The sequence below is a fragment of the Lentzea kristufekii genome, assembly GCF_033949925.1.
GTDB classification, from domain to species: Bacteria; Actinomycetota; Actinomycetes; order Mycobacteriales; family Pseudonocardiaceae; genus Lentzea; species Lentzea kristufekii.
In genome coordinates this window covers 1-109,919 of record NZ_JAXAVV010000020.1, presented here as the reverse complement: position 1 = coordinate 109,919, position 109,919 = coordinate 1, and the positions used below count along the sequence as shown (strand labels likewise).

At 70.0% G+C, this 109,919-nt stretch carries 120 protein-coding genes and 1 tRNA gene (1 of these 121 running past the window's edge); 65 read left to right on the top strand and 56 right to left on the bottom strand.

Features of this window, described 5'->3' with window-relative positions; translation table 11 throughout:
* From SK571_RS33570 to SK571_RS33555, 4 genes are all read right to left on the bottom strand, one after another.
* Positions 1-503 carry the 5' portion of an excinuclease ABC subunit UvrA gene (locus SK571_RS33570; RefSeq protein WP_319988122.1) on the bottom strand. The gene continues 1,894 nt to the left of window position 1, outside the view, so the window shows 503 of its 2,397 coding nt (coding positions 1-503); it begins with the start codon at positions 501-503; its stop codon lies beyond the left edge, outside the window.
* 55 nt (positions 504-558) lie between these two features.
* Positions 559-1,272: a GNAT family N-acetyltransferase gene (locus SK571_RS33565; RefSeq protein WP_319988121.1), complete on the bottom strand. Its 714-nt coding sequence runs from the start codon at positions 1,270-1,272 to the stop codon at positions 559-561.
* Position 1,273: 1 nt separating this feature from the next.
* Positions 1,274-1,828 carry an EF-hand domain-containing protein gene (locus tag SK571_RS33560; protein ID WP_319988120.1) on the bottom strand — a complete coding sequence of 185 codons (555 nt, stop codon included), beginning with the start codon at positions 1,826-1,828 and terminating at the stop codon, positions 1,274-1,276.
* A 75-nt stretch (positions 1,829-1,903) separates the two neighbouring features.
* Positions 1,904-3,967 carry a hypothetical protein gene (locus SK571_RS33555; RefSeq protein ID WP_319988119.1) on the bottom strand — a complete coding sequence of 688 codons (2,064 nt, stop codon included), beginning with the start codon at positions 3,965-3,967 and terminating at the stop codon, positions 1,904-1,906.
* 262 nt (positions 3,968-4,229) lie between these two features.
* On the opposite strand from SK571_RS33555, the gene SK571_RS33550 reads away from it, so the two are divergent.
* The 4 genes from SK571_RS33550 to SK571_RS33535 all read left to right on the top strand — a co-directional run bounded on the left by SK571_RS33550 (position 4,230) and on the right by SK571_RS33535 (position 6,693).
* A complete protein-coding gene (locus SK571_RS33550; RefSeq protein ID WP_319988118.1) occupies positions 4,230-5,009 on the top strand; it encodes a bestrophin-like domain in 780 nt (259 codons plus the stop codon).
* A 93-nt stretch (positions 5,010-5,102) separates the two neighbouring features.
* A complete protein-coding gene (locus SK571_RS33545; protein ID WP_319988117.1) occupies positions 5,103-5,921 on the top strand; it encodes a helix-turn-helix domain-containing protein in 819 nt (272 codons plus the stop codon).
* Between the two features lie 10 nt (positions 5,922-5,931).
* Positions 5,932-6,096 (top strand): DUF397 domain-containing protein, encoded by a 165-nt coding sequence (locus SK571_RS33540; protein WP_319988116.1) that lies wholly within the window; start codon positions 5,932-5,934, stop codon positions 6,094-6,096.
* 45 nt (positions 6,097-6,141) lie between these two features.
* Entirely contained in the window at positions 6,142-6,693 is a 552-nt protein-coding gene (locus tag SK571_RS33535; RefSeq protein WP_319988115.1) for a hypothetical protein, read from the top strand.
* Here the strand turns inward: SK571_RS33535 and SK571_RS33530 are convergent.
* Both SK571_RS33530 and SK571_RS33525 read right to left on the bottom strand, forming a co-directional pair.
* A complete protein-coding gene (locus SK571_RS33530) occupies positions 6,687-6,881 on the bottom strand; it encodes a PspC domain-containing protein (RefSeq protein WP_090064506.1) in 195 nt (64 codons plus the stop codon). The two genes, SK571_RS33535 and SK571_RS33530, sit on opposite strands and share 7 nt — an antisense overlap.
* 71 nt (positions 6,882-6,952) lie before the next feature.
* Entirely contained in the window at positions 6,953-7,597 is a 645-nt protein-coding gene (locus tag SK571_RS33525; protein ID WP_319988114.1) for a TetR/AcrR family transcriptional regulator, read from the bottom strand.
* Positions 7,598-7,930: 333 nt separating this feature from the next.
* On the opposite strand from SK571_RS33525, the gene lnt reads away from it, so the two are divergent.
* The 3 genes from lnt (at position 7,931) to SK571_RS33510 (ending at position 11,072) form a co-directional block, all read left to right on the top strand.
* On the top strand, positions 7,931-9,478 hold the full coding sequence (gene lnt / locus SK571_RS33520; protein ID WP_319988112.1) for an apolipoprotein N-acyltransferase: 1,548 nt from the start codon (positions 7,931-7,933) through the stop codon (positions 9,476-9,478).
* Positions 9,462-10,229: a polyprenol monophosphomannose synthase gene (locus SK571_RS33515; RefSeq protein WP_266035384.1), complete on the top strand. Its 768-nt coding sequence runs from the start codon at positions 9,462-9,464 to the stop codon at positions 10,227-10,229. Before lnt ends, SK571_RS33515 begins: the two co-directional genes overlap by 17 nt.
* Positions 10,230-10,598: 369 nt before the next feature.
* Positions 10,599-11,072 (top strand): TspO/MBR family protein, encoded by a 474-nt coding sequence (locus SK571_RS33510; protein WP_319988111.1) that lies wholly within the window; start codon positions 10,599-10,601, stop codon positions 11,070-11,072.
* Here the strand turns inward: SK571_RS33510 and SK571_RS33505 are convergent.
* The 3 genes from SK571_RS33505 to SK571_RS33495 are packed head-to-tail and all read right to left on the bottom strand — an operon-like array spanning position 11,065 to position 14,398.
* Entirely contained in the window at positions 11,065-11,493 is a 429-nt protein-coding gene (locus SK571_RS33505) for a DUF4383 domain-containing protein (protein ID WP_319988110.1), read from the bottom strand. The two genes, SK571_RS33510 and SK571_RS33505, sit on opposite strands and share 8 nt — an antisense overlap.
* A gap of 9 nt (positions 11,494-11,502) precedes the next feature.
* Complete coding sequence (locus tag SK571_RS33500; protein WP_319988109.1) at positions 11,503-11,784, bottom strand: hypothetical protein; 282 nt, start codon at positions 11,782-11,784, stop codon at positions 11,503-11,505.
* Between the two features lie 49 nt (positions 11,785-11,833).
* Positions 11,834-14,398 carry an ATP-binding protein gene (locus SK571_RS33495; RefSeq protein ID WP_319988108.1) on the bottom strand — a complete coding sequence of 855 codons (2,565 nt, stop codon included), beginning with the start codon at positions 14,396-14,398 and terminating at the stop codon, positions 11,834-11,836.
* A gap of 233 nt (positions 14,399-14,631) precedes the next feature.
* Between SK571_RS33495 and SK571_RS33490 the strand changes: the two genes are divergently transcribed.
* The 3 genes from SK571_RS33490 (at position 14,632) to SK571_RS33480 (ending at position 21,024) form a co-directional block, all read left to right on the top strand.
* Positions 14,632-14,715, top strand: a tRNA-Tyr gene (locus SK571_RS33490).
* A gap of 75 nt (positions 14,716-14,790) precedes the next feature.
* Complete coding sequence (locus tag SK571_RS33485; RefSeq protein ID WP_319988107.1) at positions 14,791-15,282, top strand: Gmad2 immunoglobulin-like domain-containing protein; 492 nt, start codon at positions 14,791-14,793, stop codon at positions 15,280-15,282.
* A gap of 276 nt (positions 15,283-15,558) precedes the next feature.
* A complete protein-coding gene (locus tag SK571_RS33480) occupies positions 15,559-21,024 on the top strand; it encodes an ATP-binding protein (RefSeq protein WP_319988106.1) in 5,466 nt (1,821 codons plus the stop codon).
* Between the two features lie 421 nt (positions 21,025-21,445).
* Here the strand turns inward: SK571_RS33480 and SK571_RS33475 are convergent, their stop codons facing one another.
* Complete coding sequence (locus tag SK571_RS33475; RefSeq protein WP_319988105.1) at positions 21,446-22,318, bottom strand: 5'-nucleotidase; 873 nt, start codon at positions 22,316-22,318, stop codon at positions 21,446-21,448.
* Positions 22,319-22,369: 51 nt separating this feature from the next.
* Between SK571_RS33475 and SK571_RS33470 the strand changes: the two genes are divergently transcribed.
* Both SK571_RS33470 and SK571_RS33465 read left to right on the top strand, forming a co-directional pair.
* Positions 22,370-22,684, top strand: coding sequence for a DMT family transporter (locus SK571_RS33470; RefSeq protein ID WP_319988104.1), 315 nt, complete (start codon positions 22,370-22,372; stop codon positions 22,682-22,684).
* Positions 22,685-23,092 carry a DMT family transporter gene (locus SK571_RS33465; RefSeq protein WP_319988103.1) on the top strand — a complete coding sequence of 136 codons (408 nt, stop codon included), beginning with the start codon at positions 22,685-22,687 and terminating at the stop codon, positions 23,090-23,092. It abuts the gene before it with no gap.
* On the opposite strand, the gene SK571_RS33460 is transcribed toward SK571_RS33465, so the two are convergent.
* The 3 genes from SK571_RS33460 to SK571_RS33450 form a co-directional block, all read right to left on the bottom strand.
* Positions 22,985-24,250, bottom strand: coding sequence for a glycosyl hydrolase family 18 protein (locus tag SK571_RS33460; protein WP_319988102.1), 1,266 nt, complete (start codon positions 24,248-24,250; stop codon positions 22,985-22,987). The genes SK571_RS33465 and SK571_RS33460 overlap by 108 nt on opposite strands.
* A gap of 183 nt (positions 24,251-24,433) precedes the next feature.
* A complete protein-coding gene (locus SK571_RS33455) occupies positions 24,434-25,171 on the bottom strand; it encodes an SDR family NAD(P)-dependent oxidoreductase (protein ID WP_319988101.1) in 738 nt (245 codons plus the stop codon).
* Between the two features lie 7 nt (positions 25,172-25,178).
* Entirely contained in the window at positions 25,179-27,032 is a 1,854-nt protein-coding gene (locus SK571_RS33450) for a serine/threonine protein kinase (RefSeq protein ID WP_319988100.1), read from the bottom strand.
* Positions 27,033-27,179: 147 nt separating this feature from the next.
* On the opposite strand from SK571_RS33450, the gene SK571_RS33445 reads away from it, so the two are divergent.
* On the top strand, positions 27,180-27,791 hold the full coding sequence (locus SK571_RS33445; protein WP_319988099.1) for a Clp protease N-terminal domain-containing protein: 612 nt from the start codon (positions 27,180-27,182) through the stop codon (positions 27,789-27,791).
* Here SK571_RS33445 and SK571_RS33440 read toward each other — a convergent pair.
* On the bottom strand, positions 27,745-28,710 hold the full coding sequence (locus SK571_RS33440; RefSeq protein WP_319988098.1) for a helix-turn-helix transcriptional regulator: 966 nt from the start codon (positions 28,708-28,710) through the stop codon (positions 27,745-27,747). The two genes, SK571_RS33445 and SK571_RS33440, sit on opposite strands and share 47 nt — an antisense overlap.
* Before the next feature lie 104 nt (positions 28,711-28,814).
* Between SK571_RS33440 and SK571_RS33435 the strand changes: the two genes are divergently transcribed.
* A complete protein-coding gene (locus SK571_RS33435) occupies positions 28,815-29,231 on the top strand; it encodes a VOC family protein (RefSeq protein ID WP_319988097.1) in 417 nt (138 codons plus the stop codon).
* Between the two features lie 55 nt (positions 29,232-29,286).
* A complete protein-coding gene (locus SK571_RS33430; RefSeq protein ID WP_319988096.1) occupies positions 29,287-29,760 on the top strand; it encodes a hypothetical protein in 474 nt (157 codons plus the stop codon).
* Here SK571_RS33430 and SK571_RS33425 read toward each other — a convergent pair.
* Positions 29,726-31,060: an FAD-dependent oxidoreductase gene (locus SK571_RS33425; protein WP_319988095.1), complete on the bottom strand. Its 1,335-nt coding sequence runs from the start codon at positions 31,058-31,060 to the stop codon at positions 29,726-29,728. The two genes, SK571_RS33430 and SK571_RS33425, sit on opposite strands and share 35 nt — an antisense overlap.
* Before the next feature lie 66 nt (positions 31,061-31,126).
* Positions 31,127-32,107, bottom strand: coding sequence for a helix-turn-helix transcriptional regulator (locus SK571_RS33420; protein WP_319988094.1), 981 nt, complete (start codon positions 32,105-32,107; stop codon positions 31,127-31,129).
* Positions 32,108-32,195: 88 nt separating this feature from the next.
* On the opposite strand from SK571_RS33420, the gene SK571_RS33415 reads away from it, so the two are divergent.
* Genes SK571_RS33415 through SK571_RS33405 form a run of 3 tightly spaced genes read left to right on the top strand, consistent with a single transcriptional unit; the run spans position 32,196 to position 33,395 of the window.
* Complete coding sequence (locus SK571_RS33415; RefSeq protein ID WP_319988093.1) at positions 32,196-32,585, top strand: cupin domain-containing protein; 390 nt, start codon at positions 32,196-32,198, stop codon at positions 32,583-32,585.
* Positions 32,582-32,971, top strand: a complete 390-nt coding sequence (locus tag SK571_RS33410; protein WP_319988092.1) for a DUF1304 family protein — start codon at positions 32,582-32,584, stop codon at positions 32,969-32,971. The genes SK571_RS33415 and SK571_RS33410 overlap by 4 nt, the downstream gene beginning before the upstream one ends.
* Positions 32,972-32,999: 28 nt before the next feature.
* Complete coding sequence (locus tag SK571_RS33405) at positions 33,000-33,395, top strand: protein-tyrosine phosphatase family protein (protein WP_319988178.1); 396 nt, start codon at positions 33,000-33,002, stop codon at positions 33,393-33,395.
* Between the two features lie 12 nt (positions 33,396-33,407).
* Here SK571_RS33405 and SK571_RS33400 read toward each other — a convergent pair whose 3' ends face one another.
* Together SK571_RS33400 and SK571_RS33395 are read right to left on the bottom strand one after the other, a co-directional pair.
* Complete coding sequence (locus SK571_RS33400) at positions 33,408-34,076, bottom strand: MOSC domain-containing protein (RefSeq protein WP_319988091.1); 669 nt, start codon at positions 34,074-34,076, stop codon at positions 33,408-33,410.
* Positions 34,077-34,086: 10 nt separating this feature from the next.
* Positions 34,087-34,476, bottom strand: coding sequence for a MerR family transcriptional regulator (locus SK571_RS33395; protein WP_319988090.1), 390 nt, complete (start codon positions 34,474-34,476; stop codon positions 34,087-34,089).
* Between the two features lie 59 nt (positions 34,477-34,535).
* Between SK571_RS33395 and SK571_RS33390 the strand changes: the two genes are divergently transcribed.
* Complete coding sequence (locus SK571_RS33390) at positions 34,536-35,570, top strand: aldo/keto reductase (protein WP_319988177.1); 1,035 nt, start codon at positions 34,536-34,538, stop codon at positions 35,568-35,570.
* Between the two features lie 40 nt (positions 35,571-35,610).
* On the opposite strand, the gene SK571_RS33385 is transcribed toward SK571_RS33390, so the two are convergent.
* Genes SK571_RS33385 through SK571_RS33375 form a run of 3 tightly spaced genes read right to left on the bottom strand, consistent with a single transcriptional unit; the run spans position 35,611 to position 38,800 of the window.
* Positions 35,611-36,732, bottom strand: coding sequence for a hypothetical protein (locus SK571_RS33385; protein WP_319988089.1), 1,122 nt, complete (start codon positions 36,730-36,732; stop codon positions 35,611-35,613).
* The gene (locus SK571_RS33380) at positions 36,729-38,255 is read right to left on the bottom strand and encodes an alkaline phosphatase D family protein (protein ID WP_319988088.1); all 1,527 of its coding nucleotides are present in this window, start codon (positions 38,253-38,255) and stop codon (positions 36,729-36,731) included. Before SK571_RS33380 ends, SK571_RS33385 begins: the two co-directional genes overlap by 4 nt.
* An 11-nt stretch (positions 38,256-38,266) precedes the next feature.
* Complete coding sequence (locus SK571_RS33375; RefSeq protein ID WP_319988087.1) at positions 38,267-38,800, bottom strand: FAD-dependent oxidoreductase; 534 nt, start codon at positions 38,798-38,800, stop codon at positions 38,267-38,269.
* Positions 38,801-38,866: 66 nt separating this feature from the next.
* Between SK571_RS33375 and SK571_RS33370 the strand changes: the two genes are divergently transcribed.
* Positions 38,867-39,337 carry a GbsR/MarR family transcriptional regulator gene (locus SK571_RS33370; protein WP_319988086.1) on the top strand — a complete coding sequence of 157 codons (471 nt, stop codon included), beginning with the start codon at positions 38,867-38,869 and terminating at the stop codon, positions 39,335-39,337.
* Here SK571_RS33370 and SK571_RS33365 read toward each other — a convergent pair.
* Positions 39,273-39,824, bottom strand: coding sequence for a TetR/AcrR family transcriptional regulator (locus SK571_RS33365; RefSeq protein ID WP_319988085.1), 552 nt, complete (start codon positions 39,822-39,824; stop codon positions 39,273-39,275). The two genes, SK571_RS33370 and SK571_RS33365, sit on opposite strands and share 65 nt — an antisense overlap.
* Positions 39,825-39,937: 113 nt before the next feature.
* On the opposite strand from SK571_RS33365, the gene SK571_RS33360 reads away from it, so the two are divergent.
* Both SK571_RS33360 and SK571_RS33355 read left to right on the top strand, forming a co-directional pair.
* The gene (locus tag SK571_RS33360) at positions 39,938-40,885 is read left to right on the top strand and encodes an SDR family NAD(P)-dependent oxidoreductase (RefSeq protein WP_319988084.1); all 948 of its coding nucleotides are present in this window, start codon (positions 39,938-39,940) and stop codon (positions 40,883-40,885) included.
* On the top strand, positions 40,882-41,826 hold the full coding sequence (locus SK571_RS33355; RefSeq protein WP_319988083.1) for an SDR family NAD(P)-dependent oxidoreductase: 945 nt from the start codon (positions 40,882-40,884) through the stop codon (positions 41,824-41,826). The genes SK571_RS33360 and SK571_RS33355 overlap by 4 nt, the downstream gene beginning before the upstream one ends.
* A 68-nt stretch (positions 41,827-41,894) precedes the next feature.
* On the opposite strand, the gene SK571_RS33350 is transcribed toward SK571_RS33355, so the two are convergent.
* Positions 41,895-42,395 (bottom strand): hypothetical protein, encoded by a 501-nt coding sequence (locus tag SK571_RS33350; RefSeq protein WP_319988082.1) that lies wholly within the window; start codon positions 42,393-42,395, stop codon positions 41,895-41,897.
* A 232-nt stretch (positions 42,396-42,627) separates the two neighbouring features.
* On the opposite strand from SK571_RS33350, the gene SK571_RS33345 reads away from it, so the two are divergent.
* Positions 42,628-43,623 carry a chitinase gene (locus SK571_RS33345; RefSeq protein WP_319988081.1) on the top strand — a complete coding sequence of 332 codons (996 nt, stop codon included), beginning with the start codon at positions 42,628-42,630 and terminating at the stop codon, positions 43,621-43,623.
* Here the strand turns inward: SK571_RS33345 and SK571_RS33340 are convergent.
* The 6 genes from SK571_RS33340 to adh form a co-directional block, all read right to left on the bottom strand.
* A complete protein-coding gene (locus tag SK571_RS33340) occupies positions 43,620-44,006 on the bottom strand; it encodes an SgcJ/EcaC family oxidoreductase (protein ID WP_319988080.1) in 387 nt (128 codons plus the stop codon). The genes SK571_RS33345 and SK571_RS33340 overlap by 4 nt on opposite strands.
* A gap of 48 nt (positions 44,007-44,054) precedes the next feature.
* Positions 44,055-45,326 (bottom strand): alpha/beta hydrolase, encoded by a 1,272-nt coding sequence (locus SK571_RS33335; RefSeq protein ID WP_319988079.1) that lies wholly within the window; start codon positions 45,324-45,326, stop codon positions 44,055-44,057.
* A 69-nt stretch (positions 45,327-45,395) separates the two neighbouring features.
* Complete coding sequence (locus tag SK571_RS33330; RefSeq protein ID WP_319988078.1) at positions 45,396-46,238, bottom strand: hypothetical protein; 843 nt, start codon at positions 46,236-46,238, stop codon at positions 45,396-45,398.
* Positions 46,235-47,089, bottom strand: coding sequence for a hypothetical protein (locus SK571_RS33325; protein ID WP_319988077.1), 855 nt, complete (start codon positions 47,087-47,089; stop codon positions 46,235-46,237). The genes SK571_RS33330 and SK571_RS33325 overlap by 4 nt, the downstream gene beginning before the upstream one ends.
* Positions 47,090-47,126: 37 nt before the next feature.
* Complete coding sequence (locus tag SK571_RS33320) at positions 47,127-47,492, bottom strand: DUF779 domain-containing protein (protein ID WP_319988076.1); 366 nt, start codon at positions 47,490-47,492, stop codon at positions 47,127-47,129.
* Complete coding sequence (adh, locus tag SK571_RS33315; protein WP_319988075.1) at positions 47,492-49,015, bottom strand: aldehyde dehydrogenase; 1,524 nt, start codon at positions 49,013-49,015, stop codon at positions 47,492-47,494. Before adh ends, SK571_RS33320 begins: the two co-directional genes overlap by 1 nt.
* A gap of 127 nt (positions 49,016-49,142) precedes the next feature.
* Between adh and SK571_RS33310 the strand changes: the two genes are divergently transcribed.
* The 5 genes from SK571_RS33310 to SK571_RS33290 are packed head-to-tail and all read left to right on the top strand — an operon-like array spanning position 49,143 to position 53,225.
* Positions 49,143-50,267, top strand: coding sequence for a GAF domain-containing protein (locus SK571_RS33310; protein WP_319988074.1), 1,125 nt, complete (start codon positions 49,143-49,145; stop codon positions 50,265-50,267).
* A 24-nt stretch (positions 50,268-50,291) separates the two neighbouring features.
* Positions 50,292-51,041: a hypothetical protein gene (locus SK571_RS33305; RefSeq protein ID WP_319988073.1), complete on the top strand. Its 750-nt coding sequence runs from the start codon at positions 50,292-50,294 to the stop codon at positions 51,039-51,041.
* A gap of 19 nt (positions 51,042-51,060) precedes the next feature.
* On the top strand, positions 51,061-51,918 hold the full coding sequence (locus tag SK571_RS33300; protein ID WP_319988072.1) for a PfkB family carbohydrate kinase: 858 nt from the start codon (positions 51,061-51,063) through the stop codon (positions 51,916-51,918).
* Positions 51,919-51,963: 45 nt separating this feature from the next.
* Positions 51,964-52,701, top strand: a complete 738-nt coding sequence (locus SK571_RS33295) for a DUF4397 domain-containing protein (RefSeq protein WP_319988071.1) — start codon at positions 51,964-51,966, stop codon at positions 52,699-52,701.
* A complete protein-coding gene (locus SK571_RS33290; protein WP_319988070.1) occupies positions 52,701-53,225 on the top strand; it encodes a class F sortase in 525 nt (174 codons plus the stop codon). Before SK571_RS33295 ends, SK571_RS33290 begins: the two co-directional genes overlap by 1 nt.
* Here the strand turns inward: SK571_RS33290 and SK571_RS33285 are convergent.
* The 7 genes from SK571_RS33285 to SK571_RS33255 form a co-directional block, all read right to left on the bottom strand.
* A complete protein-coding gene (locus tag SK571_RS33285) occupies positions 53,197-53,829 on the bottom strand; it encodes an ABC transporter ATP-binding protein (RefSeq protein WP_319988069.1) in 633 nt (210 codons plus the stop codon). The genes SK571_RS33290 and SK571_RS33285 overlap by 29 nt on opposite strands.
* Positions 53,811-54,713: an ABC transporter ATP-binding protein gene (locus SK571_RS33280; protein WP_319988068.1), complete on the bottom strand. Its 903-nt coding sequence runs from the start codon at positions 54,711-54,713 to the stop codon at positions 53,811-53,813. Before SK571_RS33280 ends, SK571_RS33285 begins: the two co-directional genes overlap by 19 nt.
* Positions 54,707-55,591 (bottom strand): ABC transporter permease, encoded by an 885-nt coding sequence (locus SK571_RS33275; RefSeq protein WP_319988067.1) that lies wholly within the window; start codon positions 55,589-55,591, stop codon positions 54,707-54,709. The genes SK571_RS33280 and SK571_RS33275 overlap by 7 nt, the downstream gene beginning before the upstream one ends.
* Positions 55,584-56,564, bottom strand: a complete 981-nt coding sequence (locus SK571_RS33270; protein ID WP_319988066.1) for an ABC transporter permease — start codon at positions 56,562-56,564, stop codon at positions 55,584-55,586. The genes SK571_RS33275 and SK571_RS33270 overlap by 8 nt, the downstream gene beginning before the upstream one ends.
* Positions 56,561-58,126 (bottom strand): ABC transporter substrate-binding protein, encoded by a 1,566-nt coding sequence (locus SK571_RS33265; protein WP_319988065.1) that lies wholly within the window; start codon positions 58,124-58,126, stop codon positions 56,561-56,563. The genes SK571_RS33270 and SK571_RS33265 overlap by 4 nt, the downstream gene beginning before the upstream one ends.
* 290 nt (positions 58,127-58,416) lie before the next feature.
* On the bottom strand, positions 58,417-60,120 hold the full coding sequence (locus SK571_RS33260) for a dihydroxy-acid dehydratase (RefSeq protein ID WP_319988064.1): 1,704 nt from the start codon (positions 60,118-60,120) through the stop codon (positions 58,417-58,419).
* Positions 60,121-60,155: 35 nt separating this feature from the next.
* Positions 60,156-60,551: a helix-turn-helix domain-containing protein gene (locus tag SK571_RS33255; protein ID WP_258948440.1), complete on the bottom strand. Its 396-nt coding sequence runs from the start codon at positions 60,549-60,551 to the stop codon at positions 60,156-60,158.
* A 108-nt stretch (positions 60,552-60,659) separates the two neighbouring features.
* On the opposite strand from SK571_RS33255, the gene SK571_RS33250 reads away from it, so the two are divergent.
* From SK571_RS33250 to SK571_RS33235, 4 genes are all read left to right on the top strand, one after another.
* Positions 60,660-61,901, top strand: coding sequence for a hemolysin family protein (locus SK571_RS33250; RefSeq protein WP_319988063.1), 1,242 nt, complete (start codon positions 60,660-60,662; stop codon positions 61,899-61,901).
* Positions 61,898-63,106: a hemolysin family protein gene (locus SK571_RS33245; protein WP_319988062.1), complete on the top strand. Its 1,209-nt coding sequence runs from the start codon at positions 61,898-61,900 to the stop codon at positions 63,104-63,106. Before SK571_RS33250 ends, SK571_RS33245 begins: the two co-directional genes overlap by 4 nt.
* Positions 63,107-63,133: 27 nt before the next feature.
* Positions 63,134-64,078, top strand: a complete 945-nt coding sequence (locus SK571_RS33240) for a sporulation protein (protein WP_319988061.1) — start codon at positions 63,134-63,136, stop codon at positions 64,076-64,078.
* Positions 64,079-64,170: 92 nt separating this feature from the next.
* Entirely contained in the window at positions 64,171-64,524 is a 354-nt protein-coding gene (locus SK571_RS33235) for a DUF6292 family protein (RefSeq protein WP_319988060.1), read from the top strand.
* A gap of 64 nt (positions 64,525-64,588) precedes the next feature.
* Here the strand turns inward: SK571_RS33235 and SK571_RS33230 are convergent, their stop codons facing one another.
* On the bottom strand, positions 64,589-66,745 hold the full coding sequence (locus tag SK571_RS33230) for an MMPL family transporter (RefSeq protein WP_319988059.1): 2,157 nt from the start codon (positions 66,743-66,745) through the stop codon (positions 64,589-64,591).
* Positions 66,746-66,750: 5 nt separating this feature from the next.
* Positions 66,751-67,302 (bottom strand): TetR/AcrR family transcriptional regulator, encoded by a 552-nt coding sequence (locus SK571_RS33225; protein ID WP_319988058.1) that lies wholly within the window; start codon positions 67,300-67,302, stop codon positions 66,751-66,753.
* A gap of 122 nt (positions 67,303-67,424) precedes the next feature.
* Here SK571_RS33225 and SK571_RS33220 point away from each other — a divergent pair, with 122 nt between their 5' ends.
* Positions 67,425-67,607 (top strand): hypothetical protein, encoded by a 183-nt coding sequence (locus SK571_RS33220; RefSeq protein WP_319988057.1) that lies wholly within the window; start codon positions 67,425-67,427, stop codon positions 67,605-67,607.
* Between the two features lie 109 nt (positions 67,608-67,716).
* Positions 67,717-68,007 (top strand): DUF1905 domain-containing protein, encoded by a 291-nt coding sequence (locus tag SK571_RS33215; protein WP_319988056.1) that lies wholly within the window; start codon positions 67,717-67,719, stop codon positions 68,005-68,007.
* Here SK571_RS33215 and SK571_RS33210 read toward each other — a convergent pair.
* Positions 68,004-69,137 (bottom strand): endonuclease/exonuclease/phosphatase family protein, encoded by a 1,134-nt coding sequence (locus SK571_RS33210; RefSeq protein ID WP_319988055.1) that lies wholly within the window; start codon positions 69,135-69,137, stop codon positions 68,004-68,006. The genes SK571_RS33215 and SK571_RS33210 overlap by 4 nt on opposite strands.
* Positions 69,138-69,275: 138 nt before the next feature.
* The gene (locus SK571_RS33205; RefSeq protein ID WP_319988054.1) at positions 69,276-69,647 is read right to left on the bottom strand and encodes a hypothetical protein; all 372 of its coding nucleotides are present in this window, start codon (positions 69,645-69,647) and stop codon (positions 69,276-69,278) included.
* Positions 69,648-69,776: 129 nt separating this feature from the next.
* Between SK571_RS33205 and SK571_RS33200 the strand changes: the two genes are divergently transcribed.
* Positions 69,777-72,395 carry an AfsR/SARP family transcriptional regulator gene (locus tag SK571_RS33200; protein WP_319988053.1) on the top strand — a complete coding sequence of 873 codons (2,619 nt, stop codon included), beginning with the start codon at positions 69,777-69,779 and terminating at the stop codon, positions 72,393-72,395.
* Here SK571_RS33200 and SK571_RS33195 read toward each other — a convergent pair.
* A complete protein-coding gene (locus tag SK571_RS33195; RefSeq protein ID WP_319988176.1) occupies positions 72,392-74,356 on the bottom strand; it encodes an MDR family MFS transporter in 1,965 nt (654 codons plus the stop codon). The two genes, SK571_RS33200 and SK571_RS33195, sit on opposite strands and share 4 nt — an antisense overlap.
* On the opposite strand from SK571_RS33195, the gene SK571_RS33190 reads away from it, so the two are divergent.
* From SK571_RS33190 to SK571_RS33165, 6 genes are all read left to right on the top strand, one after another.
* A complete protein-coding gene (locus tag SK571_RS33190; RefSeq protein ID WP_319988052.1) occupies positions 74,346-74,519 on the top strand; it encodes a hypothetical protein in 174 nt (57 codons plus the stop codon). The two genes, SK571_RS33195 and SK571_RS33190, sit on opposite strands and share 11 nt — an antisense overlap.
* A 2-nt stretch (positions 74,520-74,521) precedes the next feature.
* Positions 74,522-74,791 (top strand): hypothetical protein, encoded by a 270-nt coding sequence (locus SK571_RS33185; protein WP_319988051.1) that lies wholly within the window; start codon positions 74,522-74,524, stop codon positions 74,789-74,791.
* Positions 74,788-75,120, top strand: coding sequence for a putative quinol monooxygenase (locus tag SK571_RS33180; RefSeq protein WP_319988050.1), 333 nt, complete (start codon positions 74,788-74,790; stop codon positions 75,118-75,120). The genes SK571_RS33185 and SK571_RS33180 overlap by 4 nt, the downstream gene beginning before the upstream one ends.
* Positions 75,121-75,171: 51 nt before the next feature.
* Positions 75,172-75,450 carry a hypothetical protein gene (locus SK571_RS33175; protein ID WP_319988049.1) on the top strand — a complete coding sequence of 93 codons (279 nt, stop codon included), beginning with the start codon at positions 75,172-75,174 and terminating at the stop codon, positions 75,448-75,450.
* Positions 75,447-77,195, top strand: coding sequence for a GMC family oxidoreductase (locus SK571_RS33170; protein WP_319988048.1), 1,749 nt, complete (start codon positions 75,447-75,449; stop codon positions 77,193-77,195). Before SK571_RS33175 ends, SK571_RS33170 begins: the two co-directional genes overlap by 4 nt.
* 283 nt (positions 77,196-77,478) lie before the next feature.
* On the top strand, positions 77,479-77,853 hold the full coding sequence (locus SK571_RS33165; protein ID WP_319988047.1) for a YciI family protein: 375 nt from the start codon (positions 77,479-77,481) through the stop codon (positions 77,851-77,853).
* Here the strand turns inward: SK571_RS33165 and SK571_RS33160 are convergent.
* Together SK571_RS33160 and SK571_RS33155 are read right to left on the bottom strand one after the other, a co-directional pair.
* Positions 77,838-78,353, bottom strand: a complete 516-nt coding sequence (locus SK571_RS33160; protein ID WP_319988046.1) for a hypothetical protein — start codon at positions 78,351-78,353, stop codon at positions 77,838-77,840. The genes SK571_RS33165 and SK571_RS33160 overlap by 16 nt on opposite strands.
* Before the next feature lie 4 nt (positions 78,354-78,357).
* Positions 78,358-79,881, bottom strand: a complete 1,524-nt coding sequence (locus tag SK571_RS33155; RefSeq protein WP_319988045.1) for an FAD-dependent monooxygenase — start codon at positions 79,879-79,881, stop codon at positions 78,358-78,360.
* A gap of 54 nt (positions 79,882-79,935) precedes the next feature.
* On the opposite strand from SK571_RS33155, the gene SK571_RS33150 reads away from it, so the two are divergent.
* The 3 genes from SK571_RS33150 to SK571_RS33140 are packed head-to-tail and all read left to right on the top strand — an operon-like array spanning position 79,936 to position 82,387.
* Positions 79,936-80,922 carry an ABC transporter substrate-binding protein gene (locus SK571_RS33150; protein ID WP_319988044.1) on the top strand — a complete coding sequence of 329 codons (987 nt, stop codon included), beginning with the start codon at positions 79,936-79,938 and terminating at the stop codon, positions 80,920-80,922.
* The gene (locus tag SK571_RS33145; protein WP_319988043.1) at positions 80,919-81,641 is read left to right on the top strand and encodes an ABC transporter ATP-binding protein; all 723 of its coding nucleotides are present in this window, start codon (positions 80,919-80,921) and stop codon (positions 81,639-81,641) included. The genes SK571_RS33150 and SK571_RS33145 overlap by 4 nt, the downstream gene beginning before the upstream one ends.
* Positions 81,638-82,387: an ABC transporter permease gene (locus SK571_RS33140; RefSeq protein WP_319988042.1), complete on the top strand. Its 750-nt coding sequence runs from the start codon at positions 81,638-81,640 to the stop codon at positions 82,385-82,387. Before SK571_RS33145 ends, SK571_RS33140 begins: the two co-directional genes overlap by 4 nt.
* On the opposite strand, the gene SK571_RS33135 is transcribed toward SK571_RS33140, so the two are convergent.
* Positions 82,384-83,037, bottom strand: a complete 654-nt coding sequence (locus SK571_RS33135; RefSeq protein WP_319988041.1) for a TetR/AcrR family transcriptional regulator — start codon at positions 83,035-83,037, stop codon at positions 82,384-82,386. The genes SK571_RS33140 and SK571_RS33135 overlap by 4 nt on opposite strands.
* A gap of 58 nt (positions 83,038-83,095) precedes the next feature.
* Here SK571_RS33135 and SK571_RS33130 point away from each other — a divergent pair, with 58 nt between their 5' ends.
* On the top strand, positions 83,096-83,926 hold the full coding sequence (locus SK571_RS33130; protein WP_319988040.1) for an SDR family NAD(P)-dependent oxidoreductase: 831 nt from the start codon (positions 83,096-83,098) through the stop codon (positions 83,924-83,926).
* On the opposite strand, the gene SK571_RS33125 is transcribed toward SK571_RS33130, so the two are convergent.
* Genes SK571_RS33125 through SK571_RS33115 form a run of 3 tightly spaced genes read right to left on the bottom strand, consistent with a single transcriptional unit; the run spans position 83,923 to position 86,170 of the window.
* A complete protein-coding gene (locus SK571_RS33125) occupies positions 83,923-84,594 on the bottom strand; it encodes a CE1759 family FMN reductase (protein ID WP_319988039.1) in 672 nt (223 codons plus the stop codon). The genes SK571_RS33130 and SK571_RS33125 overlap by 4 nt on opposite strands.
* Positions 84,594-85,016 (bottom strand): MarR family winged helix-turn-helix transcriptional regulator, encoded by a 423-nt coding sequence (locus tag SK571_RS33120; protein WP_319988038.1) that lies wholly within the window; start codon positions 85,014-85,016, stop codon positions 84,594-84,596. Before SK571_RS33120 ends, SK571_RS33125 begins: the two co-directional genes overlap by 1 nt.
* Positions 85,013-86,170 carry an LLM class flavin-dependent oxidoreductase gene (locus SK571_RS33115; protein ID WP_319988037.1) on the bottom strand — a complete coding sequence of 386 codons (1,158 nt, stop codon included), beginning with the start codon at positions 86,168-86,170 and terminating at the stop codon, positions 85,013-85,015. Before SK571_RS33115 ends, SK571_RS33120 begins: the two co-directional genes overlap by 4 nt.
* Positions 86,171-86,259: 89 nt before the next feature.
* On the opposite strand from SK571_RS33115, the gene SK571_RS33110 reads away from it, so the two are divergent.
* Positions 86,260-86,865, top strand: coding sequence for an ABC transporter ATP-binding protein (locus tag SK571_RS33110; RefSeq protein ID WP_319988036.1), 606 nt, complete (start codon positions 86,260-86,262; stop codon positions 86,863-86,865).
* Positions 86,862-88,442, top strand: coding sequence for a DUF6297 family protein (locus SK571_RS33105; RefSeq protein ID WP_319988035.1), 1,581 nt, complete (start codon positions 86,862-86,864; stop codon positions 88,440-88,442). The genes SK571_RS33110 and SK571_RS33105 overlap by 4 nt, the downstream gene beginning before the upstream one ends.
* A 38-nt stretch (positions 88,443-88,480) precedes the next feature.
* On the opposite strand, the gene SK571_RS33100 is transcribed toward SK571_RS33105, so the two are convergent.
* Positions 88,481-89,140 (bottom strand): type 1 glutamine amidotransferase domain-containing protein, encoded by a 660-nt coding sequence (locus SK571_RS33100; RefSeq protein WP_319988034.1) that lies wholly within the window; start codon positions 89,138-89,140, stop codon positions 88,481-88,483.
* Between the two features lie 56 nt (positions 89,141-89,196).
* Here SK571_RS33100 and SK571_RS33095 point away from each other — a divergent pair, with 56 nt between their 5' ends.
* Positions 89,197-90,090 (top strand): LysR family transcriptional regulator, encoded by an 894-nt coding sequence (locus tag SK571_RS33095; RefSeq protein WP_319988033.1) that lies wholly within the window; start codon positions 89,197-89,199, stop codon positions 90,088-90,090.
* 25 nt (positions 90,091-90,115) lie between these two features.
* Here SK571_RS33095 and lexA read toward each other — a convergent pair whose 3' ends face one another.
* Positions 90,116-90,775 carry a transcriptional repressor LexA gene (gene lexA, locus SK571_RS33090; RefSeq protein WP_319988032.1) on the bottom strand — a complete coding sequence of 220 codons (660 nt, stop codon included), beginning with the start codon at positions 90,773-90,775 and terminating at the stop codon, positions 90,116-90,118.
* Between the two features lie 77 nt (positions 90,776-90,852).
* Between lexA and SK571_RS33085 the strand changes: the two genes are divergently transcribed.
* The 5 genes from SK571_RS33085 (at position 90,853) to SK571_RS33065 (ending at position 93,888) form a co-directional block, all read left to right on the top strand.
* On the top strand, positions 90,853-91,062 hold the full coding sequence (locus SK571_RS33085; protein WP_319988031.1) for a hypothetical protein: 210 nt from the start codon (positions 90,853-90,855) through the stop codon (positions 91,060-91,062).
* A gap of 70 nt (positions 91,063-91,132) precedes the next feature.
* On the top strand, positions 91,133-91,723 hold the full coding sequence (locus tag SK571_RS33080) for an RNA polymerase sigma factor (protein WP_319988030.1): 591 nt from the start codon (positions 91,133-91,135) through the stop codon (positions 91,721-91,723).
* A complete protein-coding gene (locus SK571_RS33075; protein WP_319988029.1) occupies positions 91,716-92,780 on the top strand; it encodes a CU044_5270 family protein in 1,065 nt (354 codons plus the stop codon). Before SK571_RS33080 ends, SK571_RS33075 begins: the two co-directional genes overlap by 8 nt.
* Before the next feature lie 112 nt (positions 92,781-92,892).
* Positions 92,893-93,321, top strand: a complete 429-nt coding sequence (locus SK571_RS33070; protein ID WP_319988028.1) for an SRPBCC domain-containing protein — start codon at positions 92,893-92,895, stop codon at positions 93,319-93,321.
* Between the two features lie 9 nt (positions 93,322-93,330).
* The gene (locus SK571_RS33065; protein ID WP_319988027.1) at positions 93,331-93,888 is read left to right on the top strand and encodes a TetR/AcrR family transcriptional regulator; all 558 of its coding nucleotides are present in this window, start codon (positions 93,331-93,333) and stop codon (positions 93,886-93,888) included.
* On the opposite strand, the gene SK571_RS33060 is transcribed toward SK571_RS33065, so the two are convergent.
* Positions 93,835-94,323 carry a MarR family winged helix-turn-helix transcriptional regulator gene (locus SK571_RS33060; RefSeq protein WP_319988026.1) on the bottom strand — a complete coding sequence of 163 codons (489 nt, stop codon included), beginning with the start codon at positions 94,321-94,323 and terminating at the stop codon, positions 93,835-93,837. The two genes, SK571_RS33065 and SK571_RS33060, sit on opposite strands and share 54 nt — an antisense overlap.
* A 96-nt stretch (positions 94,324-94,419) precedes the next feature.
* On the opposite strand from SK571_RS33060, the gene SK571_RS33055 reads away from it, so the two are divergent.
* Entirely contained in the window at positions 94,420-95,175 is a 756-nt protein-coding gene (locus tag SK571_RS33055) for a DUF4142 domain-containing protein (protein ID WP_319988025.1), read from the top strand.
* Positions 95,176-95,190: 15 nt separating this feature from the next.
* Positions 95,191-96,366, top strand: a complete 1,176-nt coding sequence (locus tag SK571_RS33050) for an FAD-dependent oxidoreductase (protein ID WP_319988024.1) — start codon at positions 95,191-95,193, stop codon at positions 96,364-96,366.
* Here SK571_RS33050 and SK571_RS33045 read toward each other — a convergent pair.
* Positions 96,338-96,706 carry a winged helix-turn-helix transcriptional regulator gene (locus SK571_RS33045; protein ID WP_319988023.1) on the bottom strand — a complete coding sequence of 123 codons (369 nt, stop codon included), beginning with the start codon at positions 96,704-96,706 and terminating at the stop codon, positions 96,338-96,340. The two genes, SK571_RS33050 and SK571_RS33045, sit on opposite strands and share 29 nt — an antisense overlap.
* 86 nt (positions 96,707-96,792) lie before the next feature.
* Between SK571_RS33045 and SK571_RS33040 the strand changes: the two genes are divergently transcribed.
* The 4 genes from SK571_RS33040 (at position 96,793) to SK571_RS33025 (ending at position 100,074) form a co-directional block, all read left to right on the top strand.
* On the top strand, positions 96,793-97,191 hold the full coding sequence (locus tag SK571_RS33040; protein ID WP_319988022.1) for a nuclear transport factor 2 family protein: 399 nt from the start codon (positions 96,793-96,795) through the stop codon (positions 97,189-97,191).
* 51 nt (positions 97,192-97,242) lie between these two features.
* Positions 97,243-98,382, top strand: coding sequence for an AI-2E family transporter (locus SK571_RS33035; protein WP_319988021.1), 1,140 nt, complete (start codon positions 97,243-97,245; stop codon positions 98,380-98,382).
* 23 nt (positions 98,383-98,405) lie between these two features.
* The gene (msrA, locus tag SK571_RS33030) at positions 98,406-98,903 is read left to right on the top strand and encodes a peptide-methionine (S)-S-oxide reductase MsrA (protein WP_266033744.1); all 498 of its coding nucleotides are present in this window, start codon (positions 98,406-98,408) and stop codon (positions 98,901-98,903) included.
* Between the two features lie 451 nt (positions 98,904-99,354).
* Positions 99,355-100,074 (top strand): polysaccharide deacetylase family protein, encoded by a 720-nt coding sequence (locus tag SK571_RS33025; protein WP_319988020.1) that lies wholly within the window; start codon positions 99,355-99,357, stop codon positions 100,072-100,074.
* On the opposite strand, the gene SK571_RS33020 is transcribed toward SK571_RS33025, so the two are convergent.
* A complete protein-coding gene (locus SK571_RS33020; protein WP_319988019.1) occupies positions 100,071-100,943 on the bottom strand; it encodes an SDR family oxidoreductase in 873 nt (290 codons plus the stop codon). The two genes, SK571_RS33025 and SK571_RS33020, sit on opposite strands and share 4 nt — an antisense overlap.
* Positions 100,943-101,668 (bottom strand): SDR family oxidoreductase, encoded by a 726-nt coding sequence (locus tag SK571_RS33015; RefSeq protein WP_319988018.1) that lies wholly within the window; start codon positions 101,666-101,668, stop codon positions 100,943-100,945. The genes SK571_RS33020 and SK571_RS33015 overlap by 1 nt, the downstream gene beginning before the upstream one ends.
* 93 nt (positions 101,669-101,761) lie before the next feature.
* On the opposite strand from SK571_RS33015, the gene SK571_RS33010 reads away from it, so the two are divergent.
* Positions 101,762-102,433, top strand: a complete 672-nt coding sequence (locus SK571_RS33010; protein WP_319988017.1) for a TetR/AcrR family transcriptional regulator — start codon at positions 101,762-101,764, stop codon at positions 102,431-102,433.
* 16 nt (positions 102,434-102,449) lie between these two features.
* On the opposite strand, the gene SK571_RS33005 is transcribed toward SK571_RS33010, so the two are convergent.
* Positions 102,450-103,199 (bottom strand): NPP1 family protein, encoded by a 750-nt coding sequence (locus SK571_RS33005; RefSeq protein ID WP_406602070.1) that lies wholly within the window; start codon positions 103,197-103,199, stop codon positions 102,450-102,452.
* Positions 103,200-103,505: 306 nt separating this feature from the next.
* Between SK571_RS33005 and SK571_RS33000 the strand changes: the two genes are divergently transcribed.
* Entirely contained in the window at positions 103,506-105,059 is a 1,554-nt protein-coding gene (locus SK571_RS33000) for an amidohydrolase (RefSeq protein ID WP_319988016.1), read from the top strand.
* Positions 105,056-105,661: a hypothetical protein gene (locus tag SK571_RS32995; protein ID WP_319988015.1), complete on the top strand. Its 606-nt coding sequence runs from the start codon at positions 105,056-105,058 to the stop codon at positions 105,659-105,661. The genes SK571_RS33000 and SK571_RS32995 overlap by 4 nt, the downstream gene beginning before the upstream one ends.
* On the opposite strand, the gene SK571_RS32990 is transcribed toward SK571_RS32995, so the two are convergent.
* Positions 105,647-106,468: a siderophore-interacting protein gene (locus tag SK571_RS32990; RefSeq protein WP_319988014.1), complete on the bottom strand. Its 822-nt coding sequence runs from the start codon at positions 106,466-106,468 to the stop codon at positions 105,647-105,649. The genes SK571_RS32995 and SK571_RS32990 overlap by 15 nt on opposite strands.
* Before the next feature lie 77 nt (positions 106,469-106,545).
* Here SK571_RS32990 and SK571_RS32985 point away from each other — a divergent pair, with 77 nt between their 5' ends.
* A complete protein-coding gene (locus SK571_RS32985; RefSeq protein WP_319988013.1) occupies positions 106,546-107,025 on the top strand; it encodes a hypothetical protein in 480 nt (159 codons plus the stop codon).
* A 107-nt stretch (positions 107,026-107,132) separates the two neighbouring features.
* The gene (gene argG / locus SK571_RS32980) at positions 107,133-108,578 is read left to right on the top strand and encodes an argininosuccinate synthase (RefSeq protein WP_319988012.1); all 1,446 of its coding nucleotides are present in this window, start codon (positions 107,133-107,135) and stop codon (positions 108,576-108,578) included.
* A gap of 43 nt (positions 108,579-108,621) precedes the next feature.
* Here argG and SK571_RS32975 read toward each other — a convergent pair whose 3' ends face one another.
* The gene (locus SK571_RS32975; protein WP_319988011.1) at positions 108,622-109,089 is read right to left on the bottom strand and encodes a hypothetical protein; all 468 of its coding nucleotides are present in this window, start codon (positions 109,087-109,089) and stop codon (positions 108,622-108,624) included.
* Between the two features lie 54 nt (positions 109,090-109,143).
* Between SK571_RS32975 and SK571_RS32970 the strand changes: the two genes are divergently transcribed.
* Complete coding sequence (locus SK571_RS32970) at positions 109,144-109,800, top strand: YwqG family protein (protein WP_319988010.1); 657 nt, start codon at positions 109,144-109,146, stop codon at positions 109,798-109,800.
* Positions 109,801-109,919 lie beyond the last annotated feature (119 nt).

Here is a 109,919-nt window from a genome sequence, read left to right as displayed (position 1 = left end):
GAGAACTCGCGGCGCTCCTTGACCTTCTGGCCGCCCTTCTCGATCGTCACGGCGCCCGCGCCGGAGATCGAGGCGACGTTGAACGAGAACGCCTGCGGGCCGCCGACGTGCGGCGCGCCGAGGCGGCTGAACAGGATGCGCAGCATCGCGTGCACGTCGGTCGCGGTGCCGACGGTCGAGCGCGGGTCGGCGCCCATCCGCTGCTGGTCGACCAGGATCGCCGTGGTGATGCCCTCCAGCAGGTACACCTCGGGACGCGGCAGCGTCGGCATGAACCCCTGGATGAACGCGCTGTAGGTCTCGTTGATCAGCCGCTGCGACTCCGCGGCGATGGTGCCGAACACCAGCGAGCTCTTGCCGGACCCGGAGACACCGGTGAAGACCGTCAGCCGGCGCTTCGGGATCTCCACGTCGACGTCGCGCAGGTTGTTGACCCGCGCGCCCTGCACGCGGATCAGGTCGTGGGTGTCGGCATCGTGCGCCGCCGGTGCTGTCCTGGTCATGGCGCAAAACTAGCTCGCGCCACTCGGCTCTGCCTTCTTGATTCCTGATCGGTTGTCAACGAATCCGGTAGTGGTACGTGCACACCTCGCGGAACCCCGTCCGTTCGTACAGCCGGAACGCGGTGGTGTTCGCCTTCTCCATCTGCAGGTACATGTGGTTCGCCTCGTGCGCGGCCGCCCACGAGGCCAGCGCGGCGAGCACGGACCGTGCGGCGCCCTGACCTCGTGCGTGGGGAAGTGTCGCCATGCCGAACACCCCGGCCCAGCCCTCCTCGGTCACCGCACGCCCCACGGCCACCACCTGGCCGTCCACCTCGGCGGACGCGTAAGCGGACGGATGCTCCACGCGGCTGAGCAGGTCGCGTTCGGCGCTGACGTCCCGCGTGGTCACCGCCTGCCACGCCGCGAGCCACTCGTCGGTCGGCCGCGCCGTCACCTCGCCCGCGTCCGAGTGGGACTGGCGCAGCACCTCGGAGGTCGACGCGATCTGCAGGGACATGTCGTGGCCTCGCGCGTAGCCCCTGGCGTCCAGCATCCGGTCGAGATCGTCCGCGCACACGCCCGGCGTGATCTGGAACCGCGCCCCGGACCCGCGTTCGGTGCAGAACTCCTCGGCCCGCGCCACCCGGTTCTCGCGGTCGTGCGGCAGCACCGCGCTCACCCACCAGGCGTCGCCGGGGGAGTGCCGCAGCCACCAGCCGCCCGCCTCTTCGACGTGCGCGGCGGGCTGGGCGCGCGCCGCGCACTCCTGCAGCGTCTTCAGCAGCACGTCAGTCCAACGACCCCAGCAGCCAGTTGCCCGCCTCGGCGGGATCCTCCGAGAAGTAGAACTCGCGGATGGCCGCCAGCAAGGCCTCTGTGGACAGCAGTCCGTCCTCGTCGGACAGCAGGTCGTGGATCCCACGCGCGTCGCGCTCCGAGAGGTGCAGCAACGCGCCGGTCCACTTCACGTGCTCTTCGAGAGTCAGTTTGCCGTCGTCGTCCTCGTCCGCGATCGACATCAGCGCGTCCAGGAACGGCACATAACCCTCGTCGAACGACTCCGGCGTCTCCAGCAGCCCGTTCGCGAACGCGTTCTTGTACTCGTCGACGCTGATGCGCCCATCGCGGTCCCGGTCGGCGACCGACGACAGGTGCTCCCACAGCCCGATCAGCATGTCGTGGAACCGCACGGCCTTCGGATCGTCCACGGCCAGCCCGAACGCCTTCGTGGTGCGTTCGCCCGCCTGTGTGAAGTCCTCCCGCTCGATGAACCCGTCGCCGTCGGTGTCGTAGGTGCGGAACCGGCGGGCGAGCTTGCGGTCGAGGAAGGCGGTGATTTCCACAGGACCCTTCTACCGCATCCGGCTCTGAAGCGACACGCCCGCGTTCACACCCACGAACGGGAACCGGTCCGAACCTCAGCGACGTCCCAGCCCGGACAGCGCGCTCGCGACGACCACCATGCCGATCATCCCGATCACCGCCGCCACGCCGCCGACCGCGGGTTTCGACACCTGCTGGACGTGCGCGACCGGCCGCGGCGGAGCTGGTTCGTCACGTGTCGGCGCTGGTGGTTCGGGAGCGGGCGGGAGCGGGGCGTCGACCGACTCGATCCGGACGACCGCGCTCTCGCTGATCGCGCCGCCGGCGCCCGCGCCGGACACCGTCAGCCGGGAGTTCATCGGGGCGGTGACCTGGCAGGTGTAGGTGACGCGGGAGCGGGGTGCCAGCACCGGGAACGTCCGGCGGCACGCGGCGGGCTCGCCGTTCACCTGGACGTCGGCGATCGGCAGGGCGGACGGGTTGCCGACCGTGACCGTGACGGTGACGACCTCGCCGTCCCGCGCGCGGTCCTTCGACCAGGTCGCGCCGATGGTCAGTCGCGGGTAGACGACCTCGACCCGCACGGACGCCGACGCCTCGACCTTGCCGCCGATCCTGTCGGCGGCCGAGACGGTCGCGGTCAGCGCGCCGCTCGCGTCGCCCGCCGGGGACGTGCAGGTGACCGCGGAGGCGGCACCGGGGTCGAGCTGACCCTGCATCGGGTCACACCCGGCGGCCGCGCGAGCGGTGAGCCCGTAGAGCGGGGTGTCGCCGGTGTTGGTGACCGTCGTCGTGAACTTCACGGCCTGGCCCGGGAGCGCCGTCATCGGTTCGGACGTGGTGGTCGCGCGCAACGCCGGGTGCAGCACGTCCACGGTCGACGAGTGCTGCGCCGTGAGCGGATCGCCCGCGAGACTGGTGCCGCTCACCGCGACCGTCGTGGGGTAGTCGTCGTCGGCGGCCGTGGACGAGCACGTTTGCGTTGCCGTGGCGTGTGGGGCGATCGTGCCGACCTGCTGACCGCACACGGTCACGCTGGTGGCGGGCGCGTCACCGGCGTTGGTGACCGTCGCGGTCTGCGTGACGGTGCCCTTCGGGTGCGCGGCGGGCCTGCCGGGGTCGACGGTGAGGGTGAGCTCGGGGAGCGGGAACGACCACGCGATGCTCTGGACGAGGAACGCGTCCTCCGCCCTCTTGAACGCCAGCTCGGCGCTCTTCGTGCCGGGCTTGAGGACGTTCGCGTCGACGGTGACCGTGCGCGCGTCGACGCTCATGTTGTTGGGATACGCGGCGCCCTGCGCGGACGACACGAACGCGTTGCGCCCGCCGACCGCCGCACCGTTGATCAGCATCTGGTCGTCGTCCGTGGCCCAGTCGCCCTCGTACGCGGTCATGCCCACCCGGACGACACCGCCGGTGGGGTGCGTCGGCGCGATCGGGGTGTGCAGCACCGGCTTCCTCGTGGGGAGCCGGACGTGGCCGCCGTGCACTGTGACGTGCCGTTTCGCGGGCGCTGCCGCGGTGGCGTTCGGGAACTTCCACACGACCGTCAGAGACCAGCCGCCGAAGCAGTCGAACCCCTGCGGCGCCCAGACGTTGCCGACCGTCACGGTGCCGCTGGTCAATGCGCGCGTGACGTCGGCTTCGGCGCTGTAGAAGGCGTTGTCGGTGTGGGAGAGGTCGTCCGGGCCGTCGAGGACGAACCGGCCGGGGCTGACGCGGGTGCCGTTGAAGATGACGGGGTCGCGTGGCGTGCCGGGTGGGCTCACGCCGTCGCGGCAGGTGGCGCTGCCCGCCCAGCCGAGCTTGGCGTAGGCGACCGTCGCCCCGGTGGGGATGCTGAGCTGGGCACTGGACGAGGTGAACGTCGCCGGGTCGTCGTCGACGTCGGTCCACGACATGCGGTGGCTGTTGTTCAGCGCGGACGGCCCGTGCCCCTTGCGGTGCAACGCGTCCACACAGGACCACGGAGGATACTTGGGGTCCGGTCCCGCCTGCTCCGGCGTCGGGCAGGTCAGGACGGAGTTGCCGACGACCGTGACGTCTCCGTACACCGCCTCGGTGAACTGGGTGCGCCACACCTCGGCCGCGGCGACCGGTGGGCCCGGGGTGAGCAGAGGAACCAGCAGCACGACGGCGATGAGGATCGGTACACGCATGCCAGGCCTTCCGGTCGGGTCGGCCACAGGTTGGCACGGTTGGACGGCGTTGTCACCGCGCGTTGATCACCGCGTCCTCACTCTCCGTTGAGGACTGTCGTCATCGGTTCTCCTGTTCGTGTCCAAGGCTTCCGAGTCGGCGGTGCGAAGTGGACGTGCTGTGGTGCTTGATCAACCGCCGTTGCTCTTGTCGGGCGGGGAAGAGTGCCGGGAAGCGTGGTGTTAGTGGTCAAACGGTGTCCGCTGTGGGGAGATTGGAACCATGTGGACCGCGCTAGTCATCACTCTCGCGTCGGTGGTCGTCACGGTGATCGCCTGCATCCTGTTCGGGCGTTCCCGTGCCCACGAGCAGGCCGACGACAGGGACGCGGACTCGCGCGGTTTCCTCGGCGCGGTGATCAGCGGCCTGTTCATCGTCGCGCTGGCGTTCTACGTGGTGATCGTCTGGGAGGAGAGCGGCGCCGCCGAGGACAACGCCGCCCGCGAGGCCGCGGCGGTGGCCGACGTCTACTGGCAGACCGCCGTCATGCCGCAGCCGCAGCGCGACCACATCCGCTCGCTGCTCACCGAGTACCCGAAACTGGTGGCGGACAAGGAATGGCCCAAGCTGGCGGTGGGGGAGCCCGACGACACGACGACCGAGTCGCTGAACTCGCTGCACACCGAGATCCTGTCGCTGCCCGCGTCACCGGACGAGGTGAAGAGCGCGCGCGAGCGGTCGCTGGAGCGGATGCGGGAGATCACCGACCTGAGGCGCGACCGGCTGGATTCGGCCGGTGGGCTGGACAACACCGGCAGGGTCATGCTGATCGGGACGATCGCGGGTGCCGTCGCCATGATCCTCTTCCCGGTGCTGATCGGATTCACCGCGCGCAAGCGCCACATCCTGCAGATGAGCCTGACCTCGGCCGTGCTGGCGTTCGTATGCGTGCTGTGCGCGGGGATGACCCAGCCGTTCGACGGGTGGTTCCGGGTGCACCCGGAGGCGTTCACGAGCCTCACGGAGGAGTTGGCCGGCATACCGGTGGAGGAGAACCGGTGAAATTCGTAGAACCCTTCTACGCCTGCTTCTTTCGAGTCAATTCGGATCCGAAATGATGTAGGAGGAGGGACCGGCGGGACTAATTTCTCGGCCATGCCAAAAAGAGTGTCCACTGTGCTGGGTCGCGAGTTCGGCGACAACCTGCGCGCCATGATCGCCCGCACCGGCCTGAAGGAAGCCGAGCTGGCGCGACGGCTCGGCTGGGAGCACGCCAAGTTGTCGGACCTGGTCAACGGCAAAGGCGGCACCTCGCTGGAGGAGTTCACCTACCTGCTGGGTGTGTGCGGGGTGAAGCCGGACGAGTTCCAATACCTCAAGGGACTCTTCCTGGAGTCGAGGGAGAAGGGCTGGCTGCAGCTTTACGAGTCGGTGCTGCCGCCTCACGTTCGGACGCTGATCCAGCACGAGCGGCTCGCCAAGGAGATCGTGCATTGGAGCTCGCTCTACCTGCCAGGTCTGCTGCAGATCGAGCCGTATGCGCGCGCTGTCGCTGAGGACTCACCGTTCATCGAGGCTGAAGAGGTCCCGAGGTGGGTGGCCGCGCGGATGGAACGGCGAACTGTCGTGGCAGGGCACAGGAAGTTCATCTTCTACGTGTACGAGCCGGTCCTGTACTCGCAGGTCGGGGGCGCGGACGTGATGACGGAGCAGCTTCACGAGCTGTTGCGCATGTTGATCAGGCCGTACATCACCCTGCGGGTCCTGCCTGCGGGGCGCGCGTTGACCGGCGACTTCAGCTTTTTGAAGTTCGAGAAGTACGAGCCCGTTGTCTACCAGGGGAGTCTGAACTCGGCGCTCTTTCTCGATGACAGGGCATCAATCGGGCTCTACCAGGATGTGGTGAAGACGATGGACCGCGTTGCTCTCGGTAGGGAAGAATCGAGGGAGTTGATCACCAGCATCGCGTCCTGAGGAGGCTTGGATGACCGAGTGGCGGAAGAGCAGCTACAGCGCGACCGATTCCGACTGCGTCGAGATCGGGCACGGCGTCGGCATCCGGGACTCCAAGGCTCCCGCCGCCCACCTGCCGGTCGAACCGGCCACGTGGGAGGCGTTCCTGCGCCTGGTCACCGACCACACCGGCTGAGGCGTCTGAGATGATCCCCCGACAAGCCTGACCTGGGGGAAGCACATGTGGGGACGCAGGACCGCGCCGCAGCGGCTGGCCGAGTCGGCCGGGTTCGCCTGGAAGCACGTCGAGGACCAGAGCGAGCTGAACGTCGCCACGATGGCGGCGTACGTGGCCGCGAACCGGGCGGCGCCCGACGACGTGCTGCCGATGGTCGGCAGGGTCGCGGAGAAGCTGGCCGCCGAGGAAGCCAACCACGACCTCGTGGTGGCGCTGGTCGAGGACCTGCAGAACCTCGCCTCCCACGGCCTGGAACAGCTGCGCACGGCCGAGGAGATCAAGGCGGTCCTCGGGCCGCGCTGCCTCGTCGTGTGGGAGGCGGTGGACAGGTTCTGGACGGCGGTCGCCGAGTGGCGCCGGGGCACCGGCGAGCCGCTGCGGTCCACCGAGGACGTCCTGTCCGTCGAGAACGAGGGACTGCGCGCGAACCTGTGGACCTCGAACAGGAGCCTGGGCGACGGCACGCGCGTCGGCCTCAGCGAGGCGCTCCTGTTCGAGAAGGCCGGCGGCGCCGCGATCCCCGGCTACCGCGAGCTGATGGCCGCCGGTCAGTAGCCGCGGTCGGGCAGCATCACCCAGAGCACGAGGTAGACGACGAACTGCGGTCCGGGCAGAAGGCAGGACAGCAAGAACAGAAGGCGCACGGTGCCCGCCTTCATCCCCCAGCGCTGGGCGAGCCCCGCGCAGACACCCGCGATCATCCGGTTGGTCCTGGGCCTGCTCAAAGCAACTGTCGTGGTCATAGACCCAGGATGCCCGCTGTCAGCCGTTTCTCGCATCGGGACGAACCCTGGTTTGACCCGGATGAGGCACGTCACCCGATCCCAGGGGTCCGGACTGCAACAGCGACGGGCTGTCCGACGTTGGCGGTCGAGAGCTGGTCGACGAACCTGAGGCACGTGGTGCGCATGGTGTCCACCGTCATGGCCCGCGAGCCCGCCAGCACCTGGAGTGCGAGGCCGTCGAGCATGCTGACCATCATGTTCGCCAGTTCGAGCGGGTCGCCGGACGGGTGGATGTCGCCGGAGGCCTGGCCGTCGCGGAAGATGCTCGCCACGATGTCGCGCCACTCGCCGTAGAAGCGCTCGTTGAGCTCCTGCAGCTCCGGGTTGCGGATGGCCTCGACCCAGAGCTCGACCCAGACCTTCCACGCCTCGACGGTCTCGGCCCCCTCGGGCAGGTACGACTCGACCACCATGCGCAGGCGCGAGAGCGGCGGCTCGTCGGACTCGAGGATCCAGCGGCGGCGCGCCACCGAAACCTCGAAGCAGTGCTCGAAGGCCGCGTCGGTGAGCTCGCGCTTGGTCTCGAAGTAGTAGTGCACCGTGCCGCCGGACACGCCGGCGTCCTTGGCCACGTCGGACACCCGGAGATGGCGGAAGCCCTCAGCCGCGATCACCTTGCAGGTGGACGCGAGGATCTGCGCCTTGCGTTCGGCTTCCACGCTTGGACGGGGCATCCGTCACCTCCTGATTTAGCCCGAACCTTACCGAAACAGGGAGCGGAGCTTGCGCTTGTCGACCTTTTCCGCCTCGGTGAAGGAACGACGCGGGAACGATCATCACCCCTCTGGGCTGGTGATGCTCACCCAGTTCGACCACCACCGAATCACGAATCCTGTCGACATCGACATCCGGACTTTCGCCGGTGTCCAACCCGGCATCGGCCGTTTCGCTCAACCGGGGTTCGGCCCTTCGGCCGTCCACAGCCGACCGTCCGTGGACGGCCGCTCCACTCGAGATCGACATGGGGCGTACGTCCAGTGCACGCCCAGGGCTCGTACGCTGATCCGGTGGTCGCACCCCCCATCGCGCCGGAATCGCCGGAACTGTCCGCGCGCAGGCGAAGAGTGAGCCGTCCGGTGTTGTCGCGCATGGCACTCGCCGTCGCCGGCGGCGTGCTGATCTACCTGAGCTTTCCGCCGCGTCCGCTGTGGTTCCTGGCGCCGGTCGGGTTCGCGCTCCTCGCGTACGTGATCTACGACCGGCGTGCGCGCGCCGGGTTCGGGTACGGGCTGCTGTTCGGGCTCGGGTTCATGGTGCCGCTGCTGCGGTGGACCGGTGAGTTCGTCGGCCTGATCGCGTGGCTGCCGCTGGCGCTGGTGTGCGCCCTGATGATCTCGATCGGCACCGCCGCGATGGCGTTCGCCTCGCGCGTGCCGGGATGGCCGCTGTGGGCCGCGTGCCTGTGGGTGGCGGACGAGGCGTTGCGCGGCGTGGTCCCGTTCGGCGGCTTCACCTGGGGCAAGGTCGCGTTCGGGCAGCCGGAGGGCTGGTTCCTGCCGCTCGCGTCGCTGGGCGGGGCGCCGCTGGTGACGTTCGCGGTGGTGCTGACCGGCTTCGGGCTGTTCTGGCTCACGAAGAACTGGAGGCTCGGCCTGCCGCTGTTCGTCGTGCCGCTGGTGGTGGGCCTGGTGGTGCCCGTGGGCGTGGACGCCTCCGCCGGGACCGTCACCGTCGCCGCGATCCAGGGCAACGTGCCGCGCGCCGGGCTCGACTTCAACGCGCAGCGCCGGGCCGTGCTCGACAACCACGCCAAGCGCACCCTGCAACTGGCCGCCGACGTCGCCGCGGGCAGGGAGAAGCAGCCCGACGTCGTGATCTGGCCGGAGAACTCGTCGGACATCGACCCGTTCCGCAACCCCGACGCCGCCTCGGTGCTCGACGCGGCCGCCGACGCGATCAGGGCACCGATCGCGGTGGGCGCCGTGGTGCTCGACAAGAACGACGGGCTGCCGCGCAACACCGTGGTGCTGTGGGAGCCGGGCAAGGGGCCCACGGACACCTACACGAAGCGCAAGCTGCAGCCGTTCGGCGAGACGATGCCGATGCGGTCGTTCTTCCGGCTGTTCGCCTCGGAGGTGGATCGGGCGGGCGTCTTCCAGCCCGGCACGGACCCCGAGGGTTTCGTCATGGGGCCCGCGAAGGTCGCACTTGACACATGTTACGAAGTGGCGTTCGACTCAGTGGTCCGCGACTCCGTGACGGCCGGCGCGACGATCATCGCGATCCCGACGAACAACGCCACGTTCGGGTACACGGAGATGACCTACCAGCAGCTTTCCATGTCCAGACTGCGGGCGGTGGAGCACGGCCGGGCCGTGGTCGTGGCGGCCACCTCAGGTGTCAGCGCGATCGTCGAACCCGACGGTTCCGTCACTCGGAAGACTGGGCTTTTCGAGCCTGGTGCCCTGGTCGCGACACTGCCGCTGCGGTCGCAGACTACGCTGGCGACTTGGCTAGGAGCCTGGCCCGAGTGGGTGATGACCGCTGCGGGCCTCGCGGCGTTGGCGCTGGGCTTCACCCGACGACGGAAGGACTCGAATGGCGCAGCAGCCTGACCAGGAACTCGGGCAGGTGCTGGTGGTGATCCCGACCTACAACGAGCGGGACAACATCGGAAAGATCGTCAAGAGGCTGCACACGGCACTGCCCGACGTGCACGTGCTGGTGGTCGACGACGGCAGCCCCGATGGCACCGGCCAGCTCGCCGACGAGATGGCGGCCGCCGACGACCGCGTCCACGTGATGCACCGCACCGAGAAGGCCGGGCTGGGCGCCGCGTACGTCGCGGGCTTCCAGTGGGCGCTCGACCGCAACTACGGCGTCATCTGCGAGATGGACGCCGACGGCTCGCACGCCCCGGAGCAGCTGCACCGGCTGCTCGACGCCCTGCCGCAGGCCGACCTGGTGCTGGGCTCGCGCTGGGTGCCGGGCGGCGAGGTCGTGAACTGGCCGACGCAGCGCAAGCTGCTGTCGCTGGGCGGCTCGCTGTACTCGCGGCTCGCGCTGGGCGCGAACATCCGCGACATGACGGGTGGCTACCGGGCGTTCCGCGCGGACACCCTGCGCAAGCTGAACCTCGCCTCCGTCGCGTCGGCCGGGTACTGCTTCCAGATCGACCTGCTGTGGCGGACGCTGGAGCTGGGCTTCCGGGTGCGCGAGGTGCCGATCACGTTCCTCGAGCGCGAGTTCGGCGAGTCGAAGATGAGCGGCAACATCGTCCGCGAGGCGCTGATCCGCGTGACGAAGTGGGGCCTGCGCCGCCGCGGCAACCAGGTCAAGGACCTGTTCACCGGCAAGCGGAAGTAGTCGCGCGACCACTTCGGACCGTTCGTCGTGGACGGTCCGAAGTGGCGGCCGTCATTTCCAGTACTTCCCGTCGGTCGGGCACACGTGGCCCGATCCGTCGCACACGGTGCAGTCCCCGAACATCCACTGCACCTTCCCGTTGCCCTTGCACGTGTCGCAGCGAATCGTGCTGCCGTGGCACTTCCTGCAGTTCGCGGGTCTGCCGTTCCAGGCCATTGTCGCCTCCGGGGATTCGTGTGAACCTCCTGTCGCACAGGGCCGCGCGATCGTTTCCCGATCAGGGAAAATTCGTGCTCGAAGGTAATCAGCGGGCATCACCTTTGTTCCCGTCCGGGCTTCACCCAGGTCCTGAACGGGTATAACCCCGGCATGACGCTGGTATCCGAACGCCATCCCCTCCGCGCTCTCGGCCTGTTCGCGGCGGCCGTGCTGGTGACCGCCGTGGTGGGGTCGCTGTTCTCCGTCTCCGCCGGGTCGACCTACATGGCGCTGGAGCAGCCTTCCTGGGCGCCGCCCTCGTGGCTGTTCGGTCCGGTGTGGACGCTGCTCTACGTGATGATCGCGTTCGCCGGGTGGCTGGCGTGGCGGGCCGGGGCGACACGGCGCGAGCTGACCCTGTTCGGCGTGCAGCTCGTGCTGAACGCGGCCTGGACGCCGTTGTTCTTCGGCCTCGGGTGGTTCTGGGTGGCGTTCGCCGAGATCCTGGTGCTGTGGCTCGCGATCGTCGCGGTGATCGTGGTGTTCACCAGGCGCAGCAAGGCCGCCGGCCTGCTCCTCGTGCCCTATCTGGGCTGGGTGAGCTTCGCGGCGGCCCTGAACCTGTCGATCGCCGTCCTCAATTGACCGGCGAGTTGCTGCGCGACCGTTCGACCGCGGTCGTCGCGATGCCGAGCACGATCATGCCCGCGCCCAGGCCGAGGTGCAGCCAGTTGTCGGCCGTGTTGACGGGCAGGAAGTTCGCGTCGGTGTGTTCGCCGATGGCCGAGCCGTAGACCCACAGGAACACGTAGACACCGCCGCCCGCCACCAGGAACGCACGGGCGAACTGGGACCGCTTCGCGGCGAGCAGGCCGAGGACGCCGAACAGCAGGTGCACGAGGTTGTGCAGCACGGAGACGGCGAAGAGGCCGAACAGGAGGGCGCCTGAGTGGCCCGCGAAGCTCAGCTCGTCGTACTGCGTGGTGATGCCCGGGATGAAGCCGAGCACACCGACGAGCAGGAACGCCGCTCCCACCACTGAGGCTGCCGTGTGAACTGGTCGCATGTGAGGTGGCTACCCGGTGACGGCCGGGATGAACTCCCGCAGCACCTCCATGCCGGTCATCGTGGGTGCTCCGGCCGGTTCGGGGCCGAGCACGCGGGCCAGGATCGGGCCGAGCACCTCGCGGAAGAAGCGGTCGGCGTGGTCCTTGCTGTCCCACACGGCGATGACCCGGAACTCGCCGTCCGCCCGGCAGGCGTAGCGGGCGCGCAGGCCGTCGGGGGTGGCCGAGCCCATCACCTGGTCGAGCTGGTCGAGGGACTGGGTGGGCGGGGTCGCGATGGTGAGCCACATGGGGTCCTCCTCGGTCGGTGTTGCTCCCAAGGTAGGAAGTTCTGGCTGGTCAGCCATCCGCCGGAGTACTCGGTGAGGTACTCATCCACGCCGCGATCTGGCTGCGGGTGCTGAAGCCGAGCTTGGTGAGGACGTGCTGGACGTGGTTCTGGGCGGTCCGTTCGGAGATCACCAGCCGGCGCGCGATCTGCCGGTTCGTCAGGCCCTCGGTGACCAGCGTCGCGACCTCGTGCTCGCGGCTGCTCAGCTCGGTCGTGGTGAACGCCGTCATGCCCAGCGAGCGGATCACCCGGTCCGCCGCGCGCTGCACGGCGTCGGCGTCGCGGCCCAGGGCGCGCAACGCCGCCGCGAGATGCCAGCGGGCCTCGGCGGCGAACGCGGGGGCTCCCGCCCGGGAGGCCTCGTCGACGGCGGTGGTGAGCTCGGCGACGGCCTGCTCGTGCTCGCCGAGCGCCAGGTGACCGCGGCCGAGCGCGAGGGTCACCGGACCCATGTACGCGACGCCGTTGCCTGCCGCGTGCTCGCCGCGGAACTCCGCGAGCCGGGGCAGGATCAGGCGCAGGTCGTCGGTCAGGCCGAGCCCCGCCGTCACCAGGACGGCGTCGACCAGCCCGGGCAGCACGAAGAACGCGGGCAGGTCCCACTCGGCGATCGGGCCGGAGCGGCGGTAGAACTCCAGGGCCTCGTCGCGCAGACCCGCGCGCAGCAACAGGAACGCCCGCGTGAGCTTCGACATCAGCCGGAACCGCGGCGGCGGGTCGTGGAAGTGGCGGGCCAGTGCCAGGCCGTCCTCGGTGGGGGCGAGGTGGCAGGAAAGCCCGCACTGCAAAGCGAAGTAGGCGCCCGACGCCGGTTCGCGCTCGATCACCCGCATCCGGTCGTAGCCCCGCCGCCCGACCTCCTGGGCCTCCGCGAAACGGCCCTGTGCCTGGGCGATGCACGCCGTCACGACGTCGAGGTGCCACAACGGAACCTGACCGCCGACGCGTTCGCAGGCGAGCTTGAGCGCCGGCAGTTCTTCTTGCGCGGCAGCGAGTTCACCGCTCTCGACCAACGCGTGGATGCGCCACAGCGAACCCCACATCGCGCCGCGCGGACTGTGCGTGCGGTGCGCGAGGGCGATCATCTCGGTGGCGAGGCCGAGGCGTTCGGCGCGACCGGCCGGACCGGGACACGCCTCCTGCCTGGCGTGCAACGCCTCCGCGAGCGCGCGGTCGTCGCCCCGTGCCAGGCGCAGGGCCTCCCGGCTGAGTTCGTCGAGCCTGTGCTGTTCGCCGCGGTAGAACGCGAGGTGGCTGCGCTGGGCGAGCAGGCGGGCGCGCGTGGCCGGGCTGACGTCGTGGCGAAGAGCGTTGTCGCACAACGGGGTCGCGATCGCGTTGACGCCCGCGCCGGGTGCTGCTTCGAGGACCAGCGCGGCTTCCGCGATCTCCTCGGGCGTGCCGGCCAGTTCGGCGGCGCGCTGGGCGGCCTGGACGCACCCCGCGAGATCCCCGGCGAAGTAGGCGGCCCGGCCCAGTGCCACCTGGACCTCGTGGCTGTCGGCGAGAGCCGCCGCGGCGCGGTAGAGGCGTGCGCCCTCCTCGTAGGCCAGCCGGGTCACCGCGTCCTGCGCCGCGCGGATCGTCCAGGTACGGGTTTCCTCCGTCGCACCGCAGGCGCTCCAGTGCCGGGCGACGTCCGCGTAGCGCGTGCTGCCCGCCATCGCCTCGGCGATCCGGCGGTGGAGCGCGCGGCGTTCGGCGGGGGTGAGCGCGGCCTCGACCGCGTCCCTGGTCAGCGCGTGCACGAACCGGTGCCCGGTGGCGTCGATCAGCGTCATGGCCTCGTCCAGCGCGCCGAGCGGCTGTTCCGAGGCCGCCGCGGCGAGGCCGGGGTCGAAGTCACGGCCGATCAGCGCCGCCGTCTTGATCAGCTCACGGGCGTCGGGGGAGAGCCGGGCGAGCCGGGCGGTGACGATGTCGCGGACGCTGCGGGGCGGCTGGTCCGCACGCCACGTGCCGTCCTCGACCGCACGGGCGATCTCCGTGACGAACAACGGGTTACCGCTGGTCAACTCCATGATCGTGGCCGCGTGCGCGGCACCGGCCAGTTCGGCGACCTCGTCGGCGGACAGCCCGTGCAGGTCGATCCGGTCGGCCGAGCGCATGAGGTCCGCGACCGCCGGGCACGGATCGCGGAAGGTCGCGAACAGCAGCACGTTCCGCAGTTGCGTGGCGAGGTGGGCGAGCACGAGCAGCGACGCCTCGTCGGCCCAGTGGACGTCCTCGACGATGATCACCAGTCCGTCGCGGTCCAGTGCGGACGCGATCGCGTCGAACACCCGGAACCTGTCCTGCGGCACCTCGGCGTCGTGCGCGAGCACCCGGTCGGGATCCGCGCCGGCCGCCTTCAGCACCTGCCGCCACGGCCAGAACGCCGGTGCGCCCGCGGTCTCGACGCAATGCCCCCACACGACCTCCCGGCCGACCGCGAGCGCGTGCCCGGCCAGTTCCTGGGCCAGCCTCGTCTTGCCGATGCCCGGCTCGCCGCCGCAGAGCACCAGCCGTCCGGTCTCCGCCGCCAGCCACGACCGTGCCGCGGCAAGCTCACGAGCACGCCCCACGACCTTCACGCCTGGATATCGCTCCGCCGTGCGACCTCGTTTCCTGCGAATACCGCGATAAATGGTTGACCGCCGGTCGCGCGCTCCGGCAAGGTAGCCCGCATGCGCCGCTATCGCAGCTGTCCGCCCAGCTCAGGCTCTCCGTCGTGACGCCGTAAGGCCTCGCCGACGTCGAGAGCCGCCCTCACCGTGAGAACGGGTGAGGGCGGCTTTTTCGTGTGCTCGAAAAGTGGTCGAACAATGGTGGAGAGGGGGCTGTGGAGCCCCGCCCGTCTGTAAAACGGGAGCCTCGCGCAGAGTCGGTTCGACTCCGACCTCCACCACCAGCCGTTGCGCCAGCGGGGTGAAGCCCGCAACGCCCTCCTCCCTCCCCGCGACCTACAGGTGGAGGAAGGGGAAACATGTCCATCGACATCCAGCAGCCCCGGCCGCAGGGCCTGGTCGGCAGCCGCGTCCACATCGCCGGCACCGCGGGCGGAGCGTTCGAGGCTCAGTTCAACTACCGGATCCACGAGGGTCACGACGAGGTCGTGGGCGGGTTCATGGCCGGGGACGGGACCGGCGGCCACGGCCAGTTCCAGGTGCAGGTCGACGTGTCGGGTGCGTCGTTCGCGCTCGACCGGCTCTTCGTCGAGGTGTTCTGGGTGTCGCCGAAGGACGGCGCCGAACTCGACAAGATCATCGTGCCGGTCGTGTACGGGCCGCGGATCGTGCCCGGCTACCGGGTCTACCAGGAGTACGAGATCAAGCCCGGTGACACGCTGTGGGGGATCGCGACGCAGTTCTACGGCGCCGGCAACCTCTACCCGCGCCTGGTGCGGGCCAACCCGCACGTCATCACGGATCCCAACGTGATCACCCCTGGGACCGTGATCCGGGTTCCGCAGTCCTGAACGCCGCGGGCCCTCCCTCGACGCGGACAAGGGGGAGGACCCGCGTTCTTTCGGTCAGAACACCTCTGTGATCGCGCCGACACACCTGGTCGTGAGTTCGGACACGGGCTCAAGTGAAGCTGTGCCGAGGACCTGGTGCCTTGTTGGTTTCATACAAAGCACGCTGCTCAACTCGTTCCGCTCCAGCGGTTTTGTTACCGGGTAGTAGACGAGAGTGTGTACATCGATTGGGCGGCGACTGCCGCTGAGGTTGTCTGTCCGCGAGGAGAGAAGTCGTTGTTCAGTCGTGTAGCGATCGTCAACCGCGGGGAAGCCGCAATGCGGCTGATCCACGCCGTCCGTGAACTCGCAGCCGAGTCAGGGGAACGGATCGAGACCGTCGCCCTGTACACCGATGTCGACAAGTCGGCGCCGTTCGTCCGAGAAGCCGACCTCGCCTACAACCTCGGCCTGGCGGCGGACCGTCCGTACCTGAACCTGCAGGTGCTGGAGAAGGCGCTCGTCGAGACGAAGGCCGACGCCGCGTGGGTCGGCTGGGGCTTCGTCGCCGAGATCCCCGAGTTCGCCGAACTGTGCGAGAAGGTCGGCGTCACGTTCGTCGGCCCGTCCGCCGAGGCCATGCGCAAACTCGGTGACAAGATCGGCTCGAAGCTGATCGCCGAGGAGGTCGGGGTCCCGGTCGCGCCGTGGTCGCGCGGTGCCGTCGAGAACCTCGAGCACGCCTTGAAGGTGGCCGAGGAGGTCACCTACCCGCTGATGCTCAAGGCGACCGCCGGTGGTGGTGGCCGCGGCATCCGCAAGATCACCTCGCCTGCCGAGATGGAAGAGAACTTCGACCGCACCAGCATGGAGGCCGAGCGCGCGTTCGGCTCCGGCGTGATGTTCCTGGAGCGCCTGGTCACCGGCGCCCGGCACGTCGAGGTGCAGGTCATCGCCGACGGCCAGGGCACGGCGTGGGCGCTCGGCGTCCGCGACTGCTCGGTGCAGCGGCGCAACCAGAAGATCATCGAGGAGTCGGCCTCCTGCGTGCTGGAGCCGCACCAGGTCGACGAGCTGAAGGCGTCGGCGGAACGGCTCGCGAACGCGGTGGGCTACCGCGGCGCGTGCACCGTCGAGTTCCTCTACCACCCCGGCGAGAAGCTCTTCGCGTTCCTCGAGGTCAACACCCGCCTGCAGGTCGAGCACCCGATCACCGAGATCACCACGAGCTTCGACCTGGTCAAGGCGCAGCTGCACGTCGCGGGCGGCGGCAGGCTCGAAGGCGAGAAGCCGGTCGAGCTCGGCCACGCCGTCGAGGCCCGCCTGAACGCCGAGGACCCGGACCGCGACTTCGCGCCGTGCCCCGGCACGATCGTTCGGCTGGAGCTCCCCGCCGGCCCCGGCATCCGCGTCGACACGGGCGTGGCCGAGGGCTCGCAGATCCCCGCCGACTTCGACTCGATGATCGCGAAGATCATCGCGTACGGCCGCAACCGCGACGAGGCGCTGGGCAAGCTGCGCCGCGCCATGGCCGAGACGACCGTCATCATCGAGGGCGGCACGACCAACAAGAGCTTCGTGCTCGACCTGCTCGCCGAGCCCGCCGTGATCGACGGCTCCGCCGACACCTCGTGGATCGACCGCGTCCGCGCCGACGGCGGCCTGATCTCGCACCGCCACTCCGCGATCGCCCTGGCGGCCGCCGGCATCGAGGTGTACGAGGACGAGGAGCAGATCAACCGCACCGAGCTGCTGGCGTCCGCCCGTGGCGGCCAGCCGCGCACGAACCACGAGGGCGCGGTCAAGCTGGAGTTCGTGCTGCGCGGTCAGCCGTACGTCGTGACCGTCGCCCGCGTCGGCGCCGCGAGCTACCGCGTCGGTGTGTCCGCCGCCGACTCCGACACCGTGCTGACCGGTGACGTCGACGTCGAGCGGTTCGACCACCACGTCGGCCAGATCACCGTCAACGGCGAGCGGTTCCGCGTCGTCACCGGCACGCACGGCCCGGTCCACCAGGTGGAGGTCGACGGGGTCACCCACCGGGTCACCCGTGACGAGGGTGGTGTCCTGCGCTCGCCGATGCCCGCGCTCGTCGTCGCCACGCCGCTCGCGGTCGGTGCCGAGGTCGAGGCCGGGGCCCCGGTCCTGGTGCTCGAGGCGATGAAGATGGAGACGGTGCTGCGCGCGCCGTTCCGCGCCCGCCTCAGGGAGCTGAACGTCGTCGTCGGCACCCAGGTGCCCGCCGGTGGCGCGTTGCTGAAGCTCGAGGAGATCGAGGACGAGGCCGGCGCCGTCGAGGAGCAGAAGTCCGAGTCGGCGGTGGAGCTGGAGCTGCCCGCGCCGCGCACGGACGTCCGGCCGGAGGAGCTCGTCGCCAGCGGCATCGACGACCTGCGCAACCTGTTGCTGGGCTTCGACACCACCGCCGCCGACACCGAGCGGGTGCTGAAGAACTACATGAGCGCGCGGCACGACCTGCCGGAGCGTCCGCTGGTCCAGGAGGCCGAGCTGCTCGGCATCTTCGCCGACCTGTGCGACCTCTCGCGCAACCGTCCCGCCGGTGAGGACTCCAAGCCGGAGAACCACATCCACTCCCCGCGCGAGCACTTCCACACCTACCTGAAGACGCTCGACGCCGACCGCGCGGCGCTGCCGGAGAGCTTCCGCGCCCGCCTCCAGAACGTGATCGGCCACTACGGCATCACCGAGCTCGACCGCACCCCGGAGCTGGAGCAGGCCGTCTTCCGCATCTTCGTGGCGCTGCGCCGCGGCGTGTTCGACGCGGCCGTCGCGACGACCGTGCTGCGCCAGTGGGTGCAGGAGGCGCCGCCGGTCGAGTCGGAGCGGGTCCGGATCGGCCTGGTGCTGGAGCACATCGTCGCCGCGACGCAGGTCCGCTACCCGGCGGTGGCCGACCTCGCCCGCAGCGTCGTGTTCACCTGGTTCGCCCAGCCGCTGGTGCGCCGCAACCGCGCCCGCGTGCACAGCGAGGTCCGCAAGCACCTGATCCACCTCGACGCGCACCCGCGGGCGGCGGACCGCGAGGAGCGGATCGTCGCGATGGTGGCGTCGGCCGAACCGCTGGTGCGCCTGCTCGGCCAGCGCATCGGCAAGCCCGGCGCGGACAACACCCCGCTGCTGGAGGTGCTGGCCCGCCGCTACTACACCAAGAAGGCGCTGGAGAACCCGCGCGTGCACGGCGCGTTCTTCATCGCGGAGAACGAGCCGGAGCAGACCCGTCTCGTCTCGACCGCGGTGGAGTTCCCGTCGCTGGTCGACGCCATCGGTGACGTCGTCAAGCACGGCACCGGAAGCGCGGTCGTCGCGGACCTCTACGTCAACTGGCCCGGCGGTCCGTCCGACCAGGACGAGATGGCCGCCGGCCTGGGCGCCGCCCTGGCCGCGCACCAGCTGCCGCCGACGATCACCCGCATCACCACCACGGTGGCGGGCCGCCGCGGCGAGTCGATGCACCACCACTTCACGTTCCGCCCGTCGTCCAACGGGTTCGCGGAGGAGAGGCTGGTGCGCGGGCTGCACCCGCGCATCGCCGAACGCATGCAGCTGGAGCGGCTGCGGGAGTTCGACCTCACCCGGCTGTCCTCTGTGGACGAGGACGTCTACCTGTTCCGCGCCGTGGCCAAGGCGAACAAGTCCGACGAGCGCCTCGTCGCACTGGGCCAGGTCCGCGACCTGACGCCGTTGCGCGACGACGAGGGCCGGATCGTGGCCCTGCCCGCCGCCGAGGACGTCCTGGCGACCTGCCTGGACGGCATCCGCAGGGCTCGCGCGCAGGCCGGTGGCCGCACTCGCCTGGCCACCAACCGCGTGGTGCTCTACGCGTGGCCGCCCACCGAGCTCGGCTCGAAGGACCTGGACGCGGTGGCTCAGCGCGTCCTGCCGACGACCGCCGGCCTGGACCTCGAAGAGGTCCTGTTCCTGGCGCGCCGCCGCGACCCCGTGTCCGGTGACGTCTCCGACATCGCGGTGCGGATCGCGAACGACGCCGGTTCCGGCGTGCGGTTCTCGTTCGTGCAGCCGCCGACGAACCCGATCCAGCCGTTGGACGACTACCGCCAGAACGTCCTGCGTGCCCAGTCGCGTGGCACGATCTACCCGTACGAGCTGGTCGACATGCTCGTCGGCGACGGCGGGTCCTTCGTGGAGCACGACCTCGTCGACGGCGCGCTGGTGCCGGTCGACCGCCCGCGCGGTGGCAACAAGGCCGGCATCGTCGTCGGTGTCGTGACGACGCCGACGCCCGCGTACCCCGAGGGCATGAAGCGCGTGGTGCTGCTCGGCGACCCGACGAAGTCGCTGGGTGCGCTGGCCGAGCCCGAGTGCTCGCGGGTGATCCACGCCATCGACCTCGCCGAGGAGCTCTCCGTTCCGCTGGAGTGGTTCTCGCTGTCCTCCGGCGCGAAGATCTCGATGAGCTCCGGTGTCGAGAACATGGACTGGGTGGCCGCGGCGCTGAAGCGGATCGTCGAGTTCACGCAGGACGGTGGCGAGATCAACGTCGTCGTCAACGGCATCAACGTCGGCGCCCAGCCGTACTGGAACGCCGAGGCCACGATGCTCATGCACACCAAGGGCATCCTGGTCATGACCCCGGACTCGGCGATGGTGCTGACCGGCAAGCAGGCGCTCGACTTCTCCGGTGGCGTCTCGGCCGAGGACAACTACGGCATCGGCGGCTACGACCGCGTCATGGGCCCGAACGGCCAGGCGCAGTACTGGGCCCCGAACCTGCGGTCGGCGTTCGACGTGCTGCTCGGGCACTACGAGCACAGCTACATCGCACCGGGCGAGACCGGTCCGCGCCGTGTGTCCACTTCGGACCCGTCCGACCGCGATGTCTCCTCGTACCCGCACGTGGTGGGAGACAGCCCGTTCAACACCGTCGGCGAGATCTTCTCGATCGAGTCGAACCCGGACCGCAAGAAGCCGTTCGACATCCGCACGGTCATGCGCGCCCTGTCCGACCAGGACCACGACGTGCTGGAGCGCTGGGCCGGCATGGCCGACGCCGACACCGCCGTCGTCCAGGACGTGCACCTCGGCGGCATCCCGGTGACGCTGCTCGGCGTCGAGTCGCGCGGTGTCGCCCGCACCGGCTTCCCGCCCACCGACGGCCCGGACACCTACACCGCCGGCACGTTGTTCCCGAAGTCGTCGAAGAAGGCGGCCCGCGCGATCAACGCGGCCTCGGGCAACCGCCCGCTCGTCGTGCTGGCGAACCTGTCCGGTTTCGACGGCTCGCCGGAGTCGATGCGGGAACTGCAGCTGGAGTACGGCGCCGAGATCGGCCGCGCGATCGTCAACTTCCGCGGCCCGATCGTGTTCACCGTGATCTCGCGGTACCACGGCGGCGCGTTCGTGGTCTTCTCCAAGGCCCTGAACCCGTCCATGACGGTGCTCGCGGTCGAGGGCTCGTTCGCCTCGGTCATCGGTGGCGCGCCCGCCGCGGCCGTGGTGTTCGCCCGTGAGGTGGACGGCCGCACGGCCAACGACCCGCGCGTGAAGAAGCTGGAGTCCGCGGTGGCCGAGGCCTCCGGTGCCGAGCGGTCGGCCCTGACCACCGAGCTGGCGTCGACGCGGCAGTCGGTGCGGACCGAGAAGCTGAACGAGATGGCCGCCGAGTTCGACCGGGTGCACAGCGTGCAGCGCGCGGTCGAGGTCGGGGCGGTCGACGCGATCATCTCGGCCGCGCAGCTGCGGCCGGCGATCATCAAGGCGATCGAGGACGGTCTCGCGAAGTAGTTCTGCCGCTTGAGGAGGAGCCCGGTCATCCGCTGGATGGCCGGGCTTTTCCTTGAGGTGGCTACGGGCGTCTGCAAGTACCACCAACTCTTGATCGAATCGCCGTCAACTACACCCAACCTGTTCGCTGTCCGCCGAACTCGATTCCGTTCCAGTAAGCCCGGTTGAGGCTGTTGGCGGTAGTTAAGTGCCTGTTGATGTTGGGTTGGTGGTACTTGCAGACGCCATCAGGGCCAGGTGACGGTCGGTTGGTGAGGAAGAGCAGGACCTCTGGCAACGTGCTCAGGCCTCCGGGGCACGACGTACCCGCCGCTGTGGTCGGCCGAGGGCTCCGCGGACAATCGCGGGGAGTAGCCGGAAATCCGTACCGATGCCCGAACTCCTCGCCTTCCACGCGGACACGGCCAGGCAACTCGGCTGATCACTCGTTCGTCACGCCGAACGGGACGTGCACGCACGGCACCGTCTGGATCAGGTGCCCGCGCTGGTCGTCGAAGAAGATGTGCGGCTTGAGCACGTCCAGGATCGGCGCCTTCTTCAACCCTCCCAGGAAGAACGCGTCGTTCACCGTGAGGCCCCACGCCTTGAGGCTGTTGATCGCGCGCTCGTGGGCCGGGGCGGAGCGCGCGGTCACCACCGAGACCCGGATGCGGTCCTCGGCCTGGCGCTGGATCCGGTTCACGCCCGCGAGGAAGTTCCGCAGCGGACCGGGATCCAGTGGTGTGACGACGTTCGTGGCCTCGTGCTGCTGGAACTGGTCGAGGCCGCCGCTCTGGTAGATCCGCTCGGACGTGTCGTCGGCGAGCACGCCGTCGAAGTCGAACGCGATCCGCAGCGCCGGATCGTCGTCGTCCCGGAACGACGACTTGAGCACCTGGCCGGCCGGCAGACCGGCGAGGGTCGCCTTGCGGACGTCGTTCTCGTTGGCGGACAGGAACAACGACATGTTCAAGGCCGGCATGAACTCGTGCGGTGCGCGGCCCTCGGTGAAGATCGCGCGGGTGATCCCGAGGCCGTGGTGGGCTGCCGACCTCAGGATGCGCAGGCCCGTGTCGGGGGAGTTGCGCGACAGCACGATCACCTCGACCAGTGGTGCCAGCGCGTTGAGGCTCAGCAGGCGGCGGAGGAACGGGAACGCGACGCCCGCGGCGAACGGTTCGTCCAGGTGCGTTTCCTGGTAGGCGCGGTAGGCCTGTTCGCCCTCGGCGTGGAAGACGGCGTCGGACGCGGTCAGGTCGAACAGAGCGCTCGACGCGACGCCTACGACCAGCAGGTTCTCCAGGCTGGGGGCCACATCACGTGATCGTAGCCGCCCGGTCCGCGCTTTTCTGGTACGGTCGTACTAATGTACTGGGTGGTACTGATCGCGTCCGGGGTGCTGGAGGCCGTGTGGGCCACGGCGCTCTCGGCGTCGAAGGGTTTCCGCAGGCCGTGGCCGGTGGTGGTGTTCGCCGTGTCGATGACGTTGAGCGTCGTCGGCCTCGCGTGGGCGATGCGCGGGATCCCGGTCGGCACGGCGTACGCGGTGTGGGTCGGCGTGGGGGCCGTGCTCACGGTGCTCGTCGCGGTGCTGCGCGGTGAGGAGAGGCTCGGGGTGGCCAAGGCGCTGCTGCTGGTCGCGTTGATCGGCTGCGTCGCGGGCCTGAAGGTGGTGAGCTGAATGCACTGGGCCGTGCTGATAGGCAGTGCCGTGCTCGAAGCGGTGTGGGCGACGGCGTTGTCCCAAGGGGCCTACGTGCTCTTCGTGGTCGCCGCGACGCTGAGCATGGTCGGGCTTTCCGTTGGCATGAAACGAATCCCGGTCGGGACCGCCTATGCCGTGTGGGTCGGCATCGGCGCGGCGCTGACGGTGACGTGGGCGATGATCACCGGCGAGGAAGCGGTCTCCGTCTGGAAGATCGTGTTCCTCACCGGGATCATCGCCTGCGTCATCGGGTTGAAGTTCCTGAGGTCAGGATCTTCAGGCGTTCAGCGTCCACCGCTGGTTCGCGGTGCCGGCGCAGTCCCAGAGCTGAAGCCTGGTTCCGTCGGCGGAGCTGTTGCCGGTGGCGTCGAGACAACGTCCTGACGCCACGTTGCGCAGCTGGCCGTTGGCCTCGGCCGTCCACTGCTGGTTGCCCGCACCCGTGCAGTCCCACAACTGGGTCACCGCGCCGTTGGCGGTGCCGGACGCGTCCAGGCACTTGCCCAGGGCGCGCAACGTGGCTCCGTTGCGAGTCCACTGCTGGGCGTTGGTGCCGTTGCAGGTGTAGAGCTGGATCGCGGTGCCGTTGGCGGAGTTCGCCGCGGCCACGTCCACGCACTTGCCGCCGATGCCGGTGAGGGTGCCACCGGTGGGCGGGTTCTGGGTGCCGCCGCCGGCGGTCTCCCAGATGGCGTTGAGCAGGCTGGTGCTGCCGGTCGTGTCCTGGGAGAGCTCCCAGTTCATGATGCCGCCCGCGTTGGCCAGCGCCCACTGGGTCTTGCGACGGATCGTCGGAAGACCGTTGTAGTAGTTGCCGTTGTAGCTGTCGCGGTTGGCGTTGGCCGGGTCCTGCGCGACGAGGTCGCGGTAGGAGATGTAGGTCGGCCGGCTGTAGAACGGCACACCGAGAACCGCCTTGCTCGCCGGGAGGCCGCGGTTCTTCCAGAAGTTGACCGACGCGATCGACCAGTCGTAGTTCGCGTGCGGGCTGCCGCCGTCGTAGGCCATGATGTTCAGCCAGTCGACGATGCCGAACACCGCGGGCTGCACGCCGTTCGCCGTGCCGCCCTCGCTCACGACCGCAGCGGTGAGCAGCTTGCCGCGGCTGTGCAGCTGGTCGCCCAGCTGCCGCATCAGCAGCGTGTAGTTGTCGCCCTCGACGCCCGGATCCGGGTACTCCCAGTCCATGTCGACGCCGTCGAGGTTGTACTGGCTGACCAGGTTGATCAGCGCGTTGACGAACGTCGTGCGGCCGTTGGCGCTGGCCGCGAGGATCTCGAAGTTGTCGTCGTTGCCGTTGTTCCAGCCACCGACGGCGATCGAGACCTTGACGCCGTTCTGGTGGCCGAGGCTCACCAGCTGCTGCAGCTTGCCGGGGTCGGGCACGCCCTGGAGCGTGCCGTTGGAGTTCGGCAGCACGAACGAGTAGTTGATGTGCGTCAGCTTGTTGTAGGGGAGCGTGCTGACGTTGCCGGACCACGACGGCATGTAGCCGACGCTCTTGAACCCGGCGGGATAGGCGGCCTGCGCGGCAGGCGCCATGACTGTCAAGGTCGCCGCGGCGGCGGCCAGCGCTAGGCCGGCGGCACCGAGGCGTGAGCGGAATGAACGCATTGCAGGGAGGCCTTCCACTTCGTCGAGCGCCCACCGCGACGTTAGTGGTCTAGACCGGTTGCGGGAAGATCAACTCGGTACCGGAACTGGTTCCGGTCGGCTTTCAGGCAATCACCGCAGGTAGGAGGCGCCGTTCACGTCGATGATCGTGCCGCTGGCCCACAACGCGCTCTCCGTGGTCAGCCACGCCACGGCCGCGGCGACCTCTTCCGGCTCGGCGACGCGGCCGAACGGGCTCTGCGCCCGGATCCGCTCGCCCTCCGGGCTCGCGAGGAGGTCGGTGACCATGTCGGTCCTGACGAAGCCCGGTGCGACGCCCGCGACCGCGATGCCCTGCGGGGCCAGCGACTGGGCGAGCGACTGGGTCATCGCGTGCAGACCCGCCTTCGCCGCGCCGTACGCCGGGGCGTCGGGCTCACCCCGGTAGGCACCCCGCGAGCCGACGTTGATGATGCGGCCGCCCCGGGGCATGTGCCGGACCGCGTGCCAGGCGAGGTCGGCCGGGCCGTACAGGTTGAGCTCGATCGTGCGGCGCCAGGCCTGCTGCCACTCCTCGAAGCTCGTGGTGGCGATGGGGTGGTGGAAGTAGATCCCCGCGTTGTTGACCAGGACGTCGAGACCGCCGAGCTTCTCGACGGTCTCGCTGACGATCTGCTCGGCCTGGTCCGCGCCCAGGTCGCCCTGGACGGTGACGTGGCCGTCGCCGGGAAGACCTGCTGCCACGGCCTGCGCCTCGTCCGCGCCGGAGCGGTAGTGGACGGCGACCTGATGGCCGCCCGTCGCGAGGGCGTGGGCGATGGCGGCGCCGATGCCGCGAGAGGCTCCGGTGACGAGTGCGCGTCGAGTCATGCCGCCATCATCCCTGGCTGTTGATCAGCCACTTGCCGTTCTGCTGCACGAACGTGAACGTCGGCGTCTCGGTCATGGCGACGTTCGCACCCTGCATGTACTGCAACGTCACAGTCACGGCGTTGTCGCCCTGTGGCACGAAGTTCGACAGCTGCACCGAGGTGTAGTTGCGCCAGAACGACTGGTAGCCGTCGTAGGTCAGCCCTCGCCCGGCCTTGAAGCTGTCGGTGAGCAGGGTCCAGCCGGTCTGCAGGTCGCCAGGGATGAGCGCGTAGTAAGCGGTGATCGCCTCCTGTGCGTTCTTCGGCCCGGCGGGCGGCTGCGGCTGGCCCTGGCTCGGTGTGCCGGCCGGAGGGGTCGTCTGGGAGTTCGCCGGTGGCGGGGTCTGGCTGTCCGTCGGCTGCTGCGGCTGGCTCTGGCTTGTCGTCGGCTGGTTCGACGGGGTGCCGGTCTGGCTGCTGGCCGGTGGCTGGGCGTTGTTCTGGTCGCCGTTGCCCTTGGGCCACAGCAGGAACGAGCCGACGCCCACGGCCAGCACGAGCAGGACGATCGCGATGGGGACCAGCGGGAACTTTCGACGGTTCTCGTCCTGGTCCGCCGGCGGTACCGGTGCCGGTGGGCCTGAGGCAGCGGTCGCCGCGCCTCCCGCCACGAGGGTCTGGCGGGCCGGGGTGGTGGGCTGCGCCGGGATGACGGGCGGGGCCGCCTGGGGCTCCGGGGTGGTCGGCTGGGGTTCCGGGGTGACGGGCGGTGCGGCTGCCGGTGTCTCCTGCGCCGCGGCCGGTTCGGCGTCCGCCGCGGCCGCGGCGGAAGGCTCGGGCGTTGCCTCAGGCTCGGGCTCGGGCTCGGGCTCGGGCGCGGGTTCCGGTTCGGGCTTGGCGGGTGGGGCCGTCAGCCCGGCCGCCTCCACGGCCGCGGCACCCGCGACCAGCCCCGCCGCGGCGGCCGCGGCCTCCTGCTTCGCCTTCTCCTCCGGCTGGGCCTCGATCGGGAGCTTGACCGTCGCCGGGATGACGGCGGTCGCCTCGGAGACCTGCGGCGTCTCGTTCACGACGGCGGCCAGCAGGTGGACCGCCTCCTGCATGGTCGGGCGGCGTGCGGGGTCGGTCGCGAGCAGCCGGAACAGCACGGGGGACAGCAGGGGGCCGGCGTTGGCCGGCGGCATGATCGAGCCGCTGGCGACGCGGTGCAGCATCACGAGGTTGTTGTCCGCGGTGCCGAACGGCGGGCCGCCCTCGACGGCGTTGTAGAGCGTGGCGCCCAGCGAGAAGACGTCGGAGGGGAGGCCTGCGTCCTCGCCGCGGGCCACCTCGGGGGAGAAGAAGGCCGGGGTGCCGACGGTGCCCGTCGCGGTTGCGGTGGCGTCCTCGCCGGTGGCACGGGAGATGCCGAAGTCCGTGATCTTGACTTCCTGGTCGCCGATCAGGACGTTGCCGGGCTTCACGTCGCGGTGCTGGATGCCGTGGCGGTGCGCGGCGGCCAGGGCGGCGGCGGTGTAGCACCCGATGCGGGCCACCTCGCGCGGTGGCAGCGTGCCCTGCTCGGCGATCACGGCCGCGAGGCTGCGCGAGGGGAGGTACTCCATGATCAGCCAGGGGCGGCCGTCCTCCTCCACGACGTCGTAGACGCGGATGGCGTTCGGGTGCTCCAGCCGGGCGGCGAGGCGGGCCTCGCGCATGGCCCTGACCTTCGCGCGCTCCACCCTGGCGTCGTCGAGACCGTCCAGCGCGAGCAACTCCTTGGCCGCGACAACGCGGTGTAGTTGCTCGTCGTAGGCCTGCCAGACGACTCCCATCGCCCCTTGGCCGACCTTCTGCTTCAACTGGTAGCGGCTTCCGATCAGCCTGCTGCTCTCCTCCACGCGGGTGCTCCCGTCCCCTCTGATCACTCACAAGTGTGACGGTTGCCGCGTTCGTCGTTGACCATAACCCCATTTGGGGGTATATATGGGGTTATGCCGAAAATCAACGTCTACCTCCCCGATGACCTCGCCGAATCCGTGAAAGACATGAACATTCCCGTCTCGGCGATCTGTCAAAGAGCCCTCGAAGGCTCGGTCAAGCGGATCATGGCGATCCGGGCGCTCACCGTCGAAGACCTCGGACGCGACAAGTTCCCCCACTTCACCGACCGCGCGTGGAAGGTGCTCCAGATCGCCGCGGAGTGCTCCCAGGGCAGGAAGATCGGCACGTCCCACCTCCTGCACGGGATCGTCGGGGAGGGTGGGAACCTGGCTCTGGACGTGCTCCGCGCGATCGACATCACGCCGGACGGCCTCGCTTCCTCCATTCCCGCGGACGTGGGCGGGAAACCCGGATTCGCCGACGACGGCGCCGCCGCACTCGAACTCGCCGTCACCGAATCGATCGCGCTCGGGCACAACTACGTGGGCTGCGAACACCTGCTGCTCGGCATCGTGGCCGAACCGGACGGCAAGGGCGGCGAGGAACTGCGCGAGCTGGGCGCGGACATCAAGGGCACGCGCCGAGCCGTGCAGACCGCACTCGCGGGCATCGTCCACCTGAAGAAGCAGCAGCAGGCCGTCCCGGACGCGGCGAAGGTCCTGGAGATGATCATGGCCCGGCTGGCCCGGCTGGAACAGCACGCGGGTATCGGCTGACGAGCTCGGCGCCGATGCGCGCCAGGTGTTCCTCCACCTCCGGCGACTCCACGGTGATCAGGCCGCCCCACCCGGCCACGTTGCGGGCGATGTCGAGCGGCCGCGGCGCCGTCAGCTCCACCTTCGTGTGCTCACCCTGCTCATCGAGGACCGTGCAGTGGCGTCCGTGCTGGTGCTGGAAGACGCCCAGGAACCGCGTGGGCACGAGCACGGTCGCCGACGTCTGCGACCGTCTCGCCTCCACCGTCGTGACGACCTCGTCCCATGCGCCGGCGAGCTCGAAATCGGCGGGGCGGGAGGACGGGGTGCCGGTGAGGGAGACGTCCACGACGCGATCGAGCCGGAACGTGCGCCGCCCGTCGCTGGTCCCGGCGATGAAGTACCAGGTGCCGTCCTTGTCGACGAGTCCCCACGGGTCGACCTCGCGCTCTTTCGGCGCCTCGCCCCGCTTCTGGTAGGTCAGGCGCACCCGCACCTGTTTGACGACGGCCTGCTGCAGCGTGCCGGCCAGGGCCGGCCTGTCCTCGGTGTCCTCGCCCCACGCCGCCGTGTCGACGATCGTCGCGTCCGCGGCGGCCTCGGCCTCGGCGCGGAACGTCTGCGGCAGCGCGCGGACCAGCTTGCGCAGGGCCGACTTGATCTCCGGTGCGACGGACGCGGCCGGTCCGGCGACCAGGAACAACGCCTGGGCCTCCGCCGAGGTCAGGCCGCTCAGGTCCGTGCGGGCGCCGCCGACCAGCGACCAGCCCCCGCCTCTCCCCGGCTGGGGGTACACGGGTACCCCCGCCGCGGACAGCGCCTCGAGGTCGCGCCTCGCGGTGGCGTTGGAGACTTCGAGCTCTTCGGCCAGCTCGGCGGCGGTCACCCGGCCGCGGGCCTGCATCAGCAGCAAAGTGGCGACTAGACGGTCTGCGCGCATGTCTCCAGATTTCCGCTAAAAGTGCTCATTGGATGAGCACTTTACGGCGGAAGCTGAGAACACAACCGAACGAGAGCCACCTGGAGGCAGTTGTGTTGCGAGGCATGTCGACCGTGTCCTACTTCGCCGACGACCTGACCGAGGCCCGCGACTGGTACGCGTCGTTCCTCGGCGTCGACGCGTACTTCGAGCGGAGCACCCCGGACGGCGTGCTCGCCTACGTCGAGTTCCGCATCGGCGACTACCAGGCCGAACTGGGCATCGTGCACCGCCGCTTCGAGGTCACGCCGTCCGACGGACCGGCGGGCCAGATCCTCTACTGGGCGGTCGACGACCTCGACGGGACGCTGGCGAGGTTGCTGGAACTGGGCGCCAAGCTCCACGACGAACCCCGTGTGCGCGGCGAGGGGTTCGTGACGGCGTCGGTGGTCGACCCGTTCGGCAACATCCTCGGGGTCATGACCAACACCCACTACCTGGCGATCGCCGAGCGGAACCAGGCCGGCCGCAGCGACGGATGACGCGGGCACCCGGAGTTGCGGGCGACGCGGTCCGTCGTCGGCATATCCTCCGGTGATGACGACGCGGCTCGCCATCACCGGACATCGTGGGCTCACCGCGGAACTGGAGGCCGAGATCGACCGGATGATCCGTGCCGCGGTGGCGGAGAACGGCTCCGTGATCGGAGTGTCGTGCCTCGCGGACGGCGCGGACGCCGTGTTCGCGCAGGCCGTGCTGGACGCGGGCGGGGCACTGGTCGCGGTGCTGCCGGCGGCGCGGTACCGCGAGACGTTGCCCGAGGCCTACCGGTCCGTCTACGACAGCTTGCTCGCGCAGGCGGGCAAGGTCGTGCAGCTGGAGCACGTCACGCCGGACCCGCACGCCTACATGGAGGCGGGCAAGCGGATGGTCGACGAGTCCGACGCCTTGCTCGCGGTGTGGGACGGGCTGCCGGGACGCGGCCCCGGCGGAACGGCCGACGTGGTGGCCTACGCGCGGTCGAGGGGCGTGCCGGTCACGGTGCTGTGGCCCGAGGGCGCCGTCCGCTGAGCGTCTTCGCCAGCAGCACGCGGACCAGCACCGCCGGGCTGAGCAGGGCCACCGGGTGGCAGGCCAGCTGCGAGACGCGGACGTACGCGCGGTAGACCCGCCGGTTGCCGGGGATCGCCCCGAGCACGCGGCCGGAGTACCACCGCAGCAGGCGCGCCCGCAGCGGGAGTGTCCTGGTGCCCCGCCCGAGATCGGCGGTCGTCGCGAACGTCCACGGGAACCTGGCGGCCCTGGCGACCGCGCGCTGGAACACCAGCGGCTCGCCAGCCAGGTCGTGCTCCCGCAACAGCGCACGCAGGTCCGCGCAGTTCAGGGCGGTGACCGTCAGGCCGTGTCCGTGCACGGGATCGAGCGAGACCACGGCGTCGCCGAGCGCGAGCAGGCCACGTGGCCAGTCCGGGACCTGGTGGAAGCGGTTCCAGCGGTTGCGCGGGTTGCCGGCGCGGTGGATCGCCGACGCCGGGGTGGCCGTTTTGACGATCTCCGCGATGTCCTGGCACCGCAGACTCGTGGCGTGGTCGAGGAAACCGTCGTCGTCCGCCGGCGCGGTGTCGCCGTCCGCGCCGAACAGCGTCACGAGCCAGCGTGAACCATCCACGGAGGACACCGCGCCGCCGCGTGTCGTGCCGGGCACGTGGGTGATCTCGCAGGCGTTCTTCCAGCCGAGGTCCAGGTCCCGGTTCACCTCGTAGAGGCGCGAGGAGCAGGCGAGGTGGCCGTGGACGATCCTCGGCGCGGGACAGTGCACGCCGAGTTCCGCGAGCCACGACACCAGCTTGCTGTCGCGGCCCGACGCGTCCACCACGAGGTCCGCGTAGTCGGTGAACGGGCGGTCGCCGCGCCTGCCGTGCACTCCGGTGACCGTGCCCCGGTCGTGCAGCAGGCCGTCGATCGTCAGACCGTCCACAAGGGACACGTTCGCGAGCCGCAGCACCCGGCGCCGGATGATCCGGTCGAGCGTCACGCGTGTCACCGACAGCACGCTCAGGCCCAGGTGATCGCGCGGTGCCGGGCCGGCCGGGAAGTGGTGCAGGCAGTCGCTGCCCAGGTCCGCGCGGACGGCTCCCGCGTTCTCCAGCTCCCTGCCGATCCTCGGGAAGAGCGCTTCCAGCGCCTCCGCTCCGCGCGCCGGCAGCGGGTGCGGGTGGTGGGCACGGGGAATGCCGGCGCGGTGGCCGGCGTCGGTGGTGAGCGTGTCCCGTTCGACCAGCACGACGTCGCCGTACGACTCGGACAACACCCTCGCCGCCAGCAGCCCCGCGAAGCCGGCGCCGATGACGAGAGCGCGGTCGGAGTACATGGCGGTCATGCTGGCAGAGCGCCCCTCCCGGGGGACCCGCCAAGAGTCCTGTGTTCGCGCCACCGGTCAGGACAGCTTCGCGACCAGCTCCGCCCGGCTGCGCACCCCGAACTTGGTGAAGAGCGACTTGAGGTGGTCCTGCACGGTGTAGGGCGAGATGGCCAGCCGCACCGCGATCCCGGACGTCGGCTGCCCGGCCAGCATCTCGTGGCAGACGTCCTCCTCGCGGCTGGTGACGCCGTGCGCCTTGAGCAGCAGTCCCAGCAGGTCCGCGCCCGACGCCCGGCTGATCGTCACGGCCGTCCCGCCGTCGCCCACGAGTTCGCTCGCTTCGAGCAGGATCCAGCCGCCGTGCGCGTCGCGGAGCCTCGCCTTGAACGTCCCCGAACGTGCTCCGGCCGCCGCGGCCCGCAGCATCACCGCGAACCGTCCGGGCGCGACGTCCTCCAGTTCGTCGCGCCACCGCGCGGTGGACGCGGTCGAGGCCCGGATCGTGCCGTCACCGGCGACCACGACGATGGCCGGAGCGCCGGTCCGGCGGGCCGAAGTGCGCGCCGCGACCTGGGTGGCGGCTCCCAGAGCGGGTGCCACCCACGTCATGAACTCCAGTTCGCGGTCGGTGAAGTCCTTGGTGCGCACCATTCCCGCCCCGCCCCAGCAGGTGTCGCCGGCGCGGAACAACGACCGCAGCTCGTGACTGAGACCGAGTGGCCGCCAGACCTCGTTCAGCCGTGCCGACCGCTTGTCCTCGAGCCTCGCCACCGTGTCGCCGCGCTGCGCCAGCGACGCGAAGGTGTGCGGTTCGCCGGGCGTGTACTCGCAGGTCGCGAGCACCGGCTCGTACTGCTGCGGGATGCGGTTGACGCCGCTGGTCATGGTGCTGAAGACGCCCGAGTCCGGGGCCATCGACGCCCAGCAGGTGAGGTCGCACGGGACCACCCGGTCGACCAGGGCGATGGCCGCCTCGTGCAGTCGCGCGACGTCGAGCCCCGCGCTCGCCAGTGCCGTGACGTCGCGTCGCACGCCGAGCGCCCGACCCTCCCACATGGTTGGCAGTATGCGCCCGCCTCCGGCGGTCCGGGATCCCAGTTTTCCGGGATACCTCCGCTCGCCCGGCGCGCGGAGGCTTCGGCGCATGATGACCACCACAGGCGAGGGCGACGTGCTCACCGTGCCCGACGCGACGATCACGGTCCGGATCCCGGCGAAGTCCACGGGCGGCGCCTACGAGTTGTTCGAGGTGGACGCGCCACGGGGAGAGGCCGCGCCGCCGCACCGCACGCCGTGGCCGAAGGCCTACTACGTCCTGCACGGACGCATGGCGGTGTTCCTCGACGGCGAGCTGTTCGACCTGTCTCCCGGTGATGCCATCACGATCCCGCCCAACGCGTCCCACACGTTCACCGTGCACACGCCGTCCGTGCAGTTCCTGGCGTTCGCCGTGGGAGAGGTCATGGGTGCGTTCTTCCGCGACCTGTCCGAGAACGGGATGGAGGCGTTGGGCCGCCACGGGGTGACGCTGTGAGCGTCGTCGCGCAGATCGCCGCCGCGGTCGCCGCCCTGGTGCACCTCGTGGTGTGGGTGTGCGAGGCGTTCCTGATCGGGTGCGTCCACCAGTCGATGTTCGGGCAGCCCGCGCGGGACGTGCCGGCGATCCGGCTGTGGGCGTTCGGGGTGGGGTTCTACAACCTGTTCCTGGCGTGCGGCCTGATCGCCGGGCTGATCGCGGTGCACGGCGGGCAGGAGCTGGTCGGGCGCACGCTGGTCTTCTACGTCTCGTGGTTCATGCTGGCGGGCAGCGTCGTGCTGGCGGTGGCCGATCAGCTGGCGCTGAGCCGCCCGCGCAACCAGGCGTGGGGAGGCGTTGCGGCGGAAGGGATTCCGCCGCTGGTAGTGTTGCTGTTCGCTTAGGAGCCTGGGGGCGCATTCCTTGAAGAAGATCGAGCTACCCGACGGCGCTGTGATCACCGGGCGCGGCCTGCGTGACGGGAAGAACGTGGAGCCACACCCGCAGTACGGGGTGTACCTGCAGCCGAAGCCGGTCGACGTGCCGTGGCCGCACGACTGGATCGACTGGCCGGACTTCCGCCTTCCGCGTGACCACGACGCCGCGATCAGGCTGATCCGCTCCCTGCACGCCAGGGCGCTCTCCGGCGAGCAGGTCGAGGTGGCGTGCAGCGGCGGCATCGGCCGGACCGGCACGGTGATCTCGTGCCTGGCCGTGCTCGCCGGAGTCCCGGCGGCCGAGGCCGTGGCGTGGACGCGCGCGAACTACCACCGGCGTGCCGTCGAGACGCCGTGGCAGAAGCGGTGGGTCAGGAACTTTCCCGCGTAGGAACTCCGCGGTCTAGGAATCGAGCTCGACCGCGGAGCGCTTGTGCACCAGCTCGACGATCTCCGGTGGCACCGAGTCGCCGGCCGCGAGCAGCCGGGGCAGCAACGCGGGCTCCGTGGTCAGGGCGCGGAAGAACAGCTCGACCGTGACGTCGTGGGCGGGCCGGTGCACGACGGTGATCTCGTCGCCCGGCCCGATCAGGCCTTCCTCGAGCACGCGGAAGTACGCACCGGGCCGGGCCTGCTGGGTGAACCGCTTCACCCAGCCGCGCTGCCCGAGGAACTCGGCGAACGTACGGCACGGGATGCGCGACCCGGTGACCTCCAGCAGCGCCGAGCCGATCCGCCAGTGCTCGCCGACCAGCGCGGTCGTGTGGTCGATGCCCTGCGTGGTCAGGTTCTCGCCGAACTGGCCGTTGTGCAGCGGGACGTCCAGCTCGGACTGCCACCAGTCGAGGTCCTCGCGCGCGTAGCCGTAGACGGCCTGGTACTCGCCGCCGTGCACGGTCCGGTCGGCGATCGAGTCACCGGCGACGCCGCTGCCCGCCGACCCCTTGGGGCCCTGCGGGCTGACCCGCAGCGGCCCGTCGACCGGGCGTTTGTCGATGCCGGTGGCGCCCGCGCGGGCGTAGTCGACCGGGATCGCCCTGCGGGCGACGTTCAGCGAGAGCACGACAGGCATGGGCACGAGACTATTGGCCGACCGCCTTGGCGGCGATCGAATTGACGTAGTCCTCGTACTTGCCGACCTTGTAGGTGATCAGGTCCATGCACTCCTGCAGCTGCACCATCTGCTGCTGGACGCGTTCCTGGTGTTCTTTCAGGATGTCCAGGCGCTGCAGTTCGTTGCCGTCGCCCTGGCGGACCAGTTCGGTGTAGCGGCGGATCTCCGGCACCGGCATCCCGGACATGCGCAGCATGATGCACATGCGCAGCCAGTCGATGTCCTGCTGCGTGTACACCCGGCGGCCTCCCGGACCTCTTTGGACCTGGCGCGCGAGGATGCCCTCCTTCTCGTAGAACCGCAGCGCGTGCACGCTCAGCCCGGTGCGTTCGGCCACCTGCCCGATGCTCAACCCCATGTCGTCGAGCATAGGCTTGACCTGGAGTCGGCTCTACTTCGTAGGTTCGCGCCATGAACATGCGCTATCGCGTTCTCGGGGGAACCGGCATCGAGGTCAGTCACCACTGCCTCGGGGCCATGATGTTCGGCTCCGTTGCCAACAACGACCACGAAGAGGGCGTGCGGATCATCCACCGCGCCCTCGACGCGGGCATCAACTTCGTCGACACCGCCGACATGTACTCGGCCGGGGAGTCCGAGGAGATCGTCGGGAAGGCGCTGAAGGACCGTCGCGACGACGTCGTGCTGGCCACGAAGGTGCACTTCCCGCTGGGGGAGGGGCGCAACCGCAGCGGCAACTCGCGGCGCCACGTCGTGCGGGCCGTCGAGGACAGCCTGCGGCGGCTCGACACCGACTGGATCGACGTCTACCAGGTGCACCGGCCGGACTACCGGACCGACGTCGAGGAGACGCTGTCCGTGCTGACGGATCTGGTGCGGCAGGGCAAGATCCGGGCGTTCGGGTGCTCGACGTTCCCGGCCGAGGAGATCGTCGAGGCGCACCACGTGGCGCTGAACCGGGGGCTGATGCGGTTCCGGACCGAGCAGCCGCCGTACTCGATGCTGGCGCGCGGGATCGAACGGTCGGTGCTGCCGACCGCCCAGCGCCTCGGGATGGGCGTGCTGGTGTGGAGCCCGCTCGCCAGCGGGTTCCTGTCGGGCAGGCACCGGCGGGGCGCGTCGGCCGAGGCGTTCCGGGCGACGCTGACCCCGGAGCGGTTCGACGAGTCGCTGCCGGGCAACGCGGCGAAGTTCGAGGCCGTGGAGCAGTTCGCGAAGCTCGCCGACGAGATGGGGGTGTCGTTGCCGGCGCTCGCGATCGCGTTCACGACGACGCATCCGGCGGTGACGTCGGCGATCATCGGGCCGCGCACGATGGAGCAGCTGGAGTCGTTGCTGGAGGGCGCTTCGCTGGTGCTCTCCGACGACGTGCTGGACCGGATCGACGAGATCGTGCCGCCCGGTGTGGACACCTACGACGTGCACGGGTTCTGGAAGCCGGCGTCGCTGCTGGAGGTCCACCAGCGACGCCGGCCGCTCGATCAGCGGTAGTGGTGCGCGGCCCGGCGACGTTCCGAGCCGCACCACCAGCTCACCACTGCTGGGTGCTCAGGCCGGTGCCCAGGTAGATCTGGTCGTGCCCGTTGCCGTCGTTGTCGTCGGTGTAGACGACGGTGACGCGGCCCCACGGGTCGACGCCCACGGCGGGCTCGTCCTGCCTGCCGGTGGCGTTCGAGACCGTGAGCTGCCGTTCGGGACGACCCGTGGTGGTCCCGTCGGGGTTGTAGACACTGGTGTGGACGTCCTGGGCCTCCGTCGTGGTCACCGCGACGCCGAGCTGGTCGTCGATGCCGATCTGCGGGTCGGTGCCGGTGGTCTGCGCCACGGCACCGCGTGAGGTCCCGGCCGCCGTGAACGACTGCGTGCGGACGCCGGACTGCTCCCAGGCGACGGCGAAGTCGCCGTTGAAGTTCGCCGCCACGGCGGGGCGCTTTCCCTGCCCCGTCGTGGTCTGCGCCTGCTTCACGCCACCGGCCGGGGTGACGATCTTGCGGGCGACGTTCGCGTCCGCCTCCCACACCACGATCGCGTTGCCGGCCGCACCCATCGCGACCTGGGGTTTGGCGTGGGTGCCGCCGACGTTGTTGACCTGCGCCTCGTAGGACTTGGAGCTGATCGACGCGAACACGCTCACCCGCACGGTGGGTGCGGCGGTGCCCTGCTTGTCCTCCCACGTGACCGCGAAGCCGCCGCTGTCGGGATCCGCCGCGACGCTGGGGAAGTACTGCTGGCCGTCGGCGCTCGCGTTGGCAGTGCCGGAACCCGACACGGTTCCGGACGCGCTGACGGAGCGGACGGCGATGTTGTAGTAGCCGTTGCCGTCGGGGTCCTCCGACCAGACGACGACGGCACTGCCGTCCTCGCGCACCGACACGTCCGGCTGCCAGTGGCGCCAGGTGCCGGTGCCGCCGGTGGAGAGCTTCTTCTCGTAGACCGACGTTCCCTCTTTGTAGAGGCGGATCCAGACGTCGGAGTGGACCGGGTCCTCGGGGGCGGTGGTGTCGCGGTCGTCCTCCCAGACGACGGCGGTGTAGCCGTTGCGGGAGGCCGAGACGGACGCGTTGTCCTGGTCGCCGGTCGACTCGCTGTTGACCGTGGACCACGTCATCGGAACCGGGGCGAGCAGCAGGCTCGCGAGCAGCAGTGTCTTCACGGCGCCTGCAATCCGGGGTTGGTGGACTCGACGACGTAGCTGCCGACCGTCTTGACCGGGTAGTCGCGGACGGTGACCTTGTCGACGGCGCGGAAGTCGACGCGCATCTCGGCCGAGGTGGTGCGGGTCTTGACGTAACCGCGCAGGTTCTTGAAGTACTTCACGTGCGGGTTCAGCGTCGGGTTGAGGCTGTTGTCGGCCGCGTTGCCGTCACCGCCGGACGTGATGGAGGTGGTGACGAGCTCGGTGCCGATGATCCGGTTCTGGGTCCCGTAGTTCTGCATGAGGTTCGCGCCCCAGCTGCGGTGCACGTCGCCGGTGAGCACGACCGTGCCCTTGTTGCCGTTGGTGTCCCAGGCGTTCTGGATCCGGGTGCGGTTGGCGGTGTAGCCGTCCCACGAGTCCATGCTCTTGGACCCGTCCGCGGCGGCGAGCCGCTGCGCGAAGAACACCTGCTGGCCCAGGAAGTCCCACGTGCCGAGCTTCTGGCGCAGGCCGTCGATCAGCCACGTCTCCTGCGAGGTGCCGGTGAGCGAGCGTGCCGGGTCGTCGGCGGCGGGACAGACCTTCGTGCCGTCGCCGCACGCCTGGTCGTTGCGGTACTGGCGGGTGTCGAGCATGTGGAACGTGGCGAGGCTGCCCCAGCGGACCCTGCGGTGCAGCAGCATGTTCTCCGCGGTCGGCGCCTGGGCGCTGCGCAGCGGCATGTGCTCGTAGTAGGCCTTGTAGGCGGCCGCGCGGCGTGCCGTGAAGTCACCGGCCGGGCTGCTGTCGTTGCGGACGAGGTCGGCGTAGTTGTTCTCGACCTCGTGGTCGTCCCAGACGACGAGCCAGGGCGCCGTGGCGTGCGCGGCCTGCAGGTCCGGGTCGGTCTTGTACTGGGCGTGGCGGACGCGGTAGTTCGCGAGCGTGCTGATCTCGGTGGCGGGCGCGAACTGGCGGACCTTCGTGGTGGTGGCGCCGCCTTCGTAGATGTAGTCGCCGAGGTGCAGGATCAGGTCGGGGTGTTCCTCGGCCATCCGGCGGTAGGCCGTGAAGTAGCCCTCCTCGTAGTGCGAGCAGGAGGCGAAGAGCATGGTCAGTTCGGGTTGCGTGCCGACCGCCGGTGCGGTGAGGGCGCGGCCGGCGGGGGAGATGTGGCCGCCGGTGCGGAAGCGGTACCAGTACTCACGTCCCGGCTCCAGGCCGGTCAGGGTGACGTGCACGGAGTGAGCGCTTGCCTGGGTGGTGGTGAACGTGCCGGTGCGGACGATGGCGGTGAAGCGCTCGTCGGTGGCGACCTGCCAGTCGACGGCGGTGTTGGTGTTGGGCATTCCGCCGAGACCGTCGGCGTTCAGCGGGTTCGGGGCGAGGCGGGTCCAGATCACGAACCCGTCGGCTGCCGGTTCGCCGGATGCGACTCCCAGGGTGAAGGGATAGCTGATGGCGTTCGCGGGGGCGGAGGACGCCAATCCGATGCTGGCCGCGGCGCTCGCTCCCGCGAGGCCGCCCACGATGAAGGTGCGTCTCCGTAACGTGGTCATGACCCGCAGGCTTACCGAACGCGGGTAAAGGCGCGCCTAATTGTGTGCGGCTTCAGAGTGGTTTCCCACCAACCAAGAGCAGCGCGGTCGTCGGTGTGGATGTCGAACGCGTCGGCGAGCAGCTCGGCGGCGCTGAGCGGGAGGCCGGTGTCGCGGACGGCGCGGTAGAGCAGGGCGACGTGGTCGCGGGACCAGTTTTCGAGGCACAGGCCGGGTAATCGTTCGGCTTCGCAGCACGGGTGGGCGCACACGACGATGTCGAACCACTCGTCGTCGTGGTCGTGGAAGGCGACCGTGACGCCGAACCGGTCGGGGTGCAGTGCGGTGACCTTGCTGTGGCGGGTCTCGTAGTGCAGGTCGTGGGGAAGCGCCGCGAGCCGTCTGGCCGCGTGGCGGTCCGGACCGGTGATCGGGACGGGCTCGCAGGGGACGCCGTGGTCCAGCAGGACCACCTCCCACCTGCTGCGGGCGAGCCTGAGCGCGGTGGCGAGACCGGCGATCCCCGCGCCGACGACGAGTGCTGTGCCGGTGAACGCTGTGGCCATGGCCAGCCCCTTCCCCCTAGGATTGAGGCTAGCGAACGTTCAGAAATTTCTGAAGACAGGGTGACTGTGACGGGCGAGACAGAGCGCAGGGAGGCCGCCGAGCACCTGGCGCTCACGCTGGTCGGCGCCGGGATGCAGCGGATGGGGGCGCGGGCTCTGGCGGCGTTCCTGTTCGCCGAGAAGGACACGCTGACCGCCGGCGATCTGGCCGAGGAACTGGGTGTGAGCGCGGGCTCGGTGTCCGGCGCGATCAAGATGGTCGCGCAGATGGGCCTGATCGAGCGGATCCACGTCGCGGGCAGCCGGCGTGAGCACTTCCGGATGCGCGACAACGCCTGGACGACGCTCTACTCGCGGCAGCACTCCGTGGTCGACGACGTGCTGCGTGCCGTGGAGAAGGGGGTCGACGCGGTCGGGCCCGGTCGCGCGCACGACCGGCTCGAGTACATGCGGGACTTCTACACGTTCCTGCTCAACGAGGCGCCGATGCTGGTGGAGCGCTTCGAGCGGCAGCGTCGTGGAGAACCCCGTTCATGATCAGGTCGAGCATCCGCTTCGCCTGATCCTGGTCGCCGTTCTGGGCGACGCCGATCAGCAGCGCCATCAGGTCCATGGGCTCGGTGCGCGCGTTCAGCGGGGTCAGCAGGGTCTTGACGGCCTCGGTCATCTTCGCGCGGCTGTGCTCGAACGGGTTCAGGCCCAGTGCGATCACGGCCTGCAGCGCGTCCTTGAGGTCGCGTTTCGTCGCGGCGTAGGCGATGAAGCGGTCCATCCACTCCCTCAGCGCCGCCGCGGGCTCGTGGGTCTCGAGCAGTTCGGGCGCGGCGTCGCAGAGCTTTTCCAGCTCGGTGCGGTAGACGGCCTCGATCAGCGCCTCGCGGGTGGGGAAGTGGCGGTAGAGCGTGCCGATCCCGACGCCCGCCTTCTTGGCGATGGCGCCGAGCGTCACGTCCTTCTCGTGGGTGAACGCGTCGAGCGCCACCTCGATCAGCAGCCCTCGGTTGCGGACCGCGTCTGCACGCACTTCATCACTCCCATGGGGCACGCCACTTGCTAAACGGAGGGTCCTCCGCTTAGTGTGGAACTCGAACCGGAGGCACCTCCGTTTCAGTGTACGACACAGGTTGGGGAAGTCAGATGAGTGAGCGCATCACCACCCCGTTCGGTTTCGGGAGCACGGCTCTCGAGGTCGTCGAGGGCGTCGACCTCTCGGGCCGTCGCGCCGTGGTCACCGGTGGGGCGTCGGGCATCGGCGTCGAGACCGTGCGGGCGCTGGCCGCCGCGGGAGCCGAGGTCACCATCGCGGCGCGCGACGTCGAGGCGGGCCGCGAGGTCGCCGCCGACGTCTCCGCCACCACGGGCAACAGCAGCGTCCTGGTCGCTCCTCTGGAGCTGACCTCGCAGGAGTCGGTCAAGGCCTTCGCCGCGGCGTGGGACGGGCCGCTGCACCTGCTGATCAACAACGCGGGCGTGATGGCCACCCCGCTGACGCGCACGCCGGAGGGCTGGGAGCTCCAGTTCGCCACGAACCACTTCGGCCACTTCACGCTGACGCTCGGCCTGTTCGACGCGCTGCGCGCCGAGGGCGCCCGCGTGGTCAACGTCAGCTCGGCAGGCCACCTGAGCAGCCCGGTGGTGTTCGAGGACATCCACTTCGAGCGCCGCGAGTACGACCGCTGGCAGGCCTACGGCCAGTCCAAGACCGCCAACGTGCTGTTCGGCGTGGAGGCGGGCCGCCGCTGGTCGGGCGACGGCATCACGATGAACGCGCTGATGCCCGGCGGCATCCTGACGGCGCTGCAGCGCCACATCTCGCAGGAGGAGCTGCAGGAGCGCATCAGGCTGCGCGGCGGCGGCGACAACCCGCTCCGGCTCAAGACGCCGGAGCAGGGCGCGGCCACCACGCTGGTGCTCGCCGTGTCCCCCTTGGTGGAGGGCCGTTCGGGCCTCTACTTCGAAGACTGCAACGAGGCACTTCCGCACGCCGAGGGCACGACCAACGGCCTGGCCGCCTACGCGGCCGACCCCGAGGCCGCTGCTCAGCTGTGGAAGGTCTCCGAGGAAACGCTGAAGGTGCAGGCATGATCACCACAGGATTCGGCTTCGGCACGACGGCCCTGGACGTGGCGGCCACCGCCGACCTGGCCGGCCGCCGGGCCATCGTCACCGGCGGCGCCTCGGGCATCGGCGTGGAAACCGTCCGGGCCCTGGCCACGGCCGGCGCCGAGGTGACGATCGCGGCCCGCGACATCGACGCGGCCCAGCGCGTGGCGGCCTCCCTGTCCAGGTCCACCGGCAACAAGCACATCTCGGTGGCCCACCTGGACTTGGCTTCGCAGTCCTCCGTGAAGGCCTTCGCCCGCACCTGGGACGGGCCGCTGCACCTGCTGATCAACAACGCGGGTGTCATGGCCACCCCGCTGACGCGCACGCCGGAGGGCTGGGAGCTCCAGTTCGCCACGAACCACTTCGGCCACTTCACCCTGACCCTGGGCCTCTTCAACTCCCTGCGAGCCGAGGGCGCCCGAGTGGTGAACGTCAGCTCCTCCGCCCACCTGATGAGCGAGGTCGTGTTCGACGACATCCACTACGCCCGCCGCGAGTACGACCGCTGGCAGGCCTACGGCCAGTCCAAGACCGCGAACATCCTCTTCGGCGTAGAGGCCGGCCCCCGCTGGGCGAACGAGGGCATCACCATGAACGCCCTGATGCCCGGCAGCATCGCCACCAACCTCCAGCGCCACCTCACCACGGAGGAGCTGCAGGAGCGCATCCGCCTCAGCGGCGCAGCGGCCACCCGCCGCGTCAAGACGCCGGAACAGGGCGCCGCGACCACCCTCGTGGTGGCCACGACCCCGCTGCTGGACGGCATCTCGGGCAGGTACTTCGAGGACTGCAACGAGGCCGAGCCGGTCTCGGGCGGCTCGCACATGCGCGGCGTGGCCCCGTACGCCCAGGACCAGGAGGCGGCAGCCCGCCTGTGGAGGGTCTCCGAGGAGATCCTCTGGTCGCTCAAGGCGGCCTGAGTCTGTGGCGAACTCCAGGTCGCCGCGGTCGAGGTGAGTGCTGGTCGAGCCTGTGACCGGGTGAGGCGCTATCGGGACGTCTCACCCGAGGGCAGGTCGTCGACCAGGCGGAAGAGGTTGCGCGTCGGGTGCACGTCGACCAGGAAGCTCTCCCCGACTTCGACGATCTTCTCACCGTGGACGAGGTGGCTCGTGGTGAACGGCGGCCGGCCCGGCACGGTGACCAGCATCCGGACCCTGGTGCAGCGGTCCTCGCCGCACCACACGCGCTCGGCGGATGTGACCTGACCCAGGACGCGCACGCCGGCCGTGTCCAGCTCACGCCACACCCGCCGGTCCCGCGCGGTGCCGACGACGGCGATGGTCGTGACGACCACGGTGACAGCGGTCAGGACGAGGCCGGTCACGACGACGGCCAGCTTGTCTTCGTCGGGGGCGTACCCGCCCAAGCCGGCCGCCAGGGCCACGGGGCCGGCGCTCATGACCGCGAGCCCGAGCGCGGTCCAGAACGGTTGCTCGAAGAAGGCCGGCGGGCGACTCACCGGGCCTTCGGCCTCAGGTGTTCCCACGCTCGTCATGACATGACCCGCCTGCCGCTGGGCGAAAGGTCGGAAGCACCCCGTAAGCGTCCTGACACGAAGGAAATATAGCCGGGGCCAAGCCTCCGAGGTGACCGCATCGGCGCGGTAGAGGTCTGGACCATTTCGTGCTTCAATGACAGTGGGTCGCCGCCTGTAAGCGAAAGGTGAGCGAATGTCTGCCCGCTTGTTGCCAAGGGCACTGACAGCCCTGCTTCTGCTCATGAGCACCCTGCTCGTCCCGTCCACCGCCCAGGCGGCCGACACGTGCGCGCTCAAGCCCCGCCCGGCAGGCAAGGTCCTGCACGGGTACTGGGAGAACTGGGACGGCGCGTCCAACGGGGTGCACCCGCCGTTCGGCTGGACCCCGATCACCGACAGCCGCATCAAGCAGCACGGTTACAACGTGATCAACGCGGCGTTCCCCGTGATCCGCTCCGACGGCACCGTGCTGTGGGAGGACGGCATGGACGCCGGGGTGAAGGTCGCCAAGCCCGCCGAGATGTGTGCGGCGAAGGCGGACGGGGCCACCATCCTGCTGTCGATCGGTGGTGCGACGGCGGGCATCGACCTGAGTTCGGCCGCTGTGGCCAACCGGTTCGTCGCGACCGTCGTACCGATCCTGAAGAAGTACAACTTCGACGGGATCGACATCGACATCGAGACAGGCCTGGTCGGCAGCGGCAACATCAACCAGCTGTCGGCGTCGCAGGCGAACCTCGTCCGCATCATCGACGGCGTGCTGGCGGCCATGCCGGCCGGGTTCGGGCTCACCATGGCGCCGGAGACCGCGTACGTGACGGGCGGCAGCGTCGCCTACGGCTCGATCTGGGGTGCCTATCTGCCGATCATCAAGAAGTACGCGGACAACGGTCGTCTGTGGTGGCTGAACATGCAGTACTACAACGGTTCCATGTACGGCTGCTCCGGCGACAGCTACTCGGCCGGCACCGTGCAGGGGTTCGTGGCGCAGACGCAGTGCCTGAACAAGGGGCTGGTCGTGCAGGGCACCACGATCAAGGTGCCCTACGACAAGCAGGTTCCCGGGCTGCCCGCGCAGCCCGGCGCCGGTGGCGGCTACATGAGCCCCACACTGGTCGGGCAGGCGTGGAACAGCTTCGGTGGCCAGCTCAAGGGACTCATGACCTGGTCCATCAACTGGGACGGCTCGAAGAACTGGACCTTCGGCGACAAGGTGAAGTCGTTGCAGGGCCGTTAGAGCACGATGGTGTTCTGCCCGGCGGCGATCCGCCAGGCGCCGTCCTCTTTGGACAGGACGTAGAGCGGTGAGCCCTCGTTCTGGTCGAGGATCGGAGTGCCGTCGGGCCGGACGGGGCGTTGGCGGATCTTGACGGCCGCCACGTCGGGCCGGATGAACAGCACGTGGGCCACCTCGTACGTGGCGGTCGCCTCCTTCGCCGCGCCGGGCAGGACCTGGCGGGTGAAGGAGGCGATCTCGTCACGGCCGGTGAGCCGCTTGCCGTGCGCGGTCGTCCAGATCGCGTCGGAGCGGAAGAGGCCGATGAACTCCTCGGGAAGCTCGTTCTGCTGCGAGTGCTGGACGGTGGCGACGAGCTTCTCGATCTCTGCGATGTCGTTCATGGCCAAGATCGTCGTACCTCGACCATGCTGGAGGTCAAGCCCGTCGGGTCATTCGCGAGGCGCGACCCGCGACTCGTAGGACTTCGGCTGGTACCAAGGGTTGTAGAAGCAGCCCGTGCCGTACTTCTGGTCGTGGCCGGGGCAGGCGTACGAGATCAGGAACGGGTTGGAACGCACGCCGAACTTCTCCCAGGTCGCCAGGGACTGCATGGCCGCGGCGTACTCGGAGTCGCTGAACGCGCTGTGCGTCGCCTCGGTCGTGAAGGTCTGCACGAGGTTGTACCAGCGGCCGGCCTTCTTCACGACGTCGCGGTAAGCCGACTCGTGCTCGACGAACGCGGTGGGATCGCCGATCGCGTGCACCGTCAGGACCGGAATGTCGATCTTGCCGGTGAGGTCGCTGTCGTAGGCCAGTTCGGCGCGGGCCGCCGGGTCGGCGGCGAAGCGTTCGACGCCCGCGTTCAGCGCCGCGTCGTCGTGCGAACCCTTGTACACCACACCCGTGTTGCTCCAGGGGTTCCGGTCGCCCAGGCGGTTGTGCACGATGTCGCGGAACGTGAACGTCGCGAAGTTCAGGTGCGAGTTCAGCGTCTCCTCGGGGATCTTCGTGACCGTGAGGATGTCCGTCAGCTTCTGCTGCTGCTCGGGCGTGCGACTTCCTGCCACGCCGAGGCATTCCTCGATCCTGCTGCGCAGGCCGGCGGTCGTCATCGTCGAACCGGGGCGCAGGCCCTGCCACAGCGGGTACTGCACCTCGGACGGCCGCGGGTGGTTGCCGCAGTAGTACTGGTAGACCACGCGCAGGTCGACGCGGTAGTCGTACCCGCGCGAACCGCCGGCGAGTACGCCGCTCGTGAGCAGCGCCGCGTCATAACCCTTGTACAGCTCGATGGTCTTCGCCGCGACGTTGCCGCCCCACGACTGCCCGTGGAGGTACACCTTGTGCGGCTTGAGCATCCCGACGACCATCCTGCGCAGGTTGTCGGTGTCCTCGGCGGCCATCCGCGTGCCGTAACCACCCCGCCGGTACGAGGTGCCGGCCCACGCGTAGCCCTCCTTGACCATGACCGACCAGCGGTTCAGGTCGTCGCGCGTGCGCTCCGGCGTGGGATCGCCCAGATCGGGGCCGCCGTGCGAGTGCACGACGAGCGTCTTGTTCCACTTCTTCGGCACGGCGATCGTGTAGTACGCGCCGTTCGGATCCCGGCCTTCGTAACAGGTGGTGCCGGCGGGGACGTTCTCCGGGCACGGTGCGGTCGGAGGCAGGTGCACCGGCGACGTGAGACTCGCGGTGAGTGCGAATGCCAGCAGGACGTTCATGGCGGGAATCGTGAGTCGAGCTCGACAAGTGGTCCAGCTCACTCACGCAAACTTGGGATTTACCTGACGTTACGATCGCGGTCCGCTGCGGAAGCGAACGCTGTTCAGCACGTGGCGTGCCCACACGTGGTCGGCCGGGTCGTCGTGCACGCAGGTCACCACGACCATCTCGCCGAACCGCGCGACGTGGCCGTGGAACTCGTGCTGGCCCGAGGCGGACGTGAGCCACAGGGCGTGCCGCAACTCGACGCCGTGGCGTTCCTGGAACCGCTGCTCCTCCGGCACGTCCGGGGCGCCCTCCAGCGCCAGCTCCAGGAACCGGTCGGCCGACGTGCCCTGGGCCCGGCGGACGTCGACGAACACCGCGCGGCCGGGCCCGGCGAACCGCAGGCCCTCCTCCAGCACGTGCGGGGTGAGGCCCGCGGTGCGCTCGATGCTCCACCTGCCGGGCAGCTTCTGCTGGATCGAGACCGGCAGCTCGACCAGGTACCCGCTGAGCACCTCGTCGCGGTCCCAGACCTTCCCGAGCAACGGGTGCCGCACGTACTCGGGCAGGTCTTCGGGCTCGCGGACCTCGGCGGCGACCTCCGCGCCGCGCAGGCCGTCCCACGGCTTGACGTCGTGCGCGAACGTGCCGGTGAACTTCAGCGAGGCGTAACCGGGGCCGTCCCACGAGTCGGCCGCGTACCGGGCGTCCTGCGGATCGACCCGCATCCAGGCGCCGAACCACAGCTCCAGGTCACCGGTCATCTCTACGAGCAGCACGCACCGGACGTACGCGGCGTCGTCGGTCAGGAGCACGTTGCCGTTGGCCAGGAGCGAGGGGGCGCGCACGCCGGGCGGCAGACCCAGGTCCAGGTCGATGGCGCCCGAATCGTCGATCTCGGTGCCGCAGCAGTCGCAGGCCGTCACCCGATGTACCGGACGCTGTTGAGCACGTGCTGCGCCCACGCCCTGTCCACCGGATAGCGGTGCACGCAGCGCACGGAGATCATCGTGCCAGGACGGACGACGTGCCCGTGGAACACCTGTTCCTCATGGCCGTCGATCACCTCGCTCAGCCAGAACGCGTGACGCAACTCAGGGCCGTTGTGCTCCACGGAGTGCTCGGCGCTCGCGGGGTAGCCGTCGAGGACCGCGCCGAGGAAGTCGCTCACGCTGCCGCCGGTGAGGTCGGCGTAGACGTCGAGCGCCACCCGGCGGTCCGGGCTCGTGAACCTGACCGTGCGGCCGTCGACGACGCAGCGCATGCCCTCGGTCCGTTCGATGGTCCAGACCTCGCCGAGCGTCTCGCGGACCGGCACGGGCAGCGGGTGCCGGATGCGGCACAGCACCTCGTCGCGGTCCCATTCGCGCTCCAGCAACGGGTGCGCGGTGAAGTACGGCAGCTCGTCGGTGTTGAGCACCGCGGCCTCGACAGGCACCCCGAGCACGTCCCAGGGCTTGATGACGTTCGCGAACGTGCCGGTGACACGCAGGTTCGCGTACTGCTCGTCGTTGTCCCACACGGCGTGGGCGTACATCGCGTCGACCTTGCTGATCTGCGTCCACGCGCCGAACACGATCTCGGTTCCGCCGGTCAGCCGAACCGGGAGCAGGCAACGGATGTAGGAGTCGCCGTCCGGTCCGACGAGCAGGCCGCCGGTGGGCGCGCCGAGTCGCTCACCGGGCACCCCGAGCAGTTGCTCCGGACGGTTCAACCTGTAGTCGATGCGGTCCGTAGAGGTGATCTCGGCTCCGCAGCATCCGCATTGGACGGTCATGCGCGCATGGTAGTGGGATGACCGCGGTCGTCACCGGTCAGCGGTCTCCGCGTTGCAGCTCGTCGTCCGTCAGCAGCCGGGAGCGCACCAGAAAACGCACTCCCAGCGGTGCCTCCAGCGAGAAACCGCTCCCACGGCCGGGCACCACGTCGATCGTCAGGTGCGTGTGGCTCCAGTACTCGAACTGCGCCGCGGACATCCACACAGGAATGACGAACTCGTCCACCGCGAGGTCCCCGAGGTGGACGTCGGACGATCCGGTGCGGAACTCCCCGAGGGGGTAGCACATCGGGGCCGAGCCGTCGCAGCAGCCGCCGGACTGGTGGAACATCAGGTCGCCGTGGTCGGCCCTGAGGCCGCGGAGGACGTCCGCGGCCTCAGGGGTCAGTGCGACGCGGGGCATCAGAAGAAGCCCAGGGCGTTCGGTGAGTAGCTGACGAGCAGGTTCTTGGTCTGCTGGTAGTGGTCGAGCATCATGCGGTGGTTCTCGCGGCCGATGCCGGACTGCTTGTAGCCGCCGAACGCCGCGTGCGCCGGGTAGGCGTGGTAGTTGTTCACCCACACGCGGCCCGCCTGGATGTCGCGGCCGGCGCGGTAGGCGACGGACCCGTCGCGCGACCACACGCCGGCGCCCAGGCCGTACAGGGTGTCGTTGGCGGTCTTCATGGCGTCGTCGTAGTCGGCGAACCGGGTGACCGAGACGACCGGGCCGAAGATCTCCTCCTGGAAGATCCGCATCTTGTTGTCGCCCTCGAAGATCGTCGGCGTCACGTAGTAGCCGCCGGACAGTTCGCCACCGAGGTCGGCGCGCTCGCCGCCGGTCAGCACGCGGGCGCCTTCCTGCTTGCCGATGTCGATGTAGGACAGGATCTTCTCGAGCTGGTCGTTGGACGCCTGCGCGCCCATCATCGTCTCGGTGTCGAGCGGGTGGCCCTGCTTGATGGCCTTGGTGCGCTCGACGGCGTCGCCCATGAAGCTGTCGTAGATGTCGCTCTGGATCAGCGCCCGCGACGGGCACGTGCAGACCTCGCCCTGGTTCAGGGCGAACATCGTGAAACCTTCGAGTGCCTTGTCGTAGAAGGCATCCCGCTGCGCGGCCACGTCGGAGAAGAACACGTTCGGCGACTTGCCGCCGAGCTCGAGCGTGACGGGGATGATGTTCTCGCTGGCGTACTGCATGATCAACCGGCCGGTGGTCGTCTCGCCGGTGAACGCCACCTTCGCGACGCGTCGCGAGGACGCGAGCGGCTTGCCCGCCTCGACGCCGAAACCGTTGACGACGTTCAGCACGCCCGGCGGGATGAGGTCGGCGATCAGTTCCATCAGGACGTGGATCGACGCCGGAGTCTGCTCGGCGGGCTTGAGCACGACCGCGTTGCCCGCGGCCAGGGCGGGCGCGAGCTTCCAGACCGCCATCAGGATCGGGAAGTTCCACGGGATGATCTGCGCGACGACGCCGAGCGGTTCGTGCAGGTGGTAGGCGACCAGGTCCTCGTCGATCTGCGAGATGCCGCCCTCCTGGGCGCGCAGCGCGCCCGCGAAGTAGCGGAAGTGGTCGACGGCGAGCGGCAGGTCGGCGGCCAGCGTCTCGCGGACGGCCTTGCCGTTGTCCCAGGTCTCCGCGACCGCGAGCATCTCCAGGTTGGCCTCGATGCGGTCGGCGATCTTGTTGAGCACGTTGGCGCGGTCCGCGACGGACGTCCTGCCCCACGCGCGGGCGGCGCCGTGGGCCGCGTCCAGCGCGTGCTCGACGTCCTCGGCGGTGCCCCGCGCGATCTCGGTGAAGTCCTCACCGGTGACCGGTGTGGGGTTGGCGAAGTACTGGCCCTTGGCGGGCGGCACGTACTCGCCTCCGATGAAGTGGTCGTACCGGTCGCGATACGTGACCACGCTGTCCGGTTGTCCTGGAGCCGCGTACTTCGCCATGGGGTCTGCCTCCCGCGTCGTTGCGAACAGGCGGCGAACGTAGAACCGGCAACGTTTCACCCACGTTGCATCCGATCGGAGCAACGACGGGCTTGCCGGTGTGGTGCGCGGACTGCATCCTGGACCGATGGACCCAGTCGAGCTGGGTGCCGCGCGTCCGGTGATCTTCGAGTCGTGGCGGCGCTCCCTTGCCGCGCGCGTGGACCCGGACAGGCACGAGGCGCCGGTCGTCTACGAGCTCGACGAGGTCGCGGACCTGAGGGGCGCGCACCCGCTGGCCGCGACCGTCCCGCTGCTCACGCACACGCTGTCGATGGACGACACGATCATGATCGTCACCGACACCCGCGGCCACGTCCTGTGGTGCGAGGGCGACAACCAGGTCCGGCACAAGGCCGAACGCGTCCACCTCACCGAGGGGTCGCGGTGGAGCGAGGACGTCATCGGCACGAACGCGATGGGCACCGCGCTGGTGACCGGGAAATCCGTCACCGTCCACTCCCGCGAACACCTCGTGCGCACCTACCACGGCTGGACGTGCGCGGCGAGCCCGATCCACGACCCCCACACCGGGTTGCTGCTGGGGGTCGTCGACGTCAGCGGGCCGTTGAAGACGATGCACCCGGCCGTCGCGCAGCTCGTGTCCGCGGCCGCCCGGCTGGCCGAGCACCACCTGCAGCGGTTCGCGCCGCGGCAGCACGTGCTGACGCTGAGCTTCCTCGGCGGGCTGCGCGCCGACCTCGACGGACGGCCGCTGGCGCTGACGTTGCGCAACGCGGAGGTCCTGACGGCGCTCGCGCTGCACCCCAAGGGCTTGACGGCGGAACAACTCGCGTTGTTGCTCTATGGTGAACGTGGGAACCCGACCACGGTCCGCGCGGAGCTGCACAGGCTGCGTGCGCAGCTCGGTGGTGTCCTGCTGACGAGGCCGTACCGGCTGGATGCCGTGGTGCGCGGTGATTTCCTGGACGTGCGGACCGCACTCAGGTCCGGTGACGCGGGCAGGGCGACCCGGCACTACGGCGGTGATCTGCTACCCCGTTCGGACGCGCCGGCGATTCGCGAGGAGCGGGCCGACCTCGCCGCCGCGGTGCGCAAGGGCGTGCTGGAGCGGGGAGATCTCGACGCGCTGCTGTCGTTCGCGGACAACGGTGAGGACGCCGAGGTGCTCGAACGGCTGCACTCGCTGCTCCCGGTCACGGATCCTCGTCACGCTCTCGTCTCCTCGCGCCTGCGAAGGGCGCTGGAATAGGCTTTCCCGCCAGGGGAGGGCAAAGTGAAGCAGTGCATCAACTGCATGACCCGGTTGCCGCGCAAGGAGGTCACCGAGGTCGCGTGGTGTGCTTTGTGCGCGCCGTGTCTGCAGGTCGTGTCCGACCAGATGAAGGTGCTGCACGACAGGCCCGGTGGCGCGCCCGTGCAGATCCAGCAGTGCGGCTGGTGCGGTGTCGCGCGCTCGTGCGGCGTCGGCTGGCGCACGAGGTGCCTGGTGTGCCTGGACGACAGGTCCGTGCCGGACCCGGCGGTGCAGAAGATCGCGCACCGGCTGGAGCTCGACGGCACCTGGCGGGAGAACTCGGAGTTCATCGCCGCGACGACCGTGAAGGTCCGCCTCGCCAAGTACTTCCGGCCCGGCTGGACCGTGCTCGCGACGGACGTGCACGGGCTGCCGTGGACCGGGTACCGGTGGCTGACCAAGTCGCACGGCACGTGGGGCCGCGACGACGAGACCGGCGAAGTGCGGCAGCTCAAGCGCGTGCGCGGCGAGGAGAACCTGCTCTACCTCGTGCGGTACGGGACGGTGCTCAAGTTCGGGCGCGGGACCGCGGACCGGGTGAGCGCGCACGTCGCCCAGGGCGCGGTGCCGGTCATCGTGCTCTCCGCCCCGAGCCAGCAGGTCGTCGTGGCCAGGGACCGGCTCAAGCGGCTGCACCGCGGCGAGATGGTGTCGCAGCGGACGCCGGTCGACCTGTTCGCGGTGCTGCCGGACGGGCTCGACGTCACCGACCGGTTCCCGCGGAGTTGATCCTGGGTAGTCCTCCACCATGGACGACGTCGTCGTGGTCGGGCAGGTGGGACGGGACCTGGTCCTCGTCGTGGACGAGGTGCCGGACGCCGGAGGCACGACGCCCGTGCGGGAACGCCGGGAGATGCTGGGCGGCAAGGGCGCGAACATCGCGGTCGGGCTCGCGCAGCTGGGTGCGCCGGTCGCGCTCGTCGGTGTGGTCGGCGACGACGACGTGGGCGCCCGGCTGATCGCGCGGGCCGGGGCGGACGGGATCGCCACCGAGGGCGTGGTGCGGCGGCCCGAGTGCGACACCGCGCTGTTCGTGGACGTGGTCGCCGACGGGTGGCGGTACCTGGAGGACGTTCCGGACGGCGTGCTGCTGCGCGAGGAGGATCTGCCGATCGACACCATCGCGGGTGCGGCCACCGTGGTCGTGCAGCTGCAGCAACCGCCGGAGGTGGCTCTCAAGGCGGCACGGGCGGCAACCGGGCGGGTGGTGCTCGACGGCGCACCCGAACGGCTGCGAGACGAACTGCTGGCGTGCGCCGATGTGGTGCGCGCGGACCACCGCGAGGCCGAGCAGCTGACCGGCCGGAAGTTCGCGAGCGCGGAGGACGCGCTGGGCGCGGCCCGCGAGCTGATGCCGAAGGAGCTCGTGGCGTTCGCCGTGGACGGTGTGGGCAACGTGTTCGCGTGGGACGGGGGAGAACTGGTCGTGCCGCTCGGGGACGTGGAGGTGGTGGACACGACCGGGGGCGGGGACGCGTTCGTGGCGGCGCTGGCGTTCGCCCTCACGCGTGGAGACGGCCCCGAGGAGGCGGCGAGGCTCGCCGTCGAGGCCTCGGGGGCCACTGTGACCCATCCCGGGGGACGGCCGAGCCTCACTGCAAGCTGATCAGGCGCGTTATCGTTGAGTCGTCAACCGAGGGGAGGGGTCCGCGTGCGAGTACTCGCCGTAGTGCTGTTGCTGCTGCTCTCCGCCACGCCCGCACACGCCGCGACAGGTACGTACGTGCGCCTCGGGCACTTCTCGATGGACCAGGCGCGCGTCGACGGCACGCTCGACGGGGTCAAGCTCGGCACCCTCGACTACGCCCAGCTCTACGACTACCGCCGCATCGAGCCCGGTGAGCACGTCGTCGAGTTCCGCATGGCCGAGCCGGGCAGCCCGTTGCTGCGGTCGGTGACGATGCGGGCCGAGAGCGGGAAGACCTACACGGTCATCGACATCGCCTCCTCGATGAAGGTGCTGGAGGACGACATCAGCCTGCCTCCGGACGGGCAGGCGCGGCTGCGGGTGATCAACGCCGGTGACGCCGCCATGGACCTGGTGCGCGGCGGCGCGCCCGTGCATCGCGGCGTGCAGGCGAACTCCACGACCGGCTACGTCCTGCTGGCCCCCGGCTCGGACGGGCTGCAGGTGGTGCCGCGCGGCAAGGACTCCACGACGCTGGAGGCCACGATCGAACCCGGCGGCGTCTACACGTTGCTGGTCAACGCACGGCGCATCGAGCTGCGGACCGACGCCAAGGGCGCCGAGGTCGTGCCCGGCGGCGGGCAGGAGACCGGGTTCGGCGGCATGGCGGGCGGCTGGGACTGGCTCACCGCCCTGGTGATCACGCTCATCGTGGGCGTGGCGATGTACTCGGTGCGCGGCCGGCTGTTCCGGTTCGGCTGATGGCCAGGGGCAAGCTCCTGATGGGTGCGGCGGTCCTGGTCACGCTCATCTACGTCGTCAAAGGGCCCGGGTCGGACGAGGTGCCGGAGCCGGTGACGGTGCTGATCCCGTCGATCGGCGTCGAGACCACGCTCGAAGCGCTGGCGGTCGACTCCTCCGGGGTGCTGGAGCCGCCGACGCGCTCGGACAAGGCCGGGTGGTACGCCAAGGGCATCGCGCCGGGCGACGCCGGCCCGGCCGTGATCGCCGGGCACGTCGACTCGAAGACCGGGCCCGGCGTGTTCTACCGGCTGCCCGAGCTGCAGCCCGGTGCCGAGGTGCTGGTGGAGCGCGAGGACGGCAGCAAGCTGACGTTCGTCGTGAACAGCACCCGGACGATGGAGAAGTCCGCGTTCCCGACCGCCCTGGTGTACGGGCCGACGCCGTTGTCCGAGCTGCGGCTCGTGACGTGCGGGGGCGACTTCGACCGGGTCGCGGGCAGCTACCGGAACAACGTCATCGTGGAAGCGGTGCTGAAAGTCTGACGGTCTCGTCCGCCCACCTCGTGAGCAGCGTGGTGTCGTGCGAGATCGCGAGCACGCCCGCGCCGGACTCGCGCTGGTACGCCCGGATCACGCCGACCAGTGCCGCCGTCGTGGAGGCGTCCAGCATCGTCGTCATCTCGTCGCAGATCAGGTACCGCGGGTTCAACGCGAGTGCACGGGCCAGGCAGGCGCGTTGCAACTGGCCGTCGCTGACCTCGTGCGGACGGCGGCCCAGCAGGTCGTCGGTGAGCATCACCAGGTCGGCCAGTTCGCCGACGCGGTCCCCACCGGGTTCCGCGATCGCCTGGCGGAGGGTGAACCGCGGGTCGACGGACATCCTCGGCTGCTGGAACAGCACGCCGATCTTCGTGCGTTGCCGCGCTTTGAACCGGAACCCGGTGACGGTCTCGCCGTCGATCTCCACCGTGCCGGCGAACGGCTTGTGCAGCAACGCGAGCACCCGCGCCACAGTGGACTTGCCCGATCCGCTCGGCCCGGAGAGACCCACGGTCTGTCCTGGCCGGACGGTCAGGCTGACGTCGTTGATCACCGGGGCGTCGTAGCCCGCGGTGATGCCCAGCCCGGTCAGCACGGGCGGTGGCACGCGACGGCGTGCGGGTCGTCGGTGAGCACGGGGCGGTCCTCGCAGATCGCGGTGGCCTGGTCGCAGCGCGGGGCGAACGCACACCCCGCCGGCAGGTCGGTGAGCAGGGGAGGCTGGCCGGGGACCGGGAGGAAGTCCCGCTCCGGCAGGGCGTTCGCGAGCCCCCGGCTGTACGGGTGCTTCGAGCGGTCGAGCACCTGGTGCGCGGGGCCGACCTCGACGATCCGGCCCGCGTACATCACCGCGATCCGGTCGGCCACCCTGTGCGCCGCCGCGAGGTCGTGGGTGATCAGCAGGACGGCGTGGCCGTCGTCGACCAGCCTGCGGAACTCGTCGAGCAGCCCGTCCACGAGGTCGCGGTCGAGGCCGGTGGTGGGTTCGTCGGCGATGAGCAGCGGCGGGTTGCCCACGAGCGCCAGCGCGTTCGCGACGCGCTGCGCCATGCCACCGGACAGCTCGTGCGGGTAGCGGTCGAGGTGTTCGGGCAGCAGACCGGCTCGCTCGGCGGCCTGCCGGGCGTCGCCGCCGAGGACGTGCGCGGCCTCCTCGAGCTGGGACCGCGCGGTGCGGACCGGCGTCAGGTGGCTCGCGGGACTCTGCGGGATGAGACCGATGCGGCGTCCGCGCACCGTGGTCGCGAGCTCGTGGTCGGTCGCCGCGAGCAGGTCGACGTCACCGAGCCGCGCGCTCCCCGAGGTCTCCGCGTTGCCCGGGAGGAACCCGAGCAGCGCCGAGGCCAGCACCGTCTTGCCGCAGCCGCTCTCGCCGACCAGCGCCACGCACTCACCGGGCCTGATCAGCAACGACACGTCGTTCACGGCCTCGACGACCGCGCCCTTGAGCGCGAACCGCACCGACACCCGGTCGATCTCCAGGTTCACCACGTCAACTCCGTGCGCCTCTTGGGGTTCAGCCGGTCCCGCCACACGCCGCTCAGCCCGGAGACCGCCAGCGACGTGATGATCAGCAGCAGTCCGGGTGCCAGCGACATCCACCAGCCGCCGACCAGCAACGAGCGCTGGGCGTCGTTGATCATGTTGCCGACGCTGGCCGCGTGCGGCGGCAGACCGAGGCCCAGGAACGACAACGCCGTCTCGTGCCACACCGCGTGCGGCACCATCAGCGTGGTCGCGAGCAGGACCTGCGGGGCGACGTTCGGCAGCAGGTGCCTGGTGAGCACCTGCGTCCGGCTCGCGCCGCCGGCGATCGCCGCGTCGATGAACGGCCTCGTGCGCAGCGACAACACCTCCGACCGCACGATCCGGGCGGACGTGAGCCAGTGCGTGAGGGCGATCGAGATGATCACGGCGGAGAGGCTGGGCCGCAGGACCGCCACGATCACGATGCCCAGCAACAGATGCGGCACCGAGGCGATCGCGTCGACCACGCGCATCAGGATCCGGTCGAACCAGCCGCCGATCGACCCCGCGAGCGCACCGACCGCCGTGCCGGCGACCGCGGAGATCACGGCCGCGACCACGCCGACCGTGAGGGACACGCGCAGGGCGTAGACGCAGCGCAGCAACACGTCGCGGCCCAGTTCGTCGGTGCCGAACAGGTGCGCGGCGGACGGCGGCTGGTTGGCGATCGCGAGGTCGACGTACTGCTCGTTGAGCTCCACGAACAGTGGCACGACCAGCACCACCAGCGCGACGACGCCCAGGACGACCGCGGACGGCAGGAGCCGCCACTTCGGCGATCGCGGCGGGCTCGCGGCGGTGAGGCGGCTGCGCGGGGCGGGGCGCCAGGTCAGGTCAGCCATCGAGCGCCACCCTCGGGTCGGCCAGCGCGTACAGGACGTCGGCCAGCAGGTTGCCCACCAGCACCACGCCCGTCGCCATCACGGTCAGCGCGCCCAGCAGGGCGAAGTCGACGTTCAGCGCCGCCTCCACCGTCGCCCGCGCGATGCCCGGCCACGAGAAGACCGTCTCCACCAGCAACGCCCCGGTGATCAGCTCGGGCAGTCGCGCGCCGAGGAGGGTCAGGAACGGCAGCAGCGAGGTGCGCAGCGCATGCCCCGACACCACCAGGTGGTCCGGTAGTCCGCGGGCCCGAGCGCCGATCACGTGGTCCTGAGTGAACGATTCGAGGAGGTTCTGCCGCACGAACAGCACGAACCACGGCGCCTGCGAGATCGCCAGCACGGCCACCGGCAGCACCATGTGGACCGCGACGCCGCCGGCGGACACCGGTTCGGACCCGGTCGTCACGCCGCCACCGGGAAGCCATCGCAGCTGCAGCGCGAACACGTACAGCACCGCGAGCCCCACCCAGAAGACCGGCGCGGCCTCCAGCGCGTAACAGCTGCCCGTGATCGACCGGTCGAGCCACGAGCCCTGCCGCCACGCGGCGAGCGTGCCCAGCAGCAGTCCGAGCACCAGCGCCAGGGTGAAGCCGACGGACACCAGCAGCACCGTCCATCCGAGACGGTCGCCGATCACGGCCGACACGGGTTGCTGCAACGACAACGAGTCGCCGAGGTCGCCGGTGACCGCGTGCCGCAGCCAGGCCCAGTACTGGGACACGACGGGTTCGTCGACTCCCCAGTTCGCGCGCAGCTGGGCCACGCGTTCCGGTGAGGCGCCGATGATCCGGACGCCGAAGTAGCGCTCGATCGGGTCGAACGGTGAGGCCTTGGCCAGCACGAACAACGCGAAGCTGACCACGAGCAGCACCGGGACCGCGAACGCGAGCCGGCGCAGCGCCAGCGTGCCGATCGCCTTCCGCCGCGTCACGGCTTCGGGGTCCAGCGCTCGAGGTTCCACCACACCGCGTGCACGAGGCCGTGGTCGTGCGGCTCGACCTGGGTCTCCTGGCCGTTCCACCTGTCCCGCAGGACGTAGGTGTGGTCGAGGAACACCAGGAACGCCCAGCCGGGATCGGCGGCGTAGGCCTCCTGGAAGTCCTGGTAGGCACCCTTGCGCGCGGCCGGGTCGAGGCTGCGGCGGGCGGTGTCGAGCGCGCTGTCCACAGTGGAGTTCCTGTACAGCGTCATGTTCACGTAGCCGTCCTGACCCGCGTACTTGCTGTGCAGCAACGTGTACGCGGCCGTGTCCGGGTCGTACGGGTCGCCGCCGCCCCAGACCGACGCCGCTTCCTTGCGCCGCTGCAGCATGACGTCGAACGTGGTCGCCTCGACCGGGGCGTCGATGCCGAGCTTCGCGATGTCCGAGGCCGTGGCGAGCGCGAGTTCCTTGCGCAGCACGTCGGGAGCGGGGTAGAGCACCGGCAGCTTCGCGGCCTGGCCGTCCTTGGCGCGCTTGCCGTCCGCGCCCTTGCGCCAGCCCGCCTCGTCGAGCAGCTTCTCCGCTTCGGCGACGTCGTACGCGAACGCGGAGCTCTCGTCGTACCAGTCCTTGAGGTACGGCGAGATGGGCGTGGACGCGGGTTTGCCGGAGCCGGCCAGCACGGCGTCGATCATGGCCTGGCGGTTGATGCCGAGGTTGATCGCGCGCCGGACCTGCGGGGACGAGGTGAACGGCAGTTCGGAGGGGATGCCGAGACCGCGGTAGTCGGCCGACGGGTTCTGCACGATCCTGTACCCGGACCTGTCGCGGTAGGTCCTGGCGAGCTTGGGCGGCAGCACCGTGCCGTCGAACTCACCGGCGGCCATGCGGGTCGCGCGGGCGTTGTCGTCCGGCACGAAGACCACGGTCACGGACTTGATCGCGGGCGCGCCGCCCCAGTACTTCTCGTTGGCCTTCAAGATGAGCCGGTCGCCCTTGCGCCACTCGGCGACCGTGTACGGGCCGGTGCCGACCGGGGCGGTGTTGAACAGAGCGCTGTTGATGTCGACGCCGGTGAGCTTCGCCGCGGGCACGATGCCGAGCGCGAGTTGCTGTGCGAACGGTGCGTAGGCGTAGGAGAGCGTGAACTCGACGGTGGCCGGATCCTTCGCCACGACGCCGGCCAGCGGGTCGAACCGGGAGGCGATCGTGGAGTTCACCTTCTTGTCCACCACGGATTTGTAGGTGAACACGACGTCGTCCGCGGTCAGCGGGGTGCCGTCGGAGAACGTGACGTCCTTGCGCAGCCTGACCGTCCACGTCAGACCGTCCGCCGACGCCGTCGGCAGTTCCGCGGCCAGAGCCGGTTTCAGCGCCAGCGAGGCGTCGCGCGAGACGAGTCCGTCGAAGATCTTCGCGGCGCCGTCCGGTGCGTAGCCGAGCACGGGGTTGAGGTTCTCCGGCTCACTGCCTGCGCCGATCACGATGGACGTCGCCGATCCGGTCGTCGAGCCGTCGGGTGACGAGCACCCCGCCAGCAGGACGACGGCCAGCAGAAGCGCGCGCCGCATCCAGTTCCTCCCCAGTATCCGTGTTGCCAGAGGCAGCTAACAGCAAGCAAGTTGCAATAAGCAAGACCTTGCAGGTGCGCGCTTGAGGAGGAGTCGTGCCAGCATCGAGTTATGACCAACGGAGTGCACACTCACGAGCACAGCCACGGAGATACGACTCACACGCATCCCCATGGGGAGCATGCGCACGATCACGTTGAACACGAGCACACTCACGCGCACGGCGGCGAGACGCACTCACACACGCATGTGCACGACGCGGGTCACGTCGAGGAGCACGGGCACTCGCACTAGTGCGATTCGCGGGCGACTTCGCTGCCGCTGGAGCCGATGAGGAAGTCGAGGTCGGCTCCGGTGTCGGCGCCCAGGACGTGGTCGACGTAGAGCCGTTCCCAGCCGCGCTTCGGTGAGGCGAACGCCGACGTCATCGCCGCGTTCGGCGTGCGGGACAGGAAGTCCGGCGCCTCGACCTCGATGCGGCGGTTCTCCACGTCCAGCACGATGACGTCACCGGTGCGCACCAGGCCGAGCGGCCCGCCCGCGGCCGCCTCCGGTGCCACGTGCAGGACGACCGTGCCGTAGGCCGTGCCGCTCATGCGCCCGTCGCAGATCCGGACCATGTCGCGCACGCCCTGTTCCAGCAGCTTCTTCGGCAACGGCATGTTCGACACCTCGGGCATGCCGGGATAGCCGCGCGGGCCGCAGCCCCGCAGCACCAGCACGGAGTCCGCGTCCACGTCGAGATCGGGGTCGTCGACGCGGGCGTGGAAGTCCTCGATGCTGTCGAACACCACGGCCTTCCCGCGGTGCCGCAACAGGTGCGCGGACGCGGCCGCCGGTTTGATCAACGCTCCTGACGGCGCCAGGTTGCCGCGCAGCACCGCGATGCCGCCCTCGGCGATGATCGGTTCGGACCTGCTCCTGATCACTTCGGGATCCCAGATCGGCGCGTCACCCAGGTGGTCGACGAGCGGCCGTCCGGTGACCGTGAGCCCGGCGGGGTCGAGCAGGTCGCGCACTTCCCGCAGCACGGCCAGAAGCCCGCCCGCGCGGTGGAAGTCCTCCATCAGGAACCGGCCGGCCGGCTGCAGGTCCACCAGCAACGGCACGCCCGAGCCGACGCGGTCGAAGTCGTCCAGCGTCAGGTCGACGCCGAGCCGGCCCGCGATCGCGAGCAGGTGCACGACGGCGTTGGTCGAGCCGCCGATCGCCGCCAGCGCCACGATCGCGTTGTGGAAGGACGCCTTGGTCAGGAACGTGCTCGGCCGCCGGTCCTGCTCGATCAGCTCCACGACCAGCCTGCCGGTGCCGTGCGAGGCCTCCAGCAGCCTGCTGTCCGGTGCCGGGGTGCCCGCCACGCCGGGGACGACCGTGCCGAGCGCCTCGGCGACCAGTGCCATCGTCGACGCGGTGCCCATGGTGTTGCAGTGGCCGCGGCTGCGGATCATCGCCGACTCGGAGCGGGCGAACGCCTCCTGCGACAACGTGCCCGCGCGGACCTCCTCGGACAGCCGCCAGACGTCCGTGCCGCAGCCCAGGGGAGTGCCGCGGAACGTGCCGGTCAGCATCGGCCCGCCCGGCAGCACGACCGCCGGGATGTCGACGGACGCGGCCGCCATCAGCAGTGCCGGAATCGTCTTGTCGCACCCGCCGAGCAGGACCACGCCGTCGACGGGGTTCGCGCGCAGCATCTCCTCGGCCGCCATCGCGGCCATGTTGCGCCACAGCATCGCGGTGGGGCGGACGTTGGTCTCGCCCAGCGACACCACGGGCAGGTTGAGCGGGATGCCGCCCGCCTCGTACACGCCGTTCGAGACGGACTTCGCGACCTCGTCCAGGTGCGCGTTGCACGGGGTGAGGTCGGAGGCGGTGTTGGCGATGGCTATCTGCGGGCGGGAGAAGGCGTCGTCCGGAACGCCGCGGCGCATCCAGGCTCGGTGGATGTAGGCGTTGCGGTCCTGACCTGCGTACCAGTGCTCGCTGCGTAGCCCCACTGCGCGCCTCCCAAGGCCGTCCTCCTCGACCTTAGCTACATCGGCAGGTCGGGCGGCAGCTGCAGGGCGATGGTGATCAGCGAGTGGACCCGGTTCGCGATCACCGACAGCAGGCCGTGCATCTCCGGGGACGCGGCGTCGGCGGCTTCCTGGAGCGTGCGCAGGTCCGTGTCGATCTGCCCGAGCACCGCCGCGGTGTCGGCGGGACCGGCCGTGAACGCACGGGCGATGTCCTCCAGGGGAAGACCGTGGACCTCCAGGCGTTGTACGAGGTGGATGCGCTCCACGTCGTCGCCGCGGTAGAGGCGGTAGTTGCTCGCGGTGCGCTGGGCGGGGCTGATCAGGCCCAGTGTCGTGTAGTAGTCGACGGTGCGGATGCTCACGCCGGCGCGGGCGGCGAGCTCGCCGATCTTCAGCAGTGCTTCGGACATGGCGATGACCTCCCGTCACCGCGAACCATACAGTGCTACGTGCTACTGTTGGTACATGTCCGAAGAAGCCGATGTAGACGGCTGTAGTACGTGGCCGGGTGCGTCTTGTTGATCGCATCCGGCTTGCTCGCCATCGTGGCCCTCACCGTGGCCACCGGCTATTTCGTCGCGCAGGAGTTCGCGTACATGGCGGTCGACCGCGGCCGCCTGCAGCAGTTGGCCGAGGGCGGCTCGAAGGCCGCCGAACGTGCCTACCGCGTGACCCAGAAGCTCTCCTTCATGCTGTCCGGCGCCCAGTTCGGCATCACGGTGACGGCGCTGCTCGTGGGATACGTGGCCGAGCCGTTGCTCGGCACGGGCCTCGGTGTGCCGGGCTCGATGGTGATCGCGCTGGTCTTCGCGACCTTCGTGCAGATGGTGCTCGGTGAGCTCCTGCCGAAGAACCTCGCGATCGCGCGGCCCGAGAAGCTGGCCCTGGCCCTGAGCTCCTCCACGCTGCTCTACCTGAAGATCGCCGGACCGGTGATCCGGCTGTTCGACGCGGCCGCGAACCGGCTGCTGCGCGCGCTCGGCATCGAGCCCGTCGAGGAACTGCCGCAGGGTGCGACGCCCGAGGACTTCCGGCAGATCGTCGAGGAGGCGGGGGAGCAGGGACACCTCGACCCCGAGCTCACCCGGCTGCTGGAGCACGGCATCGGGTTCCGCGAGCTCGTCGCGGAACAGGCGATGACGCCCCGCGTGAACGTCCACACCGTGCGGTTCGACGAACCCGCCGCGCGCGTGGTGTCGTTGCTGGACACCGGCAACTCGCGTTTCCCGGTGGTCGGCGAGGACCTGGACGACCTGCGCGGTGTCGTCGGGCTGGCCGAGGTGCTGACGCTGCCGCCGGAGAAGCGTTCCTCGACGGAGATCGAGAAGATCGCCTCGCCCGCGCTCGTCGTCCCGGCGACGCTGCCGTTGCCCGCGGTGCTGGAGAGGCTGCGCACCGAACGCCGCCAGCTCGCCTGCGTGGTCGACGAGTTCGGCGGGTTCGCCGGCGTGATCTCGCTGGAGGACCTGGCCGAGGAGCTCGTCGGTGAGATCCACGACGAGGACGACCGAGTGGCCGAGATGATCGAGAAGGTCGGCGACGACTGGCGCGTGCCCGGCCGCATGAGGCTGGACGAGGTCGAGGACGCCACCGGCGTGGAACTCCCGGAAGACGACGCCTACGACACGGTGTCCGGTCTGGTACTGCATCAGCTGGGCAGGGTGGCCCAGGCCGGAGACGAGATCGAGATGAACGGCGTGCGGCTGGTCGTCACGACGGTGGCGCGCAACGTGCCCGACTCGGTGGTGCTGTCCCGATGAGCATCGTCATTTCCGTCGTGCTGCTGGCGTTGAACGGCTTCTTCGTGGCCGCGGAGTTCGCGTTGATCGCGGCGAAGCGGCACCGGCTGGAGCAGGCCGCCGAGACGTCACGGGCGGCGCGTGCCGCCGTGGCAGGCGTCCGCGAGCTGTCGCTGATGCTCGCGGGTGCCCAGCTCGGCATCACGCTGTGCACCCTGGGCCTGGGCGCGCTGGCCAAACCGGCCGTCGCGGACCTGCTGGAACCGGCGCTCCGCCTGACCGGCCTGCCGGAGGCGTTCGCCTACGGCATCGCGTTCGCGATCAGCCTGGTGCTGGTGGTGTTCCTGCACATGGTCGTCGGCGAGATGGCCCCGAAGTCGTGGGCCATCGCGAACCCCGAGCGGTCCGCGCTGATCCTGGCGCTGCCGTTCCGCGCGTTCGCCCGCTCGGTCCGCTGGCTCCTCAGCGGACTGAACGGCGTCACGAACTCGCTGCTGCGCCTGATGAAGGTCGAGCCGCAGGACGAGCTGGCGCAGGCGCACCGGCCGGACGACCTGCGGATGCTGCTGCGCCAGTCCGCCGAGCACGGCCTCATCCCCGAGGCCCAGCAACGGTTGCTGACGAGGATGCTGCAGGTGCAGCGCACGACCGTGAGCGAGGTGATGGTGCCGATCGAGGAGACGTCGACGGTCACCGAGCACACCACCGCACAGGAGATCGAGCGCCGCAGCCTCCAGTGTGGACGGTCGCGCTTCCCGGTCACCGACCAGCGCGGCGACTACGTCGGACTCGTGCACATCCGCGAGGCCATGCGCGCCACGGACCGCGGCGAGGACCTGCCCGCCCGCGAGCTGATGGGCCCGGTGCTGACGCTGCCCGCGTCGATGCCGGTGGCCCAGGCCGTGACGGCGATGCGCGAAGCACGAGCACAACTAGCGCTAGTCGCCGACGACTCGGCCGTGACGACGACGCGCGACGCACGAGCACAACTCACCCTGGCTGCCGATCATGCGAGTTCGCGTCGGTCCTCCGGTCGCCTCTTCGGGTCAACCGCCGAAGGCGATTCGGGCCGAAGCGGTGGCCGGACGGCCGACTTGCCGGCGAACGAGCCGCCGTCTCCGGAGGAGCGGCCAATTTCCGGTATTGCCGCACTCGAAGACCTCCTCGAAGAGCTGATCGGCGACTTCGAGGACGAAACCGACACCCGTCCGGTCGGCGTCCGCTGACCGGAGTTTCCCAGGGAGGAAACACACATGTTCAAACGGATGCTCAGCGCCTTCGGCGTCGGCGGCCCGTCGGTCGACACGGTGCTGGACTCGCCGCACGCCACGCCCGGCCAGCTCGTCACCGGGCAGGTGCGCATCCAGGGTGGCAGCGCGGACGCCGAGATCGGCCAGGTCGTGCTGTCGCTCGTCACCCGCGTCGAGGTCGAGCACGGTGACCACGAGTACGGCGGCGTGTCGGAGTTCCTGCGGGTCGTCGTGCAGCAGGGTGTGCGGGTCGGGGCCGGTCAGCTGGTCGCGATCCCGTTCCAGCTGCCGATCCCGTGGGAGACCCCGATCACCGCGGTCGGCGGCGGCCAGCTGCCCGGCATGACCGTGGGCGTGCGGACCGAGCTCGTGATCGCGGGCGCGCCGGACAAGGGCGACCTCGACCCGATCCTGGTCCACCCGCTGCCGTCGCAGGACGCGGTGCTGAACGCCTTCGGGCAGCTCGGGTTCTCGTTCCGCAGCGCGGACGTCGAGGCCGGCCGCCTGCACGGCGTGCCGCAGGAGCTCGGTTTCTACCAGGAGATCGAGTTCTTCCCGCCGGCCCAGTTCGCCGGTGCCGTCCAGCAGGTCGAGCTGACGTTCGTGGCGTCGCCGCACGAGCTGTTCGTGATCCTGGAGGCCGACAAGCGCGGCGGGATGTTCTCGTCGGGCGGTGACGCGTTCGGGCACTTCCGGCTCTCGCACCAGGAGGCGCAGGTCGCCGACTGGGCTTCGTCCATCAACGGGTGGCTGTCCCAGGTGGCGCAGCGTGGCGGCGGCATGCACGGCTACGGCCAGCACGGTCACCACGGCGGCCACCACGGCCGGGGCGGCATGGGCATGGGCACGGTCGTCGCGGCCGGTGCCGCCGGTGTCGTCGGCGGCATGGTCGTCGGCGAGATGATGGACGACGCGTTCGAGGACTTCGGCGACTTCGGCGGCGAGTGACTTCAGCGGTGAGTGACTGAGTTTCCGTTTGCGTTCCTCCTCCCGGGGTAACCGCGTCGTGCGTCAAGCAGTCGGCGTTGTTACCCCGGTGGATGGAGGGCGGTGACGACGTGATTGCGCTTGATTACGCGCTTAGGGTCACGCGGGAACTGGGCTTGAGCGGTGAGTCCTCGTGCGTGGACCAGCTCAAGCCTCTGCGGGTGTACATAGCCGTGGACGGCCGGTTGCCCGGACATCCCGACCGCGATGTCGCCCTGCTGTGGACCGAGTGCCACGGGTGGGCGATCGCTCTTGAGGACGGTGCCGAGCTGACCGTGGTGGCCCATCTGGGTGGAGCCGTGGAGCCGCCGCCTCGCACTGTCGCCCGCTGGGTGCGGCGTCAGTTCGCCAACACCAGCTCATCGGACGTCGCGAGTCCGGCGGTGCACGCCGGTCAGGTGGCCTGACCGAACGCCGAAAGGTCCGTCGCGCCCGTGATCAGGTGGGCACGACGGACCTTTGTGAGCGGGATCAGCCGACGCTGACCGGCTCCTGCCTGTCCTTCTTCTCGATCTCGTCGAGCGCGGTGCCCTCGACGTCGAGCTCCGGCAGCCAGCGCAGGAACTTCGGCAGCCACCAGGCGCGCTCACCGAGCAGGGCGAGTGCGGCCGGCACGAGCACCATGCGGACCACGAACGCGTCCACGAAGATGCCGACGGCCAGGGCGAAGGCGATCGACTTCACGGTCGCCTCGCCGGCGGGGACGAAGCCCGCGAACACCGAGAACATGATCAGTGCGGCGGCCACGACGACCGGCGCTGCCTGGCGGAAGCCCGTGGTGATGGCCTCGATGGGCTTGGCGCCGCGGTGGTGCGCCTCGTGCATCCGGGACACCAGGAAGATCTGGTAGTCCATGGCGAGGCCGAACAGGATGCCGATCACCAGGATCGGTGTGAGGCTGATCAGCGGGCCGGTGCTGTCGAGGTTCACCGCGCCGGCGAGCCAGCCCCACTGGAACACCGCGACCGTGGCACCGAGCGACGCGCCGATGGTGAGCAGGAAGCCGAGCACGCCGACCAGCGGCACGAGCAGCGAGCGGAAGACCAGGATCAGCAGCACGAGCGCCAGGCCGACGACGACCGCGAGGTAGATCGGCAGGGCCTTGTCCAGGGACGTGGCCACGTCGACGCTGACCGCGGTGGCGCCGGTGACGTAGGCCTTGCCGCCCTCCACACCGGACAGTTCGGCGCGCAGGTCGGCGACGAGCTTCTCGGTCTCCACGGTGTCCGGGCCGGACTTCGGGATCACGGTGACCAGCGCGGACTTGCCGTCCTGGCTCGGCTGGGCCGGCGTCACCATGGCGACGTCGGACAGCTTCTGGATCGGCTTGGACGCCTCGGTGGCCGTCGCGGCGGCGCCGTCACCCTCGAACAGGACGATGATCGGGCCGTTGAAGCCCTCGCCGAAGCCCTTCGCGAGGATCTGGTCGGCGCGTTCCTGCGTGGAGCCGGTCGGCGGCTTCTGGATCAGCGTGGTGTCCATGGACGCCACCGGGATCGCGACGATGCCGAGCGCGACGACCGAGAGCAGCAGCGCGACGACGCGGTTGCGGGTGACCGCACCGCCCCAGCCGCGGATGACACCGCGGTCCTTGGGCTCCGAGGCCTCGGCCGCACGTTCCTTGCGCGTGAGCACGCGGCGGCCGAGCAGGCTCAGCACCGCGGGGACCAGCGTGATGGCGATCAGAACCGAGACGACGATCGTGGCGGCGGCGGAGACGCCCATCTGCGTGAGGAACGGGATGCCCGCGATCGCGAGGCCCACGAGCGCGATCACCACGGTGAGCCCGGCGGTGACGACGGCGGACCCGGCGGTGCCGACCGCGGTCGCGACGGCGTGGCCCACGTCGGAACCGCGGCGCAGCTCCTGGCGGTAGCGGTTGATGATGAACAACGCGTAGTCGATGCCGACCGCGAGTCCCAGCATCGAGGCGAGGATCGGCGTGGTCGACTGCAGGTCCATGAACCCGGTGGCGATCGTGATGCCGAGCGTGCCGATGCCGACGCCGATACCGGCGCTGAGCAGGTTCATGCCCGCGGTCACGAGCGAGCCGTAGGTCAGCGCGAGCACGACCAGCGCCAGCACGACACCGATGGCCTCGGTGGGCCCGCCGACGTGCGGCGTCTCCTGCATCGCGGTGCCGGTGACCTCGACGGTCAGGCCGGCCGCACGCGCCTTGTCGACGGCCTTGGTCAGCTCGGCGCGCTGCTCGGCGGTGACCTCACCCGGCTTCACGTCGTAGGTGACGGTGCTGTAGCCGACGTTGACGTCGCGGTTGACGCTGGGCGCCGCCGGGTCGAGCGGGTTCGTCGCCGACCGCACGCCCTTCAGCGCGGACTCGTCGGCCACCAGGTCGGTGATCGCCTTGACGTGCTGCGGCAGCTTCTGACCGTCCGGAGCCTGCACGACGACCTTGGCCGACGCGGTCTCACCGGAGCCGAACTTCTCCTGGATGCGCTCCAGGGCGGTGGTCGACTCCTGGCCGGGGATGGACATCGAGTTGGACGTCTCACCGCCGAGCGTGAACGCGCCGACACCGGAGCCGATCAGCACGAGCAGCCAGATCAGGACGACGGGGAGACGGCGCCGGTAGGTGCCCATTCCCAGTTTGTAGAGCAGTTTCGCCATGATGGTCAGGCCTCCTGGTGCCCGAGTGCGTCGTAGCAGGTAGCGAGGATCAAGGGACGCCAGGTCGTCTTGTCACCCTCCTGGTTGGCCAGAAGGGTGAGCACGGCCATGGCGCTCAGCGCGCCGACGATCCGGATCGCGCGGGGCAGTTCTTTCTCGGGGTCGATGACGAACATCTCGTTGAGGAGCAGCTCGTCCTGCGCCTGCTGCGGGTCCTCACCGGGCGCCGTCATCGTCCGGAACAGCAGCGAGACCAGTCCTGGCCGGTCCAGTGCGTGGTCGGTCAGCAGTTCCAGCGCCCGCCGGTCCCGCTCGGGCCCGGCGGGCAGCGGCGAGACCTGGTCGAGAACGTGCATCGTGAGCACACGGCTCTGCTCCCACGCCGCTTCGAAGAGAGCGTCCTTGCTCGGGAAGTGGTGCAGGAGGCCGGCCTTGGACAAGCCGACAGCGTCCGCGAGCGACTTCAACGAGGTCTGCTCGAAGCCGTGCCGCGCGAAGAGCGCGGCGGCGGCGTCGAGGATCTTCTCGTCGACCCCGGTCCTGGGCTGTCGTGGCATGAATTCGACTTTACGGCGTTCACCGACCGATTCGGTAGGTTTACCGACCGAAATGGTCGGTGGCGTTCGTCACCACAATGGGTGAGTGATCGAGATGCAGGCGGTCGTCGAGGTGACCGGTGGTGACGTCGTTGCCCTGTCCGGGCGGGACGGAGGTGCGTGACACCGGGGCCGGGGTGCGGGTCGGACCCGGCTGCTGCGCCGGGCTGGAGAGCTGGCGCGAGCGGGCGAGGCTGCTCGACGGCGAGGTGCCGTGGCTCGGGCATTCGCCGACATCCGGAGTGGAGTTCGCCGCCGGGTGGTGAGAGTGCGGCCGGACGAGGAGAGCCGTGAAGCCGCACGGCCTGGGCGGCGCGCTGGCCGCGCGGTTCGACGAGGACTTCGTCATCAGCGCGCCTCTGTGAGAATGGGCCGATGTTCGTCTTCGACGCGGAACTCTGGATCTGGGACGCCCGCCGCACGGATACCTGGACCTTCGTGACGCTGCCCGAGGACGTCTCGGACCAGATCCGCGACATCGCCACGCCCGGTGCCGGCTTCGGCGCGGTCAAGGTGCGCGTCGGGGTCGGCGCGAGCAACTGGTCGACGTCGGTGTTCCCGGACAAGCAGTCCGGTTGCTACGTGCTGCCGATCAAGGCGGCGGTGCGCAAGAAGAACGGCGTCGGGCCGGGTGACGTCGTCGAGGTGACCGTCGAGGTCGTCTAGAGGGTCCAGTCGATGTCGGCGTAGATCGCGGCGTGGTCGCTGGCCGCGTGCACCTCGTTGGTCATGGTTTCGTAGACGTCCCAACGGTTCTTCGTGCGCGGGCCGCGCCACACGCCCTTGCGGAAGATGCCGCCGCCGGTGGCCTTCGCGAACAGTTCGGGGGTGAGCAGGACGTAGTCGATCTTGCCCTTCTCGTTCACGCCGCGGTACGTGCCCATGCGGTGGTCCCAGTCGAAGTTCTCGTGCTCGCTGATGTCCCGCAGGCCCGTGCGCTGGAACAGCGGGCGCAGCGCTTCGCTGTCCGCGGTGTCGTTGAGGTCGCCGACGACGGCGATGTGCTCGTGGCCCTCGTCGCGCAGCCGGTTCACGATGCGGGCGATGCGGACCGACTGGCGGAACCGGCGGCGGGCGCCGATCGGGTCGCCGGGAGCGCCGTAGCCCTTGGACTTCAGGTGGTTCACGAGCAGGACGACCTCGGGGCCGGCGGGGGTGCGGACGTGGTACTCGGCGCAGTCGCGGGAGAAGATGACGCCCGAGCTGTCCTTCGCGTACACGTGCGTGCGGATCGTGATGACCTGATGTTCGTCCCGTGTGAGCAGTCCGACGTTGATGCCGCGCTCGTCGTTGCCGTCGATGAGGTGGACTTCCTCGTACGGGGTCCAGCCGACGTGCTTGAGCATGCTGGCGGAGAACATGTGCAGCAGTTCGCGCGACTCGGCCTCGACCACGCCGAGGACGTGGGCGCCGACGTCGCGCATCACCTGTGCGGTGTGGCGCGTGGCGAGTTCGCTGATGGGTTCGGTGGTGAGCTCCACCCAGCCGACCCAGGACTCGCGACCGCTTGCCACGACTGAGGTTTCGCCGGTGCGGTGGCGCGCGAGGAACCGGCCGCGGATGCGTCGCAGGATCGCGTACTTGCTGCGGTCACTCCTGAGCAACTCCAGTGTCGCCAGGTGTTCCTTGAGCTCTTCCTTGACTTCCGGCAGGTAGGTCTCGGCGGCGATGAGTTCGTTGAAACGGGCGTGGGCGGCCAGGATCGGAGCCGCGTGCTTGGTCGCGTTGCGGCCCATGACCTTCGGGCGCTCGAACATGTTCTCCACGTTGAACGAACCGATTCGCGTGGTGCTCACACACTCCAGGGTCGCATGTGGAGGAACGTGTTCGCCCTGGTCCGCTCGGGTGATCTTTCACTGCGCCGATGGTGGAGGGCCCCCGTGGCTGGGCTGCCGGAAGGTGGTGGGGCCCTCCAGGTATCGGCTGCTACCCGATCACGGGCAGCTGGCGCGGTTCAGGATCGACACCTTGTTCGGGTTGCCGTTGTCGATCTCCTTGCTGGACTTCTTCTTCGCGGGAGCCACGAAGCACTTGTTGAAGCGCTCGCCGCTCTCTCGCACGAACTCCAGCTCGATCGCGCGAGCCTGGTTGCAGTGGTTGTTGTAGTAGACCGTCGTGGTGACGCTGCCGTCGCCCCAGGAGATGTTGATCTTCTGGTCGGCCGGCGAGACGCACTTGGCCGACTTGCGGTGCACCGCCTGGACGGACACGTCACCGGAGGTCTCCGCGCCGGCCGTCACGGGAGCGATCCCCGTCAGTGCGAGCCCCAGACCCGCGGCGGCCAGTACGAGATTGCGAGACTTCACGAAATACCCCTCGATCTTTCTATTTCGGGAGATGTCCCTGCGAGCCGTTCGGCCCGCGACCACGACGTTGCCCTTTTGATCAAGGACGAACCTAGGATGAACCTTGAATCCACTGGCTGAGGGGTGATCTTGGAGTTCGGGCTGCTCGGTGCCGTCGAGGTGCGCGACCGGGGTGAGGTGGTCGAGATCGGCCACGTCCGGCAACGGTCTGTGCTGGTCGCGCTGCTGGTGGAGGAGGGACGGCCGGTTCCGGTCGACCGGCTGCTCGACCGCGTCTGGGGTGAACGGGCGCCGCTGCGAGCGCGCGAGACGCTGTACGGCTACGTGTCCAAGCTCCGCAAGCTGCTCGATCTCGACATCGAGCGCTCACCGGCGGGATATCGGCTCGAAGTAGATCCATCACGAGTGGATTTGTTCCGCTTCAGGGCTTTTGTACGTGATCGCGACTTCGACGCCGCACTCGGGCTGTGGCGCGGAGAGGCGCTCGACGGGCTCGAGTCGCCGTGGTTCGACGCGCTGCGCGAGAGCCTGCACGCCGAACGCCTCGCCGCCGAACTGGACCGCAACGACGTGGCGCTCGCGGACGGCCGGCACGCCGCGCTGCTGCCGTCGTTGCGGCAGCTGGCCGACGCACTGCCGCACGACGAACGCCTTGCCGCGCAACTGATGCTGGCGTTGCACCGGTCGGGCAACGACGCGGAGGCGTTGCGGCACTACGAGATCGTGCGCCGCCGCCTCGCCGACGAGCTCGGCGCCGACCCGAGCAGGCCGTTGCAGGACGTGCACCAGCGGATCCTCGTCGGCAGTGTGGAGGAACGCCCTGCCGGTCCACGTCAGCTGCCCGCACCGCACCCGTGGTTCACCGGTCGCACCGGTGAGCTCGCCGCGCTGGATTCGCCCGGCACGGTCGTGATCACCGCGATCGGCGGGACGGGCGGCATCGGCAAGACCGCGCTGGCGCTGCACTGGGCACATCGGCACCTCGACGAGTTCCCGGACGGCCAGCTCTACGTGAACCTGCGCGGCTTCGACCCGTCCGCCGAGCCGACGCCGCCCGAGACCGTGCTGCGCGAGTTCCTGGAGGCGCTGGGGGAGGAGACCATCCCGGTGGGCCTGGACGCACGGGCCGCGCGCTACCGCAGCGTGGTCGCGGGGCGGCGCCTGCTGGTGGTGCTCGACAACGCCCGCTCGACGGAGCAGGTCGTGCCGCTGCTGCCCGGCTCCGACGCGACGGTGCTGGTCACGAGCCGCCTCAAGCTCGCGGGGCTGGTGGCCGCGCACGGAGCGCGGTCCGTGTCGCTGGACGTGCTGCACGCGGCCGACGCCCGCGAGTTCCTCGTGGCGAGGCTGGGCGCCGAGCGCGTGGCGGCCGAACCCGCTGTGGTCGCCGACCTGGTGAGCTGGTGCGGCGGACTGCCGCTGGCGCTGTCGATCGTCGCCGCGCGGGCCGCGATGGAACCGGACTTCCCCCTGGCCGCGTTCGCCGCGGAACTGCGTGAGCAACCCCTGGACGCGCTGGACGCGGGCGAGATCGGCACGAACCTGCGGGCGGTGTTCTCCTGGTCCGTGGCGGCGCTCTCGGACGAGGCGGCGCGCGCGTTCGGCCTGCTCGGCACCGCCGGCACCGCGGACGTGAGTCTCGCGGCAGCGGCGGCGCTGCTCGACCGCCCCGTCACGCGGGCGCGAATGGTGTTGCGGGAGCTGGAGAACGCGCACCTGGTGCAGCAGCACGTGCCCGGCCGGTACCGGATGCACGACCTGGTCGGCCTGTACGCGGCGGACCTCCCCGCCGATCCGGGGTCGCGGCTCGCCGACTTCTACGCCGCCACCGCACGGGCCGCCGCGCTCACGCTGGAGCCGCACAAGGTGTTGCCGGAGCGCGAAAGCGGCCACGCGCTCACCTTCGACACCAACGCGGAGGCGATGGCCTGGTTCGACGCCGAGCACGCCTGCCTGATGACCGAACAGCGACAAGCGCTGGGGCGCAAGGACTTCGACGCGACGTGGCTGATCGGCCGCGCGCTGAACAACTACCACCTCCGGCGGGGCCGCACCTCCGACGACATCGTCGCCTGGCTGACGGCGTTGCGCGCCGCGGAGGCGCTGGGAGACCCGATCAAGCAGTCCACCGCGCACAGGTGTCTCGGCGCCGACTACATCGAGATGGGCCGGGCATCGTTGGGGCACAGCCACTTCGAACGCGGCCTGGAACTGGCCGCGGGCACCGGCGACCACGAGGCGCACGGCGGCGCGCACCGGGCGATCGCGTGGGCGGCGGAGTTCGTGGGCGACCTGGAGAGGGCGCTGGAGCACTCGCTCGCCGCGCTGGAGGAGTTCCGCGCGGCCGGGACGGAGATCCGCGTCGCCGAGTCGCTGAACGAGGTCGGCTGGCGCTACGCCTGCCTGGGCCGCTACGCCGAGGCCCGCACGTTCTGCGAGGAGGCCATGCTCCTCAACGACAAACTCGGACACGCCGAGGGCTGCGCGGCCACCCTCGACAGCCTCGCGCACATCGCGCACCACGACGGCCGCCACGCCGACGCCGTCGCGCACTACGGCGAGGCGCTGGCGCTGTACCGGGAGCTGGACAACTCCGCCGAGCAGGCCGTTGTCCTGGAACACCTGGGCGACGTGCACGCTGCGGCGGGGGAGACCGAGCAGGCGCGCGAGCAGTGGGTCCGGGCGTTGGAGCTGTACCGGGAACAGGGTCGCGACACGCAGGCCGCGGCCCTCGAAGCACGGCTCTAGACGCGGCTCATCTGGCGGCCGCTCTCGATCAGCTCGTCGGTGAACGAGTCGAGCGCCTGCCCGAAGTCGCGCTGGTCCGGCTCGTGCCAGTCCTCCAACTGGTCGAGCAGCCAGCACCGCCACGCCTGCACGAGCTGGGCGAAGACGTCCGCGCCCCGGTCGGTGAAGCGGTAGCCGTCGTCGCCGAACGCCAGGTGCCCCGACCGCACCAGGGCCTGCGCGGTCGGTTCGAAGATGCCGCCGGGCACCTTCGTCATCTCCGCGATCTCGTCGAGCGTGGCCACGCCGTCGTCCGTCGACGCGCGGTACACCCGGCCGAGCAGCCACGCCTGTTCCAGCGGCAGGCCGACGCCGGACCGCCGCAGCACCGCCGGGCCGGGGTCCTCGTCGGACCTCGCCACCACGGTGGACACCAGTGTGCGCAGCTCGTCGTAGGAGTTCGACGGCGGTGCGGCGAAGCTCTCGCCCACGCCGCTGTTGCCGGCCGCGGCGGCACGGGACGTGTCGCGCAGCTGCACCTGCGGCAGGAAGAACGCGACGGCCAGGGCCACGAGCCCGATCGGCGCGGCGAACAGGAACATCATCTGCACGGTCTCGGCGTACCCGGCGACGATCGGCGTCCTCAGGGCGTCCGGCAGCGCGTGGACGGCGGCGGGGCTCGCGATGGCGCGCGGGTCGACGCCCTGGGGGACCACCAGGTGTTTCGGCAGCTGGTTCGCGTAGATCGTGCCGAAGATCGCGACACCGAACGAGCTGCCCATCGTGCGCAGGAAGCTGATGCCGGACGTGGCGACGCCGAGGTCGGTGTAGTTCGTGGTGCTCTGCACGACGATCACCGGCACCTGCATCACCAGGCCGATGCCCGCGCCCAGCACCATCATGAACGCGCCCATCTCCCAGTAGCTGGTCGACGCGTCCAGCAGGGACAGCAGGAACAGGCCGATGGTGAGCCCGACCGAGCCGATCAGCGGGAAGATCCGGTACTTGCCGGTGCGGCTGATCGTGTTGCCGGTGAGCAGCGCCGTGGCCATGAGCCCGGCGATCAGCGGCAGCATCCACAGCCCCGATGCGGTGGCCGACTCGCCGCGCACGTACTGCAGGTAGATCGGCAGGTAGGTGATGCCTCCGAGCATCGCGAACCCGACGACGAAGCTCAGGATGCCCGAGACCGTGAACACCCTGCTGCGGAACAACCTCATCGGCAGCATCGGCTCGGCCGCCCGCTGTTCCACCAGCACGAACGCGACCAGCAGCACGATCGAGCCGGCCGCCATCCACAGGATCGTCGGTGACGTCCACGCGTACTCGGTGCCGCCCCAGCTCGTGACCAGCGTCAGCCCGGTCGCCGCCAGCGCGATCAGCGCGATGCCGACGTAGTCGATCTTCGGGCGGCCCTCCGCCCTGGTGGTGGGCAGCGCGGCGATCGCCACCAGCACCACCGCGATGCCGAGCGGGATGTTCACGTAGAACGCCCAGCGCCAGCTCAGGTGGTCGACGAACAACCCGCCGAGCAACGGCCCGGCGACCGTCGCGATGCCGAACACCGCGCCCGCGAACCCCTGGAACTTGCCGCGTTCCTTCAACGGCACGACGTCCGCGATGATCGCCGTCGAGGTGACCATCAACCCGCCGGCACCCAGCCCCTGCACCGCGCGGAACGCGATGAGCATGCCCATCGACTCCGACCAGCCCGCGAAGAACGACCCGACCAGGAACAGCGCGACGCTGATGACGAACGTCTTCTTGCGCCCGTAGAGGTCGCCGAACTTGCCGATCAGCACCGTCATGATCGTCTCGGCGAGCAGGTACGACGTCACCACCCACGACAGGTGCGCGCCGCCACCCAGGTCGGCCACCATCGTGGGCAGCGCGGTGGACACGATGGTCTGGTCCAGAGCTGCCAGCAGCATGGCGAGCAGGACGGCCGCGACGACCAGGTTCCGCCTGCGGGTGTCGATCATCTCGGGCACGCAGGCGATGGTCGCGCAGGTCGGGCCGGCTCGCAGGGGGAGGAACACGATGGGGGCCAAGGCCGCGCTGGTGGCGTTCGGCGACGTGCGGGCGGCGTTGCGAGGCGGTGGTGTGCCGGAGCACGTCCTGGAGTTCGTGGGGAGCGTCCGCTGAAGGTGTTCGCCCAGCACTCCGGTTCGGGATGGCTGGCGTTCGCCGAGTGGTCGGTGGACGGCACGCTGCTCAGGTCGCACCACGCCGAGCCGCACGACCAGTGCGAACTCGCGGACTCGGTGGCGTTGGAGATGTTCGGCTTCACGGCGGAGAGCCCGCCGGACGACGTCGTGCTGCATGCGGCGGATGACGATCGGGCCGGACGGCTCGCTGGTCCCGGTCACCGAGCCGTCCTAGGCTCGGGAGAGATCACCCGAAGGAGGCCGTCTTGATCTTCATCACCGCCAAGTTCCGCGTCCTGCCCGAGCACGCGCAGGCCTGGCCCGAGATCAGCAGGAGCTTCACCGAGGCGACCCGCGCCGAACCCGGCTGCCTGTGGTTCGACTGGTCGCGCAGCCTCGACGACCCGAACGAGTACGTGCTGGTCGAGGCGTTCCGCGACGGTGACGCGGGTGGGGCCCACGTGCAGTCGGACCACTTCAAGGCCGCCCAGGCGGAACTGCCGCAGTACCTCGCGGAGACGCCGCGCATCGTCAGCCAGATGGTCGAGCAGGACGACTGGTCGGAGCTCGGCGAGATGGAGGTTGCGCCACGCGGGTGAGCCTTGCCCGGATCGTTTGGCGCAGGTGGTTCCTCCGCCCAGGATGGCGCCATGGACGCCTTCGTGGAGTTGTCCGCCGAGCTGACCGGGTTCTCGGCGGAGGAGCTGAGGTCGACCGGACTGGTCGAGCAGTACCGCGCGCTGGCCGGCGGCGCGACGGAGAACGAGATCATCCAGCTCTGGTACACGGGGGTCTGGCGAGGGGTGATCCCGGACGAGCGCGCCTACGCCGAGGGCCTGGCGTGGAAGGCGGTCGGGGTCGCTCCGCCGGGCACCCGGGGTCCCGGGTTCGGCAGCTGGGAGCAGAGACCCCGGAGCAGCGCCCGGTGAGGGCCGTGGTCGTCGGCGCGGGGTTCGCCGGCTCGCTCATCGCGAAGGTGCTGGGGGACAACGGGTTCCGCGTGCTCGTGCTGGAGGCGGGCGCGGAGGTGAACGACGACGCGGTCGGCAGGTTCCGCACGGCGCTCGTCAAGTCACCGCTGAAGCCCTACCGCAGGACCGCCGCCGCGCCGTCCAGCGACTACCTGATCAACACCGGGCCGTTCGCCTACTCGAGCCCGTACCTGCGGATGAACGGCGGCACCGGCACCGCCTGGACCGGGATCACACCCCGGATGCACCCCGACGACTTCCACACCGCCGACCTCGGGCGCGGCCGGGACTGGCCCCTGAGCTACGCCGACCTGGAACCCTCGTACCGGGCCGCGGAGTGGGAGATCGGGATCGCGGCCGACGCCGACGAGCAACGGCAGCACCTGCCCGTCGCGGACGGCTACCGCTATCCCATGCACGCCCTGCCCCGCACGTACCTCGACCACGCCATCGCGTCCGTTGTGGACGGTGCGAGCATCGACGGCCGCGAACTGCTCGTCGTCGGCACACCGCAGGCGCGCAACGGGGTTCCCGTGAGCGGCTATCAGCCGGACGGGCACCGGTGCACCGGCTACGCGAGCTGCGTGCCGGTCTGCCCGGAGAACGCCAAGTACACACCGCATCGCACGCAGAAGCGGTGGCCCGCGAACGTCGAACTGCGCACGCGCTGCGTGGTGAACCGGGTGCACGCCGACGAGTTCGGGCGCGTCACGAAGGTCAGCTACCAGCGCTACGAGGACGACACGTCCGGCAGGCACACCCGGCACGACGAGGAGGCGGACGTCGTCGTCCTCGCCGCGCACGCCATCGAGAACGCCAAGCTGCTGCTCATGTCCGGGCTCGCGAACAGCAGCGACCAGGTCGGCCGCAACCTGATGGACCACCCCGCGCTGCTGACGTGGGCGCTGATGCCGCAGGCGATCGGCCCGTTCCGCGGACCGGGCTCGACGACGGGCATCGAGGCTTTCCGCAGTGGTCCCGAACGCGGCGCGCGGGCGCCGTTCCGCATAGAGATCGGCAACTGGGGCTGGGGCTGGTCGGCCGGCAGTCCCGACTCCGACACCGCGGAGTTCGCCGCGGCGGGGTTGCGCGGCAAGGCTTTGCGAGAGGCGGTGGCGGACCGCGTCGGCCGTCAGTTCACGCTCCAGTTCGAGATCGAGCAGGAGGCCGACCCGGCGAACCGCGTGACGCTCGACCACGCGCACCGCGACCCGCTCGGCAACCCGCGCCCGTCGATCCACTACGGACTGTCCGACTACGTGAAGGACGGCCTGCTGGCCGCGAAACGGGTCTCGGACCGGATCTTCGAGATGCTCGGCGCCGACGACCACACCTCGTACAAGCCCGACGAGGAACGGTACTTCGAGCACGACGGGGAACCGCTGCGGTACTGGGGAGCCGGGCACGGCGGTGGCACGCACGTCATGGGCGCCTCGCCGCGCGACTCCGTCGTGGACCAGTGGCAACGCTGCTGGGACCACCCGAACCTGTACGCGGTGGGGTGCGGCAGCATGCCGTCGCTCGGCACGTCCAACCCGTCGCTGACGATGGCCGCCCTGGTCCTGCGCACCGCGGACCACCTCGTCGCCACGTGCCGGACGGGACCGGTGCCGCGCTCGCCGGACCAGCAGGATCGCGGCCGCCACCGCGATGATGACGACGCCGTTGCCGAACGCCCAGCGCGGGCTTGGGCGCACGCGTGACGACGGCCAGGACCACCGCCAGCGGCGCCCACGGCAGGTAGTAGTAGATCGGGCTGCCCGCGGCGAACACGCCCACGAGCGAGCCGGGCCGCGGGTCCGCCAGCAGCTGCGGATTCCACACGATCTGTTCGTAGAGGTTGCCGAACAGCCACATGCCGAGCAGGGGGACGACCAGCCGCGAAAGTCTCACCGGGCCATCATGGCGAAAATGTCGAAAGCTCCGTGACGCCGATCGACGCAGGGGTGGCAGCGGACGCTGCCAGTCGACAACGAGGAGAGAAACATGCGGTTCATGCTCATGCACCGGGTCCCGGAGGACGACCCGGCCTCGTGGGAGCCGAATCCCGAGCTCATCGAGCGGATGAACGCGTTCGTCGAGAAGCTGACGGCGGACGGCGTCATGCTCGGCGCCGAGGGCGTGCAGCAGCAGGGTGCGGTGGTGCGCAGGCGCGGTGCGGCGATCAAGTCGACCGACGGGCCGTTCGCCGAGGCCAAGGAGGTCGTCGGCGGGTTCCTGCTGATCGGCGCGAAGGACCTCGCGGAGGCCACCGCCGTCGCCGAGGAGTACATCACCTGCTTCGCGGGCGTCGAGGAGATGTCGGTCGAGGTGCGGCGGGTCGCCGAGGCGGAGGACATCGAGCCCTACCTGGCCAAGTAGGCCAGTTCGACGACGAACCACTCGCCGTCGAGCCGGCACGGTCCCCCCGGGTGGAGCCGCACGTCCTCACCGTCCAACGCGACGAGAACGTGCGGCCCCTCCAGGTCCGGGGTCGCGTCCGCGACCGTGCGCACGCCGACGTCGTCGGGACGGACGTCCAGCGGCTCGGGCAGGTTCTCGCCGAGGTCCTTCAGCTCGACCAGCCGGTTGCGGTAGAAGGTCGTGCCGATGTTCGTGAGCCGGTGCACGGGCGACACGGGCCGGTACACGAAACCGCCGCGGTGCTCGGAGATGAACCGCGGCTCGCTGCCGTCGAGCCAGTCCATGCGGCCTTCCGAGCCCTCGATGCTGAGCACGACGTACGGGTTGTGGTGCAGGTGCCACGGGTGGGTCTCGCCCGGTTCGAGCGTCACCTCCCACACGCGGACCACCGGATCGTCGTGCAGCACGCGCCGGCCGACGTCGACGAGCACGATCTCCTCAGCGGACGGTGAGATCACGACGTCACCCCGCAAGGTGCACCTCCCGCAGATAGCGGTCCTGGACCGACCGCCACGACGCGGCGGTCCACGGTTCGATGTGGGCGATGTGCGCGTCCGGCCTGACCAGGACCACCGTGTCACCGAAGCGCTCGCGCACCGTGTCGCCGGGATCGAAGTAGGCACGGGAACGCAGGTCCGGCGCGTCCCACCGGCTCACCACCACCTGCTTCAGGCCGGGAGGCCCGTCAGCGGGGAGGAACGGACGGCGGCGCGCGTCGGTGAGGTGCAGCGCGACGAACGAGTCGCGGCACAGCTCGTGCAGGTGGACCGGGCCGCGCCGGCCGAACACCCGCAGGTCCGGGATCCTGTCGCCGGCCTGCGGCGGGCCCGAGCGCGTCATCGACCAGTCCGCGCCCAGCCGCACGCCGAGCAACGTCCGGGTCATCGCGTCCCGCCATCCGGCGACGGAGTCCGAACGCCGGTCCATCACGGCACGGGCCGCCTCCGCCATCGCGCCGGAACCGTGCACGGCCACCGGCTTCTGCTCGGCCTCGTAGCCCTCCAGCAGCTTCTCGCCGGCCCAGCCGCGCAGCACCCACGCGAGGCGCCACGGCAGGTTGGACGCGTCCAGCACGCCGGTGTTCAGTCCCAGCGCCCACATCGGCGTGATCAGGTGCGCCGCGTCGCCCAGCAGGAACACCCGGCCGTCGCGCCACCGCGACGCCACCCGGTGGTGGACGGTGTAGACGTTGCTGCCCAGCACCTCCACCGAGTCCACCTCGCCGATGAAGTGCCGCGCCTTGTCGCGCAGCTCGTCCGGTGACGGCGCGTCCCGGCCGGGCGTCAGCGGGAACACGAACCGCCAGCAGTGCGGCTGCCGGACGAGGACCATCCACTCCTCGCGGTCGCCGAAGTAGGCGAGGTACGGGTAGTCGCGCGGATTGCGGACGTCGAGGTCGCACACCAGGTCGACCAGCGCGTACCGCTGCTCCAGCGTGTGCCCCTCGACCTCGACGCCGAGCCGTTCCCGCACGGTCGACCGCCCGCCGTCGCAGGCCAGCACGTGCGACGCCTCGAACGCGACGATTCCATCCGGAGTGGACAGTCGCAGGGTGACGCCGTCGTCGTGCTGCGAGAAGTCCACCAGCCGATGCCTCATCCGCACCGTGCCCGGCGCGCGTTCCTCCAGCACCGACGCCAGCACGGGCTCCAGCTCGTGCTGCGGAACGTTGACGACGAACGGGAACCGCGTCTCGCCGGCCAGCGCGGAGGTCAGCACGCTCCCGGTCGACGTCCCGGTCGCCCGGTCCACCTCGCCGATCTCGTCGAGCCGCAGCGACGCCTCCAGCACCGGCCCCAGCGCGTCGTACCGGTCCAGCACCTCCAGCGTGCGCGTCAGGACCGTGCCCGCCTTGGTGTCGCTCGACAGGTCGGCCCCGGCCTCGAAGACGACGACCGGAACACCGTGCGCGACCAGGCCCAGCGCGGTGATCAGGCCGACCGGACCGGCGCCGATCACGGCCACCGGACCATCGGACGTGTTCATGAACCCTCCCCGACCCCTATGTTCGAGCATCAGGGTGCCTTCGGGGGAGGGAACATGAGGAAAGCGTTTTCAGTCTTGCTCGCCGTCGCGCTGGCCGTGACGGCCTGTTCGTCGCCGGCCGAGCACACGGCTCCGGCCAAGGTCAGCTATCTGACGTCGTTCGGCTCGTTCGGGCGTGACGCGTACGTGTACGTGGCCAAGGAGAAGGGGTTCTTCGAGCAGGCCGGTCTTGACGTCACGATCACGCCGGGCACCGGCAGCGTCGACGTCCTGAAGCTGGTCGCGACCGGCCGGGCCGACTTCGGCATCGCCGACTTCACCGCCACCGCGATCACCCTCGCCAAGGAGAAGCTGCCGATCTCCGTGATGGCGGCGATCCAGCAACGGTCGCTGGCCGCGATCGTGGCGTTGGAGGGCGGTGGGATCAGCAGGCCGGCCGACCTGGAGGGCAAGAAGATCGGTGACCAGCCCGGTTCGACGAACCAGGTGATGTTCCCGGTCTACGCCAAGGCTGCGGGCATCGATCCGGCGAAGGTCCAGTTCGTGCCGTCGGCGCCGCCCGCGTTGCCGCAGCTGCTCGCGGCCGGGCAGGTCGACGGGATCGGCCAGTTCGTCGTCGGGAAGCCGTTGATCGAGGCTGCGGCCAAGGGCAGGAAGGCGGTCGTGCTGCCCTACGGCGATCTCGTTCCCGACCTCTACGGCAACGTGCTGATCGCTTCGAAGGAACGCGCGAACGACAAGAAACAGGGGCAGGGCTTCATGACGGCGTTGCTCAAGGGCCTGGAGTACTCGATCGAGCACCCGGACGAGGTCGGGCCGATCCTGAAGAAGTACCAGCCGACGCAGGACGCGGGCGTGGCCAGTGCCGAGGTCGGGCTGATGGCGCCGTACGTGAAGCCGTCCGGCTACAGCGGTCGCGTCGGCGGGATCACCGAGGAGCGGGTCGGCAAGGTCCTCGGGACGCTCACCGAGGCCGGTGCGATTCCGGCTGGATCGCTGGCGCCCGGTGACTTCGTGGCCTTCGGGGCCTCACCCGAGTGATCACGGTCAGCGAGGTCTCGCACTTCTTCGGCGGCGTGCACGCGCTCGACGGCATCGACCTGGAGGTGGCCGAGCACGAGTTCGTCGCGGTGATCGGGCGGTCGGGCTGCGGCAAGTCGACGTTGCTGCGGCTCGTCGCCGGGCTGCTCACGCCGTCCGGGGGCCGGATCCTGGTGGCCGGTTCGCCGGTCACCAGGCCGCGGCGGGACGTCTCCGTCATGTTCCAGCGGCCCGCGTTGCTGCCGTGGCGTTCCGTGCTGGCCAACGTCCTGCTGCCGATCGAGATCTCCGGGCTGGGTGATCACCGCGACCGTGCGCACGAGCTGCTGGACCTCGTCGGGCTCGGCGGGTTCGGGAAACGGCTGCCGCACGAGCTGTCCGGCGGCATGCAGCAACGGGTCTCGCTGTGCCGGTCGTTGATCCAGAGCCCGCGGGTGATGCTGATGGACGAGCCGTTCTCCGCGCTGGACGCGATCACCCGCACCGAGCTCTCCGAGGAGCTGCAACGGGTTCAGCTCGCGCGGCCGCGCGCGGTCGTGTTCGTGACGCACTCCATCGACGAGGCCGTGCTGCTCGCCGACCGGATCGTCGTGCTGAGCCCGCGGCCCGGCCGGATCCACCGGGTCGTCGAGGTGGATCTGCCTCGACCGCGCGCACTCGGCCAGGTCGAGCTGGACGAGGTGAGCCGCGAGTTGCGCGGGCTCCTGGTGACGGCATGAAGGCCGCGTTGCCGGTGCTGGGGTTGCTGGCGATCATCGGCTTGTGGTGGCTCGCGACGATCGTGTTCGGGATCGAGCCGCTGCTCGTGCCGTCGCCGGCCGACGTCGTCACGTCGTTCCTGGAGCTGCCCGGCTACCTGCTCGAACAGACGCTGGTCACGTTGTGGGAGGCCGTGTCCGGCTTCGCTCTGTCCATTGTGATCGGTGTGCCGCTGGCGTTGCTGATCGTCGGGTCGAGCGTGCTGGAGCGGATGTTCTACCCGCTGCTGGTCGCGCTCAACGCCGTGCCGAAGGTCGCGATCGCGCCGATCGTGGTGGTGTGGTTCGGGTTCGGCATCGAGTCGAAGGTGCTGATGGTGGTGCTCGTGTGCCTCTTCCCGATCGTCATCTCGACCGCGTCCGGCATGAGGTCGACGCCTCAGGAACTGGTCGAGCTGTTCCGGTCGCTCGACGCGACGCGGACGCACGAGTTCTTCAAGCTTCGCCTGTGGCACGCGCTGCCGCAGATCTTCGTGGGGTTGAAGGTGTCGATCACGCTGGCCGTCATCGGGGCGGTGATCGGTGAGTTCGTGGGTGCCGACGCCGGACTGGGCTACGTGATCATGGTGTCCGGCGGCAGCGCCGACACCTCGCTGGCGTTCGCGGCGATGGCACTGCTCGCGATCATCAGCGTGGCGCTCTTCTACCTCCTGACCTGGGCCGAGCGGAAGCTCGTGCCCTGGTCGGAGGAGCACCGGGTGCTCTAGCGCGCCAAGCGGTCCAGCAACTCGTCCAGCAGCGCGCGTTCTCCCGGCGTGAGGTCGCCTGGGTCCTCGGCGACCAACGCGCGCAGCGTGAGCGCGGCGTTCGCCCGGCCGGTCGGAGTTTCGGTGGCGGTGCGCAGCACACCGGCCAGTGCGGCCTCGCGGACGCGTTCGGACAGCGCGAAATCCGGCTCCGGCTGGCTGATCAGGGTCAGCGTCACACCTACGTTCGCGGCGAGCACCTGTTCGGCCGCGTCGTCCGCGGGCACCTTCAGCAGGCCTCGGGTGGCAGCCTCGGTGAACCGTTCGCGCAGTGCTGCGTGCGCGGGAGCGGTCACGGCACAAGGCTTTCCTGGCTCGGCGCGGCCGTACAGCAGCCCGTAGAACGACGGGTGCTCCAACCCGAACCGCACGTGGCGGTCCCAGCCCTCGCGCAGGTCGCCGAGCGGGTCGCCGGAGCTCTCGACCGCCGTGTACTGGGTGAAGCCGTGGTTCAGCACGGCATCGATCAGGCCCTGCTTGCTGCCGAAGTGGTGGTACAGCGTCGGTGCCTGCACGCCGGCGCGTTCGCACACCGCTCTCGTGGACACCGTGCCGCCACCGTCGAGCATTTCGGCCGCGGCGAGCAGGAGCCGATCCCGTGCGTTCTGCATGTCGCTATAGTAGCTTATGTAGCGCTACATTGAGCGCTATAGCGGAAGGAGAAGTCTGATGAAGACCTGGTTCATCACCGGAGGGACGCCCGGAGGGTTCGGCCTGGCCTACGCCGAGGCCGCGCTGGAACAGGGCGATCAGGTGGCGCTGACCGTGCGTCGGCCCGCTGAGCTGCGGGAATGGGCTGCCGCCCACGGCGACCGCGTGCTGGTTCTCGAGCTCGACGTCACCGATGCCGAGCAGGTGCGCGCGGCGGTGCGGGCGGCGGAGGAGCGGTTCGGCGGGATCGACGTGCTCGTCAACAACGCGGGCCGGGGCTGGTACGGCTCGGTGGAGGGCACGCGGGACGAGACGGTCCGTCTCACGTTCGACCTGAACCTGTTCGCCGTGGTCGAGGTGGTGCGCGCCGTGCTGCCGGGCATGCGGGCGCGCGGCGACGGCTGGATCGTGACCATGTCGTCGCTGGCCGGACTCGTCGGCGTGCAGGGGTTCGGCTACTACTCGGCGGCGAAGTTCGCGCTCGAAGGGCTGTCGGAGACGCTGCGCCAGGAGGTCGAGCCGTTCGGCGTGCGCGTGCTCGTCGTGGAGCCGGGATCGTTCCGCACCAAGGCTTACGCGGGTTTCCAGAACGAGCCGGTGCGCGAGACGGTGGACGCGTACCTGCCGCTGGTCGAGGGCATTCGCGCGACCTTCGCGGACCAGGACGGCAAGCAGCCGGGTGATCCCGAACGGGGTGTGCGCGCCGTGATCAGCGCGATGAACGCACCTGTGCCGCCGCGGCGGATCGTGCTCGGCGGCGCCGCGTACGACGCCGCCGTTGCGATGCATGAGGACGCACTGGTGGAGCTGCGCGCGCACGAGAAGCTCTCGCGCGGCGCGGACTACTAGTTGGCGGCGCCGCCGCCCGCGGCCAGGCGCATCAGATCGGAGTCGAGGTCGATCGTCAGCTCCGTGCCGCCCGCGCTGCCGTACTCGTGCTGGTAGCTGCCCCACGACTCGTCGCGCACGGTCTTCTCGAAGCCCGAGGTCATGAGCGCCACCAGTTCGAGGGCCGCGCGGTCGATGCGCTTGTTGAGGCCGTTGTCCTGCCAGTCCTCGGTCGAGGCGAACAGCGAGGTCGGCACCACGACGGTCCGCAGGTAGGCGAACAGTCCGCGCATCTGGTCGTCGACCACGAGCGCGTGCCTCGCCGTGCCGGCGGTCGCGGCGAGCACGACGGGCTTCGCGATCAGCAGGTCGTTGTCGAGGATCTGGAAGAACGACGTGAGCAGGCCGCTCGCGCCCGCCTTGTAGACGGGGGTGCTGGCGACGATGCCGTCCGCGTGCTGCAGGGTCGCGACGGCGTTCTGCAGCTTCGGCCCGATGTGGTTGGACACCAGGGCGTTCGCGATCTCGGTGGCGAGCTCGCGCAGCTCGATCACCTTCGTGACGACGGTCTGCCCCCGCTTGCCGGCGAGCGTGGTGACCCGTCCGGCGACGCGGTCGGCGAGCAGGCGGGTGGACGACGGGTCGCTCGTGCCGGCGGACACCACCACCAGCTGGAAGTTCTGGCCCATTACTCCTCGCTCTGGCTGAGCTTGCCGGTGATCGCGGCGAGCTGTTCGAGTTCTTCCGGCGTCAGCACGCTCAGGGCACGCGTGACGCTGCGTGCGTGCGGGCGGCCGATGGCCCGCTGGGTCTCCCGGCCCGCGGGGGTGAGCGACAGGCGCACACCCCTGCGGTCACCGGGATCGGGGCAGCGGTCGAGGTAGCCCCGTTCGACCAGGCGGTCGACCATGCGGGACAGGGCGGGCTGGCTCAGCAGCACGTGGCGGTTCAGCTCACTCATCCTGAGTGGACTGTCGCACTTGGACAGCTGGTACAGCACGTCGTACTCCCGCATGGTCAGCTCGCCCCAGACGTCCTCCGCGTTGAACTGCTTCATCAACACGGCGTACGCCTTCATCAGGGACTCCCACGCCTCGTTGGCTCGGGTCACTTCGAGTCCTGGTACGGCGAGCCACCCGTGACGTTGTCACCCCGGTTGGCGTTCGGCTTGGGCTGGCGGACCGGACCGTCGCCGTACTTGTCCTCGACACGCCCGGCGTGCGTCGGAGGCTTGGCGGTCTCGGGGTCCTGGCGGGCCTCGATCTCCTTGCGCAGCACCGGAACCACCTCCTCGCCGAGCAGGTCGAGCTGGTTGAGCACGGTCTTGAGAGGCAGGCCGGCGTGGTCCATCAGGAACATCTGGCGCTGGTAGTCGCCGAAGTGCTCGCGGAAGGTCAGCGTCTTGTCGATGACCTCCTGCGGGCTGCCGACCGACAGCGGCGTCTGCTCCATGAAGTCCTCCATCCGCGGCCCGTGGCCGTAGACGGGGGCCTCGTTGAAGTACGGGCGGAACTCCTTGACCGCGTCCTGCGACCGCTTCGCGATGTACGCCTGGCCGCCGAGGCCGACGATGGCCTGCTTCTCCGTGCCGTGGCCGTAGTGCGCGTACCGCTGGCGGTAGAACTTGATCAGCCGGATGTAGTGCTCCTTCGGCCAGAAGATGTTGTTGGCGAAGAAGCCGTCACCGTAGAAGGCGGCCTGCTCGGCGATCTCGGGCGTGCGGATCGACCCGTGCCACACGAACGGCGGCAGGTCGTCCAGTGGCCGCGGGGTGCTGGTGAAGCCCTGCAACGGCGTGCGGAACTTGCCCTCCCAGTCCACGACGTCCTCGCGCCACAACCGGTGCAGCAGGTTGTAGTTCTCGAGCGCCAGCGGCAGGCTCTGCCGGATGTCGGCACCGAACCACGGGTAGACCGGCGCGGTGTTGCCGCGGCCCAGCATCAGGTCCATGCGGCCCTTCGCCAGGTGCTGCAGCATCGCGTACTCCTCGGCGATGCGCACCGGGTCGTTCGTGGTGATCAGCGTCGTGGCGGTGCTGACGATGAGCCTCTGCGTCTTGGCCGCGATGTGGCTGAGCAGCGTCGTCGGCGCCGACGAGAAGAACGGCGGGTTGTGGTGCTCGCCGATGGCGAACACGTCGAGCCCGACCTCCTCGGCCTTCTCCGCGATCTGCACGATCGCGTCGATGCGCTCGGCCTCGCTCGGGGTCTCGCCGCTCACCGGGTCCCTGGTGATGTCGCTCACCGAGAAGATTCCGAACTGCACGGCACCCGCCTCCTTCAAGCTTAGTGACTTATGCGTTTGCATCTACTCTAACGCCTGGGTGCCCGGCCTATTCCCACTACCCTGATCACATGTCGCTGGGGGTGGGGGACGCCGGCTTCAGCTACGGCGGGGTCCCCGTTTTCGCAAACCTGTCCTTCACCGTCGGCCCTGGTGAGGCCGTTGCCGTCGTGGGCGCGAACGGCTCGGGCAAGTCCACCCTGCTGCGCTGCCTGGTCGGGGCCGAGGCACTGGACTCCGGCAGCGTGCTGCTCGGCGGTGCCGAGATGGACGAGTCGTCGGGCGCGGTCCGGTCCGCCGTCGCGTCGCTGCTCGACGACGCCGACTACTTCCCGGACGTGTCCGTCGTGGAGCACCTGCGGCTGCTGGCCTGGCTGCACGGATCCTCGTCCGACGTCCTGGCGGTGCTCGCGGAGGTCGGGCTGACCTCGGTGGCGGACCAGCTGCCCCCGACCCTGTCCTCGGGCCAGCGCCACCGGCTCGGGATGGCGTCGTGCTTCGTGCGGCCGCGCTCGGTGCTCGTGCTGGACGAACCCGAGCAGCGCCTCGACGCGGCCGGCCGCACCTGGCTGCGGTCCCGCCTGCTGGCGGAGAAGGCCGCCGGGGTGGCCGTCGTGTTCGCATCGCACGACCACGAGCTGGTGGAGGCGGTGGCGTGCCGGACCGTCACGCTGTGACCGCGGCGGCCGTCCGGCGCCGGTTGCGGCCCCCGGTGCCGTGGCGCTTGCAGGTCGCGCGGCTGTACGCCCCGTTCGTCAACTTCTCGATCGTGGGCCTGGTCGGCTTCGGTTGGGCGTACGCCGGACTCACCAAGACCTCTTATCCAGGGGGTGCGTGGACCGCGCTGTGGTTGTCGGTGCTGGGCGCCGTCGTGCTGATGAAGGTGGCGCTGGCGGCCGGGCCGGTTTTCGCGGGCGCGGACCGGATGTTCTGGGTGCTGAGCTCGCCCGTGCCGCGTGGTGCGTTGCTGCGGCCTCGGTTCTTCTGGCTGCTCGTGGTTGGTGCGGCGGTGGGTGTCGGCTGGACCGCCGTCGTGTCCGGGGTCGTGGGGGCTGTGGTTCCGCCCCTGGTCGCGGCGGGGGTCGGGGCCGCCTGCGGGGTGGTCGTGGTGGCGGGTGCCGTGGTGTCGCAACGGGTTCGGGTGCGGCCGCAGGGGTGGTTGAGCGGGCTGGCCGGGCTGGCGGTGGTGGCGCTGCTGGTGCCGCCCGGCTGGTTCGGGTTGCCGGGGTCCTGGGCGGGTGCCGGTGGTGGGCAGGGACCGGCCGACTTTGAGGTGCGGCCGGATTCGGTCGGTACGCGGGTGGGTGAGCCGGGTTCGCCGGTCGGGCAGGCGGGCCAGCCGGGTTCGTTGAGCGGGCTGGTGGGTGAGCCGGGTTCGTTGACCGGGCTGGTGGGCCACCCAGGTTCGTTGGACGCGCTGGAGGGTGACCTGGGTTCGCCGGTCGGGCAGGCGGGCCAGCCGGGTTCGTTGAGCGGGCTGGTGGGTGAGCCTGGTTCGCTGGGCGGGTGGGCCGGTGTGATCGGCGCTGCCTGGGTGGTGGCGATCGGCCTGGCGGTGGTGGCGGCCACCTCGCTGCGGTTCCTGCGGCGGTCCGACCTGGCGGCGGGCGGCGCGGTGGCGGGCGTGGCGCGGGTGTCGGTGAGCTGGTTCGACCTCGCCCTTCTCGGTGCTGTGCTGGCCGAACGCCGTGCCCGCGCGCTCGGGCGCGTGAAGTCGGTGCGGTTGAGGGGTCCGCGGCTCGTCGTTCTCGCCTGGACCGATGCGCTTCGGTTGCGCCGCAGCCCCAACGCCGCACTCGTCTGGGCGGCGCTGCTTCCCGCCCCGGCTCTGGTGTCCGTGGGCTGGGAGGGCGCTGTCGTTCCCGCCGTCCACCTCGTCGCCGCGTTCCTGGCCACCGACCGGCTGGCCGCGGGGCTGAAGTTCGTGTGCCGCTCGCCCGCGATGCGGCGCGCCCTGGGGCTGCCGGACCGGCAGCTGAGGCTGGCGCACCTCGTGTTCCCCGCGGCCGGCGCGATCCTGTGGTGCGCCGTCACCGCTGCCTTCACCCCGCACGTGTCCGCGGTCAACGCACTGGTCTCGGCGGTGGGTGCGGTGGCCGTCGTGTACCGGATCGCCACGCGGCCGCCGGTCGACTTCGGTGCCGCGGTCATCGACTTCGGCGTGTTCGGGCCGACGCCGCTCGGCCTGATGGCGCAGTTCAGCCGCGGTCCGGCGTTGCTGGCGGTGATCGGGCTGGTGCAGCTGGCGCTGTAGGAGGCGCGGCTCCTCCGGAGGAGCCGCGCCTTCCTGCGTCAGCCGAGCAGTTCGGCGACCCGCGTGGCGGTGGCCACGGTGGACTGCGGGTTCTGACCCGTCACGAGCCGGCCGTCCACGACCACCGTGCTCGACCACGGCTCACCCGTCGCGAGGCGCGCGCCCAGCTCGGTCAGCCGACCGGCGACCGAGTAGGGGACGTCCAGGCCTCCCTGGTGTTCCTCCTCGTCGCTGAACACCGCCATCTCCTTGCCCGCGAACACGAACGTGCCGTCCGCGCGGACCGCGCTGAGCAGCCCGGCCGGTCCGTGGCACAGTGCCGCGACGAGCTTGCCGCCGTCGTGGAAGTCCGCCAGCAACGCGCCCAGCGAGGCGTCGGACGCCAGGTCCGCCATCGGACCGTGCCCGCCCGGCAGGTAGATCGCGTCGAAACCGCTCGCGTCCACATCGGACAACACGGCCGGGGCGCGCAGGTCCTCCAGCGAGGCAACGGCTTCGTCGAACGTGCCGTCGAGGCTCGCCTTGTCCACGGTCGGCACGACGCCGCCCGGCGTCGCCAGGGTGACCTCGACACCGGCCTCCCGCAGCACGCGCACGGACTCGACGACCTCCTCCGCCCAGAACCCCGTGGGGTGGGCCGAGCCGTCCGCCAGCGTGAGCGAGTCGGCGCCGGACACGACCATCAGTAGCTTCTTCATGTCGACCAGGACATCACAGATCCGCAGAACGCGACGGATGAGCTATAAGATGACTTATGGCTGCGAAGTTGACGGACCTGGATCTGCTGGCGACGTTCCTGGAGATCTACCGGGGCGGCTCGCTCACCAGCGCGGCCACCAGGCGCGGGCTCACCCAGCCCGCGGTCAGCGGCCAGCTCGCCAAGCTGGAGAAGGAACTGGGCGAACCGCTGTTCGTGCGGGGCAGCCGCGGGGTCACGCCCACACCCCGTGCTGACGACCTGGCCCGCCGCGTCGGCCAGCACGTCGACCAGCTCCGCACCGCGCTCGACCCCGGCGGAACCCTCGAAGGCACGGTCCGGATCGGGGGAGCCGCGGAGTTCATGACCGTGCGAGGCCTGCCCGCACTCGCCCCGCTGACCCGCAGGGGCCTTCGGTTCGAGGTGACGTTCGGCCTGGCCGGCGACCTGCTCACCGCACTCCGGGCCGCGAGACTGGACGTGGTCCTGTCCTCGGTGCGCCCCGCCGCGGGATTCACCGCCACACCGGTCACCGACGAGGAGTTCCTGCTGGTCGGGCCACCCCTGCTGGCCAGGACCGTGGACCAGGACGTGCTGGCCACGGACCCCGCGCGAGCCCTCGAACACCTGCCGCTCGTCGCCTACGACGGCGACCTGCCGATCATCCGCCGCTACTGGCGCAGCGAGTTCGGCACGCGTCCGGCGAACACCGTCGCCGTCACCGTGCCCGACCTGCGCGCCGTGCTGGCCGCGGTGATCGCCGGGGCAGGCGTGTCCGCCCTGCCGCGCTACCTCGCCGAACCCGCGCTCGCCGCCGGTTCCGTCGAGCAGCTGCACCACCCGGAGGCGCCCCCGCTCAACACCCTCTACGTCGTCACCCGCGGCACGACCACGCCGGCCACCGACGCCGTCGCCGAGCACCTGCGTTCACGCGACTGGGGTGTCCTCTGAGCAATTAGTCCTAAGTGGACTGCACTCAGACGCTCCTGAGCACCGACACGACGATGCCGAGGATGACGGCCTTGTCGCCGTCGATCACGGGGTAGTCGGCGTTGCGCGGCTCCAGGTACACGTGGCCGCCCTTGCGCTGGTACACCTTGACCGTCGCCTCCTCCTCGATCATCGCGGCGACGATCTGCCCGTTGTACGCCTCGTGCGTCTGCCGCACCACGACCGTGTCGCCGTCGCAGATCGCGGCGTCGATCATCGAGTCGCCGCGCACCCGCAGCGCGAACACGTTGCTGCCCCGGCCGACCAGGCCGCGCGGCAGGTGCAGCACCTCGTCCACGTGCTCGACGGCGGAGATCGGCGCACCGGCGGCGATGTCACCGACGACCGGCACCGAGATCGAGTCGTCGGAGACCATCCCCGGCGCCATCGGCGCGCCGCTCAGGAAGACGCGCACGTCCATCGGCCGCGTCACCGAGCCGCCGCGCTTGAGGAAACCCTTGTCCTCCAAGGCCGACAGGTGCCTGGAGACGCTGGAGGACGACTTCAGGCCGACGGCCTCGCCGATCTCGCGGGTGCTGGGGGAGTAGCCGTGCTCGACGACCCAGTCGCGAATGGCGACCAGGATCATCTGCTGGCGCTCCGGCAGCACCGTCGTGTCGAGCTCGAGATCGTCGTAGGCGGTCATCGGTCGATAGTAGTAATGCGCTTGCCAGACACGATCGGGTGGTCGCATTCTGCTGCCGCCAACGGGATCGAGCGCAGATGGCCCCGCTGGAACAGCCAGAGGACGACAGGACGGTGCTCGCCATCGAGTCGCTCGCCGGTGGAGTGCCGGCCGGAATGGTGACCACCGGCGGGACCGACCAGCGCGCGGGCCGGTTCATGTGCGGGCGCGATCGGCACCGAGCACAATGGACGCGGCTGCGCGACCACGAGTTCTTCGCCCGGCACCCGTACCCGCGCGAGATCTGACCGGCTGCCGCACGATGTGGCGGTGAGCACACGCCGGGAACGCTCCTGGGCCCTGCGGCCAGGTAGGTCTGTGCGAACCGAAGCGGCGCCCGTGGCGCTGACACCAGAAGTGGGGCGGGCCGTGCTGGACGAGGCCGCGCTGCTGGAGCTCTACGAATCGACGGCCGAGCGGTTGCACCGCTACGTGGCCAGGCGGGTCGGCCCCGACACCGCGCAGGACGTGGTGTCGGAGGCGTTCCTGGTGCTCTGGGACCAGCGCGCCGGGCAGGCCTACGACGCCGACGCGGTGCGGGCGTGGCTCTACGGGGTGGCGACGAACCTGTTGCGCGGCCACGTGCGTGCCGAGGAACGCAAGCTGCGGGCGTGGAGCAAGGAGCACGCGGCCCGCACCGACGAGGCCGACATCGGCGACCGGGTGAGCGCCGCGGCGGACGCCGACGTGCTCGCCGGACCGCTCACCTCCTGGCTCGCCGAACTGCGCGTCGAAGAACGCGAGGTGCTGCTGCTGCACGCGTGGGCGGACTTCACGCCCGCTGAGATCGCCGTGGCGCTCGACGTCCCGGTGGCCACCGTGCGCACCCGCCTGCACCGCGGCCGGGCACGGCTGCGCACCCGCCTCGCCGCAACCGCCCACGACTTCACCGAGGACAGCCATGTCTGAGCCCACCAAGCCCGAGACCCTCGACCGAGTGCTCGACGCCGCCCTCTCGCGCGCCGGTGACGAGCCCGTCCAGTTCGACGTGGCCGCCGGCAGGAACGCCCTGGCCGCCGCGCTCAAGGCACGCGCCGAACCGATCGCCGTCGGCGCGGAGACCCGGCCGCGCCGCCGTACCCGCTGGCTCGCCGCCGCGGCCGCCGTGGCCGTGCTGACCGGCGGTGGCCTGGCCGCGTCGACCGTCGACCTCACCGGCGTCGGCAGCAACCCGGTGAGCGCCGCCGAGGAGCTGACCAAGGCCGCCGACCTGGCGTCCCGCGTGGTCGAACGCCCGCTGGCGCCCGGCCAGTTCCGGTACGTGCGCACCCGCTCCGAGGGCATCACCGTGGAACTCGGTTCCGGGAACGCCTCGACGACCGACCTGGTCCAGGAGGAGTGGATTCCCGCCGACCGCCGCGGCGAGTGGCTGTTCCGGAACAAGATCAACTCTGTGAGGTGGCTGGACGGCCACGAGGGTGACGGCCGGCCGGACGCCGGTACGTCGTTCAAGGACGGCCAGGAGTTCCGCGCCGAGTGCGGCAACTACTCCTACTTCGCCGAGGGGCAGCCGGACCGGTGCACCGCCGGCTCGCTCCACAGCCCCACGCCGGAGTTCATCGCGTCGTTGCCGAAGGACCCGAAAGAGCTCTACGCCAGGCTCAAGGACGAGAACGGGACCGGTGACTCCGGCGTGCTGGCGTCGGCTCGCACCGCCCTGCAGTCGGGCCAGTTCCCGGCCGACGTGCGGGCGAACATCTTCCGGGCGGTCGCGCTGGTGCCGGGGCTGGTCGTCACGGACAAGAAGGCCAACCTCGACGGCAAGGAAGGCGTCGCGCTCGGCGTCAAGCAGGGCGACGACTTCAGTGAGATCATCATCGACCCGGAGAACGGCGACTTCATCGGTGGCCGGTCGACCGTGGCCGAGGACCTGCCCGAGCACGAGGGCGGTCTGGAGAAGGGCACCGTCCGCGACTCCTACGCGGTGACCTCCGCGGTGGTGGGCTCGCTGGGCGGCCGCCCCTAGGCCCTTCTCCCGCCGTTCGGGGTGCGGGAGAGACATGCAACCCTGGGGTTGCGCATCCTCGGGGGGATGTGCAACTCTGGGGTTGCACTTATTGGCGGACCTGGGAGTTGTCGTGAGCGTGGACCGGATCGAACGCGAGACCCTGATCGAAGCACCGTTGGCACGGGTCTGGCAGCTGGTGACCGAGCCGGGGTTCTGGGTGGCCTCCCAGCCGTCCGGCACCGCGGTCGAGGGGGAGACGACCCTCTGCAAGAACGAGCAGTACGGCGACTTCCCGGTGCAGGTCGAGACCGTGACGCCGCAGACGTACGTGGCTTACCGCTGGGCCAGCGCGTTCGGCGGGCAGGAGCTGAGCGCGGACAACACGACGCTGGTCGAGTTCACCCTCACGCCCGAGGGCACGGCGACCCGGCTGAAGGTCGTGGAGAGCGGGTTCTCGCAGCTCGCCGGCTCGGAGGAGCTGCGCGCGAAGGCTCTGCAGGACAACACAGGCGGTTGGGGCGAGGTGCTCGAGGCGTTCACGAAGAAGGCCGAAAGCTAAGTTGAGCACGTGCCCAAATCAGCCGACCGCGGTCGCCGCACCCGTGAACAACTGATCGACGCCGCCGCCCAGCTCGTGGGCGAGGTCGGCTGGGGTGCGGTGACCACACGGCTGGTCGCCGAACGGGCGGGCGTCAACGCGGCGCTCGTGCACTACCACTTCTCGTCGGTGCCGGAGCTGCTGTCGACGGCCGCGCTGCAGTTCGCCTCGCGAGTGCTGGCCGAGTCGGCGCAGGCGCTGGGAACGGTGTCGCCGGCCGAGAGTGTCGAGCGGATCTTCGAGGACCTGTCCCGCTTCACGGGCACGGATCCCGAGTCGTTGCTGCTGGCCGAGGCGTTCCTGGCCTCGCACCGGCTGCCCGAGCTGCGGGCGGGGCTGTCGGTGCTGGTCGCGGACTTCCGGGCGCGGGTCGCCGAGTGGTTGCGGGCCGCGGGCGTTCAGGACGCCGACGCGGTCGCGTTGTTGTTGGGCGCGGCCATCGACGGGTTGGTGCTGCACCGCGCGCTGGACCCGTCAGTCGACTTCCGCGTGGTCGCGGGCCCGTTCCGGCGCCTCGTCGCGGGCTGACCAGCGCGGCTCGCCGCCGGCCTCGGCGAACGCGGTCAGCGCCTCGACCAGGCCGTGCCGCAGGTGCTCCGGCATGCGGGCAACGATCGTGCTGATCTCGGCCCGCCGGCGGGACATCACCTCGCGCACGACCTGGCTGCCTTCCGGGCTCGCGACGACCACGACCTCCCGTTTCGACGCGGGGTTCGCGGCGCGGTCGACCATGCCGGACGTGATCAGGCGGTCGATCATGCGCTTGGCCGTGGACGGGTTGACCTCCAGCAGGTCGGCGAGCGCGGTGAGGCTCATCGGGCCGCGGCTGTCGAGCAGGACGACCATCCTGAGCTGGGGCAGCGTGAGGGTCTCCTCGACGGCCGCGAGCGATCGCGCCGACACGGCTACCAGCAGGCGGGACGCGGTGAGGACCGCATCGGTCAGGTCGTCGATGTCGCTCACCCGCTCAGTTCTACAGTGCCCTGCCTCCGGTAACGAAACGATAAACATTGCACTGTGCAACGGTCGGCGGGTCGCGGTCTGTCCGTACCTCTCGGCATGCGGATACTCCTCGTCGCTTTGCTGGCGTTGTCGGTCGGAGCGCAGCCCGCGTTCGCGCAGCAGGATCTGGGGCCCGACTACGTGCAGACCCGGTTCGGGCCGATGGGTCCGGCCGGCCGGGACCTGCTGCAGAAGGTGGCCCTCGCGGGGTTGTGGGAGGGGCCCGCCGGGCGGATGGGGCTCGAGAAGTCGGCCGACCCGAAGGTGCAGGAGGCCAGTCGGCACCTCATCGACGGCCACGCCGACCTCGACCGGCGCACCGTCGAACTCGCTCGCGTGCTGAACGTGCAACTGCCGACGCGGCCCAGCGAGGCGCAGCAGGGCTGGCTGGACGAGATGGCGGCCGCGCCCGCGCGCAGTCCCGAGTTCGACCGCGTGTTCGCGAATCGGCTGAGGGCGGCGCACGGTGGCGTCTACAAGTTTCTCGCGACCGTGCGCACCGGCACGCGCAACACCGCGATCCGCGACTACGCCAAGGTCTGCATGGACACCGTGCTCGACCACATGACGGTGCTCGAAGCCACCGGGAAGGTCGACTTCAACGACACCGAGGCGATTCCGCTGGCGCTGGTCGCGCAGCCGTCCTCGGTCGCGCCCGCCACTCCCAGGCCCGCCCCGCAGTACTCCCAGCAGCAGCCACCGCAGGACGACGGCCTTCCCGGCGGCGCGGTCGGGCTCGGCGTGCTGGCGCTGTTCGTGGCCGGTCTCTGGTTCTGGACGAGCGGCCGGAGCAGTCGGCGGATGCACCCGTAGTGCTAGATTGGGCATATGCCTAAATCGAACGCCCAACAGCGTGCGCTGATCGTCGGAGCGGGGATCGCCGGGCTCACCTCCGCGTGGTGGCTGGAGCGCGCCGGATGGGACGTCTCGGTGGTGGAGAAGGCGCCGTCGTTCCGCGCGGGCGGCTACATGATCGATTTCTTCGGGCCGGGTCACGAGGTGGCGCGGCGGATGGGCCTGCTGCCGGCGTTGGAGGCGCGGCGGGCGCCGATCTCGTCGGTGACGAGCGTGGACTCCTCGGGACGGCGGCGCGCCGAGCTCTCCACCGCCGCCTACGAGGCGGTGGCGGACGGGGTGATCAGTCTCTTGCGCGGTGACCTGGCCTCGGTGATCCGGGGCGACCTGCGGGCTTCGATCCGTTACGGCACAACGGTCTCTGCCATCGACGACGGGCGGGTGACGTTCTCGGACGGGTCTTCGGGGGAGTTCGGCCTGGTCGTCGGTGCCGACGGCGTGCACTCACGGGTGCGGGAGCTGGTGTTCGGGCCGTCGTCGGCGTTCGTGCGGTATCTGGGGCACCACACGGCGGCGTTCTCGTTCCGGGACGTGGAGTTGAGCGCCCGGATCGGTCACCGCTACCAGATGCTGACCGTGCCACATCGGATGATCGGCTGCTACGCCGTGCGGGACGGGTCGATGGCCGCGTTGATGCTCTACCGGTCCGCTTCTCCCGAACTGCCCGCTGATCCGGCCTCGGCGCTGCGGGAGCGGTTCGGTGACCTCGGCTGGGTCGCCCCCTCGCTGCTTTCCGTGGTGCCGGAGGACGTCTACTACGACGAGGTGTCCCAAGTGGACATGCCGTCGTGGCATCACGGCAAGGTCGTGCTCGTGGGCGACGCGTGCGGGGCGGTCTCGCTGTTCGCCGGGCACGGGGCTTCGCTCGCGATGACCGGCGCCTGCGTGCTGGCGGAAGAGCTCGCAGCCGGTGCCGAGGGCGCTTTCGAGCGCTATCAGAGCCGGATGAAGCCCGCCGTGGAGCACACCCAGGAGTTCGGACGGCGGTTCATCGGCTGGATGGCGCCCTCGTCCGCGTGGCGGATCTCGTTGCGCGACATGGCGTTCCGGCTCTCCGGCCTGCCCGTCGTGCGGAACCTGATCCGCGGCTCCGTCACGCCGGACGTCGACGGCGTGCTCGTCAGCGCGCGTCGTACGCCTCGCGGTTGACCAGCACCTCCGCGATGTGCTCCTCCGCCCACCGGCACAGCGCGAGCAGCGGCTCGTACAACGTGAACCCGAGCTCCGTCAGTTCGTACTCGACCCGCGGCGGCACCTCGGCGTGCACGTGCCGCGTGATCAGCCCGTCGCGTTCGAGGTCCCGCAGCGTCTCGGTCAGCACCTTGCCGCTGATGCCGTCGAGCTGCGTCTTGAGGTCGCCGAACCGCATGCGCCCGTTGCCCAGCACGGAAACCGCCATCGCCGTCCACTTGTTCGCGATGCGCGCCAGGCTCTTGCGAGACGGGCAGCTGGCCGCCAGCACGTTCCAGTCCGGCATGGTCTGTGACATGGCACACATCCGTCCATTAGTTACGTTGAGGTAATTGGTTACTTTTGGTGAGCATAGGTCAACCGCAACGAAATGGAGAGAGACCTATGACCACCACCCCGCTCGCCGTCGCCACCACCTACTTCGACGCCCTGGAGTCCGGTGACTTCGCCACCGTCGCCGCCCAGTTCTCCGACGACGTCGTGTGGCACCAGCCGGGTGACAACCGGTTCTCGGGTGCGCACCGCGGCAGTGACGCCGTCGGGGCGATGATCGGCGGCATGATGTCCGTGTCCGAGGGCACCTTCTCCTTGAAGCGCAGCGCCCCGCTGATGGTGAACGGCGATGTCGTGGCGGCTTCGGTGCACTGGACCGCCAAGCGGTCCGGGGCCGAGATGGACGGGACCGGGATCGACCTGATGCGCGTCGCCGACGGCAAGGTCGTCGAGGTGTGGCTGTTCACGGCCGACCCGGCGGAGGAGGACGCGTTCTGGGGTCAGGGGTGATTTCGGCGCGTCCCGCCACCCGATCGGGCTAGGGCACGACAGACTGTGGACGTGGAACGGGATCGCAGGTGGGCGGACAAGGGTGAGGCCATCGGGCACGGCGTGAGCTGGCTCGCGCGGTGGAGTCTGCGGGCGGCGCTGGCGGCGCTGGGCTTCTGGATGGTCTTCTGGCTGGTCGGGAAGCTCTGGGTGGTCGTCATGCCCGTGCTGCTCGCCCTGCTGATCACGACGGTGCTGTGGCCGCCGGCGCGGTGGATGATGTCGAAGGGCCTCAACTCGGCGCTGGCGGCGACGATCGTGCTGGTCGTCGGGCTCGGCGTGCTGGGCGGGGTCATCGCGGCGATCTCGACGTCGATCGCGTCCGGTGTGCCGGAGATCGCGCAGAGCGCGCAGAAGGCCGTCACGCAGCTGCAGGACTGGGCCGCCGGGCCACCGTTCAACCTGCGCGACACGGATCTCGACCGGCTCATCTCGCAGGGTGTCGAGCAGATCAAGTCCAGCATCGGGTCGATCGCCGGCGGACTGCTGACCGGGGCGGGCGCGGTGACGTCGGGCCTGGTGACCGGGGTCGTGGCGTTGCTGCTGGCCTTCTTCTTCGTCAAGGACGGCATGCGGTTCACGCCGTGGGTGCGCGGGCTGATCGGTGAGCGCGCCGGCGGGCACGTCACGACGGTGCTGGAGCGGGTCTGGGTCACGCTCGGCAGCTTCATCCGCAGCCAGGCCGTCGTGTCGCTGATCGACGCGGTGTTCATCGGGGTGGGCCTGCTCATCTTGGGCGTGCCGCTGGCGGTGCCGCTGGCCGCGCTGACGTTCCTCGGCGGCTTCGTCCCGATCATCGGCGCGTTCATCGCCGGTGCGCTGGCCGTGCTCGTCGCGCTCGTCAGCAACGGCCTGACCACGGCCATCATCATGCTGATCATCGTCATCGTGGTGCAGCAGGTCGAGGGCAACGTGCTGCAGCCCATCCTGCAGTCGCGCAGCCTGCGCCTGCACGCGGCGGTCGTCCTGCTCGTCGTCACGGCCGGCACGTCGCTCTACGGCATCGCGGGCGCGTTCTTCTCCGTGCCGGTCGCCGCCGCCGTGGCCGTCGTGATGCGCTACCTGGGCGAAGTCATCGAGGCCAGGTCCGTAATGGTTACGTCACAACCTGACGGGGATGAACCAGGGGAGACCGAACGTTCTCCTGAGTGAACACCGAGAAGAGGAGTGACACTGTGACGGAGAAGGCTGTTCTCGCGGGCGGCTGTTTCTGGGGCATGCAGGACCTGTTCCGCCGCCACCCCGGCGTCGTCTCCACGCGCGTCGGTTACACCGGCGACCCCAGCACGCCGAACGCCACGTACCGCAACCACGGCAACCACGCCGAGGCCATCGAGATCGTGTTCGACCCCGAGCAGCTCAGCTACCGGCAGGTCCTGGAGTTCTTCTTCCAGATCCACGACCCGTCGACCCGCAACCGCCAGGGCAACGACATCGGCGCCGGCTACCGCTCGGCGATCTTCTACACCGACGACACCCAGAAGAAGATCGCGGAGGAGACGATCGCCGCGGTCGACGCCTCCGGCAAGTGGCCGGGCAAGGTCGTCACCGAGGTCACCCAGGAGTCGGACTTCTGGCTGGCCGAGCCCGAGCACCAGGACTACCTGGAGCGCTACCCGAACGGCTACACGTGCCACTACGTGCGGCCGGAGTGGCAGCTCGGCGAGCGTTGATCGAGATCGTCGCGCTGTTCACCTGAAGCGCTAGCTGATGAGGGCCGTCCGTGCGGACGGCCCTCATTTCGTCCTGGCACCGGTACTCGCTGCCACGGTGCTTTACCCGGCCCTGTCTGATCGGTGGTCGGCACGTTGCCCGTCCACGCCGTTCGCCAGGCCTTGGCCGTGCCGATCGAGGCAGACCGCGCGACCCGCCCTCGATCGGCTGATGTGGCGGCGAGTTGTCCACAGATCGCCGGACGGCGGCGCCTCGGGCTCGTGGCCCGATAGCCTGGAGCAGGGCCGTGCCCCCGTGGTGGGTGGGGGCTGCCTATTTCGCGCGCGAGTGGCGCGATCCCGGATCGTATGGTGCTTTCAAACCGCTTCGGGGCAAGGGCGGAATCCGGTGCGTGCCGCTGGACGACGGGGTGCTGCGCACCGGGAAATCCGCCGCGGTCATAGTGGGCGCATGAAGTGGTTGCGGCGCAAGCCAACGATCATCACGGCGGCAAGCCTCACCCTGGTGCTCGTCGCCGGGATCACCCTGTGGAACGTCAGCAGCGCCCGCACGTTCCAGTTCTTCGGTGACCTGGTCGACCGCGTCGAGACCGACGAGAAGGTCGTCGCCCTCACCTTCGACGACGGGCCGGATCCCGCCGGCGCCCAGCAGGTCCTGGACCTGCTCGAAGCCGAGGACGTCCCGGCCACGTTCTTCCTCATGGGCCGCGACCTCGAGAAGCACCCCGATCTCGGCAGGCGGATCGCGGACGCGCGGCACGAGATCGGCAACCACACCTACAACCACCAGCGCATGATCGGCGTTCTGCCGAGCACGGTGGCGAGGGAGGTCGAGGACACCGACGCCCAGATCCGCAGGACCGGCTACAGCGGCGACATCCACTTCCGCCCGCCCAACGGCAAGAAGCTCTTCGCGCTGCCGCACTACCTGGAGGAACACGGCCGCACGACGGTCATGTGGGACGTCGAACCGGACTCCGAGGGCACGCCCACCGCGCAGGAGATCGCCCAGCAGACCCTGGCGCAGACCAGGCCGGGCTCGATCATCCTGCTGCACCCCATGTACGCGGCGAGGGAGCAGACCCGGCAGGCGCTGAGGCCCGTCATCACCGGGCTCAAGGAGCGCGGTTACCGGTTCCTCACCGTGTCGGCGCTCCTCGGCAGTCGTTAGATCAGGTCCGCCAGCTCCACCCGGCGCAGGAACTCGCCGCGGACCCGGTCCGCCACCGCGTTCACGACCTCCGCACCGTCGGAGGACGGGTCGACGTGCACCCGGAACGGCGGTTTCGCGGCGCCGACCACGTCGACGATCGCGTCGGCCACGGCACCGACGTCCGCCCACGGCGGCTCCAGTTCGGCGAGACGACTACCTACCTGTTCCATCAGGCCGGGGTAGAGCTCTTCGTACTCCGAGGCGCGTGCGGTGTCGGCGGGCGTGCCGCTGTGTGCGAAGTGGTTGGTGCCGTGGGTGAACGCGCCCGGCACGACGATCGTGGTCTCGATGCCGAACCGCAGCAGTTCGGCGCGGTAGGAGACCGCGACCGCGTCCATCGCCGCCTTGGCCGCGAAGTACGGGGCCAGGTACGGGGGAGTGCCGCCGCGCGTCGAGCTGGATCCGACCCACACGACGTGGCCGGACCGCCGGCCGCGCAGGTGCGGCAGGGCGGCGCGGTTCACGCGCTGGGTGCCCAGGACGTTGACGTCGTACAGGTCCGCGTACTGCTCCGGCGTGAAGGCCTCGGCCGGGCCGGTCACCATGTGGCCCGCGTTGTGGACGACCACGTCCAGGTGGCCATGTTCCAGGACGATCGCGCTGATCGCGGCGTCCGCGGACTCCTGCGACTGCACGTCGAGTTCGACGGCGTGCACGTCGGTCTTGTTCTCGGCCCCGAAGGCCTTCAGGTCCGCGACGGCGGTGGCGTTGCGGCCGACGGTTTCCCTCATGCCCGCGTAGACCGTGTGGCCCGCGAGGGCCAGCCTGCGCGCCGTCAGCGCGCCGAAGCCGCTCGACGCTCCCGTGACGACGATGACCTTGCCCATCAGATGATGCCTCCGTTCGCACGGATGGTCTGGCCGTTGATCCAGCGAGCGGGACCGGCGAGGAAGGAGATGACCTCCGCGATGTCGCCGGTCGAGCCGAGACGCTCCAGCGGCGGCTGCTTCGCGAGGGTGTCGACGGTCGCCTGGTCCTTGCCGTCGAGGAACAGGTCGGTGGCCGTGGGGCCGGGGGCGACGGTGTTCACGGTGATGTCGCGGCCGCGCAGCTCACGGGCGAGGATCAGGGTCAGCGCCTCGACGCCGCCCTTGGACATGGCGTAGGCCCCGTACTGGGGGAAGCGCAGGCCCACCACGGACGACGAGATGTTGATGATCGCGCCACCGTCGCGCACCCTGCGGGCGGCCTGCTGGTTCACGATGAACGTGCCACGGGCGTTGGTGCGCATGATGCGGTCGAACGTGTCGAGGTCCATGTCCGCCACGGTGCCGAGCGGCATGATGCCCGCCGAGTTCACCACGACGTCGACGCCGCCGAAGGTCTCCTCGGCCAGTTCGAAGGCGGCGGTGACGGCCTCCTCGTCGCCGACGTCGGCCTGCGCGGCCAGGGCCTGACCGCCGTTCGCCCTGATCTTCTCCACGGCCTCGTCGGCGGCGGTCCTGTTGCCGGCGTACACGATGACAACGGCGGTTCCCTCGGCGGCGAGGCGTTCGGCGGCTGCCCGCCCGATGCCCCTCGATCCGCCGGTGACGATCGCAACGCGAGTCATGTCAGTGCTCCTAGCTGCTGTTTCCGTCGTTACCTAAACCAACGTAACACTGATATCGAATCATTGCTACCGCTGGCGTGTTATCGTCGTTACGTGGATACGAGAGAGCGTCTGGTGAAGGCCGCGGCCGACCTGCTCGTCGAGGGCGGCAAGGAAGCGGTCTCCACGCGCGCGGTCGCCGCGGCCGCGGGAGTGCAGGCGCCGACGCTGTACCGGCTCTTCGGCGACAAGGACGGGCTGCTCGACGCCGTGGCGGGATTCGGTTTCTCCGACTACCTCACGAGCAAGCACGCGATGGGTGCGGGCGACGACCCCGTCGACGACCTGCGCGGGGGGTGGGACCTGCACATCGGCTTCGGCCTGGCGCGGCCCGCGTTCTACCTGCTGATGTACGGCGAGCCGCGCAAGCGTGCGGCGCGGCTGGAGGCGGACGCGATGCTCCGCGAGATCATCAGCCGCATCGCGGCGGCGGGCCGCCTGACGGTCCCGGTGGAGCAGGCGGCGCAGTTCGTGCACGCGGCGGGCATGGGCGTGGTGCTGGCGTTGCTCGCGACGCCGGAGGAGGAGCGCGACCTGGAGCTCATCACGTTCTCGCGCGAGAACGTCATCAGGGCGATCACGACGGACGTCGCGCCGGACGCGCCGACGGACATCCCGAGCCGGGCGATCGCGCTGAGGGTGGCACTGGAGGAGGACCCGCCCCTGATGCTGTCTCCAGCGGAGCGGGCCCTCCTGGCCGAGTGGCTCGATCGGGTCGCGAAGTAACCGCGCGACCGGAAGGTCAGGCGTTCGGGTCGAACGGGATCCCGGCCGGCTTCGAGATGCTCAGGTTGTGGTTGAACGCGCTGTCCTTGATCGCCAGGGACGCGCTGCCGAAGTTCGCGTTCACGAGCTTGTCGCGCACGCCGGCGGGGAAGCGGTCCCAGCTGACCAGAGCGGGGTACTGGTAGACCCCGTAGTGGTTCTCCGCCTGCTCGCCCGCGCCCGCGAGGCGGAAGCAGTGCGTGCTGACGCCGTCCTTGTGGTAAATGATCTTCGGGTGGGTGCCTTCCCACTGCACGTTGGCGCGCGGGTGCGTCTTGTACTTGCCGTGCTCCGACGTCGAGACGTACTGGGCCACGTCGTTCTGCACCCAGACGACCACGTGCTCGATGTCGTGGCGGTGGCCGCAGCAGTCCCAGCCCGGCACGGCCTGGTCCTTCTCGAAGTACAGGTCGTACAGGTAGGCGCACCAGCCGTTGTTGCACTTGGAACGGCTGTAGGAGTTGGTGTTGTCCAGGTCGGACCTGTCGTGGCAGTTGCCGTTCAGCGCGCCCGAGTTCTTCAGGCCCGGCGCGATGTCACCGGTCGGCGAGATCGCCGGGGTGGGGTAGCAGCCGTCACCGTCGTAGTCGAACGCCGGCTGCCACTTGCCGTCGGCCGCCTCGTAGCTGGCGGGGATGGCCCGGGGCGGGTCAGCGAGTGCGATGCCGGGGAACAGTGCCGTGATCAGCAGGGCGCCGGCGAGCGCGGGCAGGAGTTTCTTCCTCAACTTCAGGCCTCCGGGGAGCAGGGGAGCGGAGAGGCTTGCGAGGCAGAAGGTGGTACATGAACCGCCTTCACGTCTAGGTGGTTGGCCAAATCTTTGCCGTACCGGGAATTTCACAGCCCCGGAACGGAATCGATCACGCCTGCGGCGGGTGAGCCCGTCACCGCAGGTCGGCCCGTGCGCGGTCGGCCGCGCGACCAGCTTTCGCAACGCGGGCTCCACTTCGGCGCAACCGTGCGTCCTCACTCCGCGGTCGGGTTTGATCGACGAACGTTCACCTGGCACCGCGTGGCTTCGGAGGGGCTCCACATGATCAAGGCAGACCTGCTTCTCACGAACGCCGAGTTCGTGACGCTGGACGGCCCGGCATCGGCGGTCGCGGTGCTCGGCGACCGGATCGTGGCGCTGGAGGAGGTGCCGGCGCACGAGGTGGTCGACCTCGGCGGAGCCACCGTCACGCCGGGCTTCCACGACGCCCACAACCACATGGCGTGGTTCGGTCTCACGCTGTCCGAAGTGGACTGCGGGGTGACGGGCCTGGACGCCCTGTACGCGTCGGTCGACGCCGCGCCGGACGGTGAGTGGGTGATCGGCTTCGGCTACGACCAGAACAAGTGCGGTGGCCATCCGACGCGGGACGGCCTGGACCGCGTCGCCCGCGGCCGCAAGGTGTGGATCAAGCACGCGTCCGGCCACATGTGCGTGGTCAACACGCCCGTGCTGAGGGAGCTGGGGATCTCGGAGAGGCCGGTCGAGGTCTCCGGTGGGCTCGTGGTCACCGAGAACGGCCGGCCCACGGGTCTGCTGCAGGAACAGGCCCAGCAACTGGTGAACCCGCTCGTGCTGCCCTACCCGGTGGACACGCTGGCCGACGCGATCGACCGCGCAGGCCGCGTGTACCTGAGCGAGGGCATCACGAGTTGTGTCGAGGCGGGCATCGGCGGTGGCTGGATCGGCAAGTCCCCGGTGGAGCTGGAGGCCTACCAGCGCGCCCGCGAGCGGGGAAGGCTGCACGTCCGCGTCGAGCTCATGATCGCCGCCGACGCCCTGCACCCCGTGACCGAACTGGGCCTGGGGCTCGACCTGGGCATCCGCACCGGCTTCGGCGACGACTGGCTGCGGATCGGCCCGGTCAAGATCTTCTCCGACGGCTCGCTGATCGGGCACACCGCCGCCCTGTGCCACGACTTCGCCGACACCCCGGGCAACCACGGCTACCTGCAGGACACCGCGGACGCGTTGCGGGAGCGGATCATCGCCGCCCACCGGGGCGGCTGGCGCGTCGCCACGCACGCGATCGGCGACGCGGCCATCGACCTGGTCCTGGACGCGGTCGAGGAGGCCCAGCGCCTCGACCCGCGCCCGGACGTCCGTCACCGCGTCGAACACTTCGGCGTCGCCCGCCCCGACCAGGTCGAGCGCGTCGTCGCGCTGGGTGTCGTCGCCGTGCCCCAGGGCCGTTTCGTGAACGAGATCGGCGACGGCATGCTGCGAGCGCTGGGCCCGGACCGCGCCGCGTGGGCGTACCGCCAACGCTCGCTGCTCGACGCGGGCATGATCGTCCCCGGCAGCTCCGACCGCCCGGTCGTGCGCGGTGCCCCGTTGCTGGGCATGCACGACATGGTCGAGCAGCTCACGTCGTCGGGGGCGCCCTTCAACCCGGGCGAGGCGGTGACGGGCCTGGAAGCGTTGCGCGCCTTCACTTGCGGTTCTGCGTACGCCTCCAAGCAGGAACACCTCAAAGGCACGCTGACCGTGGGCAAGCTCGCGGACCTCGTCGTGCTCTCGGACAACCCGGCGACAGCCGGTCGAATCAAGGACATCGAGGTGCTGCGCACCATGGTGGGGGGACGGTTCCGATGAAGCTCGTCGCTGCTTCGACGCTCACGCCGGACGAACTCGCTGACGTGCGGCAGATCTACTTCGACGGCTTCGCAGCGCACCTGCGCGCGCCGTTCGACGACCTGCTGGCCGACACCGCACTCGTCCTGACGGACTCCCGGCCCCTGGGATTCGCCGTGGTGCGGGTCCTGGGTGACACCGGCTGGGTCTACCTGCGCTATTTCACCGTGGGGGAGAAGGGCCGGGGCCTCGGCGAACACCTCTGGACGCACCTGCGCGTGGCGATGACCGGTGCCGGCCACACCCGGATCGTCTACGACGTGGAAGACCCGGCCCAGCCCGGCATCGACCCGGCAGAGGAACGGATCCGGCACCGCCGCATCGCCTTCTACCGCCGCCTCGGCGCCGTGCTGCTGCCCGTCCGCGGCTATCTGCCGCCCGAGGGCAGCGCCGGCCACCCGATGCTGCTGATGGCCGCCGACCACGTCGCCCAGGCCCCGGCCGCCGCCGAGGACCTCGAGCGGATCGTGGTCGCCGTGTACGAGCACCGGTACGGCATCGCGCCGTCCGATCCGGTGGTGACCAGGACGTTGCGGCTCAGCGGCGTCTCACATGCGGGCTGAGCCGACCTTCCAGTACCCGCTGAACATGATCGCCTTGCGGTCCACCCCGCGGTCCTTGACCAGGTGCCGGCGCACCCCGGTCGCGAGCGCCGACTCCCCGCACGCCCACGCGTACTCCACAGTGGACAACGCCTTGTCCTGGATCGCCTTCAGCACGGCGGATCCCGGCTCGGCGTCGCCGCGCAGCACCCACTCCGCCTCGAGGTCGACCCGGTAGGACTCGTCCGGCACCTCGACGAACACCTGCACCGGCCGCGTCTCGACCTCCAGGATCGCCGCGAGGGCGGGCAGCGCGGTCTCGTCGGCGGCGAGCAGGACGGAACCGCCGGCGGGTGGCCGGTAGGCGGAGCCGCCCGCGCGGAACCCGGCCTCGTCACCCGTGATCGCGCGCCGGGCCCACCGCGTGCCGGGACCGGCGTCGCCGTGCACGACGAAGTCGACGTCGATCTCGGCCACGTCCGGGCGGTGCGCGCGGACCGTGTACCAGCGCAGGTCCGGGCGCGTGTCCTCCGGCATCGCGCGCAACGAACTGCGGACGTTGATGCGGTCGTCGGCCGGCATGACCAGCTCGCGGCCGGTCGCCATCAGCAGGCCGAAGTGCTCGTCGGGCCCGGTCACCGCGAACGACGCGAACTCCGGCGCGTGGAAGGTGATCCGGCGCATGTGGTCGCCGAGCTCGGTCACCGCCGTGACGGTCATGACGAACTGGTCGAAGACCTCGCGGCGGTTCGCCGGGGCCATCATCATCTCGGCGGCCTTGGTGGCGGCCTTGAGGGTGAACCGGTCGAAGGCGGAGTAACGCGACATGCTCCGCAACGTACACCTTTGGTTAGGCTTACCTAAACCCTCGGGCGAAATCGAGATCGAGAGCGCACACTGCGGACATGTTCCCCAGGACCGCGCAACAACAATGGTGGTTCGAAGAGCCCGCGAGCAAGAACCGCAGTCAGGCCATCGGCCTGCGGCTCGCCATCGCCTACCACGAGCGGGACGCCGAGCGCGTCGAGCGGCTGCTGCCGCAGGACCGGGACGAGGCCCGGCTGGTGATGGGCGCGCTGGAGAACGGCCTGCTCGCGCTCAACCAGCTCTACCCGCCCGGCCCGCCGGACGAGGTGTGGGAGCGGGTCACCCCGATCATCGACGCCGCCGCGCCCAAGGGGGTGGCGCCACGTACGCGCGCGCTGCTCGCGGCGATGTCGCACGCCATGTACAACGCCACGCTCGGCGAGGTCTACGAGCGCAAAGAAGAGGATCCGTACACGGGCGCGCACCTGTACGCGGCCATCACGGCGATGCGCGCGGCCGAGCTTCAGGACGGCGTCCGGCGGATGCGGGACAAGGTCGACGAGCTGGATCGGGCCTAGCCGCGGCAGGGTCGATGAAGCCTCATCACCAGCGAGAAAACCCGTGAGGCACAACTAACAGGCACCCCGGCGTGCATGTCCATACATCGTCGTGCATAATTCTCAACGTGTCCAAGGTGCTCACTTCACTTCCCGCCGGCGAACGCGTCGGCATCGCCTTCTCAGGTGGTCTCGACACCTCCGTCGCGGTCGCGTGGATGCGTGAGAAGGGCGCTGTGCCCTGCACGTACACCGCGGACATCGGCCAGTACGACGAGCCCGAGATCGAGACCGTCCCCGGTCGCGCGGGCACGTACGGTGCCGAGATCGCCCGTCTCGTCGACTGCCGTTCCGCGCTCGTCGAGGAAGGTCTCGCGGCGCTCGCCTGCGGCGCGTTCCACATCCGGTCCGGCGGCCGCGCGTACTTCAACACGACGCCGCTCGGGCGGGCCGTCACGGGCACCATGCTCGTGCGCGCCATGCTCGACGACGACGTGCAGATCTGGGGTGACGGCTCCACCTACAAGGGCAACGACATCGAGCGGTTCTACCGCTACGGCCTGCTCGCGAACCCGTCGCTGCGGATCTACAAGCCGTGGCTCGACGCCGCGTTCGTGACGGAGCTCGGCGGCCGCAAGGAGATGTCCGAGTGGCTGCTGGAGCGTGACCTGCCCTACCGCTCGTCGGTGGAGAAGGCGTACTCGACCGACGCGAACATCTGGGGCGCGACGCACGAGGCCAAGTCGCTCGAACTGCTCAACGAGGGCATCGAGATCGTCGAGCCGATCATGGGCGTCAAGTTCTGGGACCCGTCGGTCGAGATCGCGACCGAGGACGTCACCATCGGCTTCGACCAGGGCCGCCCGGTCACGATCAACGGCAAGGAGTTCGGCGACGCCGTCGACCTCGTGCTGGAGGCGAACGCCATCGGCGGCCGCCACGGTCTCGGCATGTCCGACCAGATCGAGAACCGCATCATCGAGGCCAAGAGCCGCGGCATCTACGAGGCGCCCGGCATGGCGTTGCTCTTCATCGCCTACGACCGCCTCGTGAACGCCATCCACAACGAGGACACCGTCGCGGCGTACCACAACGAGGGCCGCAAGCTCGGCCGGCTGCTGTACGAGGGCCGCTGGCTCGACCCGCAGTCGCTGATGCTGCGCGAGTCGCTGCAGCGCTGGGTCGGCGCCGCGGTCACCGGCGAGGTCACGCTGCGGCTGCGCAGGGGCGACGACTACTCGATCCTCGACACGTCCGGCCCGGCGTTCAGCTACCACCCGGACAAGCTGTCGATGGAGCGCACCGAGGACTCGGCGTTCGGCCCGGTCGACCGCATCGGCCAGCTGACCATGCGCAACCTCGACATCGCGGACTCGCGCGCCAAGCTGGAGCTCTTCGCGAGCCTCGGCATGGTCGGCACCCGCCAGTCGGCGCTCATCTCGGCCCAGCCGGAGCCGACCCAGCTGATCGGCGACGTGCCGGACGGCGGCGCGGAGGCCATCGCCTCCCGCGGTGAGGTCTCGGCGGCGGACGAGCTGCTCGACGCGGCGGCCATGGAGTTCGGCACGGACTGACGGCACGGGGTGGGCGGGGGCGACCCGCCCACCCCTGTCGGCGTCAGGTCTGCGGCCACATCGAGTAGATGACGTTGTCCTCGTCGGCACACACGACCTGGGGCAGGATTCCTTCAGCGACCTGGTTGCACGACATCGATCCGATCTTGACCGGTGGCAGTCCGGTCTTCGGCTCCAGGCGTTCGGCGTAGTAGTCGAACAGCACCGCTCCGGCCTGGTCGCAGTTCAGCCGGCCCTTCGGGGTCTCCACCACGACGGCCAGCATCGGCTTGCTGAGGGCTCCGAGGAACAGCTTGTCGCAGTACTGCGAGGGCAGACTCTCGTACTGCTCGGGCGGCACACCGTTCAGCGCGGTGGCCGCGGCCGACGTGGTGGTGGTCGCCGGCTGAGTCGTCGGAGTCGTCGGAGCGGTGGGCGACTCGGAGTCCGAAGGGGACCCGGACCCGGTGATCTCCGGGGTGCAGCCCGCCGCGAGGACGGCGAGGAGCACGGCTGTGATCGAGAACCTCATGTCTGCGGGGTCGGCGCCGGGCCCGCTGTCGTTACCCCGCTAGTGTTGCGGCTCGTGTCGACCGAGGCTGAGCGGGCCAGGCCCGCCGTGCTGCTGAACCCGATCGAAGGCGATCCGACGGACGCCGACAGCCACATCGGCGGCCCGATGCTGTGGCCGATCGACGAGCCGTGGCCGTCGTGCGACGGTGCCACCCACGATCCCGCGAGCGGTGCTGAACCGTTCGTCGGCGCCGTGCAGCTCTACCGGCGTGACTTCCCGGAGCTGCCGTTCCCGGAGGGCACGGACCTGCTGCAGGTCTTCCTCTGCACGCTGCACCACGACGTTCCGCGCGCGTACGGCCCGGACGTGCGGCTGGTGTGGCGTGACTCCACGACGGTGTTCGAGCTGATCGAGGAGGAACCGGAGCCGTCCGTGCAGGAGGAGCTCTACGTCCCCACGGTCAACGTGCTCGAACCGATCCGCTTCGCCGAGCACGCCGAGAAGGTCTCCGGCGGCACGAAGATCGGCGGCTGGACCGCGTGGTGGCAGTCCGGCCCCGCCGAGTTCGCGTGCCCGGAGTGCGGTTCCGAGCAACGGCAGACGCTCTCACTCGCCACCCACGAGCCGTCCGGTGACAACGTGGAGTGGGAGTTCGGCCGCGAGGGCAACTTGAACGTCTTCACGTGCGCCGAGGACGTCCGGCACTCGATCGCTGTGCACGTCGACTGAGTCGAAACCGCCCACCGACAACGGCAAGCCCATCCCGGGCATCGAGGAGTGGGCGCGGCCGGTCGTGGGGGGGGGGGCCCCGGCGGGGGGGGGGGGGGGCCGCCGCGCCCCCCCCCCCC

What these genes read in the sequence shown, in the direction of transcription:
- SK571_RS33555 (WP_319988119.1), bottom strand. Translation starts at nt 3,967, where the DNA reads ATGCGTGTACCGATCCTCATCGCCGTCGTGCTGCTGGTTCCTCTGCTC.
- SK571_RS33550 (WP_319988118.1), top strand. Translation starts at nt 4,230, where the DNA reads ATGTGGACCGCGCTAGTCATCACTCTCGCGTCGGTGGTCGTCACGGTG.
- SK571_RS33545 (WP_319988117.1), top strand. Translation starts at nt 5,103, where the DNA reads ATGCCAAAAAGAGTGTCCACTGTGCTGGGTCGCGAGTTCGGCGACAAC.
- SK571_RS33540 (WP_319988116.1), top strand. Translation starts at nt 5,932, where the DNA reads ATGACCGAGTGGCGGAAGAGCAGCTACAGCGCGACCGATTCCGACTGC.
- SK571_RS33535 (WP_319988115.1), top strand. Translation starts at nt 6,142, where the DNA reads ATGTGGGGACGCAGGACCGCGCCGCAGCGGCTGGCCGAGTCGGCCGGG.
- SK571_RS33530 (WP_090064506.1), bottom strand. Translation starts at nt 6,881, where the DNA reads ATGACCACGACAGTTGCTTTGAGCAGGCCCAGGACCAACCGGATGATC.
- SK571_RS33525 (WP_319988114.1), bottom strand. Translation starts at nt 7,597, where the DNA reads ATGCCCCGTCCAAGCGTGGAAGCCGAACGCAAGGCGCAGATCCTCGCG.
- SK571_RS33515 (WP_266035384.1), top strand. Translation starts at nt 9,462, where the DNA reads ATGGCGCAGCAGCCTGACCAGGAACTCGGGCAGGTGCTGGTGGTGATC.
- SK571_RS33510 (WP_319988111.1), top strand. Translation starts at nt 10,599, where the DNA reads ATGACGCTGGTATCCGAACGCCATCCCCTCCGCGCTCTCGGCCTGTTC.
- SK571_RS33505 (WP_319988110.1), bottom strand. Translation starts at nt 11,493, where the DNA reads ATGCGACCAGTTCACACGGCAGCCTCAGTGGTGGGAGCGGCGTTCCTG.
- SK571_RS33500 (WP_319988109.1), bottom strand. Translation starts at nt 11,784, where the DNA reads ATGTGGCTCACCATCGCGACCCCGCCCACCCAGTCCCTCGACCAGCTC.
- SK571_RS33485 (WP_319988107.1), top strand. Translation starts at nt 14,791, where the DNA reads ATGTCCATCGACATCCAGCAGCCCCGGCCGCAGGGCCTGGTCGGCAGC.
- SK571_RS33470 (WP_319988104.1), top strand. Translation starts at nt 22,370, where the DNA reads ATGTACTGGGTGGTACTGATCGCGTCCGGGGTGCTGGAGGCCGTGTGG.
- SK571_RS33465 (WP_319988103.1), top strand. Translation starts at nt 22,685, where the DNA reads ATGCACTGGGCCGTGCTGATAGGCAGTGCCGTGCTCGAAGCGGTGTGG.
- SK571_RS33460 (WP_319988102.1), bottom strand. Translation starts at nt 24,250, where the DNA reads ATGGCGCCTGCCGCGCAGGCCGCCTATCCCGCCGGGTTCAAGAGCGTC.
- SK571_RS33455 (WP_319988101.1), bottom strand. Translation starts at nt 25,171, where the DNA reads ATGACTCGACGCGCACTCGTCACCGGAGCCTCTCGCGGCATCGGCGCC.
- SK571_RS33445 (WP_319988099.1), top strand. Translation starts at nt 27,180, where the DNA reads ATGAACATTCCCGTCTCGGCGATCTGTCAAAGAGCCCTCGAAGGCTCG.
- SK571_RS33440 (WP_319988098.1), bottom strand. Translation starts at nt 28,710, where the DNA reads ATGCGCGCAGACCGTCTAGTCGCCACTTTGCTGCTGATGCAGGCCCGC.
- SK571_RS33435 (WP_319988097.1), top strand. Translation starts at nt 28,815, where the DNA reads ATGTCGACCGTGTCCTACTTCGCCGACGACCTGACCGAGGCCCGCGAC.
- SK571_RS33430 (WP_319988096.1), top strand. Translation starts at nt 29,287, where the DNA reads ATGACGACGCGGCTCGCCATCACCGGACATCGTGGGCTCACCGCGGAA.
- SK571_RS33425 (WP_319988095.1), bottom strand. Translation starts at nt 31,060, where the DNA reads ATGTACTCCGACCGCGCTCTCGTCATCGGCGCCGGCTTCGCGGGGCTG.
- SK571_RS33420 (WP_319988094.1), bottom strand. Translation starts at nt 32,107, where the DNA reads ATGTGGGAGGGTCGGGCGCTCGGCGTGCGACGCGACGTCACGGCACTG.
- SK571_RS33415 (WP_319988093.1), top strand. Translation starts at nt 32,196, where the DNA reads ATGATGACCACCACAGGCGAGGGCGACGTGCTCACCGTGCCCGACGCG.
- SK571_RS33400 (WP_319988091.1), bottom strand. Translation starts at nt 34,076, where the DNA reads ATGCCTGTCGTGCTCTCGCTGAACGTCGCCCGCAGGGCGATCCCGGTC.
- SK571_RS33395 (WP_319988090.1), bottom strand. Translation starts at nt 34,476, where the DNA reads ATGGGGTTGAGCATCGGGCAGGTGGCCGAACGCACCGGGCTGAGCGTG.
- SK571_RS33390 (WP_319988177.1), top strand. Translation starts at nt 34,536, where the DNA reads ATGCGCTATCGCGTTCTCGGGGGAACCGGCATCGAGGTCAGTCACCAC.
- SK571_RS33380 (WP_319988088.1), bottom strand. Translation starts at nt 38,255, where the DNA reads ATGACCACGTTACGGAGACGCACCTTCATCGTGGGCGGCCTCGCGGGA.
- SK571_RS33375 (WP_319988087.1), bottom strand. Translation starts at nt 38,800, where the DNA reads ATGGCCACAGCGTTCACCGGCACAGCACTCGTCGTCGGCGCGGGGATC.
- SK571_RS33360 (WP_319988084.1), top strand. Translation starts at nt 39,938, where the DNA reads ATGAGTGAGCGCATCACCACCCCGTTCGGTTTCGGGAGCACGGCTCTC.
- SK571_RS33355 (WP_319988083.1), top strand. Translation starts at nt 40,882, where the DNA reads ATGATCACCACAGGATTCGGCTTCGGCACGACGGCCCTGGACGTGGCG.
- SK571_RS33345 (WP_319988081.1), top strand. Translation starts at nt 42,628, where the DNA reads ATGAGCACCCTGCTCGTCCCGTCCACCGCCCAGGCGGCCGACACGTGC.
- SK571_RS33340 (WP_319988080.1), bottom strand. Translation starts at nt 44,006, where the DNA reads ATGAACGACATCGCAGAGATCGAGAAGCTCGTCGCCACCGTCCAGCAC.
- SK571_RS33335 (WP_319988079.1), bottom strand. Translation starts at nt 45,326, where the DNA reads ATGAACGTCCTGCTGGCATTCGCACTCACCGCGAGTCTCACGTCGCCG.
- SK571_RS33325 (WP_319988077.1), bottom strand. Translation starts at nt 47,089, where the DNA reads ATGACCGTCCAATGCGGATGCTGCGGAGCCGAGATCACCTCTACGGAC.
- SK571_RS33320 (WP_319988076.1), bottom strand. Translation starts at nt 47,492, where the DNA reads ATGCCCCGCGTCGCACTGACCCCTGAGGCCGCGGACGTCCTCCGCGGC.
- adh (WP_319988075.1), bottom strand. Translation starts at nt 49,015, where the DNA reads ATGGCGAAGTACGCGGCTCCAGGACAACCGGACAGCGTGGTCACGTAT.
- SK571_RS33310 (WP_319988074.1), top strand. Translation starts at nt 49,143, where the DNA reads ATGGACCCAGTCGAGCTGGGTGCCGCGCGTCCGGTGATCTTCGAGTCG.
- SK571_RS33300 (WP_319988072.1), top strand. Translation starts at nt 51,061, where the DNA reads ATGGACGACGTCGTCGTGGTCGGGCAGGTGGGACGGGACCTGGTCCTC.
- SK571_RS33290 (WP_319988070.1), top strand. Translation starts at nt 52,701, where the DNA reads ATGGCCAGGGGCAAGCTCCTGATGGGTGCGGCGGTCCTGGTCACGCTC.
- SK571_RS33275 (WP_319988067.1), bottom strand. Translation starts at nt 55,591, where the DNA reads ATGGCTGACCTGACCTGGCGCCCCGCCCCGCGCAGCCGCCTCACCGCC.
- SK571_RS33265 (WP_319988065.1), bottom strand. Translation starts at nt 58,126, where the DNA reads ATGCGGCGCGCGCTTCTGCTGGCCGTCGTCCTGCTGGCGGGGTGCTCG.
- SK571_RS33255 (WP_258948440.1), bottom strand. Translation starts at nt 60,551, where the DNA reads ATGTCCGAAGCACTGCTGAAGATCGGCGAGCTCGCCGCCCGCGCCGGC.
- SK571_RS33245 (WP_319988062.1), top strand. Translation starts at nt 61,898, where the DNA reads ATGAGCATCGTCATTTCCGTCGTGCTGCTGGCGTTGAACGGCTTCTTC.
- SK571_RS33240 (WP_319988061.1), top strand. Translation starts at nt 63,134, where the DNA reads ATGTTCAAACGGATGCTCAGCGCCTTCGGCGTCGGCGGCCCGTCGGTC.
- SK571_RS33235 (WP_319988060.1), top strand. Translation starts at nt 64,171, where the DNA reads ATGGAGGGCGGTGACGACGTGATTGCGCTTGATTACGCGCTTAGGGTC.
- SK571_RS33230 (WP_319988059.1), bottom strand. Translation starts at nt 66,745, where the DNA reads ATGGCGAAACTGCTCTACAAACTGGGAATGGGCACCTACCGGCGCCGT.
- SK571_RS33225 (WP_319988058.1), bottom strand. Translation starts at nt 67,302, where the DNA reads ATGCCACGACAGCCCAGGACCGGGGTCGACGAGAAGATCCTCGACGCC.
- SK571_RS33215 (WP_319988056.1), top strand. Translation starts at nt 67,717, where the DNA reads ATGTTCGTCTTCGACGCGGAACTCTGGATCTGGGACGCCCGCCGCACG.
- SK571_RS33195 (WP_319988176.1), bottom strand. Translation starts at nt 74,356, where the DNA reads ATGATCGACACCCGCAGGCGGAACCTGGTCGTCGCGGCCGTCCTGCTC.
- SK571_RS33175 (WP_319988049.1), top strand. Translation starts at nt 75,172, where the DNA reads ATGGACGCCTTCGTGGAGTTGTCCGCCGAGCTGACCGGGTTCTCGGCG.
- SK571_RS33165 (WP_319988047.1), top strand. Translation starts at nt 77,479, where the DNA reads ATGCGGTTCATGCTCATGCACCGGGTCCCGGAGGACGACCCGGCCTCG.
- SK571_RS33155 (WP_319988045.1), bottom strand. Translation starts at nt 79,881, where the DNA reads ATGAACACGTCCGATGGTCCGGTGGCCGTGATCGGCGCCGGTCCGGTC.
- SK571_RS33150 (WP_319988044.1), top strand. Translation starts at nt 79,936, where the DNA reads ATGAGGAAAGCGTTTTCAGTCTTGCTCGCCGTCGCGCTGGCCGTGACG.
- SK571_RS33140 (WP_319988042.1), top strand. Translation starts at nt 81,638, where the DNA reads ATGAAGGCCGCGTTGCCGGTGCTGGGGTTGCTGGCGATCATCGGCTTG.
- SK571_RS33135 (WP_319988041.1), bottom strand. Translation starts at nt 83,037, where the DNA reads ATGCAGAACGCACGGGATCGGCTCCTGCTCGCCGCGGCCGAAATGCTC.
- SK571_RS33130 (WP_319988040.1), top strand. Translation starts at nt 83,096, where the DNA reads ATGAAGACCTGGTTCATCACCGGAGGGACGCCCGGAGGGTTCGGCCTG.
- SK571_RS33125 (WP_319988039.1), bottom strand. Translation starts at nt 84,594, where the DNA reads ATGGGCCAGAACTTCCAGCTGGTGGTGGTGTCCGCCGGCACGAGCGAC.
- SK571_RS33110 (WP_319988036.1), top strand. Translation starts at nt 86,260, where the DNA reads ATGTCGCTGGGGGTGGGGGACGCCGGCTTCAGCTACGGCGGGGTCCCC.
- SK571_RS33100 (WP_319988034.1), bottom strand. Translation starts at nt 89,140, where the DNA reads ATGAAGAAGCTACTGATGGTCGTGTCCGGCGCCGACTCGCTCACGCTG.
- SK571_RS33095 (WP_319988033.1), top strand. Translation starts at nt 89,197, where the DNA reads ATGGCTGCGAAGTTGACGGACCTGGATCTGCTGGCGACGTTCCTGGAG.
- lexA (WP_319988032.1), bottom strand. Translation starts at nt 90,775, where the DNA reads ATGACCGCCTACGACGATCTCGAGCTCGACACGACGGTGCTGCCGGAG.
- SK571_RS33085 (WP_319988031.1), top strand. Translation starts at nt 90,853, where the DNA reads ATGGCCCCGCTGGAACAGCCAGAGGACGACAGGACGGTGCTCGCCATC.
- SK571_RS33075 (WP_319988029.1), top strand. Translation starts at nt 91,716, where the DNA reads ATGTCTGAGCCCACCAAGCCCGAGACCCTCGACCGAGTGCTCGACGCC.
- SK571_RS33055 (WP_319988025.1), top strand. Translation starts at nt 94,420, where the DNA reads ATGCGGATACTCCTCGTCGCTTTGCTGGCGTTGTCGGTCGGAGCGCAG.
- SK571_RS33050 (WP_319988024.1), top strand. Translation starts at nt 95,191, where the DNA reads ATGCCTAAATCGAACGCCCAACAGCGTGCGCTGATCGTCGGAGCGGGG.
- SK571_RS33045 (WP_319988023.1), bottom strand. Translation starts at nt 96,706, where the DNA reads ATGTCACAGACCATGCCGGACTGGAACGTGCTGGCGGCCAGCTGCCCG.
- SK571_RS33040 (WP_319988022.1), top strand. Translation starts at nt 96,793, where the DNA reads ATGACCACCACCCCGCTCGCCGTCGCCACCACCTACTTCGACGCCCTG.
- SK571_RS33025 (WP_319988020.1), top strand. Translation starts at nt 99,355, where the DNA reads ATGAAGTGGTTGCGGCGCAAGCCAACGATCATCACGGCGGCAAGCCTC.
- SK571_RS33020 (WP_319988019.1), bottom strand. Translation starts at nt 100,943, where the DNA reads ATGGGCAAGGTCATCGTCGTCACGGGAGCGTCGAGCGGCTTCGGCGCG.
- SK571_RS33015 (WP_319988018.1), bottom strand. Translation starts at nt 101,668, where the DNA reads ATGACTCGCGTTGCGATCGTCACCGGCGGATCGAGGGGCATCGGGCGG.
- SK571_RS33000 (WP_319988016.1), top strand. Translation starts at nt 103,506, where the DNA reads ATGATCAAGGCAGACCTGCTTCTCACGAACGCCGAGTTCGTGACGCTG.
- SK571_RS32995 (WP_319988015.1), top strand. Translation starts at nt 105,056, where the DNA reads ATGAAGCTCGTCGCTGCTTCGACGCTCACGCCGGACGAACTCGCTGAC.
- SK571_RS32990 (WP_319988014.1), bottom strand. Translation starts at nt 106,468, where the DNA reads ATGTCGCGTTACTCCGCCTTCGACCGGTTCACCCTCAAGGCCGCCACC.
- SK571_RS32985 (WP_319988013.1), top strand. Translation starts at nt 106,546, where the DNA reads ATGTTCCCCAGGACCGCGCAACAACAATGGTGGTTCGAAGAGCCCGCG.
- SK571_RS32975 (WP_319988011.1), bottom strand. Translation starts at nt 109,089, where the DNA reads ATGAGGTTCTCGATCACAGCCGTGCTCCTCGCCGTCCTCGCGGCGGGC.